This is a genomic window from Paenibacillus sp. UNC451MF (assembly GCF_000686845.1).
Classification (GTDB): domain Bacteria; phylum Bacillota; class Bacilli; order Paenibacillales; family NBRC-103111; genus Paenibacillus_S.
The window spans coordinates 1-115,343 of record NZ_JMLS01000017.1; the positions used below are offsets into that span (position 1 = coordinate 1).

The 115,343-nt window shown below is 45.0% G+C and carries 94 protein-coding genes and 1 pseudogene (1 of these 95 running past the window's edge); 82 read left to right on the forward strand and 13 right to left on the reverse strand.

The annotated features are described in order from the left end of the window. Positions 1-256 precede the first annotated feature (256 nt). Complete coding sequence (locus BP97_RS40245; RefSeq protein ID WP_156043246.1) at positions 257-502, reverse strand: type 2 periplasmic-binding domain-containing protein; 246 nt, start codon at positions 500-502, stop codon at positions 257-259. A gap of 107 nt (positions 503-609) precedes the next feature. Beyond that, complete coding sequence (locus tag BP97_RS0117130) at positions 610-1,014, reverse strand: CBS domain-containing protein (protein WP_028550186.1); 405 nt, start codon at positions 1,012-1,014, stop codon at positions 610-612. Positions 1,015-1,589: 575 nt separating this feature from the next. Between BP97_RS0117130 and BP97_RS0117140 the strand changes: the two genes are divergently transcribed. From BP97_RS0117140 to BP97_RS36675, 18 genes and pseudogenes are all read left to right on the forward strand, one after another. Next, the gene (locus BP97_RS0117140; RefSeq protein ID WP_028550188.1) at positions 1,590-2,006 is read left to right on the forward strand and encodes a DUF2188 domain-containing protein; all 417 of its coding nucleotides are present in this window, start codon (positions 1,590-1,592) and stop codon (positions 2,004-2,006) included. Between the two features lie 15 nt (positions 2,007-2,021). Further along, positions 2,022-2,294, forward strand: a pseudogene (locus BP97_RS39735) (SDR family oxidoreductase); the annotation flags it as partial. Between the two features lie 204 nt (positions 2,295-2,498). Then, entirely contained in the window at positions 2,499-3,410 is a 912-nt protein-coding gene (locus BP97_RS0117150) for an NAD(P)-dependent oxidoreductase (protein ID WP_036746097.1), read from the forward strand. A gap of 144 nt (positions 3,411-3,554) precedes the next feature. Then, positions 3,555-3,956 (forward strand): NUDIX hydrolase, encoded by a 402-nt coding sequence (locus BP97_RS0117155; protein ID WP_028550191.1) that lies wholly within the window; start codon positions 3,555-3,557, stop codon positions 3,954-3,956. A 313-nt stretch (positions 3,957-4,269) separates the two neighbouring features. Continuing rightward, positions 4,270-6,735: a sensor domain-containing protein gene (locus BP97_RS0117160; RefSeq protein ID WP_028550192.1), complete on the forward strand. Its 2,466-nt coding sequence runs from the start codon at positions 4,270-4,272 to the stop codon at positions 6,733-6,735. A 33-nt stretch (positions 6,736-6,768) separates the two neighbouring features. Further along, positions 6,769-7,527, forward strand: coding sequence for a hypothetical protein (locus BP97_RS0117165; RefSeq protein WP_028550193.1), 759 nt, complete (start codon positions 6,769-6,771; stop codon positions 7,525-7,527). A 110-nt stretch (positions 7,528-7,637) separates the two neighbouring features. Continuing rightward, positions 7,638-8,585, forward strand: a complete 948-nt coding sequence (locus BP97_RS0117170) for a sugar-binding transcriptional regulator (protein ID WP_028550194.1) — start codon at positions 7,638-7,640, stop codon at positions 8,583-8,585. Positions 8,586-8,819: 234 nt separating this feature from the next. Beyond that, the gene (deoC, locus tag BP97_RS0117175; RefSeq protein WP_028550195.1) at positions 8,820-9,485 is read left to right on the forward strand and encodes a deoxyribose-phosphate aldolase; all 666 of its coding nucleotides are present in this window, start codon (positions 8,820-8,822) and stop codon (positions 9,483-9,485) included. Between the two features lie 25 nt (positions 9,486-9,510). Continuing rightward, complete coding sequence (locus BP97_RS0117180) at positions 9,511-9,906, forward strand: cytidine deaminase (RefSeq protein ID WP_028550196.1); 396 nt, start codon at positions 9,511-9,513, stop codon at positions 9,904-9,906. Between the two features lie 85 nt (positions 9,907-9,991). After that, positions 9,992-11,170 carry a NupC/NupG family nucleoside CNT transporter gene (locus BP97_RS0117185; protein ID WP_028550197.1) on the forward strand — a complete coding sequence of 393 codons (1,179 nt, stop codon included), beginning with the start codon at positions 9,992-9,994 and terminating at the stop codon, positions 11,168-11,170. 29 nt (positions 11,171-11,199) lie between these two features. After that, on the forward strand, positions 11,200-12,381 hold the full coding sequence (gene deoB / locus BP97_RS0117190; RefSeq protein WP_028550198.1) for a phosphopentomutase: 1,182 nt from the start codon (positions 11,200-11,202) through the stop codon (positions 12,379-12,381). A gap of 19 nt (positions 12,382-12,400) precedes the next feature. After that, positions 12,401-13,108: a purine-nucleoside phosphorylase gene (gene deoD / locus BP97_RS0117195; protein ID WP_028550199.1), complete on the forward strand. Its 708-nt coding sequence runs from the start codon at positions 12,401-12,403 to the stop codon at positions 13,106-13,108. Positions 13,109-13,160: 52 nt separating this feature from the next. Next, positions 13,161-14,462 (forward strand): pyrimidine-nucleoside phosphorylase, encoded by a 1,302-nt coding sequence (locus BP97_RS0117200; protein ID WP_028550200.1) that lies wholly within the window; start codon positions 13,161-13,163, stop codon positions 14,460-14,462. A gap of 248 nt (positions 14,463-14,710) precedes the next feature. After that, a complete protein-coding gene (locus tag BP97_RS0117205; protein WP_028550201.1) occupies positions 14,711-15,676 on the forward strand; it encodes a hypothetical protein in 966 nt (321 codons plus the stop codon). A gap of 543 nt (positions 15,677-16,219) precedes the next feature. After that, the gene (locus BP97_RS0117210; RefSeq protein ID WP_028550202.1) at positions 16,220-17,974 is read left to right on the forward strand and encodes a glycoside hydrolase family 2 protein; all 1,755 of its coding nucleotides are present in this window, start codon (positions 16,220-16,222) and stop codon (positions 17,972-17,974) included. A 165-nt stretch (positions 17,975-18,139) separates the two neighbouring features. Beyond that, positions 18,140-19,444 (forward strand): ABC transporter substrate-binding protein, encoded by a 1,305-nt coding sequence (locus BP97_RS0117215; protein ID WP_028550203.1) that lies wholly within the window; start codon positions 18,140-18,142, stop codon positions 19,442-19,444. Between the two features lie 423 nt (positions 19,445-19,867). Beyond that, complete coding sequence (locus tag BP97_RS0117220; RefSeq protein ID WP_028550204.1) at positions 19,868-21,277, forward strand: MFS transporter; 1,410 nt, start codon at positions 19,868-19,870, stop codon at positions 21,275-21,277. 67 nt (positions 21,278-21,344) lie between these two features. Further along, positions 21,345-23,522 (forward strand): arylsulfatase, encoded by a 2,178-nt coding sequence (locus BP97_RS36675; protein WP_197035483.1) that lies wholly within the window; start codon positions 21,345-21,347, stop codon positions 23,520-23,522. 41 nt (positions 23,523-23,563) lie between these two features. Here BP97_RS36675 and BP97_RS0117230 read toward each other — a convergent pair whose 3' ends face one another. Next, the gene (locus tag BP97_RS0117230; RefSeq protein WP_028550205.1) at positions 23,564-24,781 is read right to left on the reverse strand and encodes an ROK family transcriptional regulator; all 1,218 of its coding nucleotides are present in this window, start codon (positions 24,779-24,781) and stop codon (positions 23,564-23,566) included. Positions 24,782-25,111: 330 nt separating this feature from the next. On the opposite strand from BP97_RS0117230, the gene BP97_RS0117235 reads away from it, so the two are divergent. The 14 genes from BP97_RS0117235 to BP97_RS0117300 all read left to right on the forward strand — a co-directional run bounded on the left by BP97_RS0117235 (position 25,112) and on the right by BP97_RS0117300 (position 43,716). Next, positions 25,112-25,933, forward strand: coding sequence for a purine-nucleoside phosphorylase (locus BP97_RS0117235; protein WP_028550206.1), 822 nt, complete (start codon positions 25,112-25,114; stop codon positions 25,931-25,933). 1 nt (position 25,934) lies between these two features. Next, positions 25,935-27,377, forward strand: a complete 1,443-nt coding sequence (locus BP97_RS0117240; protein ID WP_028550207.1) for a sulfatase family protein — start codon at positions 25,935-25,937, stop codon at positions 27,375-27,377. 24 nt (positions 27,378-27,401) lie between these two features. After that, positions 27,402-28,577, forward strand: a complete 1,176-nt coding sequence (deoB, locus tag BP97_RS0117245; RefSeq protein WP_028550208.1) for a phosphopentomutase — start codon at positions 27,402-27,404, stop codon at positions 28,575-28,577. Between the two features lie 16 nt (positions 28,578-28,593). Further along, the gene (locus tag BP97_RS36680) at positions 28,594-30,099 is read left to right on the forward strand and encodes a bifunctional metallophosphatase/5'-nucleotidase (protein WP_051620685.1); all 1,506 of its coding nucleotides are present in this window, start codon (positions 28,594-28,596) and stop codon (positions 30,097-30,099) included. A 58-nt stretch (positions 30,100-30,157) separates the two neighbouring features. Then, on the forward strand, positions 30,158-31,456 hold the full coding sequence (locus tag BP97_RS0117255; RefSeq protein WP_051620686.1) for an NCS2 family permease: 1,299 nt from the start codon (positions 30,158-30,160) through the stop codon (positions 31,454-31,456). 172 nt (positions 31,457-31,628) lie between these two features. Continuing rightward, positions 31,629-33,068: a hypothetical protein gene (locus BP97_RS0117260; RefSeq protein ID WP_028550210.1), complete on the forward strand. Its 1,440-nt coding sequence runs from the start codon at positions 31,629-31,631 to the stop codon at positions 33,066-33,068. 22 nt (positions 33,069-33,090) lie between these two features. Beyond that, positions 33,091-34,908 (forward strand): HEAT repeat domain-containing protein, encoded by a 1,818-nt coding sequence (locus tag BP97_RS38925; RefSeq protein ID WP_051620687.1) that lies wholly within the window; start codon positions 33,091-33,093, stop codon positions 34,906-34,908. Further along, entirely contained in the window at positions 34,884-35,975 is a 1,092-nt protein-coding gene (locus tag BP97_RS0117270) for an ATP-binding protein (protein ID WP_028550211.1), read from the forward strand. Before BP97_RS38925 ends, BP97_RS0117270 begins: the two co-directional genes overlap by 25 nt. Then, on the forward strand, positions 35,933-38,335 hold the full coding sequence (locus tag BP97_RS0117275) for a DUF5682 family protein (protein WP_051620688.1): 2,403 nt from the start codon (positions 35,933-35,935) through the stop codon (positions 38,333-38,335). Before BP97_RS0117270 ends, BP97_RS0117275 begins: the two co-directional genes overlap by 43 nt. Before the next feature lie 3 nt (positions 38,336-38,338). Beyond that, on the forward strand, positions 38,339-39,547 hold the full coding sequence (locus BP97_RS0117280; RefSeq protein ID WP_036746100.1) for a VWA domain-containing protein: 1,209 nt from the start codon (positions 38,339-38,341) through the stop codon (positions 39,545-39,547). 316 nt (positions 39,548-39,863) lie between these two features. After that, positions 39,864-40,343 (forward strand): hypothetical protein, encoded by a 480-nt coding sequence (locus BP97_RS0117285; protein WP_028550214.1) that lies wholly within the window; start codon positions 39,864-39,866, stop codon positions 40,341-40,343. Positions 40,344-40,381: 38 nt separating this feature from the next. Further along, complete coding sequence (locus BP97_RS0117290) at positions 40,382-41,080, forward strand: AIM24 family protein (RefSeq protein WP_028550215.1); 699 nt, start codon at positions 40,382-40,384, stop codon at positions 41,078-41,080. A 311-nt stretch (positions 41,081-41,391) separates the two neighbouring features. Further along, entirely contained in the window at positions 41,392-42,282 is an 891-nt protein-coding gene (locus BP97_RS36690) for a YihY/virulence factor BrkB family protein (RefSeq protein ID WP_036746101.1), read from the forward strand. A 270-nt stretch (positions 42,283-42,552) separates the two neighbouring features. Beyond that, a complete protein-coding gene (locus BP97_RS0117300) occupies positions 42,553-43,716 on the forward strand; it encodes an MFS transporter (RefSeq protein WP_051620711.1) in 1,164 nt (387 codons plus the stop codon). Between the two features lie 97 nt (positions 43,717-43,813). Here the strand turns inward: BP97_RS0117300 and BP97_RS0117305 are convergent, their stop codons facing one another. Next, on the reverse strand, positions 43,814-44,269 hold the full coding sequence (locus BP97_RS0117305; RefSeq protein WP_028550217.1) for a VOC family protein: 456 nt from the start codon (positions 44,267-44,269) through the stop codon (positions 43,814-43,816). 157 nt (positions 44,270-44,426) lie between these two features. Between BP97_RS0117305 and BP97_RS0117310 the strand changes: the two genes are divergently transcribed. Beyond that, the gene (locus tag BP97_RS0117310; RefSeq protein WP_028550218.1) at positions 44,427-44,861 is read left to right on the forward strand and encodes an Lrp/AsnC family transcriptional regulator; all 435 of its coding nucleotides are present in this window, start codon (positions 44,427-44,429) and stop codon (positions 44,859-44,861) included. Positions 44,862-44,972: 111 nt separating this feature from the next. On the opposite strand, the gene BP97_RS36695 is transcribed toward BP97_RS0117310, so the two are convergent. Continuing rightward, positions 44,973-45,296, reverse strand: coding sequence for a PH domain-containing protein (locus BP97_RS36695; RefSeq protein WP_231506327.1), 324 nt, complete (start codon positions 45,294-45,296; stop codon positions 44,973-44,975). Positions 45,297-45,644: 348 nt separating this feature from the next. Here BP97_RS36695 and BP97_RS0117320 point away from each other — a divergent pair, with 348 nt between their 5' ends. From BP97_RS0117320 to BP97_RS38930, 5 genes are all read left to right on the forward strand, one after another. Next, on the forward strand, positions 45,645-46,562 hold the full coding sequence (locus tag BP97_RS0117320) for an aldo/keto reductase (RefSeq protein ID WP_028550219.1): 918 nt from the start codon (positions 45,645-45,647) through the stop codon (positions 46,560-46,562). Positions 46,563-47,206: 644 nt separating this feature from the next. After that, positions 47,207-48,211 (forward strand): GNAT family N-acetyltransferase, encoded by a 1,005-nt coding sequence (locus BP97_RS0117330; RefSeq protein ID WP_028550221.1) that lies wholly within the window; start codon positions 47,207-47,209, stop codon positions 48,209-48,211. A 184-nt stretch (positions 48,212-48,395) separates the two neighbouring features. Continuing rightward, positions 48,396-48,905 carry a MepB family protein gene (locus BP97_RS0117335; protein WP_028550222.1) on the forward strand — a complete coding sequence of 170 codons (510 nt, stop codon included), beginning with the start codon at positions 48,396-48,398 and terminating at the stop codon, positions 48,903-48,905. Between the two features lie 284 nt (positions 48,906-49,189). After that, positions 49,190-49,735, forward strand: a complete 546-nt coding sequence (locus tag BP97_RS36700; RefSeq protein WP_231506328.1) for a sigma-70 family RNA polymerase sigma factor — start codon at positions 49,190-49,192, stop codon at positions 49,733-49,735. 139 nt (positions 49,736-49,874) lie between these two features. Continuing rightward, on the forward strand, positions 49,875-50,126 hold the full coding sequence (locus BP97_RS38930) for a hypothetical protein (RefSeq protein WP_028550223.1): 252 nt from the start codon (positions 49,875-49,877) through the stop codon (positions 50,124-50,126). Between the two features lie 185 nt (positions 50,127-50,311). Here the strand turns inward: BP97_RS38930 and BP97_RS0117350 are convergent, their stop codons facing one another. Then, on the reverse strand, positions 50,312-51,100 hold the full coding sequence (locus tag BP97_RS0117350) for a CAP domain-containing protein (protein ID WP_028550224.1): 789 nt from the start codon (positions 51,098-51,100) through the stop codon (positions 50,312-50,314). A gap of 356 nt (positions 51,101-51,456) precedes the next feature. Here BP97_RS0117350 and BP97_RS0117355 point away from each other — a divergent pair, with 356 nt between their 5' ends. From BP97_RS0117355 to csaA, 6 genes are all read left to right on the forward strand, one after another. Next, complete coding sequence (locus tag BP97_RS0117355) at positions 51,457-51,762, forward strand: hypothetical protein (protein ID WP_028550225.1); 306 nt, start codon at positions 51,457-51,459, stop codon at positions 51,760-51,762. Positions 51,763-52,110: 348 nt separating this feature from the next. Beyond that, complete coding sequence (locus BP97_RS0117360; protein WP_028550226.1) at positions 52,111-52,917, forward strand: hypothetical protein; 807 nt, start codon at positions 52,111-52,113, stop codon at positions 52,915-52,917. Between the two features lie 11 nt (positions 52,918-52,928). Further along, positions 52,929-53,054: a hypothetical protein gene (locus BP97_RS41430; RefSeq protein ID WP_269321917.1), complete on the forward strand. Its 126-nt coding sequence runs from the start codon at positions 52,929-52,931 to the stop codon at positions 53,052-53,054. Positions 53,055-53,266: 212 nt separating this feature from the next. Then, positions 53,267-54,715 (forward strand): tetratricopeptide repeat protein, encoded by a 1,449-nt coding sequence (locus BP97_RS0117370; protein WP_028550227.1) that lies wholly within the window; start codon positions 53,267-53,269, stop codon positions 54,713-54,715. Between the two features lie 195 nt (positions 54,716-54,910). Further along, entirely contained in the window at positions 54,911-55,369 is a 459-nt protein-coding gene (locus BP97_RS0117375) for an EVE domain-containing protein (protein ID WP_028550228.1), read from the forward strand. Positions 55,370-55,467: 98 nt separating this feature from the next. Next, on the forward strand, positions 55,468-55,797 hold the full coding sequence (gene csaA / locus BP97_RS0117380) for a chaperone CsaA (RefSeq protein ID WP_028550229.1): 330 nt from the start codon (positions 55,468-55,470) through the stop codon (positions 55,795-55,797). A gap of 103 nt (positions 55,798-55,900) precedes the next feature. On the opposite strand, the gene BP97_RS0117385 is transcribed toward csaA, so the two are convergent. Further along, on the reverse strand, positions 55,901-56,851 hold the full coding sequence (locus BP97_RS0117385) for an AraC family transcriptional regulator (RefSeq protein WP_028550230.1): 951 nt from the start codon (positions 56,849-56,851) through the stop codon (positions 55,901-55,903). Between the two features lie 237 nt (positions 56,852-57,088). Between BP97_RS0117385 and kdgD the strand changes: the two genes are divergently transcribed. From kdgD to BP97_RS0117445, 10 genes are all read left to right on the forward strand, one after another. Continuing rightward, positions 57,089-58,045: a 5-dehydro-4-deoxyglucarate dehydratase gene (kdgD, locus tag BP97_RS0117390; RefSeq protein ID WP_028550231.1), complete on the forward strand. Its 957-nt coding sequence runs from the start codon at positions 57,089-57,091 to the stop codon at positions 58,043-58,045. After that, complete coding sequence (gucD, locus tag BP97_RS0117395; protein WP_028550232.1) at positions 58,042-59,508, forward strand: alpha-ketoglutaric semialdehyde dehydrogenase GucD; 1,467 nt, start codon at positions 58,042-58,044, stop codon at positions 59,506-59,508. Before kdgD ends, gucD begins: the two co-directional genes overlap by 4 nt. Before the next feature lie 16 nt (positions 59,509-59,524). Continuing rightward, positions 59,525-60,880 carry a glucarate dehydratase gene (gudD, locus tag BP97_RS0117400; RefSeq protein ID WP_028550233.1) on the forward strand — a complete coding sequence of 452 codons (1,356 nt, stop codon included), beginning with the start codon at positions 59,525-59,527 and terminating at the stop codon, positions 60,878-60,880. A 429-nt stretch (positions 60,881-61,309) separates the two neighbouring features. Next, positions 61,310-62,005, forward strand: coding sequence for a biuret amidohydrolase (biuH, locus tag BP97_RS0117405; protein WP_028550234.1), 696 nt, complete (start codon positions 61,310-61,312; stop codon positions 62,003-62,005). A gap of 38 nt (positions 62,006-62,043) precedes the next feature. Continuing rightward, entirely contained in the window at positions 62,044-63,330 is a 1,287-nt protein-coding gene (locus BP97_RS0117410) for a purine-cytosine permease family protein (protein WP_197035484.1), read from the forward strand. A gap of 70 nt (positions 63,331-63,400) precedes the next feature. Beyond that, positions 63,401-65,044 carry a PucR family transcriptional regulator gene (locus BP97_RS0117415; protein WP_028550236.1) on the forward strand — a complete coding sequence of 548 codons (1,644 nt, stop codon included), beginning with the start codon at positions 63,401-63,403 and terminating at the stop codon, positions 65,042-65,044. Continuing rightward, on the forward strand, positions 65,044-66,858 hold the full coding sequence (atzF, locus tag BP97_RS0117420) for an allophanate hydrolase (RefSeq protein WP_028550237.1): 1,815 nt from the start codon (positions 65,044-65,046) through the stop codon (positions 66,856-66,858). Before BP97_RS0117415 ends, atzF begins: the two co-directional genes overlap by 1 nt. A 274-nt stretch (positions 66,859-67,132) precedes the next feature. After that, complete coding sequence (locus tag BP97_RS0117425) at positions 67,133-67,678, forward strand: glutathione peroxidase (RefSeq protein ID WP_028550238.1); 546 nt, start codon at positions 67,133-67,135, stop codon at positions 67,676-67,678. 753 nt (positions 67,679-68,431) lie between these two features. Then, a complete protein-coding gene (locus BP97_RS0117440) occupies positions 68,432-69,340 on the forward strand; it encodes a cation diffusion facilitator family transporter (RefSeq protein WP_028550239.1) in 909 nt (302 codons plus the stop codon). 88 nt (positions 69,341-69,428) lie between these two features. Continuing rightward, positions 69,429-70,247 (forward strand): DUF2935 domain-containing protein, encoded by an 819-nt coding sequence (locus BP97_RS0117445; RefSeq protein ID WP_028550240.1) that lies wholly within the window; start codon positions 69,429-69,431, stop codon positions 70,245-70,247. A gap of 83 nt (positions 70,248-70,330) precedes the next feature. On the opposite strand, the gene BP97_RS0117450 is transcribed toward BP97_RS0117445, so the two are convergent. Next, positions 70,331-71,545: a bacillibactin exporter BcbE gene (locus tag BP97_RS0117450; protein WP_028550241.1), complete on the reverse strand. Its 1,215-nt coding sequence runs from the start codon at positions 71,543-71,545 to the stop codon at positions 70,331-70,333. 342 nt (positions 71,546-71,887) lie between these two features. Between BP97_RS0117450 and BP97_RS0117455 the strand changes: the two genes are divergently transcribed. Next, entirely contained in the window at positions 71,888-75,022 is a 3,135-nt protein-coding gene (locus BP97_RS0117455) for a GNAT family N-acetyltransferase (protein ID WP_028550242.1), read from the forward strand. Continuing rightward, complete coding sequence (locus tag BP97_RS0117460; RefSeq protein ID WP_028550243.1) at positions 75,009-75,884, forward strand: amidohydrolase family protein; 876 nt, start codon at positions 75,009-75,011, stop codon at positions 75,882-75,884. The genes BP97_RS0117455 and BP97_RS0117460 overlap by 14 nt, the downstream gene beginning before the upstream one ends. Positions 75,885-76,228: 344 nt before the next feature. On the opposite strand, the gene BP97_RS36710 is transcribed toward BP97_RS0117460, so the two are convergent. Beyond that, positions 76,229-76,954 carry a LacI family DNA-binding transcriptional regulator gene (locus BP97_RS36710; protein ID WP_028550245.1) on the reverse strand — a complete coding sequence of 242 codons (726 nt, stop codon included), beginning with the start codon at positions 76,952-76,954 and terminating at the stop codon, positions 76,229-76,231. Continuing rightward, positions 76,951-77,178, reverse strand: a complete 228-nt coding sequence (locus BP97_RS41060) for a GntR family transcriptional regulator (protein ID WP_028550246.1) — start codon at positions 77,176-77,178, stop codon at positions 76,951-76,953. The genes BP97_RS36710 and BP97_RS41060 overlap by 4 nt, the downstream gene beginning before the upstream one ends. 455 nt (positions 77,179-77,633) lie before the next feature. On the opposite strand from BP97_RS41060, the gene BP97_RS0117480 reads away from it, so the two are divergent. From BP97_RS0117480 to BP97_RS0117505, 6 genes are read left to right on the forward strand one after another with little or no spacing between them, the layout of a single operon-like run. Continuing rightward, a complete protein-coding gene (locus BP97_RS0117480; RefSeq protein WP_036746106.1) occupies positions 77,634-79,118 on the forward strand; it encodes a M81 family metallopeptidase in 1,485 nt (494 codons plus the stop codon). Beyond that, the gene (locus BP97_RS0117485; protein WP_028550248.1) at positions 79,115-80,440 is read left to right on the forward strand and encodes an aspartate aminotransferase family protein; all 1,326 of its coding nucleotides are present in this window, start codon (positions 79,115-79,117) and stop codon (positions 80,438-80,440) included. The genes BP97_RS0117480 and BP97_RS0117485 overlap by 4 nt, the downstream gene beginning before the upstream one ends. A 24-nt stretch (positions 80,441-80,464) precedes the next feature. Beyond that, entirely contained in the window at positions 80,465-81,316 is an 852-nt protein-coding gene (locus BP97_RS0117490) for an SMP-30/gluconolactonase/LRE family protein (RefSeq protein ID WP_028550249.1), read from the forward strand. Continuing rightward, positions 81,317-81,742, forward strand: coding sequence for a RidA family protein (locus tag BP97_RS36715; RefSeq protein WP_064745715.1), 426 nt, complete (start codon positions 81,317-81,319; stop codon positions 81,740-81,742). Further along, positions 81,726-82,364, forward strand: coding sequence for a carbohydrate-binding family 9-like protein (locus BP97_RS0117500; RefSeq protein ID WP_051620690.1), 639 nt, complete (start codon positions 81,726-81,728; stop codon positions 82,362-82,364). Before BP97_RS36715 ends, BP97_RS0117500 begins: the two co-directional genes overlap by 17 nt. A 15-nt stretch (positions 82,365-82,379) precedes the next feature. Then, positions 82,380-83,162, forward strand: coding sequence for an IclR family transcriptional regulator (locus tag BP97_RS0117505; RefSeq protein ID WP_028550251.1), 783 nt, complete (start codon positions 82,380-82,382; stop codon positions 83,160-83,162). A gap of 11 nt (positions 83,163-83,173) precedes the next feature. On the opposite strand, the gene BP97_RS0117510 is transcribed toward BP97_RS0117505, so the two are convergent. Continuing rightward, a complete protein-coding gene (locus BP97_RS0117510) occupies positions 83,174-84,046 on the reverse strand; it encodes an AraC family transcriptional regulator (RefSeq protein WP_028550252.1) in 873 nt (290 codons plus the stop codon). A gap of 179 nt (positions 84,047-84,225) precedes the next feature. On the opposite strand from BP97_RS0117510, the gene BP97_RS38940 reads away from it, so the two are divergent. The 15 genes from BP97_RS38940 to BP97_RS0117585 all read left to right on the forward strand — a co-directional run bounded on the left by BP97_RS38940 (position 84,226) and on the right by BP97_RS0117585 (position 103,301). Further along, a complete protein-coding gene (locus tag BP97_RS38940; protein WP_051620691.1) occupies positions 84,226-85,947 on the forward strand; it encodes an amylo-alpha-1,6-glucosidase in 1,722 nt (573 codons plus the stop codon). A gap of 70 nt (positions 85,948-86,017) precedes the next feature. Then, complete coding sequence (locus tag BP97_RS0117520; protein WP_028550253.1) at positions 86,018-87,994, forward strand: right-handed parallel beta-helix repeat-containing protein; 1,977 nt, start codon at positions 86,018-86,020, stop codon at positions 87,992-87,994. 34 nt (positions 87,995-88,028) lie between these two features. Next, positions 88,029-88,784 carry an SDR family NAD(P)-dependent oxidoreductase gene (locus tag BP97_RS0117525; protein WP_028550254.1) on the forward strand — a complete coding sequence of 252 codons (756 nt, stop codon included), beginning with the start codon at positions 88,029-88,031 and terminating at the stop codon, positions 88,782-88,784. Then, entirely contained in the window at positions 88,781-89,575 is a 795-nt protein-coding gene (locus BP97_RS0117530) for a creatininase family protein (RefSeq protein ID WP_028550255.1), read from the forward strand. The genes BP97_RS0117525 and BP97_RS0117530 overlap by 4 nt, the downstream gene beginning before the upstream one ends. After that, entirely contained in the window at positions 89,572-90,708 is a 1,137-nt protein-coding gene (locus tag BP97_RS36725) for a hypothetical protein (RefSeq protein WP_051620692.1), read from the forward strand. The genes BP97_RS0117530 and BP97_RS36725 overlap by 4 nt, the downstream gene beginning before the upstream one ends. Before the next feature lie 30 nt (positions 90,709-90,738). Further along, positions 90,739-92,295 (forward strand): FAD-dependent oxidoreductase, encoded by a 1,557-nt coding sequence (locus BP97_RS0117540; RefSeq protein ID WP_028550256.1) that lies wholly within the window; start codon positions 90,739-90,741, stop codon positions 92,293-92,295. A 42-nt stretch (positions 92,296-92,337) separates the two neighbouring features. Then, a complete protein-coding gene (locus BP97_RS0117545) occupies positions 92,338-93,654 on the forward strand; it encodes an ABC transporter substrate-binding protein (RefSeq protein ID WP_028550257.1) in 1,317 nt (438 codons plus the stop codon). Between the two features lie 30 nt (positions 93,655-93,684). Then, positions 93,685-94,563 carry a carbohydrate ABC transporter permease gene (locus BP97_RS0117550; protein WP_028550258.1) on the forward strand — a complete coding sequence of 293 codons (879 nt, stop codon included), beginning with the start codon at positions 93,685-93,687 and terminating at the stop codon, positions 94,561-94,563. Then, positions 94,556-95,386: a carbohydrate ABC transporter permease gene (locus BP97_RS0117555; protein WP_028550259.1), complete on the forward strand. Its 831-nt coding sequence runs from the start codon at positions 94,556-94,558 to the stop codon at positions 95,384-95,386. Before BP97_RS0117550 ends, BP97_RS0117555 begins: the two co-directional genes overlap by 8 nt. A gap of 57 nt (positions 95,387-95,443) precedes the next feature. Further along, entirely contained in the window at positions 95,444-97,432 is a 1,989-nt protein-coding gene (locus tag BP97_RS38945) for a right-handed parallel beta-helix repeat-containing protein (RefSeq protein ID WP_028550260.1), read from the forward strand. Positions 97,433-97,612: 180 nt separating this feature from the next. Next, a complete protein-coding gene (locus BP97_RS0117565; RefSeq protein ID WP_028550261.1) occupies positions 97,613-97,864 on the forward strand; it encodes a hypothetical protein in 252 nt (83 codons plus the stop codon). Beyond that, the gene (locus tag BP97_RS0117570; protein WP_028550262.1) at positions 97,861-98,967 is read left to right on the forward strand and encodes a GerAB/ArcD/ProY family transporter; all 1,107 of its coding nucleotides are present in this window, start codon (positions 97,861-97,863) and stop codon (positions 98,965-98,967) included. The genes BP97_RS0117565 and BP97_RS0117570 overlap by 4 nt, the downstream gene beginning before the upstream one ends. After that, positions 98,954-100,435 (forward strand): spore germination protein, encoded by a 1,482-nt coding sequence (locus BP97_RS36735; RefSeq protein WP_064745716.1) that lies wholly within the window; start codon positions 98,954-98,956, stop codon positions 100,433-100,435. The genes BP97_RS0117570 and BP97_RS36735 overlap by 14 nt, the downstream gene beginning before the upstream one ends. Next, complete coding sequence (locus tag BP97_RS0117580; protein WP_231506329.1) at positions 100,432-101,643, forward strand: Ger(x)C family spore germination protein; 1,212 nt, start codon at positions 100,432-100,434, stop codon at positions 101,641-101,643. Before BP97_RS36735 ends, BP97_RS0117580 begins: the two co-directional genes overlap by 4 nt. 182 nt (positions 101,644-101,825) lie before the next feature. Continuing rightward, complete coding sequence (locus tag BP97_RS0117585) at positions 101,826-103,301, forward strand: protein adenylyltransferase SelO (protein WP_028550264.1); 1,476 nt, start codon at positions 101,826-101,828, stop codon at positions 103,299-103,301. A gap of 368 nt (positions 103,302-103,669) precedes the next feature. Here the strand turns inward: BP97_RS0117585 and BP97_RS0117590 are convergent, their stop codons facing one another. Beyond that, positions 103,670-104,890, reverse strand: coding sequence for a GNAT family N-acetyltransferase (locus BP97_RS0117590; protein WP_028550265.1), 1,221 nt, complete (start codon positions 104,888-104,890; stop codon positions 103,670-103,672). A gap of 297 nt (positions 104,891-105,187) precedes the next feature. Further along, entirely contained in the window at positions 105,188-105,682 is a 495-nt protein-coding gene (locus BP97_RS0117595) for a MarR family winged helix-turn-helix transcriptional regulator (RefSeq protein WP_028550266.1), read from the reverse strand. A gap of 196 nt (positions 105,683-105,878) precedes the next feature. Between BP97_RS0117595 and uvrA the strand changes: the two genes are divergently transcribed. The 5 genes from uvrA to BP97_RS0117620 form a co-directional block, all read left to right on the forward strand. Further along, complete coding sequence (gene uvrA / locus BP97_RS0117600; protein WP_028550267.1) at positions 105,879-108,383, forward strand: excinuclease ABC subunit UvrA; 2,505 nt, start codon at positions 105,879-105,881, stop codon at positions 108,381-108,383. A gap of 250 nt (positions 108,384-108,633) precedes the next feature. Next, entirely contained in the window at positions 108,634-109,116 is a 483-nt protein-coding gene (locus BP97_RS0117605; RefSeq protein WP_028550268.1) for an acetyltransferase, read from the forward strand. A gap of 4 nt (positions 109,117-109,120) precedes the next feature. Then, positions 109,121-109,630, forward strand: coding sequence for a GrpB family protein (locus tag BP97_RS0117610; protein ID WP_028550269.1), 510 nt, complete (start codon positions 109,121-109,123; stop codon positions 109,628-109,630). Positions 109,631-110,232: 602 nt separating this feature from the next. After that, the gene (locus BP97_RS38950) at positions 110,233-114,762 is read left to right on the forward strand and encodes a discoidin domain-containing protein (RefSeq protein WP_081824246.1); all 4,530 of its coding nucleotides are present in this window, start codon (positions 110,233-110,235) and stop codon (positions 114,760-114,762) included. 214 nt (positions 114,763-114,976) lie between these two features. Continuing rightward, on the forward strand, positions 114,977-115,343 hold the start of the coding sequence (locus BP97_RS0117620) for a PAS domain S-box protein (RefSeq protein ID WP_028550270.1). Its footprint extends 1,553 nt past the window's final position; the window shows 367 of its 1,920 coding nt (coding positions 1-367); its start codon is at positions 114,977-114,979; the stop codon falls past the right edge of the window.

A 115,343-nucleotide genomic window follows, 5' to 3' on the forward strand; every position in this document is an offset into this window, starting at 1 on the left:
ACATGGGAAATCCCAAGGTGATTTAGATGAGTTTAACACACGATTTTTTTCTTATTAGCAGCGATTTTGAGTTAAATGACAGATATGAATGGTACGGTAACAGTTATTTATAAGTCAGGGTTAGAGAAGCTAATAAAGATATTAGATAAGTGGATTAAATTAATCGATGGTATAATCATAATATAAACGCTTAAAAATCCTACGAATGATGCACATATCGGAGCAATTCATGATTCTTTATCTGCTAACTTAGCTGTTATGGAGGGCGACACATGTTCGCCAAGTATGACCGCTTGCTTGATCCCTTCCAGGGAATCGAACCCGGATAATAGGGGAGATGAACCCGGCTGCTTTGCAGCCATTTTTCAGTCATTCGGCGGGTACTTGATTTTTCGATGTGCAGGACGAAGGAAGAGGAGCCGATCAGCTCAGGCGACAAGTCATCTTCAGGGCTGGAGGCGAGTGGGTGTCTTAAGGCAAAAATAAGCACGAGATCGTCCACGCAAATCGCTTCCGTCTTTAGCTCCGGCGATAGAAATGATTCGGTGGAAATAACACCCGAGGTAAATGAAAGACCCAATCATTTTCATATGATCGGGTCTTTCGCCATTAATCCGTAATATTCTGGGTGTAGTATTCGATGATGTCTTTGCGCCGGATAATACCTAGGAAGATGCCATCGTCATCTACGACCGGAACGAAGTTCTGATCTGCCGCAAGCGCAAGCATGTCGTCCAAATCTGCGTCAACCTTGACGCATTCGATTTTTATTCGCTTATTGATAGATACGACCGGAATTTCATGCATCGTATCGAAATTAAGGCCAGGTGTGGCCTTCATCTTCCATAACAAATCTCCTTCGGACAGCGTCCCGTAATATACTCCATTGTCATGAAGGATCGGAATGGCCGAATAATGGCACGCCTCCAATTTGTCTAAGGCTTCTTTCATATTGGAAGATGTCGTGATGTAAGAGACCTCATTCTTTGGATATAGAAAAGATTTAATGTCCACTGTATCACGCTCCTTTGATATATTAAAACATATTTTGCCACGCGGCGCATATGGCAACGACAGGTAATGATTTTAAGTTCAAAAGATCAATTACAATATTATTGAGATTGATGTCAAACATCCACGTCGCCAGTTGTCATTTTATTGTTTGACAAAGCGCCGGGGGTGAGAAACTGCCCAATTTCTTTTTTGAATGAAAGATCCAATTCACATCCTGATAAGCTAATAGTATGGTTTAACCATTTTAATAAAGAATAAACTGGTGATGATCTTCATGCAAGGCAGACGATAATCGATCTGCTTCAGGGCATACCGTTCCGAGTTCTGGACGGAGGCAAGCTCAGCAATAATCGGACGATCAAGCGAATGACGTTGTTCGAGAGGGAGCTTGCGATTCGATACGAACATTATCCATACGTGTCGTTCAGGCTCTTTGGCTTGGAGAAGCTGTAGAAGAGTTGAAACTGTATTACAACAAATAAGCAGTCCAATATACTGGGCTGTTTTATTTGTTTCAGTCGGGTATCAAATGGCTAAGTAATAGCGTAAGACAATCCCGAGAGGAGGGTTTTATTATGCCATGGAGAAAAAATGATTACCCCGTTTCCATGAAGAACATGGAGCCTCGCGAGAGGAACAAAGCTATCGAGATTGCTAATGCATTGTTAGACGATGGTTATGAAGAAGGTCGTGCTATTGCGATTGCAACGGCAAAAGCAAAAGAATGGAACGCAGACCATCCACAGCATTCACGAAACGAGAGTGAACATCGATCCGTTCAAGATCATAGCAGCAGTTTCTCCAACTTTCATGTGGTACCCTATGATGATGGATGGGCGGTAAAGGAAGAAGGAAGAGAGAAAATCCGTTTACAGACGGAAACGAAGGCTGAGGCCGTCGATAAAGCCAGGGAATGGGCTTCCGACTCCAACAAGTCAGCCATTATTCATCGAAAAGACGGTACTGTAGAGACCTCTCATAATTACTCATAATCGATTTTAGCTCACTCAGTTGTAGCCTTCACCCGATCTTTGTCCGTCAATTTGGCGGAGAAAGGCATTCGTGTCAACGGTGTGGCTCCAGGGCCGATATGGACTCCGCTCATTCCATCTACATTCGATTCGAAACAGGTCAGCGAGTTCGGGGGAGATATTCCGATGAAACGTCCAGGCCAACCGGAGGAGCTAGGTCCAGCGTATGTCTTCTTAGCTACAGATGACTCATCCTATATGTCAGGACAATTCCTGCATATTAATGGCGGCAGCGTTATCAATGGATAGCCCCTCCCTGTCTAACTCTAAATTGAACTCCTTTATAGGACAGAACATAGTTTTATAGAAATCCGCGCCTAGCGCGGTTTTTTCTTTTGATGAGATCAAAGTCTAGCTAGAAACTCCACCTTTGGTTGGTTTTTAGGGGAAGCTCTGTGGTATATTTGATGATATAGCATTTATACAAGCAAAAAGCTTTAGGAGGTTACTATCATGAACATTGCATTTATTGGACTTGGAACTATGGGCAAACCAATGACCATGAATCTACATAGAGCGGGCTTCTCTTTGATCGTATATAACAGGAACCGGGAAAGAATTCAGGATATGGAAGCCCTAGACTCTGTTCGAATCGCTTCATCACCGGCTGAAGCTGCTTCACAAGCGGATATCGTTATCACGATGCTGACGGATGACGCGGCAGTAGAGCAAGTGTATCTTGGAGAGAACGGTATTCTCTCTGTATGTCAATCGAATGCTGCAAACAAGCCTCGCATTGTAATGGACTGCAGCACGATCTATCCAGTCACTAGTCAAATGCTTGCGGAGAAGCTTGCTTCTCACGGGATTGATATGCTGGATGCACCAGTGACCGGTAGCGAGCCACAGGCTATCGATGGGGTATTGACATTCATTGTTGGTGGGAAAAAGGAAGCTTATGAGACTTGTATCCCCTTATTCGAAGCTATGGGAAAAAAGGCTGTGTACATGGGAGCCAGTGGAGCTGGGGCTAATGCTAAGCTAGCTAACAATATGCTGGTTGCAGCCAACTTGACCGCTCTTGCGGAAAGCTTGGCCTTGGTCCAAAAGTCCGGCGGAGACCCTGGGCTGTTCCTTGAGGTACTGTCTGGCGGTGGCGGACGCAGCGGTATGGCCGAAATGAAGGGACCCAAAATCTTGGGTAGAGATTTCTCAGCTCAATTCATGACACAGCTCATGTTCAAAGATTTGAAGCTTGCTGGCCGTCTGGCTGAATCACTTCAAGTTCCGGTTCCTATGCAGGCTTCCGTTCAGCAAATTTTCCAAATTGCTTGCAACAGCGGTTGGGGAGCTGAAGACATGAGTGCTATTGCCAAATGCTATGAAGCTTGGACCGGCACGAAGATTGGTGAACAGCAATCATAAGTAAGCCTATAAATCTGCGCCTAGCGCGGGTTTTTCATTAAGCGCAAATCCAGGCTTGTAGATACTTGAACTGAGTAAAGATCAAGCACATAGGAATATTATAATCTGAATGATGTAATTATTGGAAGAAAGAGGAATTAAATAATGCCAACAATCGTTGATAAAATTGCATGGATACATGTTGTTGATGGCCAATTATTATGCGCACGCTCGAAAGGGAAAGATATCTATTATATTCCCGGAGGAAAAAGGGATCCTGGTGAAACAGATACCGATACACTTATTCGAGAAATCGAAGAGGAATTGTCCGTTCGAATAAAGCCCGAATCCATCTCGCATTTTGGAACTTTTGAAGCCCAAGCTCATGACAAGTCTGAAGGAGTTAAGGTAAAAATGACATGTTATACTGCGGACTTCGAAGGCGAGCTAGAGCCAGCCTCTGAGATAGATGAATTGGTGTGGCTAACCTATAAAGACCTCGATCGTGTATCTCCAGTAAGCCAAATCATATTTGAAAAATTACATGAAATGAAGCTATTTGTATAACGATCCTGCATATGAATAACAAAAATAGCGGAGGACAGCGATCCTTCGTTTTTTTGCGTTGGTAGAGTTAAATATTCATTCTATATAGTATCTGTTCAAAAATGGTTCAGATTGCTGCTGTATATTGATAATGAATCTGAAGACCTATTGCTATTTCCGATGATAGAAGAAACAATGAATATTTACCTATAAGATGTTTCTTGCTTCAGGTTTATTAAATATACTATTTTTTTCGATAACCATACGGGATGTCGGTACTATTATCTGGTATGATTGGAACATGAAACGCGCCATTACTGAAAGGGGAAGCAGTATGTTCACTGACATCAAAGAAATAAGGTTTGCGTTATCTGCTCTGGACGAATCCTCTATTATTTCTATAACTAATGAAATGGGCGTCATAACCTATGTCAACCAACATTTCTGCGAGATTTCGAAATATACAACGGATGAAGTAATCGGAAAGTCTCACAGCTTGCTTGATTCTGGATATCATAATCCTGCGTTTATTAAACAAATATGGGATACGATTAGTCAAGGTAAAGTATGGAAGGGAGAAACAAAGAACAGGGCTAAAGACGGTACTGAATATTGGCTGAATTTAACGCTGGTTCCCTTCTTGAATGAGTCTGGTCTCTCTTATCAATATGTAGCTTTCGGAACTGAAATCACCAAACGCAAAGTGGTAGAGCTGTCGTTATCTCAAACTGTAAAAGACTTGCGAGATATCAAAAATGCGCTTGATGAATCCTCAATCGTTGCTATTACAGATGACAAAGGCATTATCACATATGTGAATGACAAGTTTTGCAAAATTTCAAAATACAAAAGGGAAGAACTAGTCGGAAATACGCATCGGGTTATAAACTCCGGTTACCATCCCAGGCAATTTTTTAAAGAAATGTGGGGAACCATCCGACAAGGTAGGGTTTGGAATGGCGAAGTAAAGAACCGGGCAAAAGACGGCAGCATCTATTGGATGAATACGACAATTGTTCCGTTTCTCGATGATCAGGGTATTCCATACCAATACGTTTCCATTCGCACCGACATTACGGATAGGATTAAAGCGGAAGCTGCACTCGCGGATGCATTGCAAAGCGATTTTCGTAGGACGGTCAGAAATTTGCAAAACTGCATTTTCAAGATTATAAAGGATTCTAAAGGCGATATCACTTATACATTATGTGAAGGTAAAATAGCTGAAGAACTGAATCTAACTACGGAATTCATTGCAAGAAAGGGCTCCTATGAAATTTTTCCAGCGGGTATAGCGGAGCATCTGGAGAGCCATTTCCAACAAGCATTTGAAGGAGAGATCGTTAACTTTGAGCTGGCATTCTCAAGAAAGTGTTTCTATATAACACTATCACCTGTTGAAGAGAACGAAAGAATCGTGGAGGTTGTGGGTTCCATGATAGACATTACAGAGAGAAAAAAAGCGGAGGAGACCATCCATTATATGGCTCATTTCGACTCTCTGACGAATTTGCCTAACCGGATACTGTTTAATAACAAGCTGGTACAAGCTCTTCTTCAAGCCAAAACAAAGGGTGAGAAAGTCGGAGTTTTATTCATCGATCTGGACCGATTTAAAAATATTAATGATACATTGGGTCACTCAATCGGAGATGTTCTGTTAAAAGTGGTTGCTCATCGTCTAAGCGGCTGTTTACATAAAAATGATTGTGTTTCCCGTCAGGGCGGGGATGAATTTGTTCTATTTATATCCAATATTAATACCGCGGATGAAGTTGGCGACTTTGCAAAAAGAATTATTCATAGCATGTCCGAACCCATATCCTTGGGGCATTTGGAAGTCTATATCACACCGAGTATTGGAATCAGTATCTTTCCGGATGACGGAGAAGATATTGATATGCTGATGAAAAATGCGGATGCCGCAATGTATCTCGCCAAAGAGAAAGGGAAGAACAATTATCAGTTCTTTTCCGAAGAGTTGTATCAGTCCCTTGCTACAAAGCTGCAGTTGGAAAGCGAACTGCGTAAGGCGTTGGATACTAAGCAATTTATGCTGCATTACCAACCCAAAGTTAATATTTTTAACAATCAAATCATTGGAATGGAAGCTCTTATACGATGGGAGCATCCAGAATTGGGTATAGTCCCGCCTTTAAATTTCATCCCCCTAGCGGAAGAAACCGGACTAATCATACCGATGGGGGAATGGGTACTGCGAACGGCTTGTCAACAAGCAAAAGAGTGGCAGAATGCAGGACATAAACAGCTATCTATAGCTGTCAATATTTCATTGCGGCAATTCATGCAAAACAATTTGATCGACATGATTACGAGTGTGCTAACAGAGACTGGACTATCACCAGAGTATCTGGAATTGGAGATTACAGAAAGCATGGCATTGGATGTCAACTCGACGATTCGCGTCTTAAACCGTGTAAAAAGCTTGGGAGTAAACATCAGTATCGATGACTTTGGCACAGGCTACAGCTCTTTGAGTTACTTAAGCCAATTCCCCATTGATCGCCTGAAGATCGACCAATCCTTTGTTCGTAATTTAAATTCAAGGAATCAATCCATTATTAAGACAATCATTGATATGGCACATAACATGAACATTGCCGTTACAGCAGAAGGAGTAGAGACTCAGGAGCATATCGACTTTCTGAAGGAACAAAATTGTTCGGAAGTTCAAGGTTATTTTTATAGTAAACCTCTTACGAAAAAGGAAGCGGATCGACTTATACTGCGACAAATAGATTTCTTGAGTGAAAACGGCGGCAGGAACAGTCCGAATTAGAAAAACCACATTTCTTAGACTAGGAGGGAGGCTATGGCTCGGCATAGCAAGAAAAAAAAGTCCCTATTAGAAGGGTTAAAAGAAACGATACACGAACTTACTAAACCCAAGAAGAGTCCTCGTAAAACCAAGAGGCGGACTTCAAATGGTAAATTCGCAAAAAGTAAAACAGAATCCATGCAGGAATTACATGAGAGTATAGAAATGAGAATTACTAAGAAGGTATCTGATGACATGCAGAAGATGAAGCAGCAGGTGGAGCAAGAGCTTCTGGAGAAACTATCTTTTCAAAAGCCTGAAAAGGATGTAAGTAACTCTACGGGGATGAAAGAGAAGAAAACATCCACTGCCTCCAAAAAAGCAAGCAGTAAAGGTAAAATTGCAACCGATTCGGATAAGGGAGTATATAAGCCTCAAACGGATTGTACTTTTCTTAAGCTGCTTATTTTATCAGATAATCTCAAAGGCGAAGTCGTTGTAGGTTATGAGATTCGAGATAACAGCAGTCAGGTAGTTTGGGGAATTGGCATTCATGAAGGGACTAGGCTGGGCAGGTCGAAATTGATTAGAAACACAAAGGTGAAAAGCCGTAAAGTCGGATCAGAGCGTCAATATTACCTAGCAAACGATGAAAATGAAACCTTATATTTCTCAGAGGTTTATAAAAAACATGCATTATTGAACGGCAAAGTTACTGTGGCGAATTATACTAATGGACTTGCTGACGCTGTACAACAAGCTTATATGGCAGGTTATAAGAGCAATAGTAAAATGCCTAAGCTAAGAATGTAATTCTTGCGGTGACTCAATATTAACAGTAGCTTGTACTTCTTTGTATGGAGATTATAATAAGGGGAAAGATGCTGTGTAATGAAATATAAAAGACAAGTGGGTTGGAAGTCATGGATGATGAAAAGCAGAGATTAAGCATCGAAGCCGCAAGGCTATATTACTTATCTGATTATAGCCAGCAGGATATCGCGGCTAGGCTCGGGGTTTCCCGTCCGACGGTATCCAGGCTGCTTCAGTTTGCTAAAGAACGCGGTTATGTGCGTATAGATATTGTCGATCCGCTTGAGGATTTGGACGCCATAGGCCATGATCTCAAGATCAAATATATGTTGGACACCGTACATGTCTGCTACTCCCCCCTCAACGAATATCAGGAAATTCAGAAGCACATCAGCAGAAAAGCTGCCGAATATCTTCATGAAACCGTACAGGACTCGGATATTATTGGTGTAACCTGGGGGACAACGATGTATTCCGTGGCACGACATTTGCAGCCTAAACAGGTTAAAGGCGTGGAAGTTGTTCAGTTAAAAGGAGGCGTCAGCCACTCCCATGTGAATACGTACGCAGCGGAAATAGTAAACTTGTTCGCTGAAGCATTTCATACGGCCGCGCGGTATTTACCGCTTCCGGTCATTTTTGATAATATTGCTGTCAAAGAAATGGTTGAAAAAGACCGTCATATTCAACGAATCATTCAACTAGGGCGCCAGGCCAATATTGCGGTCTTTACGGTCGGGACCGTCAAGGAGGATGCGCTGCTGTTCCGACTCGGCTATTTCAATAAGGAAGAGCAAGAGCAACTTCAGCGAACAGGTGCCGGTGATATTTGCTCGAGGTTTTTCGATGCGCAAGGAAATATTTGCGTGGATGAGATTAATAACCGTACGGTAGGGATTGATCTACCTGATCTGCGTACGAAAGAGAAATCAATTCTAGTAGCCGGCGGACAGAGGAAAATCGATGCTATCCGGGCTGCATTGACCGGCAAATATGCGAACATCTTGGTAACCGATCAATATACAGCACAAGCATTATTAAGAAATAGTGATAGCTAGTGAGAACCTTTAACGAAAGCCTACCAGTAAGGACGGTAGGTTTTTTTGTGCTCTTGGGCTGATTATTCAGCTGTGTAATTGGGTATCTTTATTATGCCAAAGTTTTGTTGTGAACATAATTTCAATTAGTGTTTTACATTTGTTCAATCGCGTGCTATGATACCTATGAAGTCATTAAACATCCATTTCATTTAACAAAATAATTTCAAAGATGAGATAAAAGGAGAGAGCTGCATGAATCTAGCGGGTATGATTGATCACACATTGTTGCGGGCGGATGCGACCCAAGCAGAGATTACGAAATTAACGGAAGAGGCTAAAAAATATAAGTTTGCCTCGGTATGCGTGAATCCGACCTGGGTGGCGTATTCAGCAAAGCAGCTGGCGGGGACAGAGGTGAAGGTGTGCACGGTGATTGGGTTTCCACTTGGAGCCACTACATCGGCTGTGAAGGCTTTCGAAGTGAAGGACGCTATTGCGAACGGAGCTGCTGAGGTTGATATGGTCATAAATGTAGCAGCATTGAAGGATAAGGATAACGAACTCGTCGAGAAGGATATTAAAGCCGTGGTGGACGCAGCTTCTGGCAGAGCACTGGTGAAGGTCATCATAGAAACTTGTCTCCTAAATGATGAGGAAAAAGCGCGCGCTTGCGAGTTAGCTGTCAAAGCCGGAGCAGATTTTGTCAAAACATCTACTGGATTCTCCACAGGTGGTGCTACACCGGAAGATGTTGCATTGATGCGTAAGACAGTAGGACAACATGTCGGTGTGAAAGCCTCCGGAGGCGTACGCAGCCTGGATGATATGAAAAAGATGATCGAGGCGGGAGCAACCCGTATTGGAGCAAGCTCAGGTGTGAAAATCATGGAAGGCGGTCAATCCGAAGCTTCCTACTAATCCTTAAGGCTAAGGAGGACAAGGGATGAAAGAGCAGCTAATTCAAGAAGCAATCGAGGCACGTAAGAAAGCCTACACTCCTTATTCTCACTTCCCAGTGGGCGCGGCTCTAATGGCTGGTGGCAAGGTCTATCGGGGCTGTAATATTGAGAATGCTTCCTTCGGCTTAACGAATTGCGCCGAACGAACGGCGGTATTCAAGGCAGTGTCTGAAGGGAATGTTAAAATCGAAGCGATTGCGGTTGTAGCAGATACGGACGGGCCAGTCTCTCCTTGCGGTGCTTGCAGACAAGTATTGGCCGAATTTTGCGATCAGGATACTAAAATCTATTTAACGAATCTTCATGGCAACATCGAGGAGTGGACAATGACACAGCTGCTTCCGGGTGCGTTTGAAGCTCGCGATATGAAGAAGAAATAATCCTTAGGGATTTTCTTCTCCTAGTGGAGTTGTAAGCGCTTAAGATAGGCATACTTAAATTACACTACAATGGAGGAAAAACAACATGAGATATTTAGTTGCCGTTTTAGGTGTGCTTGTCGTCTTTGTTTTAACATACGCAGCGAGTAACGATCGGCGGAGCATTCGCTACCGGCCGCTCTTGGTCATGCTAGTGTTACAGGCATTGCTTGCCTTCGCACTGCTCAATACCGGTATAGGCGAGTTTCTTATAGGAGGCTTTGCATCTGTTTTTGAAAAGCTGTTATCTTATGCAGCGGAAGGCGTTAATTTCGTGTTTGGCGGAATTGCGAATGAAGGGCAGGCTCCATTCTTCTTGTCAGTCCTGCTGCCGATCATCTTTATTTCCGCACTTATCGGCATCCTGCAGTATACCAAAATATTACCATTTATTATAAAATATATTGGGCTTGTGTTGAGTAAAGTAAACGGTATGGGTAAGCTGGAGTCCTATAACGCTGTGGCCTCCGCTATTCTGGGACAATCTGAAGTATTCATTTCCGTCAAAAAGCAGATCGGCCTGCTGCCGAAGCAGCGCTTATATACGTTGTGCGCTTCCGCGATGTCGACAGTCTCTATGTCCATTGTAGGTGCGTACATGCAAATGATTAATCCCAAGTTTGTTGTTACCGCACTCGTGTTGAACCTATTCGGCGGATTTATTATTGCTTCGATCCTGAATCCCTATGTCATCTCCAAGGAAGAAGATATTCTCGAAGTACAGAGCGATGAGAAACAGTCATTTTTCGAGATGCTCGGTGAATATATTATGGACGGTTTCAAGGTAGCTATCACCGTTGCTGCCATGTTGATCGGCTTTGTTGCCATAATTGCATTGATCAACGGTATTTTTACTGGCATTTTCGGAATCTCATTCCAGCAGATGCTGGGTTATGTTTTCGCTCCGTTTGCTTTCATGATGGGTGTTCCATGGAGAGAGGCTGTTGAAGCAGGAAGCATCATGGCAACCAAGATGGTGTCTAATGAATTTGTGGCGATGCTGGATCTCGGCAAGCATACCGAGTTATCCGCAAGAACAATAGGAATCGTATCCGTATTCCTCGTTTCATTCGCGAACTTCTCATCAATCGGGATTATCTCCGGTGCTGTAAAAGGACTTCATGAGAAACAGGGGAATGTGGTAGCTCGCTTTGGCCTGAAATTATTATATGGAGCAACCTTAGTTAGCGTGTTGTCAGCTACGGTTGCAGGATTGTTTTTATAATCTTAACTGTAATTAAAGGAGCCGGTGAAATGGTTAAGTTTAAAAGGATTCACCTCATTGTCATGGATTCGGTAGGAATTGGGGAGGCGCCGGATGCCGCTCAATTCGACGATTATGACGTCGATACATTCGGACATATCGCCCGCGAGCGCGGCGGACTGAATATGCCGAATATAGCCAAGCTGGGCTTATCGAACATCCGGGAGATTCAAGGGATTCCTAAGGCAGCTAAGCCGCTTGCCTATTTTACCAAAATGCAGGAAGCCTCGAGCGGTAAAGACACGATGACTGGACATTGGGAGATCATGGGGCTCTACATCGATACGCCATTTCGAGTATTTCCCGATGGATTCCCTCCAGAGCTGATAGCGAGAATTGAAGAGAAGACAGGTCGTAAAGTCATTGGCAATAAACCGGCCAGCGGTACTGAAATCATTGAAGAGCTGGGGGATGAGCATGTAAAGACTGGAGCCTTGATCATATATACTTCAGCGGATTCCGTGCTTCAAATCGCTGCTCACGAAGAAGTTGTGCCATTAAAAGAACTGTATGAGATCTGTGAATATTGCCGAGAAATTACACTCGAAGATCCGTACATGCTTGGGCGAATCATAGCTCGTCCATTTGTGGGCGTTGCAGGGAGCTTCAAACGAACAGCGAATCGACATGATTACGCACTGAAGCCATTCGGCCCCACAACGATGAATACCCTTAAGGACGCGGGCTATGATGTAATCGCATTGGGTAAAATATCTGACATTTATGATGGTGAAGGAGTAACGAAAGCGGTTCGCACGGTCTCTAATTTGGACGGAATGGACAAGCTGATTGATGTTATGGATGAGCCATTCAACGGTCTCAGCTTCATAAATCTTGTAGATTTTGACGCGTTATTCGGTCATCGCCGCGACCCTCAAGGGTATGGACAAGCACTGGAAGAGTTTGATGCTCGCCTGCCGGAGGTGTTCAGTAAGATGACTGAGGATGACCTCTTAATTATTACAGCCGATCATGGCAATGATCCGACTTATCGTGGAACAGACCACACCCGGGAGTATGTGCCACTTCTTGTATATTCGCCTCGCTTTGTACAAGGTGGAAGAGAGCTTCCGCTCCGCAAAACGTTCGCGGATATCGGTGCTACCGTCGCTGACAATTTTGGCGTAGCGATGCCGGAACACGGTTCAAGCTTCTTGAAGGATTTGAATTAATATCTAGGGGGAAAAGAAGATGAGCGTTCATATTGGTGCCAAGCAAGGCGAGATTGCTGAAACGATACTGCTGCCCGGTGACCCGCTGCGGGCCAAATATATTGCTGAAACTTATTTCGAGGATGTCGTTTGTTACAATCAGGTTCGAGGTATGCTCGGTTTTACTGGAACCTATCAAGGCAAACGTATCTCAGTACAAGGTTCAGGTATGGGAATTCCTTCGATAAGCATTTATGTAAATGAACTTATCAGCCAATATGGCGTCAAAAATTTATTTCGTGTTGGCACCTGCGGAGCAATGCAGGAGCATGTAAAGGTCCGTGATGTCATTCTGGCTCAAGCTTCCTGCACGGATTCGAGCATGAACCGTCATGTCTTCGGTGGTTTCGATTTCTCTCCGATTGCAAGCTTTCCGCTTCTTAAAGCAGCCTATGAACGTGGAGCGGCTAAAGGCTTGAAGCTGCATGTCGGAAATATATTCAGCTCGGATATATTTTATCGCGATGATAAATCGATTGTTCAGAAGCTGATGGACCACGGGGTTCTGGGCGTGGAGATGGAAACGACCGCGCTGTACACACTCGCAGCAAAATTTGGCGTGAATGCTTTAACCATTTTGACTGTAAGCGATCATTTGCTGACAGGCGAGGAAACAACGGCGGAAGAGCGGCAGAATACATTCAATGAGATGATGGAAGTGGCGCTGGACACAGCGATATCACTTTAAGAAGAACACTTTTAGATCAGTTCAATTACACTAGCGGAGGAGAGACACGACGATGAGAATGGTAGATCTAATTGAGAATAAACGAGATGGTGAGGAATTAACTGCCGAAGAGATTAACTTTATTATAGAAGGCTATACGAAGAACGAGATTCCTGATTATCAGGTTAGCGCTTTGGCCATGACCATATTTTTTAAAGATATGACCGAGCGCGAACGTGCGGACTTGACTATGGCGATTGTGAATTCCGGGGAAACCATCGATTTGTCGGCGATCGAAGGTGTGAAGGTAGACAAGCATTCCACTGGTGGCGTAGGTGATACGACCACTCTGGTTTTGGCGCCACTTGTAGCTGCGCTGGATATTCCTGTTGCGAAAATGTCAGGGCGTGGGCTTGGTCATACGGGCGGAACGATCGATAAGCTGGAGGCTATCGCAGGATTCCATGTGGAGATTAGCAAGGAACAATTCGTGGATTTGGTGAACCGTCATAAAATTGCCGTCATCGGTCAAACAGGCAATTTAACGCCAGCAGATAAGAAGCTCTACGCTCTGCGTGACGTTACAGCAACAGTTAACTCGATACCACTCATAGCCAGCTCGATTATGAGTAAGAAAATTGCCGCAGGCTCAGATGCCATCGTACTGGATGTGAAGACGGGAGCAGGCGCTTTTATGAAGACTGCCGATGATGCCAAGGAATTGGCGCAAGCCATGGTTCGCATCGGCAATAACGTTGGTCGCAAAACGATGGCTGTTATCTCTGATATGAGCCAGCCGCTTGGCTATGCTATAGGGAATGCGCTGGAAGTGAAGGAAGCCATTGATACCCTGCAGGGTAATGGGCCTAAGGATCTTGAAGAGCTCTGCCTTGCGCTGGGGCGGCAGATGGTATTCCTTGCGAATAAAGCCTCTTCGCTTGAAGAAGCAGAAGAGAAGCTTAGAGAGGTCATTCGTAACGGCAAGGCGCTGGAGAAATTCAAGTCGTTCATCGCTAATCAAGGTGGGGATCCATCTGTTGTAGATCATCCAGAGAAGCTGCCGCAGGCTGCTTATCAATTCGAAGTACTGTCCAAAGAAGACGGTATCGTCGCTGAAATTGTTGCTGATGAGATTGGTACAGCCGCTATGCTGCTTGGGGCAGGCAGAGCAACGAAGGAATCTGAAATCGACCTCGCTGTTGGCTTGATGTTAAACAAGAAAATCGGCGATCCTGTTAAAGCCGGCGAATCTCTGGTAACCATTCATGCAAATCGTGAAGATGTACAGGATGTCGTCAAGATGATTTATGATAACATACGAATAGCAGACCATGCTGTGGCTCCGACACTGGTTCATGGAATCGTAACAGAATAGCACAATTGCATATAGAGTAAGGTAGGGCTTGAATTCTTTAAGGATTCAGGCCTTATTTTGTTTAACGGGATTGTAAGAATGATCACGGAAACTGGTTAATATATATTGAAATACAATTGAATGAACCATTTCAGACTGTGATATCAATAAAAAGAAGGAGAGATGTGTCATTTATGCCGGAAGTTGGTTTGGAAAATCATTCAATTTATATAAACAACATAAAAAATATTTTTATGGAGGTATAGGATATGAAGAGTACGCTTACAAGAAGAATAGGAACGATGAAACGGTTTACTCTATTTGTAGTCTTTATTCTCTGCATAGCGCTGATGATACCCATCACAGCCAGTGCAGCATATTACAACACCTACTCCGACGTCGCAACGCTCAACAATGCAAATGATTCTTACGCAGCACAGGGATTTGCCGTGGGATCTACCTACGTCTATTCCGTAAAAATTAATAGTGACAATACTAAGGCCGTCATTTACCGTACCAAAATGAGCGACGGAACTACTACGCTCATGACCAACGGTGATAATAGTACAACTTACGCTACCTACCTCGGCCATGCCAACGATGTGGTGCTCAGCACAATCGACGGAGATTATTATATGTTCGTCATCACCATGAACGCCGGCAGTATGAGTCTCGTAAAATTGAAGTATGTAGGAACGACATATTACAAAGTGGGTAACTACACAATCAAATACAATGGTGCTGACAAGTCAATGTCGGGTGTGAAAATTACAAGCAAAGACGCTAACAACATATACTTTCTCTTCAAATCCGGACGAACCTTGTACAGGGGTTCACTCCCGTTGACTGCAAACAGCGGTACAATTAACGTAACCAATGGATTTTCCCTAAATATTGAAGATGCACTGGTCAACGGCAGTTCCGTATCTAACATCACATCGTATGCATTCCAAGGTTTCGGTTATTATAACGATACTATATATGTTCCGCTGACATACAAGAACGTCAGCATTGTACTTGTTTACCGTAATATATCTGCTGCCTCAGGTACCATAAATGCAGATGATAATCTGTCATTCCGCATTACTTCCGCTGCATACCCTGATCTTTTTGAAATAGAGGGCGTTGGAATCGCTAACGGGGATAAACTCTGGTTCAACACCAATCGAAGAACGGCACCGGGTGATACCGCTCACGACGGAGTGCACTATTTCAAAGATTACAGCGCCTCCTAAATAATAAAATCGCCTGCTAATTAGAAGTCAAAAAAACGACCGTTTTCCGGCATATTACCGGGGGCTGGTCGTTTTTATATATTAGTACCCAACAATAACAAAGTCATTTAAATACGAGTTAAGGCTCAAGGGTCACTTCGATCTCTTGATCATAGTATCCAAACATTTTGCCGAACAGGCTAACGCCACCGCAATATTTTGCTGTATCCAGGCAGGAGATTTTAAAGCGAATCATGGTTCCGGAGCTTTATCTAAATCCGTTGCTTTGATATTGGACAAACGGATGCCATCAAGGAAGGTAGTAATTCGATAATTTTGACACGCGTCTCTGAAGAAAAGTAATCAAAAATAGCCATATTGCTTGAATTTACTTGGATGATCATAGGTGAGTCCTTTCAGGCGCTGTTATTACTATATAACTCATAAGTTAACTAATAAACTTTTTGTTGACGTATTAAATAAATGAAGAGATAATATGCATAAATAACAGGTAATCTTTTGTTATTAAATTAACTTTTTGGTTAATCAAATGGAGGGAAATCTATGTCGGAACAACTGCGTGCAGAACACCCACGTCCACAATTCGTGCGTAACTCATGGGTTAATTTGAACGGGGAATGGGAATTTGAATTTGACGACGAAACCGTGGGAGATAAGGAGCAGTGGTATCTGGGTACACGAGCTTTAGCAAGTAAGATACAGGTTCCTTTTGCTTTTCAAAGCAAGCTTAGCGGTATTGGCGATCCAGATTTTCATGATGTTGTATGGTATCGTAAGGAGCTATCATTGCCTGAATCTTTCCGTGGCAAGCGAATTCTACTGCATTTTGGTGCGGTGGATTACTTCTCCTCGGTGTGGGTGAATGGTGTGCTTGTCACAAGCCACGAGGGAGGTCATACTCCATTTCATGCAGATATCACAGATGCGCTTCAGAATGGGAGCAATACGGTGGTTGTTAAAGCAGTAGATTATAGCCATGACGTCACGCTGCCAAGAGGAAAGCAATACTGGATGAAGGATTCAGCCAGCATTTTTTATACAAGAACGAGCGGTATTTGGCAAACCGTATGGATGGAGGCAGTTTCACCCGTCTTTTTGGATAAAGTTAAAATGACACCGGACATCGATCGCAAAGAAATCGAGATTAGTTCATACGTTAAAGGGTTGAAAAAAGGGTCCAACGTCCAGCTGAAAATCCAAATTAGCTTCAATGGGGCTTTGGTCAAGGAAGATGTATATCGGGTAATGAGCGGCCGTGAGGCCAGAAGTATACGGTTGGACGATTTTAATGATCATGGACAAGGCGGATGGTGGTCACCTGAGCACCCTCATCTTTATGATGTTACTTTCACACTGCTGGAAAATGGAACCGTGGTAGATGATGTAACCAGTTATTTCGGCATGCGCAAGGTTTCCGTTGAAGGAGGCAAGCTCTGTTTAAATAACCGACCTTATTTCTTGAAGCTTGTCCTTGATCAAGGCTATTTCCCTGAAGGCAATCTCACGCCGCCAAGCGATGAGGCAATTAAGCGAGATGTCGAGCTGACGAAAGCGATGGGGTTTAATGGTGCTCGGAAGCATCAGAAGCTGGAGGATCCACGATACTTGTATTGGTGTGATCGGCTCGGTTTAGTAGTATGGAGCGAAGCGGCCAACGCTTATGAATATTCGGAGGAATATGTGCGTCGGTTTACAAACGAATGGATGGAATCCATGGAACGTGATTATAACCACCCGTCTATCATTGCATGGGTGCCGCTCAATGAAAGTTGGGGTGTCCCGAATATTCAGATCGACAAACAACAACAGCAACATGCACTTACGATGTATCATTTGACCAAATCACTCGATCCGATGCGCCCGGTTGTTTCTAACGACGGATGGGAGCTAGTCAGCACGGATTTGTTCAATATACATGATTATGAGTGGCGGAGAGAGAAACTGGAGGAACGTTACAGCTCTGTAGAAAGGGCCGTTCAAGCCATGCCGGCTAATCGCCGATTGTCTGTGGAAGGATTCTCCTATAATGGCCAGCCTATACTCATAACCGAGTTTGGTGGAATCGCTTACAAGAAAAGTGAGTGGGAAGGCTGGGGTTACTCCGGTGCGGAGAATGATGAAGATTATGCACAAAGACTGCGAGATGTTATCCAGCCCCTATTGAACTCAGGCGTAGTGCAGGGTTATTGCTACACGCAGTTGACAGATGTAGAGCAGGAGATTAATGGCTTGTTAACGAATGATAGAAAACCGAAGCTGCCTCTTGAAATGATCAAAGAAATAAATAAGGGCCGTTAGTATAAGAGAGTTGGAAGTGGACAACACGACGATGAACTTGGCAAATGTGACGAGAGGAAGCTCTTTCTAACGGCGAACACTTAACTTCAAGTTCTTGTTACTGGAAGCTTAGCGATCAATACAGTCGAAGTGGAAAGTTAATACATTGTTTCTGGAGGGATCTGTGTGAAAAAGAACATCGTTAGTGTTGTCGCAGCATTATTATTAGTATTGATGAGCGGGTGCCAAAAAAACAATGGCACAGAAGCTGTGGAGAAAAGTGCAAAGCCTGCTGAGATAAGTATGGAGCCTGTTACCTTGAAGTTTATGGTTGCTTACGGAGGTTTTACAAAAGAAGAGTTCCAGTCTTATTTTGTCGATCAGGTTAAAAAGAAATACCCCCACATAACTATAGAAATGGTTACTGGGAAGCTTGAGGATATGATAACTGCCAATGATGTCCCTGACATCTTAATGTCTGGTTTGCCAGGAATTCCAGGGTTACAGGAGTTGAAAATTATTGAAGGTCTAAATCCTTACATCAAAAAATATGGACTAGATCTATCCAAGTTCGATCCGATTCCAATTGAAGCTATCCGAAGGTTTGACGACAAAGGTGAAATGTTAGCGCTTCCTTTTAGAATGAATATTCCTGCTTTATTTTACAACAAAGATATTTTTGATAAATTCGGAATATCCTATCCGCAAGACGGCATAACATGGGATGAAACGATAAGCTTGGCTAATAAGTTGACCCGAAACGATGGAAATACTCAATATCTCGGACTTCATACTGGGGGGGCGGATCGAATGGCAATGGGGCTGTCGTTGCCCTATGTCAATAAGCTGACCAGCGAAGCCAGTTTGGAAACGGATGGATGGCAGAGTATCCTAAATTTATTCAAATCCGTACATACGGTTCCAGGATATATTAATGACGGCAAAATAGCGAATACGTACAGTATGTTTTTGAAAGAAAAGAATGTGGCTATGACAGCCTATTGGGGTGCTGATATCATTGGTGATATCGATAAATTATACAAGAGCGGTCAGGAATTTAATTGGGATATGGTAACCATTCCTACCTTTGAGAAAGGAAAAGGAGTAGCTTGGCAGGCTGAGACTCATAACTTAATTGTGACCAACACAAGTAAACACAAGGAGCAAGCGTTCCAAGTATTGTCGTATATCGCTAGCGATGAAGTACAAAGCCTATTTAATAAGAGTGGAAGAATGACGGTGTTGAAGAAAACGGAAGAAATTAAAAAGGATTATGGCTCGGAGCTTCCTTTTCTGAATGGGAAAAATACTAACGCCTTCTTCGTCCTGCAACCAGGAATGCATGAGCATACCAAATTTGATCAGAAAGGAAGAAGCTTTATTAATGGCGCGGCGAGCGATATGCTCCTGAAGGGAATTGACGTCAATACGGCTTTACGGACGGCGCAGGAAAATCTGAACCGATATATACAGGATCAAAACCGCAAATAAAGATACTAATCAACAATAATTAAAAAAATATGTCCTGCCATTAAAATCTTGAGAGATCAAGGTTTTATTTTTTTTGTTGAAATGGATGTTGCAGTTCAACTATTAATAATCATTATGAGAAAAACGAAATAAGTCAAAGAAGATTATTGCTTTATTCATGAAGGGAACTCGATGGAACTATGAATAAAAGTAAAAATAGGACGCTAGTTCATAAGTTTTATTTTATTTTCTATAAATCTTTTTATCAAAATGAAAATAATTAGATTTACAAAGAGAGAGAGTATCGTTTATGATAGTGTTATCAATTTGATAGTGCATGTTAGGGGGCTGGCGAAGAAAGAGCAGAATCATAAAAGTGTTAAAGAGGAAACGATCTCCTGACGTCGAGCTTAGCTGTCACTCATTATGAAGAGGGGGAAGACCATGACCGGTCTGCAGAAGGAAGAGATTCAAAGAAAAGTCATCAAGTGTATGCCCTGGATTCTGCTTTACGAATTTTTTCAAGTGTTTAACGAAAACGTATTCAATTTGATTACGCCTGACCTGTCTCAAGAGTTTGGAGTAACACCGTCTACTGTGAGCTTGATCGTAACGCTAGGGAAGCTGTTCTTCGGAATTGCAGCAATCGTGTTTACTGCTTTATCCGACGTAATAAGTATTAGGAAATTATTATTGTTTACTTGTTTTGTTTTCCCGGTAGTTACATTAATAGGTTTCTTCTCGCAGCACAGCTTTACGCTGCTGATTGTATTTCGCGCTTTGTTCGCAGTGACCATTGCCGCGCCTCTAGCTTTGCAGGTAATGATAGCGATCAAATATTTCGACAAGTTAACCGCGGCTAAATATTTTGGATATAACACAGCCATATTCCAGCTTGCTTCAGCGGCAGGCCACTTATTCGGAGGTTACATTACAGAATACTTGCACTGGAACGTTACGTTTCTAATTCCGCTTGTCACCCTTATTGGTGTTCCGATTATTTATAAAAACATGCCCAAGGACGAGAGCAAACAGGGCTCCATCGATTATATCGGTCTCATTTTGCTGACGGTGATTTCCACCCTATTGATTACTTACATGACTTTCAAGATGGAATACACCTTATTGCTGATCTCGGCTCTCATTTTTATCGTCATCTTTGTAGTTTATACAAGAAATAGTCGAAATCCTTTCGTTAAACCGGAGCTGTTCAAAGTAAAAGGGCTTGTTGCATCGTTGATCGTTTGTGCCTTGTTTTACGGAACGCAAGTCGGATTCGCCTTCATCTTCCCGTTCATAGCCAAACAGACTTACGGTATTCCCACAAGCACCATTGGTGTGTTCTATATGTTCACGAATATCGCGGCGTTTATTGTGGGTATGCTTTCAGGGAGAATCATCAAACAGATTGGATATCGTAATATCGCTTTGCTAGGGGGAGCCTTCATTTTTGTCGGATTGGCGTTTGTTGCTTTCCTAGTAGGGTATTCGGTTGTTATTGTTTTCATAGGAATGGGTTTGTTTAATATTGGTTACGCTTTATTTTTCTCCGGCTATCTTACGAACTATACACAGCTGCTGCCTGAGCATCAGAGAGGTGCAGGTATCGGCATTGAAAAGCTGGTGCTCAACATCGGGAGCTCCTTGGGCGGTGCATTTATTGCCATGCTGTATGGTCAGCCCTATATGTTGAATAAAATTATCGATTTCTCGTCAAACGATAAATCGGCTCAATACAGTAATTCAGCCTTGGTGCTTATGCTTATGATCGGAGCTGCCACATTGATCTTTATAAAAGTATTTAATAAGAATTTCAATCGAACAGAAGAGTTCGGGAAATCAGCCCAGGTTTAAATCTTGACCGACCGGAACACGTGAGTGATCCGGTTTATTGCTCGAATTGATAGGAGGTATGCTTGAAGTGATCCATACAGATGTACAACAAAATGAAGAGAAAACGAATGTCATTTATATTGTATTTGACGATATGGGCTTTGCGGATTTGGGTTGTTATGGCTCGGAGATCCAGACTCCGAATATTGATATGCTGGCGGCTGGAGGACTTCGTTACAATAATTTCCACGCAACGCCGCTTTGTTCGCCAACTCGCGCATCCTTGCTAACAGGCCGTAATCACCATTCCGTTGGCATGGCGACGATAACGAATTTCGATCTTGGGCCAGACAGCCCAAATACAAGAGGTCGAATATCGCATGATGCCGGAACCATCGCAGAAGTATTGAAAGATAACGGATACAGTACCTTTGCTGTAGGCAAATGGCATCTTGCGCCAGTGCATCATTCCTCCCCGGCAGGGCCTTATGATTACTGGCCGTTAGGCAAAGGATTCCAAAGATTTTATGGCTTTATGGAAGGAGAGACCGATCAATTTTATCCTGATCTGGTCTATGATAATCATTTTGTACCGCGTCCTGATAAAGGGGATGGGGACTACCATGTATCCGAGGATTTGATTGATCATGCCCAGCAATTCATTACGGATCAAACCTCTATTACTCCGGAAAAACCATTTTTTCTATATCTTGCTTTTGGAGCGCAGCATGTTCCTCATCAGGCGCCGATGGATTACATTCGCAAATACCAGGGCAAATACGATATGGGTTGGGATAAGGTACGCGAACAGCGGTTTTATCGGCAAAAGGAACTGGGAATCATCCCACAGGAAGCGGAGCTGCCGCCATTCAATCCGGATGTTCGTCCATGGGACACATTAACCGAGGATGAACAAAAAGTTGCTGCAAGGTTCATGGAAATCTATGCGGGATTTCTGACGCATACTGACGATCAAATTGGACGTCTTCTTCGTTACATGAAGGAAATTGGCCAGTATGACAACACGCTGATCGTATTGATTTCGGATAATGGAGCAAGCAGCACCGGACGTGCTAATGGAAGTGTGGATTATTCTAAAATCGTAGAGGGGTATACGGAGACTCTGGAAGATATTCTACCCTATTACGAACAAATGTACGGTGATCGAGTAAGCTGCGAGTATCCCAGCGGCTGGGCTCAAGTATGCAATACACCGCTTCGCTACTACAAGCAGCAGACGTATTTCGGCGGGATCCGTGTACCGCTGATTATCCAGTGGCCACAAGGAAGTATCGAGCACAGCGAGAGGGTGCGTTCGCAGTTTCACTACATCACAGATATTACCCCTACTGTGTTAGAGTTGCTGAACATTCAGCCTCCAGAATCGATTCGGGGTATCCAGCAATTGCCTATCCATGGAACCAGCATGGCCTATACGTTCAATAAATCGGATGAACCGACAAGAAGGGCTACGCAGCATTTTGAGATGATGGGCAATCGGGCTATTATTCATAATGGTTGGAAGGCCGTGACTAACCACGTAAGGGGAACATCGTTCGAGGACGATATCTGGGATTTGTACGATCTGCTTCACGACTATAATGAAGTGAATAATTTGGCTGATACCTATCCGGATCGATTACAAGAGCTCATCGATTTGTGGTGGAAGGAAGCTGAGCAGCACGATGTTCTGCCGCTTCGCAATGCAGGATGGAACGACTTGGCTAAACATAATCCGGAGTCGGTAACAGCACGAAACAAATTCACCTATTACAGCGGAGTCGCCATCATCGGCTCGGCTGCAGCACCACCGACCGTCAACCGATCGTATTCGATAACAGCATATATTGAGCGACCGGATCCTTCATGTGAAGGTGTTTTTGTTGCAATGGGAAATTATGATGGAGGATATACGCTCTATATCCGTAATAATCGGCTTCATTTTGAATATAACCATATGCGTACTCTGTATGCCTTGATTTCGGAGTGTGAGATTCCGACGGGCAAGTTGGAAATCCGTTTTGTGTTCTCTAAACAGCCGTTATCCACCGCAGGCATTGGTTCTCTATATATAAACGGCAACTTAGTAGGAGAACGGAAATTCCCTAGAACTTACAAATACAAAATATCCCGCAAAGGTCTTAGTATTGGTCGAGACGCACTTCCTACCGTAACGGAAATGTATCTGGATGAAGGGGAATATCCTTACACCGGCACGATTCAAAAGGTAGTATACGAATTGAGTGACGATAAAGATCCTGCTTAGGGGTATACCTCCTATAACAAAAACAAAAACCGCGTGAATACTCACGCGGTTTGTTTATCTTCCACGAAATAGTCAAGCACCATGCAGCCAGCTCCCACAGCAACAACGTTATAACCAGTAGAAGCTCTGACGATCTTCACATTGCAGTTTCGATAAAGCTGAAGCCGCTGCTGCACGGTCTCCGCAGTTATCTCATAAAAGGTAAGGTTAGCACCCAAACCTCCTCCGACAATAACCATATCCGGACGCAGCAGGTGGATCAGATTAGATAAACCGATGCCATAATAATAAGCGGCATCTCTTATAACGTCGTAACAGAGTGGGTCATTCTGATCGAGAGCATCTAATATATGATGGAACTGCACATCATCTACTTGATCGACCATCTTTTGCAGGACAGAGGTATTGCCGCGTTTGATACGTCTCAAAATTTCTTCACGTACGGAGGGGAAGCTGCTATAGGCTTCCAGACATCCGTAAGCGCCGCACGAACACTGACGGCCGTGCACATCTACTGTAATATGTCCGAGAGAATCATCCATATCCAGCTTGCTGCCGAGAACTTGTCCTTGCAAAATGATACCGCAGCGAATAGCTACACCTGACGATGTGTAGACAAGGTTGTCTACTTCCTTCCAATACTTGCTGCGATACTCTCCCAGTGCTGCCAAGTTAATACCGTTATCTAGAAGGACGGTTGTCTGAAAGCGCTGCTGTAAAAAATCGATTACATTGACATGCTCCCAGCCCGCTAATTGATGCTCGTGGGATAGAAGAGTTCCGCCTTCACGATCAATAGGCCCTATGGCTCCGACGCCAATACCGAGAAGCTTATCGTGCGGCACTTTGTGATCGGCCAGCAGCTGCTCGATACGATCACTTATAAAGTGAAGAGTATAATCGGGTGTACACGCTTCATTCATTTTCAGCTTATGCTCCGCCACAATGTTTAATTGCAAATCGAGAAGAAGAACGGTTGTAAAAAGACTTGAGATTTCAGTGCCAATCAAATAATGCGAGTCTGGTTTAATGACATACAGAGCAGGCTTGCGACCGCCCTTCGATTCCCCCAAGCCACTGTCATAGATGAGTCCGCCTTGGACAAGCTCTTCTACTAATCGAGAGCACGTAGAGTGTTTATACCCGGTTAACTCCACCAAGGTGTTGATTCGAACGGGTCCCAGCTTATTGATCAAATAGTAAAGCCGTTTTAAGCTTTTCATCTTTGGTGACATTAAGCCGACGAATTCTTGTAACATTGTAATCCTCCAATATAAGCAACGAATGCAGCAAAATTTAAAATCATTAGTACGGGTGAGTTTCTCTATATTGTACACGATCCGGGACTCCAGAGTAAACCGCTTGCATTTAGCTAATAAAATTAATAATGATAATAATAACGAGAAAAATGGTTTCTGAACTATAAAATTAGTGTTCGATTTTCATATATTTTACATTTTGAATGAACTATATAACTTTGTTTTTCTCAAATTGAATAAAACTATATTTACAAATTGCTGGTTGTGCATTATGATAAACACATTGAATGGAAAGTCAAACATATTTACTAGAAGGGTGCCGTGCAAATTATGTCCTATACAAAGAAGCATAGCCAGGAGGCTGTCTCATTTATCGAAAGCACAATAGGGTTTCAACCGGAAATCGGTCTGATTCTTGGATCCGGTCTTGGCATTATTGCCGATCTAATTGAAGATGCGAAAGTAATCCCTTATCATGCTATTCCTCACTTTCCGGTATCAACCGTAGAAGGACATGCAGGGGAGTTGGTTGCAGGCCAAATTCAGGGTAAGCGCGTTATTATGATGAAAGGACGCTTTCATTTATATGAAGGGTACGCTGCCTCATTTGTCACTTTTCCTGTACGTGTAATGAAAGCCATAGGAGTCAAGCAGCTTATCGTCACCAACGCAGCAGGAGGAGTCAATACTGATTTCGAAGTTGGTGATCTCATGCTCATATCCGACCATATTAATTTTATGGGAACCAATCCTCTTATCGGTCCCAACGATAGAGAGCTTGGAGAGAGATTTCCGGACATGTCTGAAGCCTACAGCAAACGACTCATCCAACTAGCACAAAAGGTAGCTGCACGTCAAAGCTTCACATTCCGTGAAGGCGTATACATGGGCAATTTAGGACCAACCTACGAAACACCTGCAGAAATTCGTATGGCAAGAGTGCTAGGCGCCGATGCAGTAGGGATGTCAACAGTACCGGAAGTAATCGTAGCCAGACACGCAGGTATGGAAGTGCTCGGTATCTCCTGCATTACTAACAAAGCGGCTGGAATATTAGAACAGCCTTTATCTCATGAAGAAGTCATGGAGGCCGCGGAGCAAGTGAAACCAAAATTTTTGCAGCTAGTGCTGGGCATTATCGGGGAGTTGTAACATGAGCCAGATTCAACCGAACATTGTGTTTATCTTAACTGACGATCAAGGCCCATGGGCGCTGGGATGTGCGGGAAATCCGGAAATTAGGACACCTAATCTGGACAGGTTGGCTGAGCAGGGCATACGGTTCGAGAACTTTTTCTGCAGCTCTCCGGTATGCGCTCCTGCCCGAGCCACCATTCTAACGGGAAAAATGCCTTCGCAGCATGGAGTTCACGATTTTATCAGGGAAAATGACAATCCGCATCTGCAATATTTAGAAGGTCATACTGCCTATACGGAGCTTCTCACTGAAGCAGGATATGTATGTGGAATCAGCGGTAAATGGGGCTTGTGTAATGATTATGAAGCACAAAAAGGCTTTTCCCACTGGTACACCTACATTTATGACGGAGGTCATTACTACGATCCAACGATGGTACGCAACGGGCAACCTGTGAAGGAAACAGGGTACTTGACGAACTTGATCACGCAGGATGCGATGATGTTTATAGAAAGGCAAGCTGAGCAGGAGCAACCGTTTTATATAAGTGTTCATTATACAGCTCCCCACCATTTGTGGGTTGGAGAGCATCCCCAGGAATATGTAGAGCTATACGATGATTGTCCGTTTGAGACGTGTCCGCAAGAGCCAGAGCATCCCTGGTTTCTTGAGCTGACAAATCCATCTGATGTGCGTACGAATCCGCATGATAATTTGAAGGGTTATTTCGCCGCTGTAACCGCGATGGATTATAATGTCGGCCTCATTCTGGAGCAGCTGGACCGGTTGAATCTTCGTGAGAATACACTGATCTGCTTTATGAGTGATAACGGTTTCAGTTGTGGACAGGGGGGGATATGGGGCAAAGGAAACGGAACGTACCCGCAGAACATGTACGAGAATTCGGTTAAGGTTCCTGCAATTTTCAGTCAACCAGGACGCATTCCGCAAGGTCGCGTGCATACGGCGCTGCTCAGTCAATACGATGTAATGCCGACTCTTTTGGAATATGCTTCAATCGATAATCCGCAAGCGGCTGCATTGCCAGGAAGCAGCTTTCTACCCATCTTGGAAGGAAAGGGCTGTGATGAACGTCGCCACGTGGTCGTTTACGATGAATATGGGCCAGTGCGGATGATTCGTACTCAACGATACAAGTATATTCATCGATATCCATTTGGTCCATTTGAGTTTTATGATTTGGAACGTGATTCGAAAGAGCGTACAAATTTGTACGAACATCCGGATTACCAGGAACAAGTTCAAACATTGCGAAATCAGCTTGATCGTTGGTTCCTCCAGTATGTGGACCCGGCCATGGACGGAGCGAGACTGCCCGTAACTGGGACAGGGCAAAGCAATCTAGTTGGTCCTGATGTTACAGGTCAGCCTGCCTTCAACCAAAATGCAAGATTGTTTAAGGAACGACAAAATATCGAGCGGCTTAACAAGCAGTAATGATGGGTAGGGAGGTTTTTTACAGTGAAATTCAAACGGATATGCTGGATCGTACTGGATAGCTTAGGCATCGGTGAACTGCCGGATGCAGGTGCATTCGGCGATCTAGGCTCCCATACGCTAGGGCATATCGCAGAAAGTTCGCCCAGCTTCAAGATTCCTAACCTTGAGAAGCTCGGGCTAGGCAATATAACCGAGCTGCATGGCATCCACTCGACGGCAGCCCCGCAGGCTTATTATGGAAAGATGGCGGAGATGTCCGTGGGCAAAGACACAATGACAGGTCATTGGGAGCTGGCGGGACTCAAAGTGACGATACCGTTTAACGTGTATCCTAACGGGTTCCCATCAGAACTGATCACGCGATTCGAAGAGGCGACAGGACGTAAAGTCATCGGCAATAAACCGGCCTCCGGGACAGATATATTAGATGAGCTGGGAGAAGAACAGCTGAGGACAGGGGCATGGATTGTGTACACGTCGGCGGATAGCGTATTGCAGATTGCTGCACATGAAGAGGTGATTCCGCTGGAAGAGCTGTACCGTGCGTGCAGGATCGCACGAGAGCTGACAATGCATGATGAATTCGCTGTTGGGCGAATCATCGCTCGTCCATATATTGGAGGACCTGGAGCTTTTCAACGGACACCAAATCGGCATGATTATGCTGTTAAACCACCGGAGTCTACCGTGCTCAATCACATGAAAGAAGCAGGGCTTGATGTCATTGCAATCGGTAAAATCAACGATATATTCTCAGGTGAAGGCATTACAGAGGCAATAACGACCAAGAGCAATAGGGATGGGATGCAGAAAACGATCGAAGCGCTTGATCGTGATTTCAGTGGAATGATCTTTACTAATTTGGTTGATTTTGATTCTCTGTATGGGCATCGACGTGATCCTAAGGGTTACGCGCAGGCACTGGAGCAATTTGACCAAGAGCTGCCTCAAGTCATGGAACGGATCACGGAGGAGGATTTGCTGATCTTGACCGCCGATCACGGCAACGACCCAACGCATCCAGGAACGGATCATACTCGAGAATATGTGCCGCTGCTTGTATATAGCCCAGCCCTTCAACAGCCGGGATCCTTGGGGGTAAGGGAGACATTCTCTGATCTGGGAGCAACGGTAGCACAAAATTTCGATGTGAAAGGAACCGCACACGGCGTTTCATTCATAGAGCTTTTAAAGTGAGAAGGGGGAGAGACGAATGTCAGATAAAATAGAACTTACGATTTTGTATACTAATGATTTCCATGCGCAAGATAAACCAGTGAAAGCAACGTGGATTGAGGGGGAGCCGATGATGGGTGGGGCTGCCCACATGGCTTCCTATATAAATAAGATTCGACGCTGTGAGCCCAATGTACTCGTTCTGGACGCCGGAGATATCATTACGGGTCCAGCAATTAGCTTCCTGACGAACGGGGAGGCGCCTGTCGATTTGTTTAATGCGATCGGATTCGACGCGTCTTGCATCGGAAACCATGAATTCGATCATGGCGTACCTAATGCCAGAAAGCTGATTGCTCAAGCCCAGTTTCCTTTTTTATCTGGGAGCATTTTCTACAAAGGGACTAATATTTTATTTGCCAAACCATATGAAATATTGGAAAAGGGCGGCCTGAAAATCGGAGTTATCGGTATCCACGGGAAAAAAGCTGGCTATGAAACGATACAAGTCGATCTCGTCCAAGATCTTGATTTCCGCGAGCAGGAGTCACTACTTCAGGAGTACGTCAACCTGATAAGACCGCATGTGGATTTGGTTATCGTGCTTGCTCACGAAGGTGTTCCTGCGGAGCAATCAACCACGGATCGGGAGGTTCATGTGGAGGAAGATTTTGAAGAAGATGTGCGCATGTGCCGCAACGTCAAAGGCATTGACTTAATGATCACAGGACATGCTCATAAATCAATCACAAATCCTTATGTGGTGAAGGAAACGGGAACACTGCTTTGTTCGACTCGCGGACTGGGTACATTCGTCGGCTATTTAAAGCTTCAGGTTGATAAGTCGGAAAAGAAGATTGCCTCCTATGAAGGGCATCTGGAGCCAATTTATTCGGAACAGATCGAGCCGGATCCAGTGGTTGAAGCAAGAGTACAATACTGGGATGATCGTCTGAAGCAACTGATCGATCAAAAAATCGGGTATGCCGAAGAGGCTCTTACCCGTAATTATTTTGGCGAGTCGGTGCTTGGGAATATTATTACTGATGCCGTTCGCTTATACACCGAGGCGGATATAGTCTTCACTAATCCAGGGGGCTTACGCGCAGACGTGGAACAGGGCGATATCACCGTAGGGCATATCATAAATGTCGTACCGTTCAATAACAATGTTCTCATCATGGAGATGACAGGTAATGATTTGAAGGAAGTACTGGAGCAGAGTGCAAAAATGAGCGCCGGGGTTCTTGAGCAATCGGGTGCGACGATGGTTATTGATCCAACCGCCGAATCAGGCAGCTTCATTGTTGAAGCTCTGGTCAATGGTCAGCCGTTGGACGAGAACCGCACATACAAGATCGCTTCTGATGATTTCACCTGCAAGGGTGGAGACGGCTTCACGGCTTTTGCGGCGGCTACCGGAATTAAAGATACTTCCATGATTATGCGTGATCTCGTAATCGAGCATATTCGCAAGCTTGGTCATATAAAGCCGCATTTGGAGAATCGGATCGTTGTCACTAACTCCATTTCAATAACCTGATTTAAGGCTTAATGCAAAGGGTGGGCGAGGGGCTATAAAGAAGGAAGGAACAGCATGAATGAATAAACAAGCCGGTCGGTTGAAGGATACCGGAGGTTCTAGGATCGTAGTTCAAAAAGAGCTGCTTGCAGGCGTCATTTCCTTTTTCACAATTGTATATATTATTGCCGTTAACTCATCCATATTGGAGGATGCAGGCATCCCGCTTGAAGCGGGTATTATTGCGACTGCAATAACTTCTTTTGTCGGCTGCATCATTATGGGCTTGTGGGCTGATACTCCGATCATTCTAGTTCCTGGAATGGGAATTAACGCATTGTTTACGTATACGATCGTTCAGACGATGGGGCTTACATGGCAAGAAGCATTGGGCGCAGTCTTCGTATCAGGGGCTCTGTTTGCGCTGATTGCATTTACACCGCTTGCTCAATCGATTTCGCAGTCTATCCCCGATTCTCTGAAAGAAGCAACGACGGTTGGCATAGGATTGTTCCTGACGTTTATCGGTTTGCAAAAAGGCGGCATTGTAGTTGCTAGCGAAAAAACGTTCGTAGCTCTAGGGAATTTTGCGGACCTAGATACGATTTTGACGTTGGTTACGCTGGTAATTGCGCTGGTGCTGTTTATCCGTAATGTACCGGGCAACTTTCTGATCACTATAGCTGCAGGTACAATGCTAGCTATCTTACTTGGTCAGGTGAGCTTAAGTGAGGCATCTAGCGATCACGTATCGATGCAAGTCTACTTGGACGTATTCGGTGCCTTATCATTCGGCAGCATAGCTTCAGCGTCGTTCTGGGTTGCAGCTTTTACGCTGGCGTTAGTCATTGTGTTTGAAAATATGGGAATGATTCACGGCCATCTGCGTATGGTGGAGGCGCCTCAAAAATTCACCCGTTCCTTGCAGGCAAACGCCTTATCCGTTATTACTGCTGGGGTTTTTGGAACGAGTCCAACGGTCTCGACTGTGGAGAGCGCTGCAGGTATATCTGCTGGTGGAAGAAAAGGACTGACGTCGATTACAACAGGCCTCTTGTTTCTGATCTCGATCTTCTGTATTCCAGTCATCAAATTGATTCCGGACAGTGCCATTTCCCCGATTTTGATTGTTGTGGGAGGTTTAATGATCGCTGGGGTTCAGCGTATCAACTTCGCGCAGTTTTCCGAAGGATTTCCCGCTTTTCTCATTGTGGCTTTAATCCCGCTGACGTATAGTATTGTCGATGGAATGGCATTTGGATTTATGGGCTATGTTATTTTGAAACTAGCCATGGGAAGAGCGAAGGATATTTCATTTCCTCTATATTTGATTGCAGGTCTGTTTCTTGTTAACTTTGTTTTTCATGCTATTAGCTGATATGAAGGAAGAGTCCGGTATGTTGCCTTTGGGAGGGTAACATATCGGTTTTTTTGCTTTAAACTTATACTATTTTTAATTTTTCTGAAATACGATAAAGAGTGGAAATGAAGGTGATTCAGGGATTGTGTGGAAGTAAGAATAGTACAAACCATTTTTTGAGAGGAAAACTATGGAGCCGTTAACGGAAGCTTATGTAGATAGTTTAGCGCTCAACAGCGCTGCGATTAAGAATGGGAAGGATTTAGTGAAAAAAAACAGCTTTCCATTGTTGTGCAAATCAGAGGATGATAGCGTCATTTTTGGAGAATGCAAGGGTAGCGGTAAAGAACCCTATCGATGCTCTGTCGATTGGGCCAAGGAAGGAAATCCTGTATTCCGCTGCACTTGTCCGAGCCGGCAATTTCCATGCAAGCATAATCTGGGCTTGATGTATGCTTTCACTGCCGGCAAACCCTTTGCGACAGCACCAGTTCCGCAAGACCTTGCTGAGAAGAGGGAGAAAGCCGAGAAGCGTGAGGAGAAAAAGAAGGAAACGGCCGGGGCTGAGGCGCCTGCTGCAAAAAGGAAAACGAACAAGGCGGCACTCACCAAAAAAATAGCTGCTCAGTTAGAAGGTATTGCTATTGCGGAGAAGCTCGTACTACAGCTTACACAGCAGGGATTGGGTAGCCTAGACAAAAAAGTATTGCAAACCGCGGATGAGCAGGCAAAGCAGCTCGGCAATTATTACATTCCTGGTATTCAGATTGCGCTTCGTCAGCTAACGGAGCAGCTCCGTTCCGGAAACGAGCGAGAAACTGTTTATACACAGGCCATCGAACAGCTAACGCTGCTGCACTCGCTTATACAAAAAAGCAAGAATTATTTGGAAGGAAGACTTCAAAGTCCCGATGCTCCGGCAGATGCGGAAACGACGCTAGAGGAACGAATAGGCCACGCTTGGCAAATCGCCGAGCTCAGGGAGCAAGGAAACGTTCTAACTGATGTTAATCTGCTGCAGTTGGCTTTCCGCTCTTATACGGATGCTCCTCGCGGCGAATATGTGGACGAGGGCTACTGGGTAAACCTCAGTACTGGTCAGATTCAGATCACTCGGACCTATCGTCCTTTTCGTGCGTCCAAATATATTCGCGAGGAAGACTCGATTTTCCATGTGGTAGCAGTCAAGGAACTGGCACAATATCCGGGTGAGATGAACAAAAGGGTGCGCTGGGAGGAAGCCGTTTATAGGGAGGCAAGCTCACAGGATTATAAGAAGGTGATGGCTTCGGCAGAGCGATCCTTTGCAGAAGTAATAAAACGGGTTAAAAATCAGATCAAAAACCCTCTATCAGATAAAAATCCGGTTGTACTATTGCATTTCAAAGAATTACTCAAAGCAGATACGTCTTATGTCCTGACGGATGACCAAGGCAAGCAGCTTCCTTTGGCAGACATTCCCTATGTGTGTGAACCGACCACCCATTTGCTGCCGCTATTAAATATGGCTTACCTGCAGAATCAGGCCGTATTGGTTGTTTTCGGACATAACATGCAGATGAACAGGCTTGAAGCTCAGCCCCTTAGCATTGTGTCTGCTGACGTTGGGATTATCCGTTTGCTGTATTGATGAACTAATTAGGAGACGAATTATGAGTCTAAATGTATTGTTTGAGCTTCAACATGAAGTTCGGCGTTTATTTATCGCAGGAAGCACTGTAGCAGCTGGAGACATGCGTTTGCAAAAAATGATTCCCCAGCTGCATCAGCTCTCTGAATCGGTTCCGGTGTTTGGCCGTGTAGCACAAGCGGTTACCCAAGTTGTGGAAGCAGACTCGGGAGAATCGGCGTCTAAGCTGCTTGAGCTGGGTACACTGCTCAACTCTATGCTTTACACCCTTGGCAGGACGGAAAGTAAAGAGGAGATCTTTCCTGTCAAAGGAACGGATGCAGGGCTATCGACCTCACTGCCTTACCGAAAGCTATCTCCATTGATTCAAGCATTGACAGTAAAAGGTCAGGGTAGGCTGGATCAGCTGCGGCAGGGCTATGAGGAAGGACTGTTTCAAGACTTTCGATCGATACTACCCTCTTTGGCCGCTCTTGATGACAGCTACTCAGAAATTCCGGACTTTATCCAACGCAAAGTACTCCCTGCGTATGGTAAAGAAGCTTTGCCAGCGCTGCTTCAACAATTCAAGCTGGACGGGGGCAAAGGCGATGGTAGGCGTCTTGAGCAGATTCATGTGTTATTACGTGGCGAAGGATTAGGGATCATCGGGCAAGCAGCTCGAGAGGGTTCAATAGTAGTACGCGCTGCGGCCATTGAACTGCTGGGTGATTACCCTGAGCAGATCGATTATATTTTGGAACAAGCTGACGATAAGAAGAAGGAGATCTGCAGTGCTGCTTTGTTTGCTCTAGCGCGACTGGGCTCTGAGCAGGCCGTTGAGAGGCTATATAAAGCGTTAGTTTCCAAGGATCGAGAGCTGGTGATCGAACCGATCCAGCGGTGCCAAGCCAATTCTTTGACACAAAAAGTCATTGCTCATGCGGAAAGCGCTCTTGAGCGTATCGTACTGGAGACCAGTATAGAGGAGACTGCGCTGCAACTGCTTACAGACATTCACTGTCTGCAAGGAAAGCGAGAGTTGGAAGTCGTACACCTGTTGCAAAGGCTGCTGTCAACTCCAGCGTTCATTAAGCGGGATACGGAAGCAGCTCAGGAGGCAGCGGTCGAGCTGTTGCTTGATATCGACCTGCCTGAAGCCGATGAATTCGCAGTTAGTTTGCAGGATGCGTATGCTGGGAAGTTTATCGATTATAGCTTCAAGGCAGCAGTGAAGATTCTTTCCCCGCAAGAAGTATATGATAGATTTCACAGCCATTTTAAAAACAAAAAACAGTCCACTGCCAAGACGCTTTTGCGTGCTTTTCATGAAGAAACGCTCCCATACCAACATAGGTTGGGGAACGAGCCTATCCGAGCAGAGGCAAAGGAAACGACTGTATGGGATCCGCGATGGGTGCAGCTGTTCGTGGAACTGGACGAGGCGGATTTGGTATGCCGGCTGGTGGAAGCCGCTGATGCGAAGGTTATAGCATATTTAAGAGCGAAATGCGAAGCACAGCCTCATTTCAACAAAGGCCAGACGTCGAATATGCTGCTGGTCCTGTTCGGAATGCAAGAGCCAAGCGCCCCTCAATTGCTTATGGACATATTGGAGAAGGGCGGCGATAAACAGTATTACTATCTGGACCGTGTCCAGCTAACACTGCTATCATTACTGCCAAAGTCATATGCCGAACGACTGCGCCAGTATGCCGAGAAACTGACATATCAGAACTTGAAGGATCAATTGTTAGATATTGCTGAGACTATAGCAGCAAAGACCGATGGAGAAAAAGTGACGGAAATCGAAGAGAAGGGACAGGGATTATGGGGATGGATCAGAAGCAAGATGTCGTAAGATTGCCTTCCGAACGTTTATATGCGGAGGAACTAGAGGCTTTAAAGGAATTGGACCAAGATGTGAGGCCTGCAGGCTGGCAGCTATCGCCGAAGGCGGTGCTAACCTTTCTGACGGGAGGCAGCGTCAAAGGTTTTACTATTACGCCTAAATATATCGGGAATAAGCGTTTAGTCGAGATGGCAATCGCTACTTTGTTAACGGATCGGGCACTGCTGTTGATAGGAGAACCGGGAACGGCAAAATCGTGGTTATCTGAAAATTTGACGGCTGCAATCCATGGCGATTCCGGTAAAGTAATTCAAGGCACCGCAGGCACAAGCGAGGAGCATATCCGTTATTCCTGGAATTACGCTATGCTATTGGCACAAGGGCCATCCGATCAAGCGATTATCAAAAGTCCTATTTTTCGAGCCATGGAAACGGGGGGCATCGCCCGGTTTGAAGAGATTTCACGCTGTGCATCGGAGGTACAGGATGCTTTGATCTCCATATTGTCCGAGAAGACGATCTCTATCCCCGAGCTAGGACGTGAAGTGTCGGCTTCAAGAGGCTTCTCCGTCATCGCTACGGCGAATACACGGGACCGTGGAGTGAATGAAATGTCTGCGGCCCTTAAACGGCGCTTCAATATCATTGTGCTGCCTGCGCCTTCAGACATCGAGACAGAAGTCGAGATTGTCCGTAAACGGGTGGGAGAAATCTCTGCAAGCTACGAGCTGCGTGCATCGCTTCCAGAGGAGGAAGCAGTGCGTAAAGTTGTGACGATATTCCGTGAGCTGCGCAGCGGGATGACGTTGGACGGAAAGGAGAAGGTAAAGGGGCCGAGCGGCGTCATATCAACAGCGGAAGCGATATCTCTGCTCACCGGGAGCATGGCGCTTGCCGGCAGCTTTGGCAGTGGACAGATCAGTGAAGAGGACATCGCAGCAGGGTTGCAGGGAGCCATAGTGAAGGATGAAGAAAAAGATCGGCTTGTATGGAAAGAATATTTGGAAAATGTGATGAAAAAGCGGGGAGCGACATGGCGAAATCTGTACTACGCGTGCTCGGAGATGAACAACTAAACCGTCATCAAGGGTTTCATGTTTTCGGAATAAGGCATCTATCTCCAGCCGGCGCCTTTCACTTACTTACTTTCCTTGACGAGGTTAAGCCAACGGCAGTATTGATAGAGGGGCCGAGTGACGCTACTGCCTTCATTTCTGAATTAACTTCACACGGTGTCGTACCTCCAATTGCAATTCTTGCGTATACCGATCAGCTTCCGGTTCGGACATTGTTATACCCGTATGCGGAGTATTCGCCGGAATATCAGGCCTTTAAGTGGGCTAGCCGCAATGGAGCTTGGGCGACCTTCATCGATTTGCCTAGCGAGCAAGCTCTGGCCTTGCATGAGACTAAACGAACCGGCGGTTTCTCGGAAAGAGTTGTGACGGAGGATGAAGAGGACGTCCATGAAAATCGTCAACCAGAGGATTCTGACAATTTTCAGATCTATCTCCATCGGCAGAGGAAGCTTTATCAGCAATTAACCGAGTTATACGGGGAACCGGATTATGAAGCCTATTGGGAACGTCATTTCGAGCATCGCTTGGAGGAGGGGGCTTACCGATCCGGAATCCACCGATTCTCTGAACAAATGAGGGAGCTGACGGAGGATCAAGAGTGGCAGTATGCACCTCAGGATGCGGCATATAATGAAATCCGTGAGTCCTACATGCGACGCAACATTCAGAAAGCGATTCTGGAGGGGCATGACCCAGAGAGAATTGTAGTTGTGACCGGAGCACATCATACTTCAGCTATGAATTTCCACCTACCGATTATGACAGATAAGGAATTCAAAGCACTGCCAAAGGTGAAGACTAAACTCACATTGATGCCCTATTCATACTATAAACTATCAACACATTCCGGCTATGGTGCAGGAAATCAGGCACCTGCTTATTTTGAATTGTTTTGGCAGTGTCTACAAGCAAGGGATCTAAGTAGGCTGCCGGCGCTTTATTTCTCTCAGGTTGCCGCACATTTACGTATGCACGGTACGTTCCGTTCTACAGCATCGCTGATTGAAGCTGTACGTTTGGCAGAGGCACTTGCAACGCTGCATGACGGTAGTCATCCAACATGGAGGGATCTGCAAGACGCGGCCATCGTGTGCTTAGGCTATGGGGAGCTGTCCACGATCTCGGAGGCTCTCGCAAGGACAAACGTAGGCACGGCAATAGGACGGTTGCCGGAAGGAGTCAGCCAGACACCGGTTCAAGATGATTTAAATAGAGAACTGAAGCGGCTTAAGCTGGAAAAGTACAGAACGCCAGTAGCCGCGACGTTAGAACTCGACTTGCGAGAAAATCGAAGGGTGAAATCAGAGGAAGCAGCGTATTTGGATTTGAATCGTTCCGTGCTGCTCCACCGTTTGGAACTGTTAGGCATCGACTTTTCTAAGAAGCAGCGCGTTCAACAAAATTCGGCCACATGGGCGGAAAATTGGACGCTTCGCTGGTCGCCGGAAGCAGAGATTCAAGCGGTAGAGTCAACATTGAAAGGGGAGTCCGTCGAGCTGGCTGCAGCCTTCGTGCTCAAGGAGAAACTAGACGCGTGCACGGATATCGCTGAAGCTTCACGGATCATTCGCATCGCCTGCGAGTGTGCGCTCATGCCGCTTATGGAGCAGGCTAAAGCAGCGCTACAAGGTCTGGCGGTGGAAGCGGGGAGTTTTGAGCAGATTGCGGCCTCCGCATACGAACTGTCTGTACTCATTGGGTACGGTTCGATTCGTCGCATCGAGACGGCGGCTCTTGTTCCGCTGCTCCGGCAGCTGTTCCTGCGGGGGGCGCTGTTGCTGCCGACCGCTTCAGCTTGCAACGATGATGCGGCTCATGCCATAGCAGGTGCAATTCAACAGCTCCACGGCATTGCTCAAGATCACTTCGAAGATGTTGACGATGCGCTATGGCAGAGTAAACTTCAGGAACTGGCCTCGCGTGACGATCGAAACGCGAAGTTGTCAGGCTTTGCTTTTGCGATCCTGTTAGAGCAAAGCAAGCTTCAAGAGGAACAAGTTGCACAGGAAGTGTCACGAAGGTTATCGCCTGGCATTCCAGTTGATCTAGGGGCAGGCTGGTTTGAGGGGTTATCCATGCGTAACCGCTATGCGCTGCTGTCCCGAGCTGTATTGTGGAAGCAGCTTGATATGTATATTAGGTTGCTGGATCCGCAAGCCTTTAAGCGATCTCTTGTATTCCTTCGCCGGGCATTCGGAGCTTTCGAGCCAAGAGAGAAGGCCGCAGTCGCAGAGATGATGGGTGATCTATGGGGCTTGGATGCCAATGCAGTGGGCTCGACTTTGCAGAAGCCGCTGAGCGAGGAAGAGAAGGAGATGCTCTATGAGCTTAACGATTATGATTTTGGAGATTTGTAGCCAATGATAAACAATGAGAAAATAGATCACGAACAATTGAAACGGTGGCGACTCATCCTTGGCGCAGAATCTGAAGAAAAGCTGCAATCCTTTGGTTCGGGCAGCAGTCTGCTTGATGATGAAACAGCTTTGATGGATGAAGCTCTAGCTGCTATTTATGATGATACTTATGGCAATGATATAGGCCCTGTCGGGGGGAATCCCCGCAAACAGGCAGGGCTAGGGCCGTCAGCTCCGAAGCTGGCAAAATGGCTGGGTGATATCCGTACCTTTTTTCCGCCGGATATTGTATCGGTCATACAAGCAGACGCGATTGAACGTAAAGGGCTGAAACAGCTGCTATTCGAGCCTGAGCTGCTGGCTCAAGTTAAGCCGGACATTCAGATGGTAGCAACCTTGATGGCACTCAAAGGAAAAATACCAGAGAAAACAAAGGAAACGGCAAGGCAATTGGTTAAGGCTGTAGTGGATGAAATTGTGCAGCGGTTGTCTCATGATTTGCAACGTGCGGTAACTGGAGCCCTTAATCGAAGGCGGCATTCGCCGCTGCCTTCCGCTACGGGTTTGGATTGGAACACAACAATCCGCAAAAACCTGCGGCATTATGATCAGGAACGCAATCTGCTCATACCAGAGAAGGTCTATTTCTTCGATCGAGCCCGGCGAAGTAAGGAATGGACCGTCATTCTGGATATTGACCAGAGTGGTTCGATGGCTGGTTCTGTCATATATGCATCGATTATCGGGTCGATCTTTGCCAGCATGCCGGCACTGGATACTCATGTTATTGCTTTCGATACGGAGGTTGTCGATTTAAGCGAGGAGTGTGCAAATGACCCTGTGGATATGCTGTTTGGCATTCAGCTTGGGGGCGGTACAGACATAAACAAGTCCATTGCCTATTGTGAGCCGTTCATCACCGAACCGAAGAAAACCATGTTTATTCTTGTTTCTGATCTTTATGAGGGTGGTAACCGTTCCGAAATGATTCGTAGACTGGTCGACATGCATCAGGCGGGAGTCAAAACGATTTGTCTGCTAGCTTTGTCGGATCAGGGAGTGCCATCTTACGATGATGCTGTTGCGAAGAAATTAGCCCAATATGGCATCCCCTGCTTCGGATGCTCTCCAGAGAAGCTGCCTGAGCTGATTGAAGGCGCGCTTAAAGGCGTTGACCTTACGGCGCTATCTGATCGTGTTAAGCAAGGATAAGCTTGAATAATAAAAGCTGGTAAAGGATAAGCAGAGCACCTCGGGATAACCGAGGTGCTTTCTTACGTTAAAACCAAGGAGTGCATGGTTTGTCCTCTAAGAACATAAAGGTTCAATTACGAAAATTTTTGTGACGATAGGTTAGGAAATAACATTTTATTTACCGGAGGGGACCTGTAAAATATGACGAACTATAGAAAATTGGTTTAACAAAGAATCGCCTAAAACGACACGATCTTGTAATATTTTGTAGTGTAAGTTACACTCGTATTATCTTTGGAAGTATAGGTTTTATGGTAGGTGGGAGGCGAGGACTATGAAGGTAAATAAGCGTATCCCTAAGAGTGGAATGAAAACAAGATTGGGACAAGCATTACTGAGCATTGGGATAACAGCAGCACTCGTCCATCCCTTTACCACAGTAGAAGCAGGTGTGTTGGATCGGGTAAAAGATATGTACCAGCTGCCCGAGCATGTTGAAAGCATTCAAAAAGAATTTGATGCAACCAAACAACAGTTGGAAGAACAAAGAAATAAGCTAGCTGAATCGGTTCAGCAGTCAAGGGAAGCAATAGATCTGCTGAATGCCCAAAATAAGCAGCTTCTGGAGCAGAATGAAGCTCTACAGAGCCGAATTCAAATGATGGAACAAACTTCGCTGGATAAAAAAGCCCAAACCCGGAAAATAACATCGATTGCTTTAACGGTAATTTTCCTTATTATAGGTTATTTTTTGATAGGTCGCTTGATTCGTATCCTGGTTTGGAGACGGCAAAATAGCAATCTGAGACAGTAGTAAGAACTGGACAATGTCAGCTTAGGAGGTCATGCCATTTGGATATTTCCTTTGAGCAAGCTGAGCAAGTAACCCGGTTGGCTGCATTTACGCTTGAGTTGGGAGAAGCTGTGAATGTACTGCATTCCAATCAGATCGTCGCTTTTCAAGGCTCTCCCTCTCTTCGTGAGGATTCATTCATGAAGTTGTCGGGCATGTATCGAAAGAAAAGACTATTACAGTCGAGAATTCGAGGTCCAGTCAGGTTTATGCTGGGATTGCCGGAAGGTTACTCGCTCGGGACTGTTGATATAAAGGAAGATGACGACTTATTATTTGAATTCCGTCATGTACTTTTCTATACAGATGATATGAAATTCCGGCCCCACGTGCAAAAGGTTAGAAATGTGATGATGACACATGATTTTGTTAAAATGAAGTTTAGTGGACCGGGAACACTCGGTCTGTTAACGTCAGGCCCATTGTACCCAGTCAAACTCGATCCCGAGGTGCCTCTATACGTTGATATACAGTGTCTGGTTGCTTACCCGGAGCATGTCAGTTTAACACCGTGTGTATATGGAAATACTTTGGCCAGTCAGAATATGAATTATCATTGGGAGCTTAAAGGATCGGGCACTGTGCTGCTCCAGCCTTGCAAACCGGATAAGTTGTTAGATGAGCAAATGCAAGGCGATAGCTTGATGAGAAGGATGCTTCGAGAGTTGATTCCGTTTGGCGGAGTATTTATTAAATAATAATGGATTATACATTTAAGCCGCGAAAATGATCGGGGCTTTTTTTTGATTTCACTCACATAATAGTTTAGAGTCTAGCCATGGACGTAAGATAGGTAATCCATTGACGGACTGTATAGCACCTGTGTGATCAAGTCCCTCTAGAGTTTGTACGTCCCAGCCAGACTCATTAATCTAGTCAAACTTGAATAGAGAATGAAGCGGGTCAAGGTAATGGGGAAGTAGGCGTTTATTTGGGTATAAAATAACTATACCGGATTCATACAGGTATCAATGAAATCAATCCATCCTGTAAGGAGGCGCTTAAGACGATGAAAATCATGGATCTGGCCCAAAATTTGGTATGCCGATTTCAGGACGACGATGTACCTGCATTGTCGGCCCAGTTAACGTATTACCTTTTATTATCTTTTTTTCCTTTCCTGATCTTCGCGGGGACGATGCTAAGCTTTACCAGCTTTTCTGCAGATGATGCGCTGGAACGACTGAGTTTAATTTTGCCGGATATGTCGAATAAAACCATTTCCGATGTCTTCCACGAGATTGAGCAGACACGAAGCGGTTCACTACTGTCCATCGGCTTAATTGCGACACTTTGGTCAGCCTCCAATGGAGTCAATGCTGTCATTAAGGGGATTAATAAGGCTTACGATCAAGAGGAAGATCGCCCTTTCTGGAAAGTGCGTCTACTATCCTTAGCGACAACTATCGTACTGGCTGTAGCGATCATGTTGAGCTTTGTGATGCTTGTATTCGGCCGTAAAATTGGTGAACGGCTGTACGAGACCGCGAGGCTGCCTGGAGACTTTACAGAGATTTGGACTTGGGGACAATATGCCGTTCCGCTTCTTGTCATTTGGACAATGTTTTGCCTAATCTATTCCTTTCTCCCCAATGTGCGTTTGAAGTTTCGTGAGGTGATTCCAGGGGCATTGTTCGCGACCTTTAGCTGGATCGTAGCTTCGCTTTTGTTTTCGTTTTATGTAAACCATTACGATAGCTACACAAAAACGTACGGGAGCATTGGTGGAATTATCGTTTTACTCATCTGGCTGTACTTATCTAGCATGATCATTCTACTCGGTGGAGAGTTGAATGCGGCCCTACAATTTATCCGCAGCGGGAAAATGAAGCAGCCGTGCAAGATGTTCGGATTACCGCTATCTTTTTTCAAAAGAAATAAGAAGACCGCCAGTGATTGATAAAGCTACACGAAATATACTTAACAAGAACAATACCTCCAATCACACTATAAAGTGGCTTTGGAGGTTATTCTCTATTAACAGGGAGAGATAAAACCTATGCGAACTGATGCATTGCATATAAGAAAAGACGCTGGTACCATGGTTATTGTTATCCGCTCTGGAAATACTAATTTCCATAAATAGCAAATGAAACATTAGGCAGGGGGGATTGATTTGGATAACACAGCAGCCGTACGCAGCTCCAAGCGCGGATCATTGTTAATTAGTATGGGAATCAGCTGGCTGTTCGATGCGATGGATGTAGGAATTATTTCCTTTATCGTAGCGACACTAACGGTTCAATGGCATTTAACACCTGAGCAGGTAGGGGTATTTACAAGTATTAACTCGATCGGCATGGTCTTTGGGGCAGCCATTGCAGGGTACTTGGCAGATCGTTTTGGGCGCAAATCCGTCTTGCTATGGACATTGCTCATTTTTTCTATAGCCAGCGGTTTGTCTGCACTAGCTACAAGCTTTATAGTGTTGTGCATTTTGCGGTTTATTGCTGGTGTAGGTTTGGGAGGAGAGCTTCCCGTAGCTTCGACACTCGTATCAGAGACGGTTCCCGCTGAAGAGAGAGGAAGGACTGTCGTACTGCTCGAAAGCTTCTGGGCGGGGGGCTGGCTCGCTGCGGCACTCATTTCTTATTTTGTCATTCCAAGGTACGGCTGGCAGGCCGGTTTTTTAATTGGTGCAGTTCCTGCTTTGTATGCTCTTTATTTAAGGCGTTCCATCGAAGATCCTCAGAGGTTTGTACAATCTCAAGCCGAAAAGAGGCCGACTTTGCGAGAGCAATGGTTATCGGTATGGCAAGTAGAATATCGTCGGTCTACTGTGATGTTATGGATTCTTTGGTTCACTGTAGTTTTCTCGTACTATGGCATGTTCTTATGGCTGCCGACTGTAATGGTAATGAAGGGCTTTGGTCTGGTAAAAGGATTCCAGTATGTGCTCATTATGACCTTGGCTCAACTTCCTGGGTACTTTACCGCTGCATATGCAATCGAGAAATTTGGACGCAAATTCGTTCTTGTACTGTATTTGATCTTCACTGCATTAAGTGCGATTTGGTTCGGTTCAGCCCAGACCGATACAATGTTGATTGCCGCTGGCATCTGCCTGTCCTTCTTTAATCTTGGAGCATGGGGTGGACTATATGCCTATACACCGGAGCTGTATCCGACCAGAGTCCGCTCGACGGGAGTCGGCATGGCCACCTCCTTCGGCCGTGTCGGGGGCGTTATTGCTCCATTACTCGTTGGAATACTGGTAGCTCGGGGCGTGGAGCTTCAGATCATTTTCTACATATTTTTCGTTGCCATTCTCATAGGAGCGTTAGCAGTATTTTTCTTGGGAACGGAAACAAAGGGCAGAGAGCTGGAGAACTGATGAGTTTGCTTATGTGGCAGATGCAGCTCTGATTATATGCTAAGCTAAAGACGAACGAGACCTTTGAGGTGTCGTCCGTCTTTTTTCTTATCGAATTTCATTTTTTTAAAGACATATCAAAATTAACATCTTCGATAAATTCGATAACTTCTCCGTTCGGACTGTAAACTAGTGCATTTTTCACAGCAAGAGGAGGTTCGCCAAGTGAAAGCTGACTTGGTTCAATATAAGTCTTTGCTTTGTGGTGAAGTGCTTTGTTATACATTTCCTTTACATCATCCACGTAAAATGCAAAATGTAATAACGCACCGTGTGAAATCTCCTCTTCTGAAGAGGCTTTTTTTCCTTGAGCAGGGATGATGGCTTCATTATCAAATACCTCAATACAAGTTCTTTGGTCAGGAGAAACTAACATGGCTGCTTCTTGGATCTGAAAGGCTGGAAGACTCCAATGGTGACCTACTTTAAATCCTAATACTTGAGTATAGAAATCGATGGTAGCCTTATAATCTTTGGCTTGGATTGCAACATGCGCTAGTCCTTTTACACTCATTTCATCTCTCTCCTAATAAAAAGTTTCTTTAATTATAGTAAGATTATTCAGGAGAATACATACAAAATATAAGGAGTTAATGATAAAATACTAATTAAATTTGAGTTATTTGTGTCGTTTTGATTTACTTTTATAAAATAACAGGAGGCGCCAAAATATGAACGATCTAATCGATCAGATTGATATAAAGATTATGAAGCTACTCCAGCATAATTCACGAATGCCTGTTTCTCAAATCAGCAAACAAATTTCCATGTCTCAACCTTCAGTTAAAGAAAGGATTTTAAAGCTGGAAGATAAAAAAGTCATTTCTGAATACAGAACCGTATTTAATTTACAGGAACTTAACAAAGGCACCACCTCTTTTATTTTATTCAAGACGGAACAATGTCAAGCTCTAGTCGAATTTTGCAAAGAAGCAAGGGAAGTAACCGATTTATTTCGTATAAGTGGAGAATTTAATTATCTCATCAAAGTGCAAACGGCATCGGTAGAGGAGTTAGCGGATTTTCAGGATTTGCTTGCCCAATTTGGACCTTCAAAGTCGCATATATGTTTGAGAAATATATTGGAGAATAGGGTATTACTCTGAATTCTAAGTACATTAAACACAACCTAATATCAAAAAAACGGAATCCAGAAATTAAACCGGATACCGTTTTTGCTGTGCGATTGCAGGAATTCAATCTTTTAAACGCGAAGGTCAGGCATTTAACCGCTTATGATTTTGATGTGCAATAGTAACCATCGCTACATAGAAAGGTTGCAGATTGAATTTCTTACCGAACTCAAACTTGTAGGAAGCTACATGTACATTTGTTGCTTTATAAATAGGGGATGTTATGTAGTGAATAGTTAATTCACTATCATCAAAGCCAGTCCCTGCGGTTTCCATGGTGACTTCATAAATAGAATCCAAGTGAATGGAAGCAACTCTAGTCTTTTTGCCAGTGACACCTTGATGGTCAATAAAGATCAATCTTTCATCAGTCACAATGAAGGTATCTCTTACAAGTTTAAATCCCATTTGAATTTTCTCATTAGGAATAAGATAAGCACCGTATTGATTCGTCAGTTCTTGAACAAGTTGCCAAACAAGCCACCCAAAATGTTAGCCAATTTAAACGCCTCCTGTTTTTGAAGAAACATTATGTAATAATTCTAATTGTTTACAATTCGATAAAATCTTTGAGAATCCTTCAATAACAGACTAATTTTCGCGAAGAATAGGTTTTCATGTCGATTATAAGGGTAGAGTAGAATGTGACGAATTTTGTTCTATTTGAAACTGTTTTATTTGTGTGAGACAATGATAAATGGTCATAGATTCAGGCATCGGGAATGGAAAAAACCATGAGAGAGGATGGATGCTGCTTTGAGAACTATTAAGCTTGGAAGCAGTACTTTAGAAGTTCCGGTTGTTGCGATAGGCTGCATGCGAATTAAATCGCTGGATAAGACTGAGGCAGAACGTTTTGTCCAGACAGCGCTGGAAGAAGGTGCGAATTTCTTCGATCATGCTGATATTTATGGCGGCGGCACTTGCGAAGAAATATTTGCGGATGCTATACATATGAGTGATGATGTTCGTGAGAAGATCATCCTGCAATCCAAGTGTGGCATTCGGAAAGGCATGTTTGATTTCTCGAAAGAACATATTTTGGAATCAGTGGACGGTATTTTGAAGCGTCTGAAAACCGATTATTTGGACGTTTTGCTCCTGCATCGTCCAGATACATTAGTAGAACCGGAAGAGGTAGCCGAGGCTTTCGACCTTCTTGAGAGCTCGGGAAAGGTGCGGCATTTCGGTATTTCCAATCAGAATCCGATGCAGATTGAGTTACTGAAGAAGTCGGTCAAACAACCGCTAGTGGCCAACCAACTACAATTAAGCATCACCAACGCTACTATGATCTCGAACGGCATTAATGTGAATATGGGGAATGACTCCGCAGTTAACCGAGATGGCAGTGTGCTTGATTACTGCAGACTAAACGATATCACTATTCAGCCTTGGTCGCCTTTCCAATATGGATTTTTTGAAGGTGTATTCCTTGGAAGTGACAAGTTTCCGGAGCTTAACCAGAAAATCGATGAAATCGCGGCAAAATATGAAGTGAGTAATACGACCATCGCCATCGCATGGATTCTACGCCATCCTGCACGCATGCAACCGGTGACCGGTACTATGAATACGATTCGCTTAAAAGAATGCTGTAAAGCAAGCGATGTCTTTTTGACTCGTCAAGAATGGTATGAGATTTACCGTGCAGCAGGCAACGTTCTTCCTTAAATTATAATAATACGGACCCACACAAAATATAACAAAGCAACCTCGGATATTCTTTAACTGGGCGTTGCTTTGTTTTTTACAAGAAGATAACGGTTTAAAATCTTAGAAGGAGTGTTATATAAAATGTCTAGATCAGTTGAATTTTCTCAAACTTCTTTAATTTTGCACTTAGATGGTTTGACCAGTGTAGCCGCACTTAAACGACAAGTGGAGATCCCGTACTCGAGCATAAAGGGAGTATCCATAGAAGACTTCAAAGTTTCCTTACTTCGCTTCAGGGTGGGTACATCAATAGCCGACATAAGAGAAGGTCGATTTATGCTTACCGACCGATGGTCCTTTATTTCATATGAGAACCATAAGGATGTAGTAGTTCTGCAGTTGAATAATCATGAATTTGAAAACGTAGTTTTTCAAATTAGTAATCCGGAGGAAATACAGGGAAAAATATTGCAACACATTACTAAATTAGGTGATTCATAGGATTTGAAACAATGGATTGGCTAAATGGATGTCAGATTATCATTAAAGAAAATTGACATGTGCAAAAATCTGTTATTAATAAAACATTACCTTTATCTTCCATGTGAATTCTGTCATCCTTAAGTTGAGAAGTTTTAGTGGTTGAGATAGGGGGAAAGTGCATGTCGGTTACTTTAAGGGTGCTTCGTTTGCCAGACGATTACGAAGGAATTGCTAAATTGGTGAATACTTACTGGTCGGAGCCAACAAGTGCTGCGAGGCTAGAGGAAGACGACGCCAAGCTATATACAGTCGGTCGAACATTCTTGGACGAGAATGGTCTTCTAGGTGGTTATGATCGACTAAGGCAGGTTGCCGTCACAGTGCAAGATGAAATCGTAGGCTACTTGTGGATATGGCGAGCCCCGTGGACCGAGCCTGGGACTCTGAATCATACTATGGTGGTTGATCCGGCGTTCCGCAAACAGGGAGTCGGAATGCACTTGTACCAGTATGCGTTGGATTGGGCTAATTCGATGGGTACGAGTAAGATAGTAACCGAAGTATGGGACGATGATGAGGCGGCACTGCATTTTGCCCGTCATCAAGGGTTTGTTATCGATCGTCATTCGTTCCAATCCGTGCTTTCGTTGGAGGGCCTTGATGCTGCAACCGTCTATGGCGCGGATGTTTCGAAGCATTTGGAAAGAGCTGGGATAAGGTTCACAACACTTGCCGAGGAAGGCTTGGCAGAAGGAGAGCTCAAGCTGTACGAGCTTTACAAGGAAACTCTGGTAGATATTCCTGGCTACACTGGCGAGGTTCCTGTGATTTCCGAGTGGCGCAAATGGTATCTAATGGCGAGTGGTTATGCACCCGAGCAGGTGCTGATTGCAGCTGACGGTGATCGATTCGTCGGTGTGAGCAACGTACTCCATAATGTGCAGACCAATGGGATGTACCATGAATATACAGGTGTTAGCCGCGACTATCGCCGACGCAGCATCGGCTTAGCGCTTAAAGTCAAAGCAATCGAGTTGGCGGTCAAACGAAATGCAGAATACATTCGGACGGATAACGACTCCACGAATGTGCCAATTCTCACCATTAATCGTCGGCTTGGCTATCAGCCACTCCGCGGATCTTATCGAGTGCTTGTTTCTTTGCGTGAATCGTGCTCAACCTAATCGAGAGGAAGGACCACTTCACAGTTGAAGTGGTCTTTTTTTATAGCGAGCTATTCTACTTACGTGGCATTCGAACAAGTCTCATTTTGCTCCAAGAGAAGCAAATTTTGACGACAGTTTAAGATTAGCCTATTCTATTTAGGAAGGCAGTGTATATTGTAGTTTAAAAATGAGGAGTACAACCATGAATCAATTTTATAAGGCATTAACATTTGTAAATGAAATTTTTTATGAACCTAATCACTTAACTATAAAAGCCATTCGCGAAGAAACCCAAAATTCAGATTATGGAGCTGGGGTATTTGAGCTAAATTCTAAATTGGTTAGATTTAGGGTTGCAAAAATAACACCTACAAAGATAGGACAGTTTGTTGCCTTTTGGGAAAAAGATTTAGCTAATAAAAACCAAGCCTATTCATATGAAAATGCTACAGATTTATTGGTTATCAATACGTTTACTACAAGTAATCATTATTTTGGACAATTTGTTTTTCCAAAAGAAGTTCTTGCACGACAAAAAATCCTTAAAACAGCTACTACAAGAGGGAAAATGGCGATTAGAGTTTACCCTAGTTGGGATACTCCCACGAGCCAACAAGCTATAGCAACACAAAAATGGCAGTTACCATACTTTGTTGCGATCAATAAAGACAGCTTGCAAACACAAGAACTATTAAAACTATACTCCAACTAATATTGGATAGCGCTATAAGCTTCTATTAAATTCATAACACCAATCCTAGAGAATATGCCTTAGCCATTTGTAACTAGATAAAGATAGAGGTGCCTGCGCCCGGCGCGGCCCCTCTTTTTTGTTTATTGCGGCTTGAGGATCGAAATTGGATTCAATATAAAATTTATACATTTGTTAATACTTTAATGCTTTCTCCGTATTAACTATCGTGAGACTCACAAAAACAAATTGCGCAATTTGTTGATGATTTTAGTTTTCAATATAAATGAGGGGAGGGGAAGCAGTTGGAGGTTGCCCCTGCGAATACAGGAATTTATCAAAATGAACAATGGGAGACCCAGAACAAGGTTCTGTCCACAGAAATGTTTGCTCAAATATTTGATACTTACTATAAGAGGGTCTATAAGTATATTTGCTATCGTATCAACAATCATTATGCTGCTGAAGATATATGCAGTCATGTTTTCGAAGTAGTCATTTCCAAATACCATAGTTTCTCACCGGAAAAATCAAATTTTGAGGTGTGGTTATTCGCTATTGCGAGAAACTCCGTAACGGATTATTTTCGCTCACAGAAACATAGAGCAGATTTTTCGTTGAACTCCATTTTGAACATAGTCTTATCCAAACCAACTCCGGAAGAAATCGTTATCCGAGATGACAATAATAAAGCCTTATTTACGGCTCTTGCAAAGCTGAGTGATAAGGAACGTAATATCATTGCTATGAAATATGCCGCTGGCTTAAAAAACTCGGAGATTGCAGATCTGTTAGGTAAGTGGTTCCAATATTGTTGTTGTTCTCTACAGAAGCTTAAAGAAACTGTATAAAGATTTGGACTTAGAGGAGGTCAAAAATGACTAGTAAACGTGATTTAAAAGACTTCAGCGATGTAACCAACATGCGAATGAATTAAGAGAAATTCAACGAGAAGCTCCGAAAAAGCTGACATTGAAGGAGGCTCACGCTATGGGAGTCGATTTTCCTGTCCCAACTTGGTTATCCGATCATTATCCAACGATAAACTTTGTTCCTCAAGGCGACCACATGGTTGAGGTGCAGTATCAAAAAGATGGAGAGTTCATTTCGTTGTTGATTTCGAAAGGTGGCAGTAACGGTATTAGCACACAGGATGAGGTCAAAAGAGAAACAATCGGCGGAAAAACAGTGTACTTTGCTAACGGGATAGCCATCTGGGAACAGAACGGATTCACCTATTAGCTGTATCAAATGGCAGAAAAAAACTTTGATGTCAAAACCATTGGGAATTTGATCGAGAAGATGTCTTCAAAAAACTAATCTAAGATAATGAAAGCAAGTGAATCGGTGGATATGTCCGGTTCACTTGCTTCTTTTTTGGTTCATTGGTTCATTTTATGAAAATGGGGGGAGGTCTTTAATTGACATTACCCGGTAAATTCCTGGACCCATTCATTGTTATAATAAGCAATGCCAATATGGGTAAAACTACTATTCAGTATATTGGCTTTATGTCCTGGACTGTTCATCCAGTCGTTCATAACCTGGGTAGGGCTGCTTTGTCCGTTTGCGATATTCTCACCAGCTGTGTTGTATGTGATCCCGAACTCCGACATCATATCGAAGGGGGAGCCATGTGTGGGGGAATTGTGATCAAAGTAATTGTTATTGTACATATCTTGTGCCTTGACCATAGCCATTTTTGATAAATCTTCACGCATACTTAGGGAATTCAACCCTGCTTTGGACCTCTCTTGATTGACTAAATCCAGAACCTGCTGCGCAAATTGGGATGAATCCCCATTACCTTGCGGTGCCTGTCCAGTGGGAGCAGCAGGTGTCTGCCCAGTCGGACCAGAGGGTGCTTGTCCGGTCGGACCAGATGGCGCTTGTCCAGTGGAACCGGGTGGCACTTGATCACCGTAATAATCATTCGGTGCCTCATTTGTTGGGTATCCTCCGGGTGTTTGAATGAGATCCAACAAATTGGATGGTATTCCAATGGGGGCTTCCTTGGTCGTTATAGTTCCTTTTCCTGCATTGGACGTGGCTGTTGATGATGCCTGTGTTTTGATTGGTGTTGGTGCAGCGTTATGAGCAGCATGGGTTGAAATTCGTGTTTGATGCTTAGGGGTAACTTGCTTTTCCTTCATATTGTTATTAGTTGTACAGCCTGTAACCAGTAAGAATATTGCCAACAAAATAAACTTTGCCATAAACCAACCTCCCTGAAAGCTCTAATTAATGAAGTTACGAATATAAGATTTCCAGAATGCCTTATTTTATTCCTGAGAAGCTTCCGTGCTTTTTTTGTAAAGAAAAACCTATAAAGATGATAGGATTCCCTAATATTATTCAGAGCAGATTATAATAAATTTAATTCAGGGTCGAAGGATTGGTTTTTTGAATTATTTTGGAAGAGTTTACGAAAGAAAAGGGGGTTTGTCGTATCGAGTCCACAATATACAGTTTCCGGACATACGACGGATCGCATTTAACGAAGAGCTCGGCCGAAGGGACATATCAATTTACTTATAAGCTACAACATAGACTGGTAGGAACCTATACCGTTATGGTTGGAGGAGAGGGTTCTGACCTTGGTTCAACAACCTTTGATGTAAGGGCTATTAGTACAGCTCTAACTGCTGAGGTATCACCGAAACAACCCGATGGGCAAAATGGCTGGTCTGTTCATCCTGCTAGAATTACTATTGGAGCTTTGGGGGGCTTGCCTGATGGACATAGCATATTGTATCGCGTTAACCAGGGCAGCTGGATGAAACACAGCGGCACGATTCCTATTGATACGAATGGTATCCACTTAGTGGAGTACCACAGTGTAGACGAGACAGAGGCAGCCGGTATGATCAGCTCGTGAACCTTAAAAATTGATTCAGCAGCACCAACACTCAGAGTAACATTGGATAAATCAACCTTATGGTCCTCATAATAATAAGCTTGTCACGGTAACCAGCTCGGTTTATGCAACAGATTCACTTTCTCAACCAGAGCTTCCGCTACTGTTACCGTGCCTCATGATTAGTCTGGCAAGTAAATAATAAGCCCAAAACCATTTGTAAAAATGATCTTGGGCTTTCTTTTTTGCAACTTACAATCATTTCCTATAACTAACATTTTACTGGGGATTGACCGATAAAAGTAAAGAACTTTTGAGGTTAATCTTTCACGTCATTGTAGCGTTATTACTGCAAGTTTGGAGGAACTTATGGAAAGCATGGACCATTTAGAAAATGAAAGAGGGCTGCCCTTTGACCCTGAAAGCTTAAAAAAGTTGCATGGCATCGATATCAATGACCAGGTGCTAATAAGCTTGAATCAATATCAAGAGAGCTGGAAAGCAGATGAATTTGTTTATCGTATCCTGACTACAGAAGAAATCGTAGAAATATGGGACTTGTTTCAGGATTTGGAATGCCACAAAGGCATCTGTCCGCTGCTCACGGATGATCAGTCCAACTACATAGGCTTATATACCGCCGGTCCGCTAAGAGAAAAGGTTTGTTATTTAAATCATGAAGAGACGGATTTGTCACCAGGATTCCGGTATATGGAGCGGTTCATTGCTACGATTTTGAATAATCCCGGAGCGGAGTGGGATCAACTCGCGCATGATTATCCTATCGTATCCGACCTTGATGATCGGCATGAGCACAGTGAGCTTGATTTTCATGTCATCCAAGAACTGGATCAATGCCTGTTACAAGAGAATCTTGATGAGGATCTGGTGCAGCAACTTATTTTTTCTAAATTGACGATGATGCCTTATTCGAGATCAGATGAAATTTGCAGTTATCTGACTTCAGACGACATGTTTATCCAAGAAAAAGCCGTCGTACTTTTAAGAAAAAGAAATTATACGCCGGCTGCCGGGTTGCTATTTGAGGTTGCCAAAAGCGGGATGCCAAATGGCAAGCTAGCAGCGATATCCGCTTTGAAGCAATTCCGTACAGCGGATAGCAAAAGGCTGCTGAAAGAATTGGAAGGGCTGCTGCCCCCAAATTATTTTAAGTAGGAGTGAGAGTGGTGGAACACGTAAGCACTGAAGAAGAACAGCGTTTTCCTTTGCCCGAACAGGATTTCGAAATATATAAAGCGGCAAAGGCGATGGTGATTTCAAGCATGCTTTATACCATCTGGCCTGTGCTTTAGCAGCCGATCCAAATAACGCTGAATGGCTCGAATCCCTTGACGAATGGATTGATACAGGGGAAGATTTACTGCCTTTTGTTCCGGTCGAAGACAACAATTATTTCGCCGTCATGGCGGTCAGGGCTTATATTTATGCCAGAGTGAATAAGTTTAATGATGCCTTCAGTATATTGAGGCAGGTTGTCAACGCAAAGCCGGAGGTACCCTATTTAGTGTGGGTTGGCGAATGGGAGCCGCGAGTCGTAAGCTTGGAAGAAATCGAAGAAAATACGATTATTTTATTTGTCAGCGGAGTCATGAAATCCATCGATCTGCTGGAAGGAAACGTACGACAAAGCGTTCTGGCCGCAATATCCTCCATTCTCCGGAGAATGTGTGTGATGTATCCTAAATCATACATGTTATACTGGTTGCTTTCCTCAATGTACAGAAGACAGGAGGATATGAAGGGAGCGCTAACAGCCGCTAAGACTGCTTACAAACTCAATAAATGTTGGAATACATCCATCGGTATGGCACTTTGCTTTAGAGCTGAAGGCAGCATACGTAAAGCCGCAGGCTATTACAAGAAAGCAGGTAAGCTTGATCCTGAGAACGAAACGAGCTATTTGGACTTGGGAGATCTGTATCTGGAAAATGGCTTATACAAAAAAGCTGTGAAAGCATACAAAAAGGCTTTGGATATTCAGCCTAATCATGAATGGGCGATGGCGTCTACCCTTTATTCTGAATACATGCTCAAAAAAGATGCAGAACGTTTGGGGAGAATCGAGACTTACTATAAAGCAAACACCAACAATGTCAGGGCAAGACAACTTCTGAATCCATTACTGCCGGGCTCCGCCATCCCTTTTGTTGATTATATACCGGAGCCGGAAGAAGCTTCCATCAATGTTCTACGCCAAATAGCGGAGCAAAATCCGGATTTGGAAAGCGGAGGGACGATCAGCCTTTCGATTAATTATTTGGAAGCACCCAGCGCTATTCATGCTTTTGAGTTATATTTGAATAAATTCGGCAAAAGCAGTCATCCGCCTAAGCTGAATTTGACTATCGAAGATGTTCCCGAACCGGATCCCAGAAAGACGATAGCCGATAACGGAGTTATCTTATGGAAATATGACGGGTTGAGTGCCCAACCGGCCATGCCTAAACCGTCGAGCAAAGTTGTTGATGCCGTATCCCGATTAGCAGTCACACCGTACCAACTTGAGGAATGGTACTTCAGAGCAGGCGAAATTGCTAAAAGTCTCACTCCTGAACTTCTGCCGGACTTTTTCACTATCCTGACTCATCCGCCGGAGCCGCCCGAACCGATTTCGAGCTGGCTGTGGATCCAGCGCACTCAGTATGCTGCAGTATTCATTATGGCGCAGCTTAGCCCGTCCAAGCCTTCAGAAGCTTTACTGTCCATATGCTATGGGCAAATGGATTGGCCAATAAATGCGGCGTTCACCGCATTAGCTTATCAGGCGCAAGGGAATCCTGAGCTTGAAAAATCGGTTTCCGAAGTATTTATCCAAGCTATGGAGCGGATTCCAAGTGAAGGCTACTGCTTCAATACTTATCCATTGGTTTGCAATTGGCTGCGACTTGCTTCGAATGATATTAATTTAAGGGAACAGTTGGAGCAATGGAAAAGCGATCTGGAGCAGCGGTAATAGGCAGTTAATTGGGAATCTTTTACGAAATCGTATTATTCTTGATGATTGTTATAACGCTACTGACACACAGATGTCAGTAGCGTTTTTGTATACTCAGTGTAGATGATTATTAAGTTGCATGAAGCTTGGCAATGCACCTAAGTCAAAGTAAATATTTTGTGAAATATGAAGAAAGAAGGTGGGGGTATTCCAATGGATTCAAATAAGGGCCGAACCCGTTACTGGGTTGGTGTAGTTTCCGCCTCACACGTAAAACGAGGAGTGCAGGGCAGTTTCGCCCAGCTTTGCCATGGGAAGTCCGCTCCTTTACGGCGGATGAGCCTCAATGATTGGCTGATATATTATTCTCCAAAGACGGATATGGAGAAAGGGGAGCCGCTCCAGGCATTTACAGCCATAGGGAAAGTTGCTGATGATAAAGTCTATGAATTCCAGATGTCAGAATCCTTTGTGCCAATTCGAAGGAATATCCACTATATTCCTTGCCAAGAAGTGAAGATTAAGGATCTATTAGATCAGCTTAGCTTCACACGTGGAGAACGAAATTGGGGATACACCTTCCGTTTTGGACATTTTGAGATTGGACGGGAAGATTTTCTAACGATTGCTGGGGCAATGCTGGGTGAGAATGCAGCGATGTCGTTAAACTAGCGAACCGGAAAGTTTAGTTATAATCGTACTCTACAAGCGGGCATGTGGTAACATACTCTCAAGATAGTTTAATTTAAAACAATGTGGAGTGAGTTATTGTGGCAACCGTGGAGGATTTTTTGAAGTTAGATATTCGAATCGGTACTGTGATTAAAGCGGAACCTTTTCCAGAAGCAAGAAAACCTGCTATCAAGTTAGAAATTGATTTTGGAGAAATCGGTATTAAACGTTCTTCTGCTCAAATAACGAGAAGATACGTACCTGAACAGCTCGTTGGTCAACAAGTGGTCGCAATAGTAAATTTCCCGGTAAGGCGAATTGCCGGTTTTGAATCAGAAGTGTTGGTAATAGGAGGCGTTCCGGAGGAAGGCGATGTTGTCCTATTGCAACCAAATGAATCAGTTAAAAATGGTACACCGATTGCTTAAAATCAATTGAAGATCCTTTGTGATTTACCATGAAAAAGGGGTTTACTCATTATTTTATAAGGAGTAGATCCCTTTTTCTTTTATGCAATACAATTTTAGAACTTCAAGACAAGCTGCGGTTGACAGCAGCCTGCAAATACCGGTGCAGAAGGGAGAAATCCAGCTCATTGCTGCGCACGGCTTTGCGAAATTTGGCCGGTGTGATGTTCATCAAATCAGCGAACACTTTGCTGAAATAGTGTACCGTTTCGAAACCCACTTCAGACGAGATGTCTTCGATGTTAATATCAGTATAAACAAGAAGATAGGCAGCTCGCTTAATGCGTTCGTTGCGTATCCAAGATGGAAACGTTAACCCAAGCTGCTCAGAAAGAAGACGTGAAAGTTGTCTCTCCGACAAATGAATTTCTTGAGCCAGTTCCTTGATCGTCAATTTATGAGACAGATTGCTCATGATGTAATCTTTAGCTTCTTTCAGTGCCCCCGAATAAATGGACTCAGTTCCATTCTCTGCCGTAACAGAACCCCCGTACCTTGAAAACATCGAAAGGGAGGTTAGCAGCAGCGAATGAGCCAGCTTCTCGGCAACCTTAGGGTAATCGATCTTCTCTCCTGAACAATAATCAATTAGCGCCTTCCATGTGAGCACAGCTGCGGATTGTTCCGTATCCGCAATGAATAAATGATGAAATCGGTTCAGTCTGTCGAACATTTCCACGACTTCGGGATCAGAAGCTTCTTGTATTATGTCAAAGGCAACGAATAGCAGAAGCATGCCGGAATCGCTTTCAATATGGTGTGAACTATTAGGCTTGGAGCAATAAAGAGTGCCTTGGCGCAGGGGATATGTAATGCCGTTATGAATATAAGTCCCTACTCCGTCGGCCACGTAGCATATTTCGAAAAATGAATGAGCATGGGGTGTATTACCGCGATGTCTTGGTTTTCCTCCCCAGTAATGAATGAAGAAGGAGGCTGGAGGGCCTTGAAGGCTCGTTACATGCTCATTTAGGTACAAACTGCTTTTTTGGCATGCTGCTATGCTTGGGACCATGTAAGTCCTCCTTCTGATCCCATAAGCGGGAACTATATGATTTCAAGGTGAGTACTGAGTATGGGAACCGACTTTAGAAAAACTCAATGATCGACGTTTCTCTTAACGCTTCATTATAACATGAAAAAGTGCAAAAATAAGGCGTGAATTTGAAAAGACAGCCCAGGATGAAACTTCTATACTGAAGAAGAAAGTACAGATCGATATTTCACTTGAAATGAAGGGCGGGCAAAACAAATGACTAAGATACCCGGCGCAAGAACAGCGCCTACTGGCATTTTAGGGTTTCCGGTAGCACCGATGGACCAGAGCGGTCGGTTGGATGTGAATGCTTTTGAACACAATGTGAAGTTTCTTCTACAAGAGGGGCTGTCAGCTATATTCGTCGCTTGCGGCTCGGGTGAGTTTCATGCGCTTTCTCATCAGGATTACCGGCAAATGGTTGAAACGGCAGTATTGGTGGCACAAGGGAAAGTTCCCGTTTATACCGGAGTAGGGGGAAATATTACCCATGCCCTTGAGCTTGCCAAGCTGTCTGAGGGATTAGGGGCAGACGGTTACTTGATCCTCCCTCCATATTTGATTGAAGCAGAGCAGGAAGGACTATACCGCTACTTGAATGCTATTATCGGTAGCACCGATATGAATGCCGTCGTGTATCAACGGGATAACTGTGTTCTTACTTTGAATACAATGCAGCGACTTCTGGATCTCCCACAGCTTGTAGGATTAAAGGATGGCCTTGGGAATATGGATCTAAATATTGAACTGACACAAACCATAGGGAACCGGCTGACATGGCTTAACGGAATGCCAATGGCCGAAGTGACGATGCCGGCTTATGTGAATTTGGGATTTAGTGGCTATTCATCGGCCATATCCAACTATATTCCTCATATATCGCGACTGTTTTATGAAGCTCTGTTAAGTGGGAATCAAGTGCTGCTTAGTGAACTGTACAAACATGTTATACTGCCGATCAACGCGATCCGCCGCCAAAGAAAAGGTTATGCCGTAGCTTTGATCAAGGCAGGCATGCAAATCGTTGGCCACCCGGTAGGAACCGATGTAAGACCGCCGATCATTCCTGTGGAGTCGGAGCATTTTCAAAAGCTTGAGCTCATTATTAAAGATGCGTTTGACCGGTTTCCTAGGACAGGCGCTACACCTAAGGAGGCGAATACCGGAGCATGATGGCGAATGGTGATAGTCCGACGTATCTGAATTATGTTCGGGGAAAATGGATGCGTTCACATACCGGGGAGGTAGAGGCCAGCATCAATCCGGCAAACGGCCGGGAAGTGGTAGGTTTTGTTCAAAATTCGGCTCTGCCGGATTTGGATGAGGCTGTTCAGGCGGCTGCCGATGCTCAGAAGGCATGGAAGCGGCTAGCAGGTAGTGTAAGAGGTGACTACCTATTCAAAGCTGCAGCTATCCTGGAGAGAAGGCTGGATGAGGTTGCAACAGCGATGACGAAAGAGATGGGCAAAACGTTCGCTGAAGCGAAGGGGGAGACGGCTCGTGGTATAGCAATCCTACGCTATTATGCCGGTGAAGGGATGCGTCCCGTAGGAGACGTTATCCCCTCCACGGACAGTGAAGCGCTGATGTTCACGACCAGGGTACCACTTGGTGTCGTAGGTATCATTACGCCGTGGAATTTCCCTGTGGCGATTCCGTTATGGAAAATGGCTCCAGCACTTGTATACGGCAACACGGTGGTCATCAAACCAGCTTCAGAGACGGGTGTGACCTGCGCTAAGCTGATTAAATGCTTTGAAGAAGCAGGATTTCCTCCGGGTGTAATCAATATGGTTACTGGATCGGGCAGTGTCATAGGCCGTGGAATTGCGGAGCATCCCGGTATTCACGGGCTGTCGTTCACCGGCTCCAATGCCGTCGGGAAAACGATCGGCCAAGCTGCACTTGCGCGTGGGGCCAAATATCAGCTGGAGATGGGTGGCAAAAACCCTGTCATTGTAGCAGCAGATGCCGATCTGAACTTGGCTGTAGAAGCAACAATCAGCGGGGGACTTCGCTCGACAGGACAGAAATGCACGGCAACGAGTCGTGTCATAGTTCATCAGGACGTGTATGAACCGTTTAAACAGCTCTTATTGGATCGGATCGGGCAGATCAAGATCGGTGACGGCATGATGGATGACGTATGGATGGGGCCTTGCGCCAGCGAACGGCAGCACGATACAGTGCTTGCTTATATTCGTAAGGGAATTGAAGAGGGGGCCCGTCTTCTGTGCGGAGGAGGGCATCCTCAAGGAAGAGGCTATGCTGAAGGCTACTTCATAGAGCCGACGATTTTCGAGAATGTCACTTCCGATATGACCATTGCCCGGGAGGAAATCTTCGGCCCAGTGCTGGTTTTGATGAAGGTTGAATCCATGGAGCAGGCAGTTCAGTTGGCTAATGATGTGGAATTCGGACTAAGCGCCTCCATCTTTACTTCCAATATTGGAGCGATGCTCGGCTTCATTCAAGAGATAGACGCAGGGCTTGTGCGCATCAATGCGGAAAGCGCGGGGGTCGAGCTGCAAGCTCCGTTCGGAGGCATGAAGCATTCGAGCTCCCATTCCCGTGAGCAGGGGCGCGCGGCAATCGAGTTTTTTACAGCAGTCAAAACCGTGTTCGTCAAATCGTGACGAGGAGGCTAAGGTTATGAGACTTGAAGCATCTAACTCAAATTCATATTCTTCACCAGTCATTACGGATATGCTAGTTATTCCGGTAGCAGGACGGGACAGTATGCTGCTCAATCTGAGCGGGGCTCACAGCCCGTTCTTTACCCGTAATGTGGTCATTCTCAAAGATAACGCAGGTCATACTGGTGTTGGAGAGGTGCCGGGAGGCGAGCGCATTCGCCAGACGTTGGAGGAGGCCAAGGCGCTCGTGATTGGACATTCCATTGGTGGCTACAACAATCTGTTAAGAGAGGTTAAGAAGCAGTTTGCTGATCGGGATGCCGGCGGGAGAGGGCTGCAGACTTTTGATCTGCGCGTAGCCATTCATGCCGTAACCGCTCTGGAGGCAGCACTGCTTGATTTGCTCGGACAATTCCTTAATGTCCCGGTTGCCGCATTGCTCGGGGACGGGCAGCAACGGGAAGCGGTAGAGATGCTTGGCTATTTGTTCTACGTCGGGAATCCTCTTAAGACGGATCTCCCTTATTCGAGTGAGCCTGATGCCAAGGACGATTGGTTCCGTTTACGCCACGAGGAAGCGCTTACGGGAGATCAGGTGGTCCGGCTTGCCGAAGCCGCCCATGCCCGCTACGGCTTCAACGACTTCAAGCTGAAGGGCGGGGTGCTGCCTGGAGAAGAAGAGATGGAGGCTGTGGAGCTTCTGGCCCGGCGGTTCCCGCAAGCACGGATTACTCTTGATCCGAACGGAGCGTGGTCACTGGATGAAGCGATCCGGTTATGCCGTGGCAAGAGGGATATTCTCGCCTATGCCGAGGACCCTTGCGGCGCAGAGAAGGGCTATAGCGGACGCGAGGTGCTCGCTGAGTTCCGGCGCGCAACAGGACTCCCGACAGCAACGAACATGATCGCTTGTGATTGGAGGGAGATGGGGCATGCTGTGCAGCTTCGCTCCGTCGATATCCCGCTCGCCGATCCGCACTTCTGGACCATGCAAGGATCGGTCCGCGTTGCGCAAATGTGCAGCGATTGGGGTCTTACCTGGGGCTCGCATTCGAACAATCATTTCGATATCTCCCTGGCGATGTTCACTCATGTGGCCGCGGCAGCACCGGGAGAGATCACTGCGATTGATACGCATTGGATATGGCAGGATGGTCAGCATTTGACCAAAGAGCCGCTGCGAATCGTAGGCGGTTTGGTCCAGGTACCGGATAAGCCAGGGCTTGGCATAGAGCCTGATATGGAGCAAATCGAACAGGCTCATAAGCTGTATGGGCAAATGAGTCTTGGAGCGCGCGACGATGCCAAGGCGATGCAATATTTAATCCCTGGCTGGACGTTCGATCCGAAACGCCCATGCTTGGTGCGATGATCCGTTCAGACATCTCAACCGGATTCCGGTACAGCCTATAGCTGGATGCTTATCCATAGTAAAAATGACCTTCTTAAGATCTTAAGAAGGTCATTTTTTTATTATCTCTCCTCTAAAGAGCTGCTGCCAATCTTTCCAAAAATCGGGTAGTCCTCGATAATTTCCGCAAAAGCATCCTCCTTAAAAAACATTCACAATCATCAGTATGTTAGATTATATGACTTTAAAATTTCTTGTAAAGGAATAATATGGTAACTTAAAGAGTATGATGTGAACAATTAACATATTAAATCATTAATTATTATGAAAAACTAACAATGACAAACCAATATACATGTTATATAATATTACACATAAAGCGCATAACATAACATTAATTGTTATAATATGTTCGGAATATTATAGGAATGGTTGGGGAGATGGTCACAGATGTTTATTCAAGCGAAGCCTTACATGTATCCTTATAACGGCGAGTTACGAGCGGATAACACTGCACTCATTATTATTGATATGCAGACGGATTTTTGTGGTAAAGGCGGATACGTAGACAGAATGGGTTACGATTTATCTCTTACCCGGCGAGCGATCGAGCCTATTCAGCGGCTACTGGAGGTTGTAAGAGAAATTGATGGTTTTACTGTTATTCATACAAGAGAAGGGCATCGGGAAGATTTGTCCGATCTTCCTGCTAACAAAAGATGGCGAAGCAAGCAAATAGGCGCTGAGATCGGATCCGAGGGTCCAGCAGGTAGGATTTTGGTCCGAAATGAGCCAGGGTGGCAAATTATCGAGGAGTTGGAACCCTTACCGGGTGAGATCATTATTGATAAGCCGGGTAAAGGCAGCTTTTATGCTACAGATCTGGATCTTATTCTTGGCACGAAAGGCATTCAAAATATAATTCTGAGTGGTATTACTACAGATGTGTGTGTACATACCACAATGCGAGAAGCGAATGATCGCGGTTATGAGTGCCTCATTCTTGAAGATTGTACTGGTGCAACCGATCCCGATAACCATACTGCTGCATTACATATGGTTACGATGCAAGGAGGCGTCTTCGGCGGAGTATCGAATTCAGCGCATGTGCTAGCAGCGCTTCGCGAACTGCAAGCTTCTAAATAACGACAGTTCACATAACTCAAATGAAACGAGGGATAACAATGGGCACAAAAGACAATCAATTGCTGGAAGAAGAATATGAGCGGTCAGCGGTACCGGCAGCAGCGAGAAAAAGCTTGCTCTCTGTTTCTCTGGTATGGATAGGGTTTCCGATGATCATGACAGGTGCAGTTACTGGCGCCGCAATCGTGACAGGGCTTGGATTTTGGAAAGGAATGCTGGGTATCTTACTCGGCAACCTGATTTTATTTGGTTACGTCGGTATTCTCGGCATGCTATCTACAACAAAGGGATATAATTTTGCACTACAGTCTGCAATCACTTTTGGTAGAAAAGGAGCGCGAATTGTCTCCGGGTTATTGTCCACTCTCGTTATAGGTTGGTTCGCAGTTCAGACGGGATTAACGGGCAGCAGTATGCGCGAGGCATTCGGTTCTAACGAGCTGCTCATTACACTTGTAGCAGGCATTTTATATATACTGGTCACTTTGATCGGAGTAAAAGCTTTAACTTACATCGGAGCAATCTCCGCACCGTTCTTTTTCATTCTAGGCTGCTGGGCGGTTGGTGATTCAGTGTCCCAAGGAGGCGGCTGGTCAACTATCACACAGTATGCAGGTAACCATTCCCTTAGCTTTGGGGTTGCTGTAACCATGGTTGTTGCGTTATTCGCTGATTCAGGTACGATGACGGGTGACTTTAATCGATGGTCGAAGAACAGAAAAGAGTCTCTGCTTGCGACTTTCACTGCTTTTCCTATTGCATGTATGATCGCTATGGTGTTTGGAGGGTTAATCGCAGCGGCTGCAAGCCAAAATGCGGATTTGTTCCAATACATTGCCGGCAAGGGTGGGGCGGTAGCCTTCATCTCAGTAGTCCTATTATTCCTAAATTTGGGAAGCGTCTGCTCTCATTGTCTATATAACGCAGCCGTTGGCTGGTCCAGCCTCATAGGAGGAAAAATGAGAATAACCGCGATAGTTCTCGGAGTAATTGGTACGATATTCGCGGTATCTGGTGCATGGAATCATTTTGCGGATTGGCTCAACTTACTTGGCATCATTGTTCCGCCTATTGGCGCGGTTATCATTATGGATCAATGGATCGTCCGCAAGGATGAAGATATTTCCGCTTCGTTCCGACCAGCTGCATTTATTGCATGGCTGGCAGGGGCTCTCATCGGTCTTATCAGCGATTATTTGGCTCCTTATCTATCTACTGCAGTTGTGTCCTTAGTGTCCGGAGGACTTGTATATAGTTTGCTCTCGGTGAAGTTATTGAGGAAGGCTGGGACAAATTCTGGTACGGTCATCTCCAGTAAACTCTAAGTGAACGATTTAACAAAATAACAACGGTATAGCCCAAACAGTACGGTACAAGAGGGGAGAGGAAAAGGGAATGCTGAATGAATATGGACCCTTGTTCACTTGCGCTGATATTTTGAAGCTTCCCCAATTAGAAGGTGTACTTCTCCGTGCTGGGAGTGAGGGCTTGACTCACCAGATTGCCCGAGTCAACGTTATGGAAGTGCCTGATGTTGTGGAATGGGTACGACCGGGAGAATTCTTAATGACAACGGGCTATCCTTTTCGGAATAATCCGCAAGCCTTGGTTGAAATGATTCCGCTGTTGGCGCAAAAAGGATTAGCTGCTCTTGGTATTAAAACCAAGCGCTATATGAATGAGATCCCTCAAGAAGCTTTGGATCTGGCGGATATGTATAACTTGCCGATATTCGAGCTTCCGCCGCAGACTGTGTTCTCCGATGTTCAGCGAGAGATCATGGAATACGTTCTTATGAACGAGGCGAAGGAACTCACTCAATTGCAGAATCGCATTGGACATTTGACCAAGCAGATGCTAACAGGTATCTCATTGGAATCAGTGATGGCTGATTTGGCAGAGGTCTTAGGCAATCCCTTAATTTTGGTAGAAGGTGACCTGATAAAGCTATACGGTAAGTCACTACCGCTCTCATATGATGAGGAGACTGAGATACCCTGGAAGGAAATCCAATCAGGTTTACGGGAAGGGATGAATCGGGTAGAGATTAACGGTCGTCCCTTAAATCTGCATCTGACACTATTTAATAACCGCGAAAATAAAGAGATATCGTCGTCACTGATAGTGGCAGAATGGAATCATTCCTTAAGCAACCTGGATTTGTTGACGCTGGAGCGAATGAGTGTATTTATTCGGATGGAAATGATTAATAGGCAAACTCGAAACGAGGTTGAATTCAAATATAAAGACCAATTTTTATACGACTGGTTGTCAGGAAGGTTGGGAACCGAAACGGATGTGCATAGCCGGGCGGAAGCGAGTGGGGTACTTCTTGCTGAAGGCTTCCAATATACCGTAGTCATCGTGAGATGGCTGCAGAATAAACCGGATTATAAGGGCCTTCAGCAAATGATTAGACAGCTTCGCTCGAAGGCGTGGAGTGAACATGGAATCCATGTTGTTATTTTGGAAGAAGAGCTGGTATGGATCTTGAGCCATTCAGAGTCGCAGCCTTCTGCGGGAGTACTTGAAGAAATTGCGATTGCTTTGAGGGAGTCCGCTCCTCAACAGATCACAGGCGCCTGCTGCTCGTTGTGTATTGGTAAGCAGGCAGCTATGCCACTAGCAGTACTAGAAAGTTATATGCAGGCGAAGCAGGTTCACCGGATCAGTCAAGTGACAGGTGTGGATGACTTGTATGTCACACTTGATCAACTGGGAGCTTACCAGCTGCTTTATTTGCTAGCGGATCATTCCGAAGCTCGCACGTTCAGGGACAGGTATACGCTTCCGCTCCTGGAATATGAAGTGAAGCATGATACGCTGCTGCTTCAGACACTTAAAACGTATTTTGCCAACAATCTAAATATAAGAAAAACAGCCGGGGCGTTATTCACACATTACAATACAGTCGTACATCGGCTTGAACGTGTCTCCGAAATATTGGAGCTGCAGCTGGATGATGCGGAAAAGCGTCTACAACTGGAACTGGCTGTTAAGCTGCATTACATGGATATCAAAAAGGAGGGCATCCAATGATGACAAACGCATCTTGTCCGGAAATATTAACTATAGAATCGTTAAAAGCTTTATATGCTGGTGGCGTTCTAACTCCTGCCCAAGTCATCCAAGAGATCATCACCCGGGTACATGAGGACGCAGAAATGAACATATGGATTACTCCGCCCAGATTGGAAATCATTCAATCGTATGTGGAAAGATTAATGCAGATGAATCCGGAGGAATATCCATTGTGGGGGATTCCTTTTGCGATAAAGGATAATATTGATATGGCTGGTGTTCCCACCACCGCTGGTTGCGATGCTTACGCGTATACGCCAGAACGCCACGCTACTATCGTAGAGCGGCTTATTGACGCGGGAGCAATCCCGCTCGGCAAGACGAATTTGGATCAGTTCGCGACGGGGCTCATCGGAACGAGAAGTCCGTATGGCGAGACTCACAACGCCCTGCGTCCTGAGTTGATCAGCGGAGGCTCCAGCTCAGGTTCAGCTGTTGCCGTGGCCCGTGGTCACGCAGCCTTCTCGCTCGGAACAGATACGGCAGGTTCGGGTCGGGTACCAGCAGCGCTGAATCGGTTAGTGGGATACAAGCCAAGCCTAGGAACTTGGCCATCCAGTGGGCTCGTACCCGCATGTGCAAGCTTGGATTGCATCACCGTCTTCTCCCACAGCATCGAGGAGGCACTTACAGTCGATAGTATTGTTCGCGGCAAGGACACATCCGATCCTTGGTCACGAGACATCCCATTAACAACACAGCATCCTATGCCTGTCAAAATAGCCCTGCCTAAGCAGTCGCTTCAGTTCTATGGCCCATATGCCTCAGCCTATGAACAGGCTTGGCAAGCTGTTATTGCTAGATGGAAAACACTATCAGTTGAGATTGAATACGTGGATATATCCGTATTCGAGCAGGCGGCTGCTCTTCTTTATGATGGCCCATGGATAGCGGAACGCTGGGCAACCATGGGAAGCTTTATTGATTCAAATCCTGGATCTGGTTTGTTGGTTACCGAACAAATATTGCGGTCTGGTGATGACTCTGCATATAGTGCAGCTTCGGTTTTTCGTGCGATTCACAAACTGCAAGTATATAAGATGCAGGCCAAACAGCTGTTGAAAGATGCAGTCCTTGTGCTGCCGACATGCGGAGGTACTTGGACGAGGGAGCAGGTGGCGGAGGAGCCTTTCAGGACTAACCGCTTGATGGGGCAATATACGAACCATTGCAATCTCCTTGATTTGAGTGCCATTGCCATCCCTGCCGGGGATGCCGCTGCCGATACGCCGTTCGGGATTACGCTTTTTGCTCCGTCGGAGCACGAGGGCTGGCTTAGCGGAGCAGCAGAAGAATTCGTACAGCAATTGGATAAGGTGCAAGAAACAGCAGTGATAGTGAAGCAAGATTATGAGAATGCTTCGAGAACTCTAAAGCCTGAATTGAGTACTACTCTGATTGCAGTTTGTGGATTACATATGCGTGGTCTGGCGCTAGAGCCACAAATGCAAGCATGCGGAGCCCGATTTATTAAGGAAGCTCAAACGGCAGCTTGTTATCAGATGATTCAACTGCCGACGGTACCCGCAAAGCCCGGACTCATTAAGGGAGCCGATGTCGGAGCATCGATTCAGCTGGAGTTGTGGGAAATGCCTCTGGAGGCATTCGGTACATTCGCAGCGTCCATCCCGGCCCCCTTGGGAATCGGGAAGGTAGAACTCCAGGATGGATCGGAAGTGCCTGGCTTTGTCTGTGAGGCTTATGCCGCTGCCGGTGCAAAGGACATAACAGCTCATGGCGGCTGGCGTCAAGCCATGGCAGTACTTGTTTGAAGAGAAAGTTAGAATTTATCGAGAAATACCTTTGTGAGAAATCGACCTGATAGAGGTCGATTTTTTTGAATACTTTAATATTGACACTATTGCTTTCATTGATCAAACATCATAGAAGGCCTGGAATGACAGCTTCGCTGTGATTAATGGCAGAGTAGGAGGAGGGTATTATTGGTTATGCCTATAAAAATCATTCACATTATATATTAGACAAATAAAGCATCTGCCCCTATTATGTGTTTATATTTTAAATCGTTTGAGGGGGAGTGGTCGGATGTCCATATATGATTTTCAAGTGAATTCAATTGAAGGTAATGTCGTTGAATTATCGAAATACGTTGGAAAGGTTCTGCTTATTGTTAATACAGCCAGTCGCTGCAGCTATTCTCGACAATTCGCCGGACTTCAAAATCTTTACGAAGCTTACCAGGAGAAGGGTTTGGAAATCCTCGGTTTTCCTTGCAACCAATACAACAATAAAGAGCCAGGCAGTAACTTTGAGATACAGAAATATTGTGAGAGTAACTTTAGAGTGACTTTTCCGTTATTTGAGAAGATGGAGGTTAGAGGGCCGTCTGCACATCCTTTATTTCAGTATCTAACGCAGCAAGCACCTTTCCAAGGTTACGATACTCAGATATCAGCTGGTCAGTGGATGCGAGATTTTCTTCTTGAAAAGTACCCTGACCTATATGCGGGTGACGGAATCAAGTGGAATTTCACTAAGTTTTTAATCGATCGGAATGGCCATGTACATGGTAGATACGAAACTACGAAGGAAATATCTGACTTAGAATCTGATTTAAAATCTCTGCTTTAGAATCACTACTGTTTTTGTGAGTGTAATGTGTCGCACCGGCAATCGAACTGTACTGGTACAACGGAGAAACCGTTCAACTTATTCTTAATCAAAAAAACGATTACTGCTTCCATCTTAGTGGTGCCTTCAATTGATTAATGTTAGGAGTGATAATCAAGTGACAGTCGTTTTGGAGAGCATTACCGAAGAGGGGTTAGATATTTTAAAGAGTCTCATTGAATTTGGTGCTTATGATTTATCAGAACTAAACGGAGCCAACATTAACGAGAAGGGGGCGTTCATATGTAATCTCAATCACAGTTTGAGAAAATGAGAGTCAGTCAATTTGATTGGAATATTCCAGCGCAATTCTTTTGGAGAAAAGTCATAAAAGAATATACAAATGATCGTTACATTGAGACAAGGCGAAAAGATAATAAGGGACCCGTACAAGAGTTTACAAATTTCAGGGTAGCATTTGGTACTGTAAGCCGTACGCCTGGGTAGAGGTAAGGGATTTATTCCCTTACCTCTTTATGTTTAAGGAGTGCCGGTTAACTGAAATGAGATATTGCGACATAGGGACTGCTAAAATTTTTGGACTCACTCAACATTGTTTACCTCTGCTCAGATTTAAGGATTATCACAAAACTGTTTCTCTAGACCCACACATATTTCATAAAGTATGATTACTATCGTTGTCTTTTAAAAGATTAATCCTGTGGACAAGATCTTTACATAAGTAACGAGCTGGTGATTTGGAGGTAGGATTGTGTGAGCACTCAGAAAGTGGCTGCAAATGTGATTGCAATTTGGATAAGCTTAATAAGCAATTTACTTTTAACGGGGATTAAACTTATCGTAGGTTTTTTGTTCAATAGTCAGGTGCTGATAGCAGATGGTATTCACAATGCAGGGGATGTTATTGCAACAATGGCTGCTTTAGGTTCAGCAAAGGTTGCTCAAAAACCACCTGATGAGGACCATCCATATGGACATGGTAAAAGTGAACTTATTGGTTCTGCGATGGTAGCGATTATTATGGCATTAGCTGCCATCTTTATTGCGTATCACTCTATTGAATCATTTTTCCATACAGCGGTTGAAGCAAGTTTTATTGCTTTAATTGCAGCGGTCATCTCGTTAATTTGGAAACAGTGGCTGTACATCTATTGTATGAAGCTTAGCCAAGAGACCAGCAGCAAAAGTCTAGAAGCTACAGCGCTTGACCATTTGGCTGATGTGTATGCTTCCATTGCAGCAGTCGTTGGGATCGGTGCAGCCATCATTGGTGACAAGTACAGTATTAATTTCTTGAGCTATGGAGACGCTGCAGCGGGTATTGTTGTTGCTTACTTTGTATTAAAGCTTGCCTATCACATGGGCAAAGAATCTGTCGATGTGTTGATGGAGAAAACGGTCTCCCCAGAAAAGCTAAGGGAGTATGAGGAGCTTGTTTTTTCTGTTCAGGAAGTAAAACGCATTGATAGACTTCGCGCAAGAGCCTTTGGTCAATACGTGATGATTGATGTTCGCGTTGGAATACCGGCTCAATTAAACGTCCAGGAGGGGCACGATGTGTCCCGAAAAATCAAACAAACGATAATGAAACAGCATCATGATGTAGAAGAAGTACTGATTCACTTAAATCCATGGTACGAAGGAGAAAAAGTGAATAATTGATCTGTCCTAATTGATCCTAATCAGAATATCCCCCTCTCCAGGCTACTATATATAGTGTATTAGAATTGCCGTACAGGGAGGGATCCAGTTGTCCAATGAATTTGTCAGGCGTTCCTTAGATGAAATTAGGTTCTGGTCACGCATTATGAAAGAACATTCCTTATTTCTCAAGCTTGGATTTCGTTGCGATGATACTGAATTAATACAGGAAGCAAATCGATTTTATAGTATTTTTGAGCAAATAGAAGGTGCTTCCCACTCGTTTACCGAGTCAACTGATCCCGAGCAAATTAAACGATTTAATGCTGAAGTACAAACAGCGGCGACTCATATCTGGGCTTTTAAAAGAAAAGTTCTGGGACTGATTATACAATGTAAACTTCCAGGCGGTAATAATTTCCCTCTGCTCGTTGACCATGTAAGCAGGGAGGCGAATTATTTTAGAAATCGCTTAAAGGAATTGAATGAAGGAAAGCTAGAACCGTTGCCGGATGCGATTATAGATGAAAATGTATTCTTTTTGCGAATTATGGCGGATCACGCCAAGTTCATAGGACATCTTCTTGACCCGTCAGAACGTCAATTAGTTGAACAAGCGAGAAACTTTAGCCATGACTTTGACCAATTACTGTTTCAAGCTATTGATTTGAGTGGTATGCGCCCTCAATCACAAACCCAGCCTCTTCTGGGCCAATTCCTAGATGAAAATCGGGTTTCTGTCGTCTCGCTTCGAGACTTTAAAAAGACGGCGAGAGATTTAATTGATGCATGTCGCATAAAAAGTATTATTCATCCTTTACTTGCCGACCATGTGTTTCGTGAAGCCGAGAGGTTCTTGTTTATCATTGATATGTTCGAAGCAAACTTAATTGGGGGAGCTCAATCACATCAGCAGAGTAAGAAATAAGACTTGGGTTCGGGTTTAAACAGCAAAACATGAAACGGATTGGATACTTAGAGAGCAGGTGCTTCGGCATCCAGCTCTCTTTTTTATTGAGAAGAACTTAATTTACTTGCAGGCTTAATGGCCAATAAAGCAAGGACAGCTGCTATTGCACACGCTGCAGCGATGCTGAAAAACAGGATGGATGGAGAATTCTTTATAAGTATGGAAGCTAAGGGAGGGCCTGCGGCAACACCGATAAATCTCATGGAGCTATAAATCGAAGTAATCGTTCCCCGTTGGGATTTTTCAATACTTTCAGTTATTAGCGCATCTAAACAGGGCAAGACGACACCTATTCCAATTCCACTAATACATATAAAAATAATCAGAATTAAGACAGAATGAAAAAAACCAATCAATAGAAGACTCGCGGTTAATACAGTAACTCCAGAAAAAGTTATCCACTTCATCAATACCATGTTTTTTCCAATTATCTTACCTGTAACAAAGGAAGCTATGCATAGAAAAGCCAATGGAATAGCTAAAATACATCCTTTAATTATTCCTTCTATATGGTAATTCTCTTCCAATATATCGGATAAATAGAATAAGACACCAAAGATGACCAGCATGCAAATACCTCCAATTGTAAATATAGCGTATAACCATCGACCGTTATTTTTAAATATTTGCTTTATTTCTTTAAGGAAGCGGGTAACCGAGGTTTTTTTCTCATTGCAGTCCTTTTTCGGGGCTTTTACAAGAAAAATAACGAGTAAGGCAGATATGAGGCAGAAAACAGGAATGGTAAGGAAGGGCAAGAACCATACAACGGAAGCCAAAGCTGATCCTAAAATAGGGCTAAGCACTTTGCCGAACGTATTTGCAGTCTCAACAATTCCCAGACTGCTGCTTACATCGTCTTCTTTTTTAAACATATCTCCAACCAGAGGAAGAACGATTGGAAAAGCGCCTGCCGCGCCAATCCCCTGTAGTAAGCGACCTAACATGATAATGATATAGGACTGATCAACCCACCAAGCACCTAAGCCTGAAATTAACCCTCCTAAACCTGTAATCAGTAAGCTTGGAATTATAATCATTTTTCTGCCGAATCGATCTGATAAATACCCTGCCACAGGTATAAATATAATGGCTACGGCGGAATAAATAGTGATTAACAGACTCACTTGAAGAGAGGTTATTCCTAATTTGCTGCGTATTGCTGGCAACACAGGAATAAGCATCGAGTTTCCCAAAGTCATGATAAGTGGTATAGATGCGATTGCTATAAGATCCCACTTTTTACTTTCTTCCATTTATGCACCTGTCCTTCTAATGAGAATAGAGGTCCAAATATCCAACCCATAATATACCCTTACTCTTGATTTACTATGTAGATCGTCTGGCTTATGTACAATAAAGGAGGGTGGTTGAGAATATACAATATATGGATGGGCGAAAATGAGAGATCAACTTGGAACAAGAATGGGTAACAATGGAAAAAGTATGGCTTTACGTAGTACTTGAAGGAGGGTGAGTCACTCGTCCATTTTTGTTATAGTTATTAAATCACTTTACCTATATATGGTATTAAATTACAATTAAATGGATTAGCCACTATGAATGTTGTTAAAGTCCGAGATGAGGTGAAAGGGAACGTGAGCTCGAATTTAGATTTAGAGCAAGTACAAATCGTTGAATACGATCCTATCTATGCACAGCAAATTGCAGCCATGTGGAATGAGAGTCATGAGAGTTGGGGAGGAAGCAATCGTGTCCGAACGGCGGAGAGTGTAGTACGAGAAATTGAAAACGCAGGCTATCTGAAGTTATTCCTAGCGATAATACATAACAAAGTCGTTGGATACTGCAGCTTCTCACATTATAAAAATGACGAAGGAGCGCTTTATGTTCCGCTTTTGAATGTGAGTCCCTCTTATCATGGACGCAAGATCGGAAAGTCCCTTATCCTTAAAGCAGTACAGACGACAATTGAGATGGGGTGGCCCAGACTCGATCTGTTCACATGGGCAGGCAACACGAAGGCAGTTCCGATGTATAAAAAATGCGGATTTTTCTGGGAAAAGAAAGAAAACTCCGTTCATTTGATGAATTTTATCCCTACAGTGCTGCAAACCGAGGCATTGGAACCGTATTGGGATAAACTAGATTGGTATGCCGACAGCGTACGCTCATTGGATATAGCTCCTGATGGACGAACGGAAAGCGGATTTGACTATTTTGAGTATGTGTGGGAAAAAAACGGAGTGTCGCTGCGAGTGGAATTTGAGAAAACAGCCAGAGGAATGCGACTTATTGAAACAGATGATTATTCAATCCATACGGAAATCGATGAGCATGCTTTGGTATTCGGCTCGAGTTACCCCGTACGATACGTTATACGAAATAAAACAGGCAGACATTTAGACTGCACGGTTCGGGGAATTAGCGATAAAAACATTCGTTTCGAGCTGGATGAAACGGTCTCCGTTCATGATAAGTGGGTTGTTGAAGGAGAATTCGAGCTTGATCCGGTGCAGGAAGAGCAGAGCGATTGGAAAACCCATCCGGCTGTAACGACGGAATGGACCATTAACGGACGCAAAGCTCTATTTCGGACAGGAATTGCACCGAAGTTTCCAGCTAAAGTTAAATTGGAAGTGCAAGGGCAAGAGCAATATACGGATGTGCAGGGGGAAGCCTTTGTTACGTTTGAAAATAATTATAATGTGCAAGCCACTTTCGAATTTACGTTACCGCCATCATCTTTTATTACGTATGATATACCTCAGGTAAAAGTCGATATCCCAGCGAAGGGCAAAGTTTCCGTACCGATTTCCTATAGGCTTAACGATTTTGGACTTTATTCCGAGGATGTCTTGATCAAAACTAAGCCGAATAACCTCCCGGAAGTGTCCTATAGGAGCAAACTACACAGTATTTTTAAAGGAAATTCCGGGCAATACGGTGGCGATGCGCTAGATCATTGGGTAGCAGTGAATGGTCCCTACACATTGGGCTTAAATAAGAAAAATAATGACTTTTGGGTATCCCACTTTAATGGAGGCAACCAACATTCCTGGCTTTACCCTAGAATGGGCAGACCGTACTCGCTTGAATTTATGAAGAAACCAGCAGAAAGTGTCAAAGTATTTACCGATGGAGATACTGTGGTTATTGAAGCTGATTATGTATCAGACGACTTTCCTGGCATCACTTTGACGGCGTACGGCCGATTGCAATCTAATGGAATTGTGGAGCGATATTTTAAAGTCTATAACGGTTCGTCGGAATCATTGTCTGACGACCTCTTCCTCAACGATACATTCTACTTTGAATGGAAGAAGCTCGTACTTCCTTATGACGGGCATTATTATGACTTAGCCGATCAACACGCTTCTGATAGCGATGATTGGGAGCTTAATCGTATCTCTGAGCATTGGATGTTCAGCCGCGCTGAAAAGCTGTCGTTCGGCTTTTACTGGGATTCTTCTGCAAAACTGATAAAAACAGAATGGCATTTTGGTATTGAATATAACGTGGGGCGACTGGCAGAGGGTGAATCCTACCGAACGCCTTCAACATTCCTTACCATCGGCACGTATACGGATTGGTGGGATTTTCGTTCCTATGCATTGAAAAGAAGAGAGGCTATCCGTCCTCTGCTGCGTGACCATTGTGAACTGCTTTTGAAGAACCGAAATCCGTTTACTCGTTCTGATGCTATAATTGAGCTAAGGCAGCATCGAAGACAGCCATTGGATGGCAAGCTGAGCTTATCATCGACATCGGCAGGATTTGAACAGGTGAATCAAACGTACGAGCAAACAGAAGAGATGTATGCAGCCTCTTTCCTTATAGCTGATCAATCAGCAGGCGAAATCGGAGCGGTACATATGGAATTCGAGGCAGCCGATCTCACGTTCGAACGAAGCGTCGCTTTTATACCAATATCGAACACGCCGACCGTTCAGGAGATAGGTCAAGGAGAAGCAGGGGAACTCTATCGCTGCGACAACGGGATACTAAGCATTGAAGCGTCACCAGCTTTTGGGTCAGCACTTCATTCTCTTAAGTATCAAGGGGAGGAGTGGCTTGACAGCTCATTTCCTGTACCGGGTCCGCGTTCTTGGTCGAATCCATGGCTAGGTGGTATTTCGGCTTCAATACAAGGTATGTCATCGCTTACTCAACTGGAGGAGCCGCGCAGTGCCGAATTCGTTACACTAATGGACAGCTTCGGCAACGAGTGGCGCGGCATTGAGCTGCGCACATGGATCCGCAAGCACGAAAAAAACCGCGGATTGGAGCTAAGCCTATTTACTCTGCTACTACCTTCTGCGCCGGTGCTTTGTTATGTGACCCGATTGACGAACCGGTCAGGCTTGTCCTACAATCAATTCCGAAGTACGGTGAACACGTTTCTTCACCCCGATCGGGAGCTTACAAAAGGGTGGGCGGAAAAAGATAACGACATCCGCTACCGCTGCGGCAAGGTAGGTTTATCGATTCAATCCGAAGGTGTCATCCGCTTTGGCTCCGATGATCGTTCAACTTTATTGCATGCAGTGAGCCGTCATCCAGGTTCGAATGCATCGCTTTACACCAATAATTTATTAATCGAGCACAGGGTGTCGCAGAATGTACCGCTGCTTGATGGTAATACCGTGTGGGGTTCTCCCGGATTTATAATCTTCGGAAATACACCGTTTACCTACAAGCAGCTTCAGGGATTAGTCGACATCCGTTTTGATGAAGCTCATAACCAAGGAGGCCGTAATGCCGATTATTGATATTCACATTCATTTGTCCGACATTGAGAGCTTTCATCATACGGCGAGAGAGCTTTCGGGGGTTGATTATAGCGTAGCCGGGCTTCAGAGCGAGTTCGAACGAAACGATGTCATCTTGGGAGTCGGGATGGGCGTTCAGGAACAGACGAAGGGAGCTTTTCCGGACAAGGATGCATTGAATCCGATGAGGCTTGATTTGGCTGATCCGATGCCGCCGTTTTTGATGGAATGCGTCGGCATTAACCCTGTTCAACTCGCGGGCTCCGATGGCTTGCAGCAGCTGGATGCGATAGAAAAACGGCTGGCTTCGCGTAACGTTGCCGGAATTAAGCTTTATGCTGGATACTACCATTATTATGTTACGGATCCCATCTACGGGGCTGTATACGAGCTGGCTAAGCAGTATGATCTCCCGGTAGTTATTCATACGGGCGACACCTATTCCATCGATGGTCTGCTGAAATATTCCCATCCGCTCACCGTCGATGAGCTTGCTTACCAGCAGAGAGGCGTTCGATTCATGCTGTGTCACCTCGGGGACCCTTGGGTCATGGACGCAGCAGAAGTGGTCGCCAAAAATCCGAACGTCTTCGCGGATTTATCCGGTTTAGTCGTAGGCGATCGACTCAAGTTCGACAGGTTTATGAATGAGCCGCTGTTTATGGATCATTTTCGCAGAGCGCTCGTCTATGCCGACAACTATGAGAAAATGCTGTTCGGAACCGATTGGCCGCTTGCTCCCATTGATGTATATATTGACTTTGTGAAACATCTCATTCCAGAGAAGCATCAGGATAATGTTTTTTATAATAATGCGTTACGCGTATTTCCTAAAATTGCTCAGTTCCTCGCTGAACGTTAAACAGAAAAGCCAGAATTCCTTCCCAAGAAGGAAATCTGGCTTTTTCTTCGTGTTATTAATGGTCAAAGGGAGTAAAGGATGCGTCTATTCAGAACTTTTTATGTCAGGCAATCCTTTATACAAAGGCAAGCATGTGGATTTACCCTTTCAGCAATTTCGTCTTCGACTGGTTGATTTGATAGACAATTTGCTGGATGGACAAATGATCGTCATCGACGATTATTTCGAAGTGTGCCCTAATCGATATTGTTAGAAATGCGGGTGAGGAACTGGTAACGAGGAATTCCGAACCGGCAGAAGCGGATGCTGGCTGTCGATGGCTGGAAGATGAATAACTATGGAACTTATTCCGTAGAAGTAGGGGCGAAGGGGTTATCTGTTTGACGAACAGGTCCTGTTGAGCTGCGGATGACGAGCTCATTAGGAAGAATCACATTGCGGCGATCCAACTGCGGTTCTCTGATGAGGGAAACTACCAGATTGGCTGCTTCGCGTCCCATATTCTTTTCGTTTTGATCAATGTAGGTTAACGGAACCTCAGATAAATCCGATTGCTCATAATCGTCAAAGCAGACAATCGACAAAGCCTTGGGGACATCCAGTTGAAGTAAGTGTGCTGCTTTATTAACCATCATGCCGATGCTTGAATTCGTCGCAACAATGGCGGTAATATCCGGATTTTGCAGCAAATATTGCTTTATTTGATCGATAGGCGGCTCGCTGCTTTGGTTCAAGCTTAGTCGTAGGCGGTAATCGATAAACAATCCGGAATCACTTAAAGCCCGCTCGTAACCGTGTAAGCGATCTTCAATGCTTGTAGTACCTGTGAGAACTGAGCAAATAATGCAAATTTGAGTATGGCCCAATCCGGTCAAATGCTTGGTTGCATCATAAGCGCCGACGTAGTTGTCCGAGCTGACACAGTTGGTGTCAAGCCCGCGCAAATATCGGTCGATAATGGCTAGCGGGAAATGATCCAGCGTCAGATTCAAGATTTCATCGTTAAACGATTCCCCGTCTACAGGATAAATAATAATACCGTTAACACCGAGCTGGGTTAGTTCCTTCAAAATTTAATGAAAGAGCCTCTGCCTTGAATTCTATAAATTAAGCCTTGCTCTACCATATCAGCCATCGCATTTTTAACGGTAATCCGGCTAACATCAAACTGTTCGGCCAGTTCATTTTCCGAGGGTAGCTTGTCTCCTGCTTTCCAGACGTCGGTTTGAATTTGAGTATAAATGTAGTTTTTTAGTTGTATATACATAGGAACCCTTTTCTGGGCGTTTGACATAGGATGATGTTCTCCTTGTATTCTTTTTTATAACAAATATACAACTAACTTTCTTATTAGTAAAGCTATTAGAAACCACATATAAATAATGAAACGTCATTATCAATAGGATATAGGAGTGGATACACATGTTATTTTAAAAGCATGTGCATATCGTTTCACCATCTTGTGGAGATCGTTCATCATTGGAGTATTCCTGCATGCGGTGATGAATTGTTTACTCAAGAAATAACGAGCAATTTTGTTATTTTGATTAAATTAAGCAATAAATCATTAAAAGAGCGTCGTGTTAGTTACGGACGCTCTTTTTAGTTACTATGAGGTTTAAATGGTTAAGAAAAATTTTCTAAATATAAAATAATTTTCTTGATGTGAAATGAATGGTCGTGCTACAATAACTTCCATAATTTAATAAATTTATAATTCATTAGGACGTGAAGGCAGGTGAGCTTTGCATGTCAGAACCGTTACGAATTGGGGTCGTAGGTGTTTACCATGAAACGAACACGTTTGCACCTGGTTTAACGCACTGGAGTGACTTCAGCCATTGTTGCACGCTGGGGGAAGCTGCCTTCATGGAGCTGTTCCAGCATACTCGAACTACGATGGGAGGAGTGATCGATGCAGCGCTACAAAACTCAATAACTCTTGTACCTGGTTTGTATGTTTCGGCGACGCCTGGAGGAATAGTGTCGGATGAGGCTGCGAGGCATATTTTGCAGGAGCTGACACATTCGATTCAACCGGGTCTTGATGGTTGGGTCGTTATCCTTCATGGAGCGATGGTATCTGAGAGCTGCCTCGATATGGAAGAAGCTATATTGGAGGCCATCAGAAGCCGCATTGGTGTAGAGATTCCCATTGCTGTCACTGTGGACCTGCATGCCAATCTGGGATCAAACATGTCCCGGTTGTGTAATTTGCTCATCGGTTATGACACTTACCCTCATATCGATGCTTATGAACGCGGGATGGAAGCTTTGCAGCTGCTGGTTCGCCAAATTCGTGGAGAGATTCAGCCTGTGATGGTATTGGCAAGACCGAATATGCTTGTAGTTCCTCAAAAAATGATCACGACACAAGGCGTCATGAAGCAGATCATGGAGAAGGCGTTTGCAGTGGAGCGTGACCCTGACGTGCTAAATGTAACCGTTTGCGGTGGATTTCCGTACAGCGACGTACCTTTTGCGGGCATGTGCTTTGCTGTGACGACCAATGGACGGGAAGCCTTGGCACATCGCTATGCGGATGAGCTGGCTCACCTTGCCTGGTCTCTGCGGGATCAGTTTCAAGCTGAAGTGGTAAGTGTGTCGTCAGCAATGCGATCTGTTCTGGAAGCCGATGAGGGACCCGTCATTCTGGTGGAAGGGTCCGATAATGTAGGCGGCGGTTCCCCGGCTGATGCTACACATCTGCTGCATGAGCTTCTAAGGCTCCCTGTAAGAAGCCTGATTGTTATCCGAGACCCTGAGGCAGTTACATTCGCATGTCAACAAGGTGTAGGCAAGCTCTTCTCGTATACGGTTGGAGGCAAAAGTGACAACCTGCACGGCAAGCCGGTTCCAGTTGAGGGGAAGATCCGGCTGCTTTTTGACGGAATGTATACACATCGGGGGCCATACATGAAGGGTACCATAGCATTTATGGGAACAACTGCCGTTGTTGAAGCAGGTCCAGTGACCCTTGTTCTTACTTCCGAGCGGGTGCCTCCCTGGGATATAGGGCATGTTGAATCATTAGGGCTGCATCCTTCTTTCTTCCATATCATTGTAGTGAAATCGGCCGTAGCCTGGATTAGCGCCTTTGGACCCTATGCCAAGAAGATTATCGAGGTGGACACATCTGGATGCTGTACCTCTTCGCTGGATAGTCTCCCATATCGTCATGTACCTCCATCTGTATTTCCATGGAATTCATTTGAAAAGGAGCATGCAGAATGAACCGATACCAGCAATCGATTGATAAATTTCAAGAAGCAAAAGCTTATGTGGCGGGAGGGGTAGCCAGCAGTCTCCGAGTTTCGATGAAGCCGACGCCCTTGTACGTACACAAAGCGTACGGAGCGATAATTCAAGATGTGGACGGCCACAAATACATTGATTATATGTTGGCATATGGCCCTCTGATCTTTGGTCATGCCCATCCCGGGTTTAACGAGCGAATCGTCGAAGCCCTGCAAAAGGGGAGCACCTACGGCATGCAGCACGACGGAGAGATTCAATTGGGCCGGCGTTTAACGGAAATACTGCCTTGCGCCGAGCAGGTCGCATTCAGCGGCTCTGGTACCGAAGCGGTGATGCTCGCACTGCGGCTAGCTCGAGCCTTTACCTCAAAAAGAAAAATCGTCCGATTTTATGGTCATTATCATGGGTGGTCGGACACCATTTTTACTTCCTTCCCAAGCCCGGACTTCTCTTCTGCAGGCTCAACCGAAGGGAGCTCGGATATCATCCCGGGAACAAACGGACAAAGCCGCAGCAGTTTGCAGGATATTATCCTCTTGCCGTGGAACGATCCCGAAGCTTTGGAAGAGACGCTAACCAAACATCATCATGAGATAGCAGCGGTCATAACAGAGCCCGTTATGTGCAATTCGGGTTGTATTGCACCCAAACCGGGTTATATGGAATTCATGCGCGAGTTGACGTCAAAGTTAGATATCGTACTCATCTGGGATGAAGTGATCACCGGATTTCGCATGGGGCTTGGTGGGGCGCATGAACGCTTCGGCATCCTTCCGGATCTTGTCACCATCGGCAAAGCGTTGGGTGGGGGGATTGCTTTAAGCGCAGTAGCAGGCAAGAGAGAGATTATGTGTCTCATCGAAGAAGGCACTGTCATGCACCTTGGTACGCTTAATGGCAACGGCCTGTCAACAGCAGCTGGATTAGCAGTCATTGAAGAGTTATCGAAGGAAAACGGACAAGTGCTCAAGGAGATGGAGAACACCGCAATCCGTCTGTCGGATGGCATTCGATCTTTGCTTGCCCGTAACGGTCATCAAGTCGTTGTCAATCAACTAGGTCCGGTATTCCATGTCATGTTTATTGATAGAACCGAAGTGAACGATTTCGATACGTTTAATCTTCGGGATATGAAACTATATACACGATTTGCTGAGGAGATGCTGCACGAAGGGGTACTCGTTCGTCCCAATGGGCTCTGGTATGTCTCATCAGCTCATGGACAGGAAGAAATAGATAAGACCTTGTCCGCGGTAGAACGGGTTGCACAGAAGATAGCCCACAATAATCAGGTGTAGAGACAAGGAAGAGAGGCGAGAATCATGCTGTATAAAAGCCGCCTTTTGACAAATCCGCATGAATTTACTTCTGGCATTGAAGGACCTGCTTGCGACAGGGACGGTAATTTGTATGCTGTAAATTATGCCAGAAGGCATACGATTGGAGTGGTTACTCCTCAAGGAGACAGTCGTCTGTTTCTTGAGCTTCCAGCAGGAGCAACTGGGAACGCGATTCGCTTTCATCCATCGGGTCCAATGTTCATAGCCGACTATACCGGACACCGTATATTACGCGTCGATATGCAAACACGGGAGATCGATACTTTCATGGAGCAGCCTGCGATGAACCAGCCTAATGACCTCGCTGTAACAAGGAGTGGCATTTGGTTTACAAGCGACCCGAATTGGAAGCAATCAGATGGGAACCTTTGGCGTATTGACGAGAACGGCAAGGATGAGCTGCTGGAATTTGGAATGGGTACCACAAACGGGATTGAAGTCGGCTATGACGAGCGAACCTTGTACGTGAACGAAACCGTTCAAAGAAGAATATGGCAATACGATTTGACGGTGGACGGTCAGATCAGTAATAAACGGCTGTTCTACGAATTTGCTGACTATGGACTGGACGGCATGCGCTGTGACGTAGAAGGAAATGTGTACGTGACACGCTTCGGAAAGGGTACGATTGCCGTACTTTCCCCGCAGGGCAAGCAAATCAGAGAAATTATGTTACACGGTAAGCAATGTACGAACTTAACCTTTGGTGGTGTGGATGGTCGTACCTGCTATGTCACTATGGCAGACACGGGAGCAGTCGAAACCTTCCGGACGGAGGTCGCGGGAAGGTGCTGGGCGCTTTTGCACAACAATTTAGAAAAGGAGCGATTTTAGATGAAAAAAACAATGTCGAGACAAGAAAACAACGGGAAACCTTTTAGCTCCGCCATTGAAGCGGGAGGGTTTATATATGTATCCGGCCAGGGGGGATTAGATCCAAACACCGGGCAAATCGTCAGCTCTGAATTAAGAGGACAAACCAACCAGACGCTGCACAATATCCAAAGCATCCTGCATGAAGCCCGCGCCACCTTGGACGATGTGGTCAAAGTTAACGTTTATTTGAAGGAAAGGGCGCATTATGAGGAGTTCAACAAAATTTATGGGAGCTTTTTTTCGTATCCGTTTCCTGCCAGAACTACGATCTACTGTGATTTGAATTTTGACATTCTGGTAGAAATTGATGTGATTGCACTCGCCCCGACGGCTGCTGCTGATAGAGTGCTTGATGGGGCTGGAGCTCATGCAGACTCCGAGTAGCAATCTTCCTTATGTGTATCGCTGCCCATTAGTATTGGAAGAGCTTGGCTTCATTGACTGGGATGCCATTCCGAGGATAGAACTATCGGATTGCCGTACTGGAGCTCAACCCGCTCTGCGTACTTATGTTCAATGCTGCCGGAGTGCCCATGAGCTGCACGTCCGCTTTTACTGTGAGGAGGACGGAGTAATCGTTTCTTCCTACACGGAGAGGGACGATCCGCTGTATAAAGAGGATGTCGTGGAAATCTTTATCGATGAAGGTGGGGACGGATCGCAGTACAAAGAGATTGAAGTGAGTCCGCGCAATGTTATTTTTGACGCCGCCATTACTAATGATAACTATCCTGAGAATGCACAGGGGCTGAAGGTGAATACCTCCTGGGATATGGAGGGGATGGTCACTTCGGTCATTCCGCTTCAGAACGGGGATCTTGAATATCAGATTACAATACCTTTCAGCAGCTTGGATGGAGTACCTCTTGATGGCCAATGCTGGAAAATAAATTTTTATCGCATCGACCAGGATGCCGCAGGAATTCGACGCTATTGGGCATGGTCACCTACCTATCATCCTTCCTTTCACTTGGCCACCCGATTCGGCATATTACTTTTTGACTAAAGGATGGATGCATCTATGAGTACATCGGAAAAATCAAACCCAACGGTCAAATCGGCCGATCGCGTCTTGGATATATTTGAATTGTTCGCAGAAGAAGGGGTACGTGAATTAAGTCTAATGGACATTGCACGACGTCTGGAGCTACCCGCGAGCAGTGTTTTCAAAATTGTACAAAATCTGGTTCACCGGGGGTACCTGGAGAAGGATGAGCATGGCAAGCTGTTTCATCTTGGCTATAAAATCTTTCAAATCGGCGCCCAATACGCGCAGCACACGAATCTGACCGCAGAGTTTCAATCCATCGCGCAGCAGATCGTCTCTGAAGTTAATGAAGCCGTATATTTATCCATCCGAAGTGACAGGAACATTCTCTATATAGCGGAAAAACAAAGCACACATCCAGTTCGTTTTGTATCGCATTTGGGTATGCAGCTGCCGCTTCATACGACAGCTATGGGCAAGCTTTTTCTAAGTGCAATGCCCGATCAGGAGATAGTAACAATGTACGAAACCCAGAGTCTGGGTCTTCTTACCGATCATACCTTGTCCGATTTGGATCAGCTGTTGGAGCAGCTTCATGAGATTCGCAGGACAGGGGTTGCTTATAGCAAGGGAGAAGCAGTGCAAGGGATTCAATGCGTTGCCGCTCCCATCGTGAATGCGAAGCAGGAAATTGTAGCAGCCATGAGTATTTCCATTCCATTAAGCCGATTGGATGAAACGACCTGGAATCAAATGGAGGAGCAGGTCATGCAAGGAGCTAGAAAGCTTAGCTGGCTGTTGTATTTTCAGGTGTAGTAAGAATGGGTCTATCCCTCAGTGAATTGTTTTCTTAACTCAAGCGGGGTAAACCCATTCATTTCCTTGAATACCTTATCAAAATAATTGACGTTACAAAAGCCTGTGCGCTCTGCAATTTGCGTAATCGTCAAATCCTGCTGAATCAATAGCCGTTTGGCCATCTCGACCCGATAACGATTTATGAACAGCGTGGGAGTGATTCCGGTCACTTTTTTAAAGAAACGGGTAAAATGAAACGGGCTCATATTCACCAGAGCACCAAGTGTGTCGGTATAAATTTTTTGATCGTAGCAAGATTCGATAAAATCAATTGCGGGCTTGAGGCGCTTGTAGTGAGCGAGACTTTTGCCCAAATCTTTGTTAAGGCATGTTTCTCGTTGATAGCCCCGTAAGATAGGGATGATCATGCGATAAAGGGAGGACTTGATAATTAGCTCACAACCGATCGCTTGCATGGAGTATTCTTGGTAGGCCAATTCAAAATGGACAACCAATTCATTCCATATCGGATGAGAGGGGACAATCGGCTCTAATATGGGAGCGGTTTGAATAAATCGGGCGTACACATGCTGTGATTCGGAATGCTCCAAGGAGCCGGCTAATAGGGACATATCAAAAATCATACCGCGAATGGTACAGCTTTTGCCGTGCAATGCTTGCATCGAATGTATCTTGCAGCTGTTAATGAAAAGAATAGCCGGCGCATCCACGGTGAAGGTTCGGTTGTCAATATGGACCTGAACAGTGCCGTCCAAAAGATGAATAAATTCAAGGTGATCGTGCCAGTGAGGTCTTACCAAATGATAGGAGCTCTTCACTTCCGTCATACGTAATGGAAAGCGCTTTCCTTCGAAGGGTTCAATTTTCTTCAAAGCATCCAATTCGGATCACCGCCTTGTCAACCAGATGATAGTTATTATAACATAGCTTATTAACATCCGAAATGAGGAAAAAGGAGCAAAATCTTGTAAGGAAAGCGCAGATTGTTCTATAGAATACGTTGTTTGAATTGCGCGATAATTAAGGCATCAATAAAGCAATTCATAAGGGAGAGAGTTATTTGAAGAGCAAGACATGGATGCAGGTTCAACACAATGTACCTAATTTGTGGATGGAGGGAGCATTGTTTGCATTTTCCGGATATGACGGACCGACACATTCAAGCTCTCGATTTGTAGCTACAGTAGGGGCTAACGATTATAGTTTGCTGTTCCATACTCCGAAACGGAGATGGCTGGAATTTCAAGCAACTCTTCCCGGAAACGTTCAAATTGCTACGGGTGACGTCTTATTAGCAGACCTGGAAGCGGGTCCGCTGCTCGCGGTATTTCAGAGTTGGCACACGCTAGTTGGATCAGCTCCAGCGACTGTGGACATGCAGCTGAGATTTGAAGAGGAAGACGGCGGTGAGGTTCGGTGGAAGGATGCGCTTCTGATTACGGAATCAGTGGATGGTCAGGATGCTGTTGTACTGCTTAGACACGAGGAACGTTGGGCGCTGGCTTACGGAAGCGGAGTGGAAGAAGCCGCCGAGCGGGCCGTGAAAGGACTGGCATCCGATGTCTGGAAGGAAGCAGAAGACCGGATGCAGTTTTATCGCCATGCTCCCCGATTGGAAGATCCGCTGAAAGAAAGGCTCCTGCTCAAATGCTTAAGCGTGATGAAAGTAAATACACTTGCAGCCGAAGGAGTTATTCATCAGCACTGGTCCACACCGGATCGTGTTCCCCATCAAGCGATGTGGCTGTGGGACTCCGTGTTTCATACCTTTGCGATGAATTGGGTGGACCCGGCGATCGCGTGGAATTTTTTGAAATCGGTGCTGGATACGCAGCAAGAAGACGGAATGATTCCACATACGACCAAAGTGGATGGGTCAAGCTCGAATATGACGCAGCCTCCTGTCCTCGCATGGGGGGTATGGGAAAATTATCTCCATACGAAGCGTAAAGCCGATTTGCGATATGCGCTTCCCCGGCTGGTACATTATCTGTCCTGGGATATTGCGAACCGTGATAGTAACTGTAATGGGCTGCTCGAGTGGATGATTGAGGGCAACCCGTTATGCCGCTCCGGTGAGTCAGGGATGGATAATTCTCCACGGTTTGATCGTGCGGCCTTGCTGGATGCGGTTGATTTTTCAGTATTCGTCGCTCAGGATGCGCATTATATCGGACTTATTGCAGATGAGGTCGGGGACATCGAATTAGCGAACGAATGGAAGCAGAAGGCGGCCAATATACGCAGCCAAATTCATAGCAGCCTGTGGGATGAGAAAGAAGGCTTTTATTTTGATAGAGATATGGATGGGAGTCTCTCCAGAGTGAAGGCGGTGAGCGGGTTTTTGCCTTTGCTTCTGGACGGATTGCCCGTGGAGCATACGCAACGGCTAGTCTCCTTGCTTCAGGATCCTGACCATTTCCAGACGAAGTTTCCAATCCCCACAACAGCAGCCTCGGAAGCGGAGTACGGCACAGACATGTGGAGAGGACCGGTATGGATTAATACGAACTACCTCGTCTACATCGGACTAAAGAGGCAGGGAAGGAAAGAGGAAGCGGATCAACTAGCCCGGCAAACGATTCATATGGTTCAAACTTATTATGAACGATTCGGGGTGATCTTCGAATATTTCGACTCCTCGGATCGTGTTCCTCCTATTGCTTGTGATCGCAAGGGGCCGCCATCCGCTTTATATGATATACGTAAAAAGATGGATGTGGTCCGGGACTTTCATTGGTCAGCTGCTTTGACGGCCTGTATGTTAATTGAACTGACATAGGAAGTTGTAGCGTTCCCCGTTATCGGTAAGCCCAAATCGATGCGTTAACAAGAGGGAAGGAGAATAAACAATGTCAAATCCAGTGAATAAGCATTCCGTTTCAGAAGATGTCGTTATGCTTGAGAACTCGCCAAACGAGCCTGTACAGGCATCCAAAGCTCCAATCAGCAGACGCAAACTTCTGGCTTCTCTAGGTCTTGCAGGAGTCGCAATGGCGACAGGGGGTTGGCTGTCAGGTTCGAGGCTGTCCGCCGCCTATGGTAATGCTTCCGTGACGAACGCCGTCTATAACAATTCCGGGCTGCCTTTAGAGGAAACCATTGCAAGTAATTATTGCATTCCTATCTCATTGCAGGCTTTACGGCTGGAGACAGCACCTTCTGTTGACGACATCTATTATGTTACCGATGAGGGGCAAAGGGGATTTTTTCACTATGATGCGACTGACACTTCTTCTCTTGACAATACGGGTACCGTTCTTGTGTCCACCGGAGGTCAACGCTTCAAACGATTGTACGACGATATGCTGTTGTCTTCCTGGTTCGGAACCAAAGGGGATGGAGTAACGGAAGATACGGTAGCACTCCAAAATGCTCTTAATGCATCTGTAGGGAAGAAGCTCTACATCCCGCTTCACAAAAACAATTATTATTTATCCGGGCAGCTTATTTTTCCAAGCCATATCACTATCGAATTTGAACACGGTACTATCATTCAGGCTATCGATACCTTGCTAAAAATTACCCCCTATGAGAGATTGGTTCGCATAAAAAACGTGACGGACATTACCCTTCATGGCAACGGGGCGACATTTCGAATGAACAAGGCCGTTTACCCATCAGGTGAGCAAGCCCATATTTTTGACATTAGCGGCTCCTCCAATATTACGATTGAACAAATTAATGCAAATGACAGTGGTGGGGATGGATTCTATATTGGCAATTACGAAGCCACATTACCTTATTGCAAAAATGTTGTGCTGCGCGATTGTGTAGCCAACAATAATCGTAGACAAGGATTATCTGTCATCAGTGTCGACGGGCTCCTGGTAGAACATTGTACATTCTCCAATACGAGCGGAACTTCCCCTCAAGCAGGTGTAGATATTGAGCCCAACAACACGAACAATCTGGAAATGCTCAAGAATGTCAGGTTTATAAATTGTCTTTCCGAGAACAACAAAGGCCGCGGATTTGTATCCATGGTGAAGAAATTAAAGGCTGCGAACGAGAAAATAGATGTACTCTTTCAAAATTGTATCTCTCGTGGCAATACTTACGGCTTTGTTGTCAGCTACGGCAATGATGCCGCTAATAGCGGGGCTCAAGGTGAGATTAAATTCATCGATTGCCGAGCTGAAAAAGACCTGTATTGCGGCTTTGCGGAACTATCCTGCTCTGCCGAAAGTGTAAAAACTACCTATATCCGCTGCATAGCCTACAACAGCAATAGCAATAATGATCTGAATTATGAATATGCTCTAGGCTCCTCCTTTATTATTACAAGCCTCACAACCGAATCTCGACTCTCCATTGGCAATGCTTATTATTATGAGTGTGAAGCCATCGATGATCGTCAGCTATCACAAACCTTACGAGGATTTACAACTAAGAAGAAAGTGAACGAAACCATTAAAAAAGTCAGTTATGTCAACTGTAAAGCTAATGGAGCCACGCTAGCTGCGTTTGAGGTTGAACCGATTTCTGAGGATGTGCTCATACGAAATCAACCCCAGCTCACGATTGCTCTACCATCAGCTGGAGCAATAAGCCTGTCCTACCTTGGATTCAAAATTAACAATTCCGGAGCAACGGCTGCCGTAAGCTACACACTCCCCAAGGCGAAATCGGGCCGCAGCTATACGTTCTCCGTGAACGCTCCTCTCGAAGTGAATATCATAGCAGCGTCCGGCGATGCTATCTTGACGCCAACTGGAGCAGGTATCGTCAGGTCTGCGAACGTTGGAGACTCCGTAACCTTGTTGGGAAGAGCAGATGACCGGTGGGAGGTAGCTAGCGCCGTCGGCAACTGGTTTCCTTTAGTCTGAAATCCATCGGAATAAATGAGAAGGGGGTGAGACTATGGCTCAATTGAATGGGAAAGTCATTCTGGTGACAGGTGCTCTAGGGAAGCTAGGTTTATCTGCCTTTAACCTGTTCTTAGAGAGAGGTGCCCGGGTGGTAGCTACAGACCTGGCCTCTCCTGAAGAGGCGAGCCTGAAGCTTGAACATACTGCTGCCTCTGCGTATAAGACGGAATGGATGTATGTGAGATCGGATGCGCGCGATGAAGAGCAAGTCACCTCGGTTCTCGAATGCATCAAGCAGCGTTGGGGGCGCTTGGACGGTCTTTACCACAACGCCTATACACAAATTTCCAAACCAGCCATGGAGCTTACCTCAGTGGAGTGGAATGCAGTGCTGTCAGGTACCTTAACCAGTACGTTTCTGGTGAATAAATATGCACTCCCACTAATGATTGAATCTGGAGGAGGCGTTATTTTAAATACTTCATCGGTCTTGAGTCAAAAGGTGAAACCGGCTTGTCTGGCTTATGGCGCCGCCAAAGCAGGGGTCAACCAGATGACCCGAGTCCTCGCTGCCGATTATGCTAATAGTGGAATTCGAGCGAATGTTTTGCTGCCTGGGGACATCAAGACAGAGGAGGCCCTGCGTCAACTCCCCCCAGCCTTCAAGCAAGCTGTCGCTGCCCAAACACCGTTGGGCCGTTCAGGTACTCCTGAGGAAGTTTCTGAGCTGGCTGCCTTTCTGCTATCTGATGCGTCATCTTATATCACCGGTGCATTGATAACCATTGATGGGGGATTTACGTTATGAACGATTATCTATTTCATCATGGAACACGAGAGTCGTTAAAGGAGCAGGCCCAGGAAGGGTATGCTGTAATTATTCCCTTGGGGGCGACCGAACAGCATGGACCGCATCTCCCTGTGTACACGGACACTATGATAGGCGAACATATTGCCCTTGAGGCATGCAGGAAGGCTGCCAGCTCCATGAAGCTGCTCATGACTCCCATCCTTCCGGTAGGCTGTTCGCAGCATCATTTGGCTTTTGGCGGTACTTTGTCGTTCTCCTCCTCAACGTATCTTCTTATATTAAAAGAACTTGGTGAAAGCCTCATAGCCGGAGGCTTCCGTAAAATGATTTTTCTGAATGCGCATGGAGGCAATGAGGCTTTGATGCACCAAGCAGCTCAAGATCTTGCCGTTCAGCATAACATCTGGACTGCTTCTGCTTCGTATTGGAGCTTGTCTCGAGAAGCGCTCAACGAGCTGAATGCTCAAGAGATGGGGATGGTTCCGGGTCATGCCGGGGGGTTCGAAGCCTCGTTGGTTGCTTCCTTGGCCCCGCAATTAATCCAGGGTGGGAAGGACTCGATAGCTGGATCTAAGCATCTCCAACGTTCATGGATACATGGAGGGCCACCTGGTTCTTATGTCGGTAAACACCGCGAATTGACTGGGTTGGATGGTTACACGGATTCCATCCAACCCATGGACGGAGCCAAAGGAGCATCCTATTTGGAAGTTATCATTGATGCAACAGTCCATTGGCTTTTGCAAGTAGATCAATGGATGAATGAAGGGGCGAAGCCAACCGCATGAACATTCGAGCGGAACGGAAAAAATTGGCTGCCATCGTTACGGAATACCGTCCTGATTCCCATGCGGATGTCATCCTCGGAAGGCTGTTGAGTCAATTCGGATATGAGCCGCAGATTGATGTCGTTGCGCTGTACCTGGACCAGGAGCCTCCTAACGATCTGGGTAGGGAGGCGGCCAGAATCAACGGAATCCCTATCTATGCATCGATTGGAGAAGCGATTGCCGCACCTCATGTCGAGCTTCCTGTGGATGGCGTTCTTCTGATCGGTGAGCATGGTGACTATCCATGGAACGAGAAGCGGCAGAAGCTGTATCCGCGCCGTCGCTTTTTTGAGGAAACCTTCCGTGCCTTGGATCATTTAGGGCTTGCTGTTCCGATATTCAATGACAAACATCTGTCTTATCGGATTGAAGATACGGAATGGATTTATAGGGAGATTACGCGAAGAGGTCTTCCCTTTCTCGGAGGTTCGTCTATTCCACATACACCACAGGTACCAAGCTACCCATCCAAGCGATTGAAGAAGGCTAAGGAAATTTTCGTCATAAGCTGGCTTGGCATTGAGTCTTACGGATTCCATGGAATGGAAGTGATGCAAGCGGCGGCAGAACAAAGAGACGGAGGAGAGACCGGCATTCATTCGGTGCAGGCTCTGGAGGGAAGGTCTGTATGGGCTGCTATGGATCGGGGAGAGGTCCCCAAGGAACTGATGATTGAAGCATTACGTACGGTAAGTGGATCGCTGCCGGGGCATCCGAGGGATCATGTAGATGTTCCCGTATTATTCATCATCGAGTACTGCGATGGTATGAGAGGATATGTTCTTCAACTGCAACGCTTTGTAAAGGAATGGGCTCTTGCCTTTCGGGGAGCTGATGGGGAGATCACAGCAGCTCGCTGTGAAAGTGGATGGGAGCGTCCTTACAGCCACTTCGAGAAGCTTACGAAACAGATTGAGCAGATGATCCTGACCGGCCATTCTTCTGTACCTGCCGAACGTACATTCGTCACATCAGCCTTGATCAACCTGGGTATGGAATCGCTTCATACAGGTAAAAAATTGCTCGCATCTCAGCTTCGATCCATCCGATATTCCCCTGTGGAAGTCTTCGGTGTGAATCCTATTAAATGATACAAAACATAACCAAGGGGGAGATCCCAGATGAGCACTTTATCCAACTTATATTATTACAAGCCCAAACAGCAGCTCTCCGATCCACCTCAACGTATTGATGCAGACTTGTGCATTTATGGCGGTACCCCAGCGGGTGTGGCAGCAGCTGTCCAAGCAACCCGCATGGGTCTTAAAGCGGTTATTGCTGAATTCGGACAGCATATTGGAGGTATGACCTCAAGCGGCCTAGGACGAACGGATGTTGGGGATATGACCGCCATCGGTGGCATTTCCAGCGAGTTGTATGAGGCACTTGGCCGGCATTATGGCAGCGACGAGCCGGACGGTCGAACATGGGCTTTAGAGCCTGGAGTAGCTGAGAGAATCTTGATGGAATGGCTGGAGCAAGCGAAGGTGGAGGTTCGCTTTGAGCAGCACTTGGACTCCGTAGAGATGAAATCCGGTCGCATTAAACAGATAACAATGGAAGATGGCACTACTTATTCCGCTCCCATGTTTATCGACGCCTCATATGAAGGGGATTTGCTGGCTAGGGCCGGTGTATCGTACCATGTGGGCCGGGAATCCAATACCGTGTACAAAGAAACCTTGAACGGTATCCATTTTGGCCATCCAAAGCATAACTTCATGGCTTGGGTGGATCCCTACGTCGTCGAAGGCAAAATCGATAGTGGTCTGCTGCCTGGAATAACACAGGACGCACCGGGAGTACAAGGGCAGGGGGACGATTGCGTGCAGGCGTACAATTTCCGGATTTGTTTGAGCAGCAACCCGGAGAATCAGCTTCCTTTTCCTGAGCCTCCTAGCTATAACAGCGATGAATTCGCCTTGCTGGCTAGATACATTCATAGCGGCGTCTGGGATGCCTTGAAGCTCAATAAGGTCATGCCGAATCACAAGAGCGATTTGAATAACTGGGGTGGAGTTTCTACAGATTATATCGGACGAAATTATGCATGGCCCGAGGCGAGTTACCGGGTTCGTGAGAAGCTCTTCCAAGAACATGTTCACTATAATATGGGCATGCTGTATTTCCTGGCGAATGATGACAGCATTCCCTCATCCATCAGAGCGGAGGTTAGGGCATGGGGCTTGCCTGCCGACGAATTTCAAGCTACCGGCGGGTGGCCTCACCAGCTCTATATTCGCGAGGCAAGACGCATGATCTCAGATGTTGTAATGACAGAGCATCATTGTCGTCATTATTCCACTGTAGAGGATTCCGTTGGGTTAGCTGCCTATACAATGGACTCCCACAATTGCAGACGATTAGTGCTAGACGGTCGTTGCATCAATGAGGGTAACGTGGAAATAAGTCCGAAGGGTCCTTATCCGATCTCCTATCGAGCGATCATTCCCAAAGGAGAGGAATGTACGAACCTTGTCGTACCGGTATGTCTGTCTTCCTCCCATATTGCTTATGGCTCTATTCGGATGGAGCCTGTGTTCATGATTCTAGGTCAATCTGCGGCCACAGCGGCGGCGCTGGCATTACAGCATCAATGTACTTTACAAGAGTTGGATTATGGCTTGCTGCGCAACCAGCTGCTGGCGGATCGTCAAATTCTGCAAGCTGAGATGTAAGTATTTTGATTTTCAAATTGTACTTAAAGGGAGGTCACGCTCATGAGCTCAAAGGCAACGGCAATTGGACTAATTGCAGCCCTATCTCTTATGGTCACTGCCTGTTCATCCAACAAGTCTACAGATGCCCCAACGAGTGGGAAACCAGTCGGAGAGGGGATGGCGGCTTCGCCCAAAGAAGTCACTGTTAAAATTGGTCTGCCAGGAGGATACGATATCACTAGCAAGAAAATCATCACCAATTTTCAAGCTAAGTATCCCCATATTAAGCTGGACATCGAGGAAACGCCGTGGGGCGATTTTGTTACCAAAATCGTGACGCGTATTGCGGGCAATAATGCTCCTGATCTCTGGCTGCAAGAAAATGCCGTTGTGCTCGGGTACGGCAAACGTGGCGTTGCGGAAAATCTGGAGCCCTTTATTAAGCGGGATCTGAAGACAGACGAGTATGTAAGTGCCCTGACCTCTGCCAAGCTGGATGGCAAAATTTATGGCATTCCCCACGGCATTAATCCCGGTGCGCTTGCCTTTAATAAACAGATTTTTAAAGATAACAATGTGCCTTTGCCAACAGATGATTGGACCTACAACGATATGATTGAGGCGGCCAAGAAGCTGACGAAGGATACAAATGGGGATGGAAAGCCCGATATCTTCGGCTTTCAGACCGGCAACAATATAACACTCGGCTGGCTGCCTTGGATGAGGGCTTACGGTGGTTCTTCCCTTGATACGACATTGACGAAATCGAATTTTACCGATCCTAAATCGATCCAAGGATTGACCGCATGGGCCGATACGATCAACAAGCTGAAGATCAGCCCTACTCGGGAAGCCGCGAACACCGGCAAATTTTTTGAGAACGGGAAAGCGGCGATGACCTTCTTTCAATATGCAACCCAGGTTTCGCTAAATAAAAATAAGCCGGACCTGGATTGGGATACGGTAAAAATACCAAAAGGGATGGACGGCAAGCGTTTTGTTCCGATGGTGGTGAATCAATGGGTAATGTACTCAAAGTCGAAGCCTGAAGTGAAAGAGGCGGCATGGACGTTTCTCAAATACTATTTAAGCGATGAGGGACAGAATTTGCTCTCCGAAAGTGGAACTAGCTTGCCTGTGAAGAAAACGGCTCTTGCGGAACTTGAGAAATCCACGACCAAGCCACTGAACAAGAAGGCTTACACCAAAGGCATTGAAGAAGCGGGCGGCACCTTGGATGAGAACCCCTCCTGGAACGAATGGAGAGCCGCAGCCGGTCCAATTCTAAATGACATTATGGACGGCAAGCGGACGCCAGAAGATGGGGCCAAAGAAATTCAGCAAAAGGTTCAGCAAGTGCTTGATGACAATAAATAAATAGAATGGACATGGAAAAGGGGTGCTCGGATGCGCAAACAAGGCTTGTGGGGCTTCGCCTTCACGTTACCTTTTGTCCTGCAGCTGCTAATATTCTTCCTGTTCCCCTTCGTATTTTCCCTTTACCTGACATTTACGAAGTGGGATTTATTCAATCCACCGCAATGGGTTGGCCTGCGAAACTGGGACCAGCTGCTGCATCAGAAAGTGTTCTGGCTCTCGCTTCGCAATGTCGGCTTTTTTGCGGTACTGTTTGTACCGCTTCAGACCATCGTCGCGCTATTCCTTGCGTACTTACTTAATCAACAGCTTAGGGGCAAATCGCTGTTTCGGCTTGTTTTTTTCCTGCCGGTTATCACCCCTTGGGTAGCAGGAGGCATGATCTGGCTGTGGATATATAACAACGAATACGGATTGTTGAATTGGATCTTGTACTCCATGGGAATCCAACCGGTCGATTGGATCCGCAGCGGAAACTGGTGGCTCGTCATTGGTTCCATCGCTATAGTTAACATCTGGAAGGGAGCCGGGTATTCCATGGTGCTGATTTTGGCGGGCATGCAAAATATATCCAAAGAAATGCTGGAAGCAGCACGTATGGATGGAGCCAACGGTTGGGCGCTGTTTACCAAAATTACCGTTCCAATCGTTTCTCCCATGGTGTATATGGTCATGATCTTGTCTACCATTTCCGCATTCCATGCTTTTGATGTGTTCCTAGTCATGCTAGGTGATGTCATTTCCGTCGCGGACCGAAATATGGTGCCGAATATCCTCATCTATAGGGATTCTTTCCTCAACTTCAAGATGGGCAGTGCATCGGCCATGGCTTGGGGGCTGTTCTTAATCATTCTGATCATCACCATTTTCCAGAAGGTGACTGAGAAAAGGTGGGTGCATTATGAGTAAAAGCCATACGGGTCTAAAATTGGCTGCCTATCTCATCTTAGGCATTGGATCGATCCTCATGCTGATCCCATTTCTGTATATGCTTTCGACTTCCTTGACAGCGCCCGGGTCCGAATTGACACTGCCTCCCAAGCTAATGCCCGATCCGGTTGTTTGGAACAACTACCGGCAGGTATGGATCGAAGTCAACTTCCTGCAGTACACCATGAACAGTATTTTTATTACTTTAATGGATCTGATAGGAACGGTTGCTTCCTGTGCCATTGTTGCGTACGGACTAGCTTTTTTTGAATTCCGAGGGCGGAACTTAATCTTTCTAGCGATGCTCGGTACGATGATGCTGCCATCTCAGATTACGATGATTCCAACCTATTTTATTTGGAAATCCGTCGGTGCGCTGGACACTTACTATCCGCTTATTCTGAGAAGCTTTCTGGGAGGAGCCTTCGGAATTTTCCTACTTCATCAGTTTTTCAAGACACTGCCTAAGGAGCTGTATGACGCCGCATGGGTTGATGGGGCCAATCCTTGGAAAATTTTCTACACCATTTACTTGCCTCTGGCTAAGCCAGCCTTGTCGGCATTAGCGGTGTTTACATTCATCAGTGCCTGGAATAATACGTTAGAACCTCTTATTTACTTGCAGGATAAGCACATGTTTACTCTTCCTCTCGGTTTGCTCTTTCTGAAAAATGAAGTGCAAAATCGGATGACACTTATTATGGCTGGTGCAGTCATAACCATCATCCCCGTTCTTTTTGTTTTTCTGTTCGCTCAAAAGTATTTCGTACAAGGGATTGCTTCGACAGGTTTGAAAGGCTAGCTTATGTCTCACTTGTAACACGCCCACAAACTATAGTTGGAAAAGGAGAAATGACCTATGTCCCAACCGTCCAAAAACTCTAATGAATTTAAAGAGGCATCGGCTACGACAGACTCATCTGAAGTTAGGGAACAGGTATTGGAGAGACCAGCGTTAATGAGCCGAAGAAAGCTGTTGGCTGCGATAGGTTTGGGAGGTATTGCTGCGGTTTCAACAGGGTTATGGAAAGGGGCGGGGCTGCATGCAGTATCCGCTCAAAGTACGTCCGTTACCCAGTCCGTATACGGTATGGAGCAAAAAAACCGCAAGAAAGAATTGCTTGAACTGCTGGATATGGATTTTTGTCTAGCTGTGAAGCTGGAGGATCTTAGGGCTGAAACGGAGCCGGACCCTCAAATGGTTTATTACGTAACCAATGAGCTTCAGGAAGGATTCTTTCGCTATGATCCTTATGACGGATCTACGCCTGACAACACCGGAACCGTACTCGCGTCGACCAATGGGAAGCGGTTTAAACGTATTTTCGGGGATACGATCCTTGCTACCTGGTTCGGAACCAAGGGGGATGGGGTGACCAATGATACACAGGCATTGCAAGCAGCCTTGAATGCGGCTGCAGGCCATAAGCTGTTCATTCCTAAGCATAGGTCTGGATTCTACCTGACAGGGCAGCTCTTCATTCCCGGCCAAATAGCCATTGAATTGGAGCCAGGGACAATCATTCAGGCAATAGACACGTTAAGTCGTGTCAGTCCTGTATATGAGAGGCTGATCCGGATCAAGACGGTTAAAGATGTATACATAAATGGCAATGGATCCACCTTGCGCATGAACAAATCGGCGTATACTTCCGGTGAACAGGCCCATATCTTTGATATCAGCGGCTCGGAGAATGTAGTGATCGAGAATATTAATGCTAATGACAGCGGCGGCGATGGATTTTATGTCGGGTATTTTGAATCGACAGTTGGTTCTTGCCGTAATATCGTGCTTCGCAATTGCAGAGCGGATAACAATCGAAGGCAGGGGCTATCGGTTATATCCGTGGATGGTCTCATCGTAGAAAACTGCCGCTTCTCCAATACGAAGGGGACGGCTCCCCAGAGCGGCGTGGACATAGAACCTAATGGACAGCTCGATTTGTTGAAAAATATTCGTTTCACCAACTGCGTGGCAGATGGAAATACAGGTCGAGGCTTCCTTGTCACTTTGCTGAAACCTACCGCTACCAGTGAGCCTATTGATATTGTATTTAATGGCTGTAAAACGAATGGCAATTCTTTCGGATTTTCCATGAACTATGGAGGAGATGGAGCGAAAGCCGTTCAAGGAGAGATTAAATTAATCGACTGCTTGGCCCAAAATGAGCAGTATGCAGGATTTTCGGATTTGTCCTTTTCTGCGGACAGTGCCAAACGCTTGTATATCCGATGCAAGGCGATCAATTGTAACACGGTGAATCAACCGGACGACGCATATGGATACGGTTCCTCGTTCATTATGACTACTGTACCGGCACAAACAAGAAGCGTCATCGGGAATGCCGTTTACATGGATTGTGAGTCCGTCGATTCACGTACACAGCCTCTCATCAAGCGAGGATTTAGTCTTAAAAGAAATAAGACGGAGCTTATACGAAACGTAGCCATAGTCAATTGTGCAGTCAAGGGAGGAAGCCAAAGCCTGTATTCCATTGATCCGATAACTGAGGAGCTGCATGTCCAAAAGCTTCTACTGCCAGTGAAAGCGTACGCGACATCAGACACGCTCACGTTGGATACCGTTGGTTTCAAAATAACCAATAGTGGTGCGACTAACGAAGTGATTTTAGCGCTTCCGACAGCTAAAGCTTCCATCACCTATACATTCTATGTGGAGGCAGCCTATCGGTTCAGTCTGGCGACACAGGCAGGACAATCCATCTGGACACCTATAGGGGCAAAGCCCGTCATCGGTAACGCGTTCCAAGGATGTTCCATTGTTCTATCCGGTCGAGCAGACGGTCATTGGGAGATCAGAAGTATGGTAGGTGATTGGCTGCAATAGGCAAGATATGCCACATGTAGATTGGGAATAATGTATAAAAAGGCTAACCTAATGGTACTGGTTAGCCTTTTTGCGTTTGAAATATAAAGGAGTTAACTAACATTTTCATGTGTTTACATATTATTCAATGGATTTGTACAAAATATGGATACTACAAACCAGAGAAGAGGCTGTCCAAAATTGACAAGTATCGGGTTGCTTTGTGTTACCATATTGACTTTAATGCTCCTGACATTTCTCGATATGAAGGTATATCATGAGTCTCTTGGTTCTGCATTAACAAGGCTGAGTCTTGGAGCTAATGATAACGCGGCAAATTATTTATTTATTGCAGGAGCTTTATTACTAGCACTAATATGGGATTTTCGTGGCAGGAAACAATCTCAAAAACATAAGAAAAAGGCGGCAAACGGCAAAGGGAAGTTGATATGACAAGTAAATTAACCTCAATGCAAACGTATTCGCTGATGCTTATTTGTTTGTTAGGTACAGCTATCATTTTCGGGACTCCGAAAGTAGTTCCTGATGTATGGTTGGTTGAACTCCTCTCGATTCTACCGGCGATCCCCTTGTTTCTTATGTATTCGATATTGTTCTCAATCCAAGCAAAAAACGGTTTTTTAGGTCTCTTAGTAATGGCTTGGGGCAAGTATCTTGGTAACGCTTTTGCGATTTGCTACGCTGTTTATTTCCTTTACATTGCTGCCCGCAACGTTAGAGATATGGTGGAACTAGTGATGACAGCACTGCTGCGAGTAACGCCTACTCAAATCGTTGTTCTGTTATTTGTCATATTAATTGCTTATACAGCTTATGGTGGTATAAAAACACTAGGGCGCCTTTCTGAAATTATCGTAGTATTAGTAGTTTTATTATTCATAATACTAAGCTTACTTTTGGCAATGAGTGGGTCACTTGTTCCAGAACGCGTGCTTCCTTTTTTATCCAAAGGTTTTGGACCCATAGTAAAAGAATGCTTTATTGCCACCCTGTGGTTTCCTTATGGAGAACTGATAGTATTCCTCATGTTAAACCCTGGTACGGGCAGTCCAGTCATATTTAAAAAGATGGGATTGGCTGCAATTGTAACGGCAGGGACTATTCTAACCCTTTCTGATTTATTTCAGGTTTTGTCACTTGGTATGGAAATTCAGAAGTTTTCCGCGTTCCCTTTGTTGGATGCGGCCCGACTTATTAAGGTCGGTGATTTCATCTCACGAATGGATGCTCTTGTATCTATGATCACTATCTTGAGTGTACTTATGAAATGCTCCGTTTTTTTATACGCGAGTGTCAAGGGTGTTTCTTATGTATTTCGAAATGTTAGTCTTAACTACATTTATCCTTTTGGATTATTAATTGGGGCTCTATCATTGATGGTTTCACATAACTTTGCTGAACATGGTAAAGAAGGGCTCACTTACGTTATTTTTATGCTGCATATTCCTCTCCAATTTATCATTCCTTTATTGACGGGAATTGTTATTTGGGTTCGTGCTAAGCGGAAGGGGAGCCTCCTTTATGGGAAACGATAAAAGTACAAAGACTGAAGACAATACCCTGCATGTACAATCGAAAAAGCTAGTTCAATCGTATTTGCATCAAGTATTTGGTGACACTGAAGATCTTATCATCGTCACTATTTGGATAGGGCGATCAGAAGGGCTTCTTTGTTATCTAAACACAATGACAAGCAACGACTTTATGATGGAAAACATCATAAAACCCATAACGGTCTCTGATGTGGATTGGGATGATAATCCTTCTGAGTTACTAGGAGTATTACGATATAAGTATTTCGGCGGGCTAACAAGCGAGATTATCTGTTTGAATGATCTTCCCAATAAACTTATTGCTGGATATGCCGCAGTTTTTATTAATAACATACAGGAGATCTTAATTCTTGATGCCAAGAAATTGGATGAAAGATCGGTGGAAGAACCGACCACACAGACTGTGGTTAGAGGTCCGAAGGAAGGCTTTAATGAATCTGCACAAACGAATATGAGTTTAATCCGCAGAAGGCTTCTGAACGAAAAGCTCCGCTTTGAAAAACATACAGTGGGGACTCAATCGGGGACTTCCGTCTACCTTGCCTATATCGAAGGGGGTATAGACTTCGAGGTACTTCAAAAGGTTAGAGCCCGTTTGAATAAAAGCAAAACGCCCAGTCTGTTTGATTCTGGAAGCTTGGAGGAAATCCTTAGACCGAGAACCTTGGCACTATTTCCAACTGCCTACAGCAGTGAGCGGCCAGATGCCATCTGTGCACTAATCTTAGAGAACCGAATGGCTATTATTGTGAACGGCAGTCCATTCGTACTGGCGGTTCCGGCTGTAATGAACGATTTCTTCAAATCTCCGGAAGATCACTATCAATGGTTCGCTTTTGGTACTTTCTCACGTCTTCTGAGATACATCTCTTTTCTCTTTTCTATGTTTATTCCTTCTCTTTACGTAGCGGTGAGCACCTTTCACCAAGAATTGATTCCGACTGTTCTTTTGACAAGCATTGCTGCACAAAGAGAGGGGATTCCATTTCCTGCGGTTATTGAAATCGTAATTATGGAAATAACCTTTGAAATTTTAAGGGAAGCGGGCACTCGAATGCCTCGTGTTGTGGGGCAAGCTATATCGATTGTCGGAGCTTTAGTGTTGGGACAAGCTGCCGTAGAAGCAGGGATTATTTCAAATATTTTGGTTATTGTCGTCGCATTAACTGCAATCTCGGGCTTCGTAGCCCCAGTGTATACTTTTGGTGCAAATGTTAGGCTTTTGAGATTTGGCGTTATTATGTTGGCATCGTTGTTTGGATTGTACGGTGTCATTCTCTTCGCTTGCTTCTTGCTAATTCATCTAGTGAAAATGGAGTCCTTCGGTTATCCATATTTATCACCGTTCGCCCCATTTATCAAGAGTGGACATAAAGACGCACTTTTCCGGTGGCCCTTATCCGTTCCTGACGGACAAGGGAGTAAAGAAGATAAGGGAGGAAGGACATGAATAACGCTTGCAGACTTCTTCTTATGTTTTTACTTATCTCTTTAGTTACTATCTTAGCAGGCTGTTGGGATCTTGTTGAGCTTAATAAAACGACGCTTGTTACAGGAGTCGCACTTGAACCTGGTCAAAATGGAAAGATACGATTAACCGTCGAAACGTTAAATGCCAGTGAAGCGACTCAGAAAGGTGGGAAAGGTACGAGTCCCAGCGTCGTACAATCGATTGAAGGAAATACAACGGCAGAAGCTATTTCACAATTAAACCAATCTATAGACCGAACGATGCTTGTTTCACATATAGGTATCATTGTTTTCGATGAAAGATTGGCTCGAATGGGACTAAGAAAACACTTGGATCCCCTCCAGCGTTCCAGGTACATTAGAGAGGATGTTATTATTTTAGTTGCTCACGATGCACCAGCAGCGAACATATTAAGGGTTCTTTATCCTCGTGGTGAATATTCAAGTTTGAAGATCCGTGAACAAGTGAGGAGCTATGAAAAAGGCTGGGGGGGGATAGCCGATAGCCGATTATTTGACATGACTCAAGCTCTTCTGATTGATGGAAGGGAACCCCTTATTGGAACTGTAACATTAAAAGGAGACTTAAAAAAAAGCTCCGATACAGAAAGTATTAAATCATTGGCACCTAAGGCATTGGTCGAATTGTCAGGAATGGCCGTATTTCACGATGATAAACTTATTGGATTTCTGACTCCAGAGGAAGGCCGAATGATTATTATGGCAAGAGATGAGTTGCATGGCACCACACTATCAGTTCCATTAGAAGAAAAGGGCAAGTATGCTGGGATACGCTTGCTTCGACTCAAATCTAAGTTCCAAGTAACAATGGTTAAAGGCAAGCCCAACATAGCATTGACTTTACAAGGTCAAGGAATAATTTACAGTATTGATAAGAAAGAGAATTTGGATGAGGTAGCAGGATATCAACATTTGGAAGGTTTGACCTCCAACTACGTTCAACAACAAATATCCAAGACCATTCAAAAAGTTCAGTATAAGTATGGAGTGGACGTGTTTGGATTCGGTGAAAACCTGTACAGAAGACATTATAAGCAATACCAACAGGTTGCTTCAGAATGGAATGAACTATTTGCTAAAGCACCCGTTAAAGTAGAGGCTAAAATTAGCTTGCTTCGTTCGGAGCTGAAGACGGAGCAGATTAACAAAGAAGAAATTGGACCATAAAAATCAGACGATCTAGAAAATAAGTCCAAATTGGTTCTCACACGTTGTTTACGAGCTTCTTCAGGTACATTCAAAAAAAGGCGCCATTTATGTATGGAAAGAGTATAATAAATTGGCAGAAGTAAGCACTAGAAGATTGCCTTGGTGTTGATATAGTAAGTAGATAGAAAGAAGGAGATACGATGTCAGAGAATAAAGCAATGGTAGAAACGGGATGGAATTTCGACAACAGTTACGCTCGTCTGCCGGAAACCATGTTTACTAAGCTCAACCCAACTCCTGTAAGCTCACCAAATTTAATCATTCTCAATGGCCCATTGGCAGCCTATCTGGGGTTGAATGTCCAAGCACTGCAAAGCAATGCTGGCTTAGCAGTGCTAGCAGGCAACCAGATCCCTGAAGGTGCGTTGCCTCTTGCTCAAGCTTATGCAGGTCATCAATTTGGGCATTTTACCATATTAGGGGACGGAAGGGCTCTGCTGCTTGGCGAACATATCACTCCCTCAGGTGAGCGGGTTGATATTCAATTCAAGGGATCAGGTAGAACGCCATACTCTCGCGGAGGCGATGGACGAGCGGCAATTGGACCGATGCTGCGTGAATACATCATCAGTGAAGCCATGTATGGGCTAGGTATTCCAACCACCCGCAGCCTAGCCGTGGTGTCAACCGGTGAGTCTATAATCCGCGAAACCGAACAACCGGGTGCAATTCTGACCCGCGTGGCTGCAAGTCATATACGCGTAGGTACTTTTCAATACGCAGCAAATAGAGGTACAGAACAAGATCTCCGTGCTTTGGCTGACTACACCTTGCATAGACATTTTCCAGAAGTAGAGGTTGACGAGAACCGATATCTATCCCTACTTCAGGCTGTGATCAAGCGTCAGGCTGCGCTGATTGCCAAATGGCAGCTAGTTGGCTTTATTCACGGTGTAATGAACACCGACAACATGGCAATTAGTGGAGAAACCATAGATTATGGTCCTTGTGCCTTTATGGATGCCTATGATCCAGCTACGGTATTCAGTTCTATTGATGTTCACGGCCGCTATGCCTATGGTAATCAGCCGCAAATTGCCATGTGGAATCTTGCGAGATTTGCTGAAACCCTGCTGCCGCTGCTGCATGTTAACGAAGAGCAGGCTATTAAACTGGCTGAAGATGCCCTTTCAGAGTTTGCCTTGTTGTTTCAACGAAATTGGCTTGGAGGAATGAGGGCAAAACTGGGAATCTTTAATGAAGAGCCACAGGATGAATCCCTAATTGAAGACCTTCTCGGTATGATGCAAAAGCATCATGCAGACTATACCAATACCTTCCTCGCTTTAACTTTTGATAAACCGGAGGATATGGTCTTTTATGGCACGACGGGATTTACTCAGTGGCATGAGCTGTGGTTGGCGAGACTAGGCAGGCAGGATGAATCAAGAGCCTCATCGCATCAATTAATGCAAAGCAGCAATCCCGCATTAATTCCTCGCAATCATCGGGTGGAGGAAGCACTAGAAGCCGCAGTGAAACAAGCAGACTATAGCGTGATGGAGCGCCTTCTTGATGTACTATCAAATCCATATGCGCATTCGCCCGAACAGGCTGATTACTCCGTACTGCCTGCGCAATCTGGCCGTCCTTATCAAACCTATTGCGGTACCTGATATAGAAGCATAGGATCAAAACCACATAATAAGGATTGAAAAAAAAGGCCATGATACTTGGCCTTTTTCTATTATATATGAAACTCATCCAGGTTTTAACAAAAAACTCTCGACTTCTTTATGAATGGAAAGTATCAAAACCAAGACACTTGTGGTTAGGGCTGAACAGAAGCAATTGGAAGAGACAGGTGAAACCCTCCTATTTGACACAAACCTGTGGCACGGAAGCGGATTGAAGGATAAGTCCATTCTGACGTCGCATCGTCAAGCGGCCAAGAACCGGTTCGTCGTATCATTCCTTTATCCAAATACCGAGGAATCGGAGAACTGCGTGAGGTCGAGCCTATCTCCTGCCGCGGCAGGGTTCATCAGAAGTAATCGGAGAAGTAGGGGATCTGACGCTCTATCAGCTTCTCCAACAACTCGATGGTTGCCTGCTGTGCCTGGAAGCGGCCTGCCCGCGCCAAATATGCCGGGCGTTTATAGCCCATCAGCATCGTCGTCAGTGTCTGTATATCGAAGGCTGCCTCCGGATTACCTCCGCCCTCCGTTAATTCCCCACGACCCTTCTCATCCACCTTGAGAGTGAATTTGCCTTGATTCCACTCTAGCATTGGATCGTGAAGCGTGAAGGTCATCTGGCATTCCGTGGTCTGGGGCAGGAACGGATACTGCTTCACGAAGCGGTGAACATCGACGATCCGTGCCATATAGTAAGGAGAGATCGTCTCCTTGATATCGCTGTCTTCCAGTAGAAAGGCGAGAGGCTCTGTCGTATAAACATGGCCTTTGACACGCGTTATCATTGAGAAATGAGCACTGATGAAATTCCACAATCCCGCTCGCGCTTCTCCGTCAATATACACCATAACTTTCATATGAAAGACTTCTTCAGCAATCCAATAGAGCAAGTAGCCCTGCGGCTGCTGATTCTCGTCATAATAGACCGCTACGGTCAGATCATCCAGATCCCAACGCAAATACTCTTCCCATGCCAACTCGCTGCGCAGCATCGAACCATGATGAATCAGGGCGAAGCGGCGGTACACATCGCGAATATCCGGGTGATCGATCGATAGCCTTTCGACATTGCCTGGCACTGTCTTCAGCTTCGGCAGCTGCGTATCCTTCACCTCAAATGAGATTTTGTCGGAAATGATCTCCCATCCTTTACGGCGGTAGAACGGGATCGAATAGGGATATAGATAGGATATCGACTGCTGCCGTTCACGCATATTCGCGAGCGCCTGTCGCATCAGTTGGCTCATCAGGCCAAGATTGGCATATTCCGGGTAGGTTCCGACACCGGTTAAGCCTCCCATGTCATAGATCTCCCCGAAAATGTTAACCTGAAAAGGGTAAACCGCCAACTGGGAAATGAGCTTATCCCCATCGAACCAGCCTAGTACATCAGCCTGCTTCAGTACGGGAAGCTTTGCCTGAGCAATCTCGCGGTTCTCCCAGCCGAAGGTATGCAGATCATGATTCGTCACCTGGAATACATAGCGAAGAAGATCATTGAATTGCTCTCCATGCCGTGGCTCAACCTTCCTCATCTTCAATCTGTCTTGAAGCTTCTGCCGGCTCATCGCTTTCTCCTCCACATCATATCGTTAACGTTATTATGTAGTATATTGAAGCCATTTTATGAGTGAATAAGTGGAAAACTGGGTGGTTCCATAATTTACCGATATTGATAATACGACTTACAATCCGGAGTTTGTTCTTATTGAGGATCCGCGGTAGCAATCGGTTGCCTTATTAATAGTACCAGGCAGAACGAAACAGGCTGAAATTATAGGTCAGAGGGTGGCTTAATTGTGAAAAAAGACGATACCCTGAAGTCAATGACTTTCAGAACATCGTCTTTTTAATTGCTATAGATTTCAGGAGGAGGATTTGCTTCGAGATGTTGAGCTAAGCAGTTGAATTTGCTCATCCAGGACCGCACTTGCTTTGCCTAAAAACTGAGTAATGAACTCTAGCTCTTTATCGGAATAAGAGGAAGCAAGATTCACCATCGCAGTGTGAAGGGGGAGGTACGTATTGCTGACTTCTTCTATATTTTCATACAAAGGGACAATGATTACTTTGCGACGGTCATTAGGGTCATGTTGCCTTCGTACAAAACCGTTTTTTTCAAGCCGGTCAATTAGTGCAGTAATGCTGCCAGTTGCAAGCCCGGTCAGTTTTGACAGCTCCCCGGCAGTAATGGGACCTTTTTCGTGGAGGATATCAACGGAAATATAATCATTATTGTATAGGCCTAATGAGGCTGCAACATTTTGCTGGTATAGTACCGTTCGGGTTCCTAGTCCTCGCATGCGTAAGGTGAAATTTTCCTGAAGCTCTGTTGGTTGATCATGTCGATCGCTTGACAAAAGACAACCCTCCTTTTAAGATATAAATATCTCGATCATCGAGATATTAGATAATCAAGATACTAGATAACAGCATATAAATTAAATTTATTTTAACGAAATCCTATCTAATTTGTAAAGTAGTTCAGTATAACGCTGGATACAAGGGGCTGAACCTTTTAATGATACGATATTGGAGATTAAGGAGGATTATTTTATGAGAGATGCAATCATTATTAAGGGTGCTCGGGAGAATAACCTGAAAAATGTATCGCTTACGATTCCCAAATACAAGCTAGTCGTACTAACAGGTCCGTCGGGATCTGGCAAATCAACGCTGGCGATGGATACACTTCAACGGGAATGTCAGAGACAGTATATGGAATCCATGGGTTTAGCATCGGATTCGGTTAGCAAGCCTAAGGTCGACTCTATTGAAGGACTGTCCCCTTCCATCAGCGTCGGACAACATGTCACTAATCGCAACCCGCGCTCAACAGTAGGGACTGTGACAGACATCTACACGTATGTACGTTTTATCTTTTCCAGACTAGGGGAGAGAGTATGCCCGAGCTGCAGCGGCATCATCCCGCCTTCTTTTGAACCGGCGGGACTATTGGCAGAGGAAGACGAGGACATGGAACGACAGACGATGAGCTGTCCGCATTGCAATACAGAGCTTGAGAAGCTTGGGATGTCACACTTTTCCTTCAACAAGCCGGAAGGAGCTTGCGAAGCGTGCAGTGGGCTTGGTCATGTGGCAAGCATTAATGAAGCAGCTGTCTTCAATCAGGAGCTAAGCTTACGAGATGGGGGAGTTGCTTCTCTGAACGGCGTCCATCGCGATATTCAAATCCGTATTTTAGTGGCGGCAGGTAAACATTACGGGTTTGATCTTGACCCCGATCAACCATTGAAAGAGTACGGTACAGTTCAACGTGATTTGCTGTACTACGGAATAGAGAGTGATGCTTTCAAGAAGCATTTTCCTAATGTGAAACCGGTCCAAGGCACTAAATTTGAAGGTGTCATACCCGGTTTGTGGCGGCGCTATAAGGAGAAGGAGGGGGAATCCGGCGCTCAAGAAAAAGACGGAGGCTTTTTTCATGAACAGCTATGCCCTGAATGTCATGGTTCTCGTCTGAAGAAAGAAATTCGTCTCGTTCGGGTAGCTGAAGCATCCATCTCCGAGGTTTCGGATTGGTCGCTTGGCGAGGTATATGAATGGACGAGAGGGTTGGAAGCTGTGCTTCCGTCTGAAGGACTTCATCTTCTTGAACCGATCCTCCATGATATGCCTACCCGGTTAAAACGGATTATGGATGTCGGGCTTGGTTATCTTTCCTTGAATAGGCAGACAGTGACACTATCCGGCGGCGAAGCACAGCGGCTCCGCTTAGCATCGTTGCTTGGTTCGGGACTGACCGGTGTGCTGTATATATTAGACGAACCGACGACGGGTCTACATCCGCGGGATACAGTTGGCCTTATTCGAGTGCTCCAGGAACTGCGGGATTTAGGCAATACAGTGCTCGTTATCGAGCACGATGTCGAGATGATGCGCGCTGCTGATCATATTATCGATATTGGTCCAGGTGCCGGGTTATATGGGGGGACCGTTGTAGGTGAAGGCAGCCTGGAAAATTTGATGGCAAGTGAACTTTCGGTTACTGGTGCTTATTTGAGAGAAGAGAGTCAATCGACTCCGACACGTATACGCAGAAAGGGGAACGGAAAGCAAATCACGATCCAGGAAGCACATGTGCGCAACATAGATATCCCGATCGTTTCTTTTCCGCTTGGCAGCCTAGTATCCGTTACTGGGGTTTCGGGTTCAGGCAAATCCACGCTTGTATTCGATATCCTTGCGCAAGGAAGTATGAAAAGACAGGAGAAAACGGGATGCAAGGCAATAATGGGCTTGGAGCATGTAGGTAATATCGTGATCTTTGACCAGACACCAATGGGAAGAATCCAGCGTTCGAATGTCGCGACCTATACCGATGTGTTTACACACCTGCGTCAGCTATTTGCTGGACTACCAGGAGCTAAGGAAAGAAAGCTGACCTCCAAGCATTTTTCATTTAATACGCCAGGAGGTCGTTGCGAGACTTGCCAAGGCCTGGGTGTTCTGTCCGTAGATATGAATTTTCTGCCCGATCTAGAGGTGAAGTGCCACGATTGCAAAGGAAGAAGATTTACAGATGAAGTCCTGCAGGTTCAGTATGAAGGCTTCTCCATCTCGGATCTTCTTAATATGTCAGTACAGGAAAGCTTGCCGATTCTCAAATCAGAAGCCAAAATTGCTGGCATAATCACGATGCTGTGCGAGGTCGGGCTTGGCTACCTGAAATGGGGTCAATCGGTCAAAACTTTATCCGGCGGTGAGGGACAGCGGATAAGGTTGGCAAAAGAGCTGAGTAAGCCGTCCAAAAACCATACACTCTATCTGTTGGATGAGCCGACGACGGGTCTGCATCCATCTGATATTAAACAGCTTCAAGTATTGCTTGATAAGCTAGTCGATACGGGAAACACTGTAGTCGTTGTCGAGCATAGTTTGGAACTGATTCGGGAATCCGACTGGGTGATCGATATCGGTCCGGAAGGTGGCTCTGCCGGTGGTAAACTAATAGCCGAAGGTACACCTGAGCAGCTAGCAGAAGTTCCAGCTTCGTATACGGGCAAGTTCTTGAAACGGATTCTGGCCGCGGGGCTCTGATTGCTGAGAAAAGATAGGATCAAGATTGTGTCGTTAGTCTGCTAACGAAACAACCTGATCCTATTTTTATTTATGTAGTGGTGAATCTAAACAGAGAGGATGAACAGAAGATCAGTAATGTTTAATTTTAATGATTCTTAACAGAGCCATTCCAAGGGTACGAATGATATAATTAGATTTCCTATCGAAATGCTACTTGCATTTAAAAAAAGAAATTAATATTTGAAAAATAGTAACCCGGAGGAAAGAAATGTTAAACGAAATTGTTCCATATCAAGAAAAGGATCATGATAGATTGGTGGATATTTGGTATAAAGCTGTGCGTCTAACTCATACTTTTTTGTCGGAGGAGGACATCCAATTTTACCACCATATCGTTCGAACGGAAGCTTTACAAGGTGTGGAGATATGGATGGAAACTAATCAAAGTAATGTTCCGACAGGGTTTATTGGACTTGATGGGACTAAAATAGAGATGTTATTCGTCGACCCTAATTACCACGGACAGGGTGTAGGGACTCGGCTCATTAAACATGCTGAACAAATAAAAGGCAGCTGTCTTCTAGTTGATGTCAACGAGCAAAACAAGGGAGCGACCGCCTTCTACAAACGTTATGGTTTTGTGCAAACAGGACGCTCAGAGCTGGACGGAACAGGGCGCCCCTTTCCTTTACTTCATTTGGAACTTAAAAAGACTAGTAAGGTCGGTCTAAAATATACAATCGGAGGTTAGCTGTATGAATGTTGTGGTTACAGAATATAACGATAAATGGAAACAAATGTTCTTGGATGAATCTAATAAGATCAAAGATATTTTTGTTGATGAGTTAATTGACATTCATCATATTGGAAGCACATCTGTTCCTGGATTAAAAGCTAAACCAATCATTGATATCATGCCAGTTGTAAAAGATATTGAAAACATAGATAGGTTTAATGAGCAAATGGCAGAGCTTGGATACGAATGTATGGGTGAGTTCGGGATGAAAGGAAGAAGATATTTCAGAAAAGGCGGAGATAACAGAACACATCAAGTACATATTTTTCAGGCGGATAACAAGGAAGATGTCCATCGCCATTTGGCTATGAGAGATTACCTCCGAACTCATTTGGAGGAAGCTCGGCAATATGGAAATTTAAAAGAAAGCCTTGCAAAGCAATTCCCGAAGGACATTGAAGCTTATATGAACGGTAAAGATGCATTTGTTAAAGAACTGGAGAAAAGAGCACTTCTCTGGTATATATAAGTAAGTCTTTCTGGATTTGCACCAAATTAATATTTGTTGGTGTGCAGCAGAAAGTTAATATTTTACAAATAATAAGTTAAGTTCATCCATATTCATTCGAAATGTTTATTACTATAATGAAATTCAGACCGGAGTGTCTCAAGTCGTGAACTTTCGGTAAAGGATGTGAGACGGGGGACTGCACAGGGAAATCACACGTTTCCGGTCCGTCTCAGCTTTTGAACGTTTGGTACCGTTAGCTTGTATACGGAGCAAACGGGTTATCAGCATCCTTAGTACACAATATGTCAATTGATTGAGGGGAGGCATAATCGATATTAGTTTATAAACAAAGGGCCATTGATCTAGCTGAGACTAGGGCATTACTCTGGAATGTCGTCCATAGGTAAGCGACAAGGCTATTGGTTTATTAAACTCCTTTTTACTGCGAATAGTAAAGGCTTACTTAGAGACTATCAACCTGTATCGAGAAATAAACATTATGTAAAAATTGGATGAGAAGAGTGACATGAGATCACCAAGTATCATGAAAAGAGGAGTAGAGCAGCTAAGAAAAACATACTTTTCATTCAACCCACTTTGAAAGAGAGCTGATATTAATAATGAAGGGTCGATCAACGATGGCAAGCTTGATCTTGCTATTTCAACTGTTTGCATTAAGCGAAACAGAATCTTATGCTTCTGCTGCTGCCGTAACGAATTCAGAAGATGCTTCACCAAACGCTGCTATCCAGCATCCTTATTACCCGCCAAGCGCTTCCGATCTGCAGGCTTCCATTGCAACGGCAGATAAGCTGCTTGCACAGTATACAGAGGATCAATGGGTGAATCTCGTGCCTAAGCAATCTCCGCGCACGGTTTTGAACGACCCTTTTGACGGCAGCGACAGCTGGGTATGGAGCTCTGCAAATCCGGACCGGATTCAGACGACTAAGGGTTTGGTCTTTCCTAATACCCAGTATCCATATCAATATACACAGGTAAAGGTCATGAGTGGAAAGACGGTAGATGTTCCCTATGTAGAATACAGCGGGAAAAAGTACTTGATCCAAGCGCGAATTGATTACGAGAAAACCTCTTTCATGTCCAGCAATCTTCCGATTTTGGCAAACGCTTACCAAGCAACTGGGGACGAGAAATATGCCCGCAGAGTCGCGATTGCCTTGGACGCGTGGGCGGATGTCGTGCCGGATTTTTACATGACTAGCAAAAATGTAGCTACATTGATCAGCGCCGACAATGTCGCCAATTATTACAATACCGATATCCAAAGGGTAAGTGACCATAATGGGATATCACACGAAATGCATTCAGGAGAAATCTTCGCTTTTGACAGGATCTATGAAAGCGCTGCACTGAAACAGCTGTCACAAAGCAAGGGGTATGATGTTAGGGAACATATTCGCAAAGACTTTTTTCTCAATGTGGTGAACTGGCTTACAACGTACCAGTCCATGAAAGTCCATACTTCCACCAATCTATCAGGTGCTGTGGAAGCCATTTCCAGAGTAGCTACGGTTCTTCACCAGCCAGAACTAATGGATTGGTTGAGCCGATACATGGACATTACGGTCGGAGATAACTTCAAGCGGGACGGGATGTTCCCTGAATCCTTTTCTTATCATGCCGGGTATGCCAATTCCAATTATACCATTTCCCAATTAATCCAATCTTACTTCCAAATTCACATGCCGGAAACGGATGTGCAGCTGGAGCTTAAGGAGAAGATTGAGAGACAGTCCTCATTTCTTGCTAATGCCAAAGAAGTCCAGAAGAAAGTAGCGTTTCCTGATGGTGATTTGCCGCCTTTTCATGATACGACCAAAGGAGGGGCTTCCAAAAGAAACGCTACAGAGTCCCAACTGCTACCTGCTTACGGTCATCTGATGCTTGGCGGTGGCTCAGATCGACTACAGACTCAATACAATATCAATTTCAATGATATGGCGAATCACGTCCATCCGAACGTTCTCTCATCCACTTTATTCGGATTCGGTAAAGAGCTGATCGGGGGAATACGTTATTCCCGCACTGCCGCGCGTGATTTTACAAGTGATACACTGTCAATGAATACCGTTGTGGTGGATAGAGATAATCAGTTCCGAGGGACCAAACAAGGGGCAGGAAACGTAGGTCATTTATTTACTAATGGTAACCTCTCACTATATGAGCCGGGTCTGGACGGTATCGAAGCGTCTGAGGTGTACAGTGATTGGGCTTATCCTGGTACCGCACAGAGATATCAGCGTTTGAATGTGATGAACACCATCGATCCTGAGCATCCTTACCTGATAGACCTATTTAAGGTAACGGGCGGAAGCACCCATGAATATTTCCTGCATGGGTCGACCCAGTTTGACGAAACGGCTGAAGCGAGCTTCCCTCTGCAAAAAATAAATAAACCATATCCACTTCTTCCCGATAATGAAACGTGGACAGATCCATTGAAAGAAGGGGACAAACGAAATTGGTACGGAATGTTCCGGGACGTTAGCACGGGACAATCTCCAGGGAATTGGGATGTCACCTTCCGTGATTCGGAGGACGGAGGTGTAGGCACGCGTATTTTTATGGTTGACGATGGCAGTAATCAGGTTTACTTGGGAAAAAGCCCTCATTCCTACCGCGATAAACAGTATGATAACATCTATCAATTTTGGCGTCCTTCGCTGATAGTAAAGCGGGAGGCTTCCAATCAAAACAATCTGGACAGCTTGTTCATTAGTGTTATGGAGCCTTTAAACGGTGCATCCGCCATAGCAAGTATCAGCAGAGTCCCTCTGCAGGATAATAGTCCTGAGCATGTAGCGTTTTCTGTTAAATTCAAAAATGGTCGGGAGGACATCGTCCTTATTAATTTGAATAACCCGGATATTACCGGAAGATCAACTCCTGACCAACTGTTAGCGACTGCTGACGGTAAATACTCGTTGAATGGAAGAATCGGATTATTGTATGAGCGTAACGGCTTTATGAAGCCTTACTTGATATCAGGTAGTAATTTCCAATATGGGTCCGATGCGCTTAAAATCAGCCAATCCTCCTATACCGGTACCGTTACAGGAGCGCAGCGGGTCAGCGAAGGCTCTGATGTAGATGCTCTAATTACAGATGTCAACTTGCCGGAAGGCGATGCGCTAAAAGGCAAATGGGTGTCCCTCCAATTCGGCACCTACAAGGTAATTCCCGACAGCAATGGAGCGTATCCGAATGAGACAACTGAGCAGCAGGGCTTCAGTGAAATGTTCCAAGTAGAGCGAATTGAGAAGCGGAATGGACTTAGCTATATCATTACAACAGAGGACCATGCGCTCTCCATCGGTAATAATACGATAGAGCAATTAAGGCCTCAACGGACATTTGAAGGGAAACCGACTCTAAGAATCGATTTCAGTGCAACAACGGATTCGGTGCCACCTGTCTTTTCGTCCCCTAAGCTGGAAGGTATTCAGGTAAACGGAAAACCGATTCCAGGGTTTGATCCTGCTGTTTATAGCTATAAATCTTCCATGCCGGCAGGCGCGGCAATTATTCCTGTCGTTAGTGCGTCGGGTTCCAACCTGATTGAAGTTACCCAAGCGCAGGAACCGTTTGGAAGCGCTATTATTACTGTAAAGGATCGTCAGGATCCTAGCCTGCAAACCAGTTATAGTGTGAAATTCACGGCTATTCCGGTTTATGGAGATGTACCGGTAGGTTTGGTCCCTTTCCAAATAAAAGGAGTGACGGCAAGTCCGGGGTACAATTCCGGCTTTCCTCCTCCGAATGCGATTGACGGAAATCTCGCTACTCGTTGGGCAGCAAAAGGAGAGCACTGGATCACCTTTGACCTTGGGGAGAGTAAAACGATCGATACATTCATTTCCGCGTTTTTGAATGGAGATAAGGACAGGTATTCGTTCGATCTGGATGTTTCCGAGAACGGTACCGATTGGACTCGAGTATTCACTGGAAGCAGTAACGGAAAGACTGCAGGTCTTGAGCTGTTCTCATTCGAAAAGACCAAAGCCCGTTACGTGAAGTATATCGGACATGGTAACACGAAGGATTCGTGGAACAATATCAACGAGGTGTTTATTGCCGGTCACTCCGTCGCCACGAAGCTGGATCTGACGGTAAGCAGTGCCGTCTACAGTTATAGCGATACTGCACAAATTCGTTCTGTTCTGACAAATGTGTACGGGGTTCCATTGTCAGGGCAAACAATTGGATTTTTCTTGAACGAAGCTAAGATAGGGGAAGCAGTGACAGGTCCTTCGGGAGAAGCATTGCTGAATTACCGCGTAAACGTAGGTGTACCCTCCGGCACTTCTGCGGAATATGTCGTGAAGGCGAAGTTCGCAGGTGCTTCCGATCAAACGTTGCAGCCGAGCGAGGCAATAGGAAAGTTGACCGTACAGAAGGAGCAGGCAAGTATTGCTTATGTCGGACCCTTGAAGTGGAATCATTCCAACGGTACGCTTTCTGCGGTTGTCCGGCAGCAAGAAGACTCAGATCTGGGGGCGCTGAATGATTTGCCGATTAACTTTAATCTTAATAAAATACTGGTTGATGGGACGTATGTGCCTGTCCGCTCCGCAACGGTGCTGACAAATGTGTACGGCCAAGCGAACCTTGCCGAGACGCTTACTGACGGTTTGTACGAAGTGAAGACAACCCTTGCTGCTAACCCTTACTACACGGAGAATGCTGCGACGGTGATCATGACTGTGAGCACGGCTACTTATGATTCCAATTCAATAAAGGTGAACGGTCATACGAACGTCCCTGTTCCTTCAGGTATTTTTGGTGCCAAAGCGAAAAAAATTCACCTGGAAGGCGAGTGGGGAGAAGATAGTGCAGGTAAAGTAACCGGAAACGCTCGGATACATGTCGAACCACAAGGACTTCGACTAACCATGAACGGAGCAGACTGGATAGTAACGATGGACTCAAGTACCTATGTACAAGGAAGTGCTGTGGATGAACAAGGAGGAACGTATACCGTTCGACTGATGATGGAGACATCGAGGGTACAACATGGACATTCTTCCGATATCAGCTTAGTCATATGGCGTGGAAATGTTGCTGAAGGACCGCCTGCTGCTGAGCTATGGGCCCAAGACTTCAATGGCAGCATTAGAATTCGCTAAAAAAACTAGTAGAAGGAATTTGCAAGCAATTAAGTTGAAGAAGACACCTCACCCATTTTGTGTTAAATCACAAGTAAGTTAATCGTTATCATTTAGGGATCAGGCTGCCGGTGTGAATCGGCAGCCATTTTGTATCATAAGAGTTCATTTGGGGTAATCAATATATGATCTATGAAGAGATTAATATATAATAGAGGTACGAGGGGGGAGGAGTATGCACCATTTAACTGATTTTGACCACCAAGTTCTTTTTGAACATGTATATCGGAGTGCTCCCATTGGCATAGGCTTTGTGTCGATGGAGAGAAAGTGGATCAATGTTAATCCCGCTATGTGTAGAATTTTTGGGCGTTCAGAAGAAGAGCTAAGAGAGCTTACAATATCAGACTTGAGCTTTGCAGACGATATGAATACTAATGAAGAACTGATAAGAGAACTGCTGGATGATGTGAGGGATTCCTTTGAAGTTGAGAAACGGTACGTTCATAAAAATGGTAATATAATCTGGTCTTTCTTGAACGTTTCGCTTGTTCGAGATGAGATAGATGGGAAGCCGCTGTATTTCATTTTGCAAATTATCG

Coding starts and splice junctions, on each gene's coding strand:
- BP97_RS38930 (WP_028550223.1), top strand. CDS start 49,875: ATGGGAGTCGATTTTCCTGTCCCAACTTGGTTATCCGATCATTATCCA.
- BP97_RS0117505 (WP_028550251.1), top strand. CDS start 82,380: ATGAGTACATCGGAAAAATCAAACCCAACGGTCAAATCGGCCGATCGC.
- biuH (WP_028550234.1), top strand. CDS start 61,310: ATGTTTATTCAAGCGAAGCCTTACATGTATCCTTATAACGGCGAGTTA.
- BP97_RS0117165 (WP_028550193.1), top strand. CDS start 6,769: ATGGCTCGGCATAGCAAGAAAAAAAAGTCCCTATTAGAAGGGTTAAAA.
- BP97_RS0117585 (WP_028550264.1), top strand. CDS start 101,826: ATGTCAGAGAATAAAGCAATGGTAGAAACGGGATGGAATTTCGACAAC.
- BP97_RS36735 (WP_064745716.1), top strand. CDS start 98,954: ATGGGAAACGATAAAAGTACAAAGACTGAAGACAATACCCTGCATGTA.
- BP97_RS0117580 (WP_231506329.1), top strand. CDS start 100,432: ATGAATAACGCTTGCAGACTTCTTCTTATGTTTTTACTTATCTCTTTA.
- BP97_RS0117555 (WP_028550259.1), top strand. CDS start 94,556: ATGAGTAAAAGCCATACGGGTCTAAAATTGGCTGCCTATCTCATCTTA.
- BP97_RS0117300 (WP_051620711.1), top strand. CDS start 42,553: ATGGGAATCAGCTGGCTGTTCGATGCGATGGATGTAGGAATTATTTCC.
- deoB (WP_028550198.1), top strand. CDS start 11,200: ATGGTTAAGTTTAAAAGGATTCACCTCATTGTCATGGATTCGGTAGGA.
- BP97_RS0117460 (WP_028550243.1), top strand. CDS start 75,009: ATGCCGATTATTGATATTCACATTCATTTGTCCGACATTGAGAGCTTT.
- BP97_RS0117255 (WP_051620686.1), top strand. CDS start 30,158: ATGAATAAACAAGCCGGTCGGTTGAAGGATACCGGAGGTTCTAGGATC.
- BP97_RS0117180 (WP_028550196.1), top strand. CDS start 9,511: ATGAAAGAGCAGCTAATTCAAGAAGCAATCGAGGCACGTAAGAAAGCC.
- BP97_RS0117360 (WP_028550226.1), top strand. CDS start 52,111: ATGGAAAGCATGGACCATTTAGAAAATGAAAGAGGGCTGCCCTTTGAC.
- BP97_RS0117150 (WP_036746097.1), top strand. CDS start 2,499: ATGAACATTGCATTTATTGGACTTGGAACTATGGGCAAACCAATGACC.
- BP97_RS0117480 (WP_036746106.1), top strand. CDS start 77,634: ATGTCAGAACCGTTACGAATTGGGGTCGTAGGTGTTTACCATGAAACG.
- BP97_RS0117240 (WP_028550207.1), top strand. CDS start 25,935: ATGAGCCAGATTCAACCGAACATTGTGTTTATCTTAACTGACGATCAA.
- BP97_RS0117500 (WP_051620690.1), top strand. CDS start 81,726: ATGCAGACTCCGAGTAGCAATCTTCCTTATGTGTATCGCTGCCCATTA.
- BP97_RS0117335 (WP_028550222.1), top strand. CDS start 48,396: ATGAATCAATTTTATAAGGCATTAACATTTGTAAATGAAATTTTTTAT.
- gucD (WP_028550232.1), top strand. CDS start 58,042: ATGATGGCGAATGGTGATAGTCCGACGTATCTGAATTATGTTCGGGGA.
- BP97_RS0117520 (WP_028550253.1), top strand. CDS start 86,018: ATGTCAAATCCAGTGAATAAGCATTCCGTTTCAGAAGATGTCGTTATG.
- deoD (WP_028550199.1), top strand. CDS start 12,401: ATGAGCGTTCATATTGGTGCCAAGCAAGGCGAGATTGCTGAAACGATA.
- BP97_RS0117570 (WP_028550262.1), top strand. CDS start 97,861: ATGACAAGTAAATTAACCTCAATGCAAACGTATTCGCTGATGCTTATT.
- BP97_RS0117140 (WP_028550188.1), top strand. CDS start 1,590: ATGCCATGGAGAAAAAATGATTACCCCGTTTCCATGAAGAACATGGAG.
- BP97_RS0117230 (WP_028550205.1), bottom strand. CDS start 24,781: ATGTTACAAGAATTCGTCGGCTTAATGTCACCAAAGATGAAAAGCTTA.
- BP97_RS0117415 (WP_028550236.1), top strand. CDS start 63,401: ATGCTGAATGAATATGGACCCTTGTTCACTTGCGCTGATATTTTGAAG.
- BP97_RS0117210 (WP_028550202.1), top strand. CDS start 16,220: ATGTCGGAACAACTGCGTGCAGAACACCCACGTCCACAATTCGTGCGT.
- BP97_RS0117545 (WP_028550257.1), top strand. CDS start 92,338: ATGAGCTCAAAGGCAACGGCAATTGGACTAATTGCAGCCCTATCTCTT.
- BP97_RS0117550 (WP_028550258.1), top strand. CDS start 93,685: ATGCGCAAACAAGGCTTGTGGGGCTTCGCCTTCACGTTACCTTTTGTC.
- BP97_RS0117310 (WP_028550218.1), top strand. CDS start 44,427: ATGAACGATCTAATCGATCAGATTGATATAAAGATTATGAAGCTACTC.
- BP97_RS38945 (WP_028550260.1), top strand. CDS start 95,444: ATGTCCCAACCGTCCAAAAACTCTAATGAATTTAAAGAGGCATCGGCT.
- BP97_RS0117160 (WP_028550192.1), top strand. CDS start 4,270: ATGTTCACTGACATCAAAGAAATAAGGTTTGCGTTATCTGCTCTGGAC.
- deoC (WP_028550195.1), top strand. CDS start 8,820: ATGAATCTAGCGGGTATGATTGATCACACATTGTTGCGGGCGGATGCG.
- BP97_RS0117305 (WP_028550217.1), bottom strand. CDS start 44,269: ATGAGTGTAAAAGGACTAGCGCATGTTGCAATCCAAGCCAAAGATTAT.
- BP97_RS0117270 (WP_028550211.1), top strand. CDS start 34,884: ATGGATCAGAAGCAAGATGTCGTAAGATTGCCTTCCGAACGTTTATAT.
- BP97_RS0117155 (WP_028550191.1), top strand. CDS start 3,555: ATGCCAACAATCGTTGATAAAATTGCATGGATACATGTTGTTGATGGC.
- BP97_RS0117235 (WP_028550206.1), top strand. CDS start 25,112: ATGTCCTATACAAAGAAGCATAGCCAGGAGGCTGTCTCATTTATCGAA.
- BP97_RS0117375 (WP_028550228.1), top strand. CDS start 54,911: ATGGATTCAAATAAGGGCCGAACCCGTTACTGGGTTGGTGTAGTTTCC.
- BP97_RS0117275 (WP_051620688.1), top strand. CDS start 35,933: ATGGCGAAATCTGTACTACGCGTGCTCGGAGATGAACAACTAAACCGT.
- BP97_RS0117350 (WP_028550224.1), bottom strand. CDS start 51,100: ATGGCAAAGTTTATTTTGTTGGCAATATTCTTACTGGTTACAGGCTGT.
- BP97_RS0117285 (WP_028550214.1), top strand. CDS start 39,864: ATGAAGGTAAATAAGCGTATCCCTAAGAGTGGAATGAAAACAAGATTG.
- atzF (WP_028550237.1), top strand. CDS start 65,044: ATGACAAACGCATCTTGTCCGGAAATATTAACTATAGAATCGTTAAAA.
- uvrA (WP_028550267.1), top strand. CDS start 105,879: ATGAGAGATGCAATCATTATTAAGGGTGCTCGGGAGAATAACCTGAAA.
- BP97_RS0117220 (WP_028550204.1), top strand. CDS start 19,868: ATGACCGGTCTGCAGAAGGAAGAGATTCAAAGAAAAGTCATCAAGTGT.
- BP97_RS0117330 (WP_028550221.1), top strand. CDS start 47,207: ATGTCGGTTACTTTAAGGGTGCTTCGTTTGCCAGACGATTACGAAGGA.
- BP97_RS36680 (WP_051620685.1), top strand. CDS start 28,594: ATGTCAGATAAAATAGAACTTACGATTTTGTATACTAATGATTTCCAT.
- BP97_RS0117450 (WP_028550241.1), bottom strand. CDS start 71,545: ATGGAAGAAAGTAAAAAGTGGGATCTTATAGCAATCGCATCTATACCA.
- gudD (WP_028550233.1), top strand. CDS start 59,525: ATGAGACTTGAAGCATCTAACTCAAATTCATATTCTTCACCAGTCATT.
- BP97_RS0117530 (WP_028550255.1), top strand. CDS start 88,781: ATGAACGATTATCTATTTCATCATGGAACACGAGAGTCGTTAAAGGAG.
- BP97_RS0117205 (WP_028550201.1), top strand. CDS start 14,711: ATGAAGAGTACGCTTACAAGAAGAATAGGAACGATGAAACGGTTTACT.
- BP97_RS36690 (WP_036746101.1), top strand. CDS start 41,392: ATGAAAATCATGGATCTGGCCCAAAATTTGGTATGCCGATTTCAGGAC.
- BP97_RS36715 (WP_064745715.1), top strand. CDS start 81,317: ATGAAAAAAACAATGTCGAGACAAGAAAACAACGGGAAACCTTTTAGC.
- BP97_RS38925 (WP_051620687.1), top strand. CDS start 33,091: ATGAGTCTAAATGTATTGTTTGAGCTTCAACATGAAGTTCGGCGTTTA.
- BP97_RS0117605 (WP_028550268.1), top strand. CDS start 108,634: ATGTTAAACGAAATTGTTCCATATCAAGAAAAGGATCATGATAGATTG.
- BP97_RS0117385 (WP_028550230.1), bottom strand. CDS start 56,851: ATGGTCCCAAGCATAGCAGCATGCCAAAAAAGCAGTTTGTACCTAAAT.
- BP97_RS0117425 (WP_028550238.1), top strand. CDS start 67,133: ATGTCCATATATGATTTTCAAGTGAATTCAATTGAAGGTAATGTCGTT.
- BP97_RS0117525 (WP_028550254.1), top strand. CDS start 88,029: ATGGCTCAATTGAATGGGAAAGTCATTCTGGTGACAGGTGCTCTAGGG.
- BP97_RS0117610 (WP_028550269.1), top strand. CDS start 109,121: ATGAATGTTGTGGTTACAGAATATAACGATAAATGGAAACAAATGTTC.
- BP97_RS0117485 (WP_028550248.1), top strand. CDS start 79,115: ATGAACCGATACCAGCAATCGATTGATAAATTTCAAGAAGCAAAAGCT.
- BP97_RS0117490 (WP_028550249.1), top strand. CDS start 80,465: ATGCTGTATAAAAGCCGCCTTTTGACAAATCCGCATGAATTTACTTCT.
- BP97_RS38950 (WP_081824246.1), top strand. CDS start 110,233: ATGAAGGGTCGATCAACGATGGCAAGCTTGATCTTGCTATTTCAACTG.
- BP97_RS0117410 (WP_197035484.1), top strand. CDS start 62,044: ATGGGCACAAAAGACAATCAATTGCTGGAAGAAGAATATGAGCGGTCA.
- BP97_RS0117355 (WP_028550225.1), top strand. CDS start 51,457: ATGGTTGGAGGAGAGGGTTCTGACCTTGGTTCAACAACCTTTGATGTA.
- BP97_RS0117170 (WP_028550194.1), top strand. CDS start 7,638: ATGGATGATGAAAAGCAGAGATTAAGCATCGAAGCCGCAAGGCTATAT.
- BP97_RS0117260 (WP_028550210.1), top strand. CDS start 31,629: ATGGAGCCGTTAACGGAAGCTTATGTAGATAGTTTAGCGCTCAACAGC.
- BP97_RS0117540 (WP_028550256.1), top strand. CDS start 90,739: ATGAGCACTTTATCCAACTTATATTATTACAAGCCCAAACAGCAGCTC.
- BP97_RS0117280 (WP_036746100.1), top strand. CDS start 38,339: ATGATAAACAATGAGAAAATAGATCACGAACAATTGAAACGGTGGCGA.
- BP97_RS0117185 (WP_028550197.1), top strand. CDS start 9,992: ATGAGATATTTAGTTGCCGTTTTAGGTGTGCTTGTCGTCTTTGTTTTA.
- BP97_RS0117590 (WP_028550265.1), bottom strand. CDS start 104,890: ATGAGCCGGCAGAAGCTTCAAGACAGATTGAAGATGAGGAAGGTTGAG.
- BP97_RS36725 (WP_051620692.1), top strand. CDS start 89,572: ATGAACATTCGAGCGGAACGGAAAAAATTGGCTGCCATCGTTACGGAA.
- BP97_RS41060 (WP_028550246.1), bottom strand. CDS start 77,178: ATGTCAAACGCCCAGAAAAGGGTTCCTATGTATATACAACTAAAAAAC.
- BP97_RS36695 (WP_231506327.1), bottom strand. CDS start 45,296: ATGGGATTTAAACTTGTAAGAGATACCTTCATTGTGACTGATGAAAGA.
- BP97_RS0117200 (WP_028550200.1), top strand. CDS start 13,161: ATGAGAATGGTAGATCTAATTGAGAATAAACGAGATGGTGAGGAATTA.
- kdgD (WP_028550231.1), top strand. CDS start 57,089: ATGACTAAGATACCCGGCGCAAGAACAGCGCCTACTGGCATTTTAGGG.